The sequence below is a fragment of the Streptosporangium vulgare genome (assembly GCF_042428775.1).
Lineage (GTDB): Bacteria > Actinomycetota > Actinomycetes > Streptosporangiales > Streptosporangiaceae > Streptosporangium > Streptosporangium vulgare.
Window position 1 is genome coordinate 1 of the sequence record NZ_JBHMBS010000032.1, and the last position, 89,667, is coordinate 89,667.

General features: G+C 70.8%; 77 protein-coding genes and 2 pseudogenes. 37 read left to right on the top strand and 42 right to left on the bottom strand.

Annotation, left to right across the window (positions count from 1 at the left end; all coding sequences use genetic code 11):
• Positions 1–239: 239 nt before the first annotated feature.
• The 3 genes from ACFFRH_RS38075 to ACFFRH_RS38085 are packed head-to-tail and all read right to left on the bottom strand — an operon-like array spanning position 240 to position 2,005.
• Positions 240–1,325, bottom strand: a complete 1,086-nt coding sequence (locus ACFFRH_RS38075; RefSeq protein ID WP_386162369.1) for an alcohol dehydrogenase catalytic domain-containing protein — start codon at positions 1,323–1,325, stop codon at positions 240–242.
• A gap of 11 nt (positions 1,326–1,336) precedes the next feature.
• Positions 1,337–1,531 (bottom strand): ferredoxin, encoded by a 195-nt coding sequence (locus ACFFRH_RS38080; RefSeq protein WP_362872678.1) that lies wholly within the window; start codon positions 1,529–1,531, stop codon positions 1,337–1,339.
• A 9-nt stretch (positions 1,532–1,540) separates the two neighbouring features.
• Positions 1,541–2,005, bottom strand: a complete 465-nt coding sequence (locus tag ACFFRH_RS38085) for a pyridoxamine 5'-phosphate oxidase family protein (RefSeq protein ID WP_386162370.1) — start codon at positions 2,003–2,005, stop codon at positions 1,541–1,543.
• 76 nt (positions 2,006–2,081) lie between these two features.
• Here ACFFRH_RS38085 and ACFFRH_RS38090 point away from each other — a divergent pair, with 76 nt between their 5' ends.
• A complete protein-coding gene (locus ACFFRH_RS38090) occupies positions 2,082–2,729 on the top strand; it encodes a class I SAM-dependent methyltransferase (protein ID WP_386162372.1) in 648 nt (215 codons plus the stop codon).
• Here ACFFRH_RS38090 and ACFFRH_RS38095 read toward each other — a convergent pair.
• From ACFFRH_RS38095 to ACFFRH_RS38120, 6 genes are all read right to left on the bottom strand, one after another.
• Positions 2,665–3,825, bottom strand: a complete 1,161-nt coding sequence (locus ACFFRH_RS38095) for an enediyne biosynthesis protein UnbU (protein WP_386162373.1) — start codon at positions 3,823–3,825, stop codon at positions 2,665–2,667. The genes ACFFRH_RS38090 and ACFFRH_RS38095 overlap by 65 nt on opposite strands.
• Positions 3,822–5,930 carry a CRTAC1 family protein gene (locus tag ACFFRH_RS38100; protein WP_386162375.1) on the bottom strand — a complete coding sequence of 703 codons (2,109 nt, stop codon included), beginning with the start codon at positions 5,928–5,930 and terminating at the stop codon, positions 3,822–3,824. The genes ACFFRH_RS38095 and ACFFRH_RS38100 overlap by 4 nt, the downstream gene beginning before the upstream one ends.
• A 24-nt stretch (positions 5,931–5,954) precedes the next feature.
• Positions 5,955–6,875, bottom strand: a complete 921-nt coding sequence (locus ACFFRH_RS38105; protein ID WP_386162376.1) for a DUF1702 family protein — start codon at positions 6,873–6,875, stop codon at positions 5,955–5,957.
• 572 nt (positions 6,876–7,447) lie between these two features.
• A complete protein-coding gene (locus ACFFRH_RS38110; RefSeq protein ID WP_386162429.1) occupies positions 7,448–8,488 on the bottom strand; it encodes a prenyltransferase in 1,041 nt (346 codons plus the stop codon).
• Positions 8,489–8,529: 41 nt separating this feature from the next.
• Positions 8,530–9,243, bottom strand: a complete 714-nt coding sequence (locus tag ACFFRH_RS38115; RefSeq protein WP_386162378.1) for a class I SAM-dependent methyltransferase — start codon at positions 9,241–9,243, stop codon at positions 8,530–8,532.
• 39 nt (positions 9,244–9,282) lie between these two features.
• On the bottom strand, positions 9,283–10,527 hold the full coding sequence (locus ACFFRH_RS38120) for a glycosyltransferase family 4 protein (protein WP_386162380.1): 1,245 nt from the start codon (positions 10,525–10,527) through the stop codon (positions 9,283–9,285).
• A gap of 291 nt (positions 10,528–10,818) precedes the next feature.
• Between ACFFRH_RS38120 and ACFFRH_RS38125 the strand changes: the two genes are divergently transcribed.
• Positions 10,819–11,847: a GDP-mannose 4,6-dehydratase gene (locus tag ACFFRH_RS38125; RefSeq protein ID WP_386162382.1), complete on the top strand. Its 1,029-nt coding sequence runs from the start codon at positions 10,819–10,821 to the stop codon at positions 11,845–11,847.
• Between the two features lie 398 nt (positions 11,848–12,245).
• A complete protein-coding gene (locus ACFFRH_RS38130) occupies positions 12,246–13,457 on the top strand; it encodes a macrolide family glycosyltransferase (RefSeq protein WP_386162384.1) in 1,212 nt (403 codons plus the stop codon).
• A 37-nt stretch (positions 13,458–13,494) separates the two neighbouring features.
• Here ACFFRH_RS38130 and ACFFRH_RS38135 read toward each other — a convergent pair whose 3' ends face one another.
• The 4 genes from ACFFRH_RS38135 to ACFFRH_RS38150 form a co-directional block, all read right to left on the bottom strand.
• Entirely contained in the window at positions 13,495–13,929 is a 435-nt protein-coding gene (locus ACFFRH_RS38135; RefSeq protein ID WP_344749417.1) for a DNA-binding protein, read from the bottom strand.
• Positions 13,930–13,987: 58 nt separating this feature from the next.
• Positions 13,988–14,713, bottom strand: coding sequence for a TetR/AcrR family transcriptional regulator (locus tag ACFFRH_RS38140; protein WP_344749418.1), 726 nt, complete (start codon positions 14,711–14,713; stop codon positions 13,988–13,990).
• Positions 14,714–14,938: 225 nt separating this feature from the next.
• A complete protein-coding gene (locus ACFFRH_RS38145) occupies positions 14,939–16,144 on the bottom strand; it encodes a cytochrome P450 (protein ID WP_344749419.1) in 1,206 nt (401 codons plus the stop codon).
• 494 nt (positions 16,145–16,638) lie between these two features.
• Positions 16,639–19,854 (bottom strand): glycosyl hydrolase family 95 catalytic domain-containing protein, encoded by a 3,216-nt coding sequence (locus ACFFRH_RS38150; protein ID WP_386162387.1) that lies wholly within the window; start codon positions 19,852–19,854, stop codon positions 16,639–16,641.
• A gap of 467 nt (positions 19,855–20,321) precedes the next feature.
• Here ACFFRH_RS38150 and ACFFRH_RS38155 point away from each other — a divergent pair, with 467 nt between their 5' ends.
• From ACFFRH_RS38155 to ACFFRH_RS38175, 5 genes are all read left to right on the top strand, one after another.
• On the top strand, positions 20,322–21,167 hold the full coding sequence (locus ACFFRH_RS38155) for a fumarylacetoacetate hydrolase family protein (protein ID WP_344749420.1): 846 nt from the start codon (positions 20,322–20,324) through the stop codon (positions 21,165–21,167).
• On the top strand, positions 21,164–22,570 hold the full coding sequence (locus tag ACFFRH_RS38160) for an L-fuconate dehydratase (RefSeq protein WP_344749421.1): 1,407 nt from the start codon (positions 21,164–21,166) through the stop codon (positions 22,568–22,570). The genes ACFFRH_RS38155 and ACFFRH_RS38160 overlap by 4 nt, the downstream gene beginning before the upstream one ends.
• Positions 22,563–23,309 (top strand): SDR family NAD(P)-dependent oxidoreductase, encoded by a 747-nt coding sequence (locus ACFFRH_RS38165; RefSeq protein WP_344749422.1) that lies wholly within the window; start codon positions 22,563–22,565, stop codon positions 23,307–23,309. The genes ACFFRH_RS38160 and ACFFRH_RS38165 overlap by 8 nt, the downstream gene beginning before the upstream one ends.
• Positions 23,310–23,374: 65 nt before the next feature.
• A complete protein-coding gene (locus ACFFRH_RS38170) occupies positions 23,375–24,436 on the top strand; it encodes a sugar ABC transporter substrate-binding protein (protein ID WP_344749423.1) in 1,062 nt (353 codons plus the stop codon).
• A complete protein-coding gene (locus ACFFRH_RS38175) occupies positions 24,436–25,932 on the top strand; it encodes a sugar ABC transporter ATP-binding protein (protein WP_344749424.1) in 1,497 nt (498 codons plus the stop codon). Before ACFFRH_RS38170 ends, ACFFRH_RS38175 begins: the two co-directional genes overlap by 1 nt.
• A 120-nt stretch (positions 25,933–26,052) precedes the next feature.
• Here the strand turns inward: ACFFRH_RS38175 and ACFFRH_RS38180 are convergent, their stop codons facing one another.
• The gene (locus ACFFRH_RS38180) at positions 26,053–27,159 is read right to left on the bottom strand and encodes an RNA-guided endonuclease InsQ/TnpB family protein (RefSeq protein WP_344749425.1); all 1,107 of its coding nucleotides are present in this window, start codon (positions 27,157–27,159) and stop codon (positions 26,053–26,055) included.
• Between the two features lie 140 nt (positions 27,160–27,299).
• Here ACFFRH_RS38180 and ACFFRH_RS38185 point away from each other — a divergent pair, with 140 nt between their 5' ends.
• From ACFFRH_RS38185 to ACFFRH_RS38195, 3 genes are all read left to right on the top strand, one after another.
• Entirely contained in the window at positions 27,300–28,313 is a 1,014-nt protein-coding gene (locus ACFFRH_RS38185) for an ABC transporter permease (RefSeq protein WP_386162388.1), read from the top strand.
• A gap of 314 nt (positions 28,314–28,627) precedes the next feature.
• Positions 28,628–29,563: an aldo/keto reductase gene (locus ACFFRH_RS38190; protein ID WP_344749428.1), complete on the top strand. Its 936-nt coding sequence runs from the start codon at positions 28,628–28,630 to the stop codon at positions 29,561–29,563.
• Positions 29,564–29,685: 122 nt separating this feature from the next.
• Positions 29,686–30,567: a hypothetical protein gene (locus ACFFRH_RS38195; protein WP_344749429.1), complete on the top strand. Its 882-nt coding sequence runs from the start codon at positions 29,686–29,688 to the stop codon at positions 30,565–30,567.
• 143 nt (positions 30,568–30,710) lie between these two features.
• On the opposite strand, the gene ACFFRH_RS38200 is transcribed toward ACFFRH_RS38195, so the two are convergent.
• The 3 genes from ACFFRH_RS38200 to ACFFRH_RS38210 are packed head-to-tail and all read right to left on the bottom strand — an operon-like array spanning position 30,711 to position 31,632.
• Complete coding sequence (locus ACFFRH_RS38200) at positions 30,711–30,944, bottom strand: hypothetical protein (RefSeq protein ID WP_344749430.1); 234 nt, start codon at positions 30,942–30,944, stop codon at positions 30,711–30,713.
• Complete coding sequence (locus tag ACFFRH_RS38205) at positions 30,941–31,261, bottom strand: hypothetical protein (protein ID WP_344749432.1); 321 nt, start codon at positions 31,259–31,261, stop codon at positions 30,941–30,943. The genes ACFFRH_RS38200 and ACFFRH_RS38205 overlap by 4 nt, the downstream gene beginning before the upstream one ends.
• Positions 31,258–31,632 carry a hypothetical protein gene (locus ACFFRH_RS38210; RefSeq protein ID WP_344749433.1) on the bottom strand — a complete coding sequence of 125 codons (375 nt, stop codon included), beginning with the start codon at positions 31,630–31,632 and terminating at the stop codon, positions 31,258–31,260. The genes ACFFRH_RS38205 and ACFFRH_RS38210 overlap by 4 nt, the downstream gene beginning before the upstream one ends.
• Positions 31,633–31,780: 148 nt before the next feature.
• Here ACFFRH_RS38210 and ACFFRH_RS38215 point away from each other — a divergent pair, with 148 nt between their 5' ends.
• Together ACFFRH_RS38215 and ACFFRH_RS38220 are read left to right on the top strand one after the other, a co-directional pair.
• Positions 31,781–33,148 (top strand): helix-turn-helix domain-containing protein, encoded by a 1,368-nt coding sequence (locus ACFFRH_RS38215; protein ID WP_344749434.1) that lies wholly within the window; start codon positions 31,781–31,783, stop codon positions 33,146–33,148.
• A 267-nt stretch (positions 33,149–33,415) separates the two neighbouring features.
• Positions 33,416–33,973: pseudogene (locus ACFFRH_RS38220) on the top strand (phosphotransferase family protein); the annotation flags it as partial.
• A 50-nt stretch (positions 33,974–34,023) separates the two neighbouring features.
• Here the strand turns inward: ACFFRH_RS38220 and ACFFRH_RS38225 are convergent.
• Positions 34,024–34,236, bottom strand: coding sequence for a hypothetical protein (locus tag ACFFRH_RS38225; protein WP_344749436.1), 213 nt, complete (start codon positions 34,234–34,236; stop codon positions 34,024–34,026).
• Positions 34,237–34,370: 134 nt separating this feature from the next.
• Here ACFFRH_RS38225 and ACFFRH_RS38230 point away from each other — a divergent pair, with 134 nt between their 5' ends.
• Positions 34,371–35,747: a sensor histidine kinase gene (locus tag ACFFRH_RS38230; RefSeq protein ID WP_344749437.1), complete on the top strand. Its 1,377-nt coding sequence runs from the start codon at positions 34,371–34,373 to the stop codon at positions 35,745–35,747.
• Between the two features lie 7 nt (positions 35,748–35,754).
• On the top strand, positions 35,755–36,438 hold the full coding sequence (locus tag ACFFRH_RS38235) for a response regulator (protein WP_386162391.1): 684 nt from the start codon (positions 35,755–35,757) through the stop codon (positions 36,436–36,438).
• Here ACFFRH_RS38235 and ACFFRH_RS38240 read toward each other — a convergent pair.
• A complete protein-coding gene (locus tag ACFFRH_RS38240; protein WP_386162393.1) occupies positions 36,340–37,116 on the bottom strand; it encodes a phosphatase PAP2 family protein in 777 nt (258 codons plus the stop codon). The two genes, ACFFRH_RS38235 and ACFFRH_RS38240, sit on opposite strands and share 99 nt — an antisense overlap.
• Positions 37,117–37,411: 295 nt before the next feature.
• Between ACFFRH_RS38240 and ACFFRH_RS38245 the strand changes: the two genes are divergently transcribed.
• Positions 37,412–37,897 carry a hypothetical protein gene (locus tag ACFFRH_RS38245; protein ID WP_386162395.1) on the top strand — a complete coding sequence of 162 codons (486 nt, stop codon included), beginning with the start codon at positions 37,412–37,414 and terminating at the stop codon, positions 37,895–37,897.
• Between the two features lie 4 nt (positions 37,898–37,901).
• Positions 37,902–38,156 (top strand): hypothetical protein, encoded by a 255-nt coding sequence (locus ACFFRH_RS38250; protein ID WP_386162396.1) that lies wholly within the window; start codon positions 37,902–37,904, stop codon positions 38,154–38,156.
• A gap of 24 nt (positions 38,157–38,180) precedes the next feature.
• Here ACFFRH_RS38250 and ACFFRH_RS38255 read toward each other — a convergent pair whose 3' ends face one another.
• The 3 genes from ACFFRH_RS38255 to ACFFRH_RS38265 all read right to left on the bottom strand — a co-directional run bounded on the left by ACFFRH_RS38255 (position 38,181) and on the right by ACFFRH_RS38265 (position 39,921).
• Entirely contained in the window at positions 38,181–38,327 is a 147-nt protein-coding gene (locus tag ACFFRH_RS38255; protein ID WP_344749439.1) for a hypothetical protein, read from the bottom strand.
• Between the two features lie 136 nt (positions 38,328–38,463).
• Positions 38,464–39,144: a LysE family translocator gene (locus ACFFRH_RS38260; RefSeq protein ID WP_344749440.1), complete on the bottom strand. Its 681-nt coding sequence runs from the start codon at positions 39,142–39,144 to the stop codon at positions 38,464–38,466.
• A 33-nt stretch (positions 39,145–39,177) separates the two neighbouring features.
• Positions 39,178–39,921, bottom strand: coding sequence for a metallophosphoesterase (locus ACFFRH_RS38265; RefSeq protein ID WP_344749442.1), 744 nt, complete (start codon positions 39,919–39,921; stop codon positions 39,178–39,180).
• A 216-nt stretch (positions 39,922–40,137) separates the two neighbouring features.
• On the opposite strand from ACFFRH_RS38265, the gene ACFFRH_RS38270 reads away from it, so the two are divergent.
• The gene (locus ACFFRH_RS38270) at positions 40,138–40,737 is read left to right on the top strand and encodes a CGNR zinc finger domain-containing protein (protein ID WP_344749443.1); all 600 of its coding nucleotides are present in this window, start codon (positions 40,138–40,140) and stop codon (positions 40,735–40,737) included.
• 58 nt (positions 40,738–40,795) lie between these two features.
• Here ACFFRH_RS38270 and ACFFRH_RS38275 read toward each other — a convergent pair whose 3' ends face one another.
• On the bottom strand, positions 40,796–41,794 hold the full coding sequence (locus ACFFRH_RS38275) for a TIGR03564 family F420-dependent LLM class oxidoreductase (protein WP_344749444.1): 999 nt from the start codon (positions 41,792–41,794) through the stop codon (positions 40,796–40,798).
• Between the two features lie 249 nt (positions 41,795–42,043).
• Between ACFFRH_RS38275 and ACFFRH_RS38280 the strand changes: the two genes are divergently transcribed.
• Together ACFFRH_RS38280 and ACFFRH_RS38285 are read left to right on the top strand one after the other, a co-directional pair.
• The gene (locus ACFFRH_RS38280; RefSeq protein WP_344749445.1) at positions 42,044–42,400 is read left to right on the top strand and encodes a YciI family protein; all 357 of its coding nucleotides are present in this window, start codon (positions 42,044–42,046) and stop codon (positions 42,398–42,400) included.
• A gap of 8 nt (positions 42,401–42,408) precedes the next feature.
• Positions 42,409–43,626 (top strand): RNA polymerase sigma factor, encoded by a 1,218-nt coding sequence (locus tag ACFFRH_RS38285; protein ID WP_344749446.1) that lies wholly within the window; start codon positions 42,409–42,411, stop codon positions 43,624–43,626.
• A 166-nt stretch (positions 43,627–43,792) separates the two neighbouring features.
• Here the strand turns inward: ACFFRH_RS38285 and ACFFRH_RS38290 are convergent, their stop codons facing one another.
• The 4 genes from ACFFRH_RS38290 to ACFFRH_RS38305 all read right to left on the bottom strand — a co-directional run bounded on the left by ACFFRH_RS38290 (position 43,793) and on the right by ACFFRH_RS38305 (position 47,923).
• Positions 43,793–44,467: a FadR/GntR family transcriptional regulator gene (locus ACFFRH_RS38290; RefSeq protein ID WP_344749447.1), complete on the bottom strand. Its 675-nt coding sequence runs from the start codon at positions 44,465–44,467 to the stop codon at positions 43,793–43,795.
• Positions 44,468–44,504: 37 nt separating this feature from the next.
• Entirely contained in the window at positions 44,505–45,524 is a 1,020-nt protein-coding gene (locus tag ACFFRH_RS38295) for an MBL fold metallo-hydrolase (RefSeq protein ID WP_344749448.1), read from the bottom strand.
• Between the two features lie 273 nt (positions 45,525–45,797).
• Complete coding sequence (locus tag ACFFRH_RS38300; RefSeq protein WP_386162398.1) at positions 45,798–46,955, bottom strand: steroid 3-ketoacyl-CoA thiolase; 1,158 nt, start codon at positions 46,953–46,955, stop codon at positions 45,798–45,800.
• Positions 46,956–47,287: 332 nt separating this feature from the next.
• On the bottom strand, positions 47,288–47,923 hold the full coding sequence (locus ACFFRH_RS38305) for a TetR family transcriptional regulator (RefSeq protein ID WP_386162431.1): 636 nt from the start codon (positions 47,921–47,923) through the stop codon (positions 47,288–47,290).
• A gap of 277 nt (positions 47,924–48,200) precedes the next feature.
• On the opposite strand from ACFFRH_RS38305, the gene ACFFRH_RS38310 reads away from it, so the two are divergent.
• The 5 genes from ACFFRH_RS38310 to ACFFRH_RS38330 all read left to right on the top strand — a co-directional run bounded on the left by ACFFRH_RS38310 (position 48,201) and on the right by ACFFRH_RS38330 (position 53,379).
• Positions 48,201–49,286 carry an acyl-CoA dehydrogenase family protein gene (locus ACFFRH_RS38310; RefSeq protein WP_386162400.1) on the top strand — a complete coding sequence of 362 codons (1,086 nt, stop codon included), beginning with the start codon at positions 48,201–48,203 and terminating at the stop codon, positions 49,284–49,286.
• On the top strand, positions 49,286–50,440 hold the full coding sequence (locus tag ACFFRH_RS38315; RefSeq protein ID WP_344748954.1) for an acyl-CoA dehydrogenase family protein: 1,155 nt from the start codon (positions 49,286–49,288) through the stop codon (positions 50,438–50,440). Before ACFFRH_RS38310 ends, ACFFRH_RS38315 begins: the two co-directional genes overlap by 1 nt.
• Entirely contained in the window at positions 50,437–51,726 is a 1,290-nt protein-coding gene (locus tag ACFFRH_RS38320; protein WP_386162402.1) for a bifunctional MaoC family dehydratase N-terminal/OB-fold nucleic acid binding domain-containing protein, read from the top strand. Before ACFFRH_RS38315 ends, ACFFRH_RS38320 begins: the two co-directional genes overlap by 4 nt.
• Positions 51,726–52,136 carry a MaoC/PaaZ C-terminal domain-containing protein gene (locus tag ACFFRH_RS38325; RefSeq protein WP_386162404.1) on the top strand — a complete coding sequence of 137 codons (411 nt, stop codon included), beginning with the start codon at positions 51,726–51,728 and terminating at the stop codon, positions 52,134–52,136. Before ACFFRH_RS38320 ends, ACFFRH_RS38325 begins: the two co-directional genes overlap by 1 nt.
• A gap of 70 nt (positions 52,137–52,206) precedes the next feature.
• The gene (locus tag ACFFRH_RS38330; RefSeq protein WP_344748956.1) at positions 52,207–53,379 is read left to right on the top strand and encodes a lipid-transfer protein; all 1,173 of its coding nucleotides are present in this window, start codon (positions 52,207–52,209) and stop codon (positions 53,377–53,379) included.
• A gap of 149 nt (positions 53,380–53,528) precedes the next feature.
• Here ACFFRH_RS38330 and ACFFRH_RS38335 read toward each other — a convergent pair whose 3' ends face one another.
• A complete protein-coding gene (locus ACFFRH_RS38335; protein ID WP_386162406.1) occupies positions 53,529–54,608 on the bottom strand; it encodes a glycoside hydrolase family 19 protein in 1,080 nt (359 codons plus the stop codon).
• Positions 54,609–55,089: 481 nt separating this feature from the next.
• Here ACFFRH_RS38335 and ACFFRH_RS38340 point away from each other — a divergent pair, with 481 nt between their 5' ends.
• Both ACFFRH_RS38340 and ACFFRH_RS38345 read left to right on the top strand, forming a co-directional pair.
• The gene (locus tag ACFFRH_RS38340; RefSeq protein ID WP_386162408.1) at positions 55,090–56,073 is read left to right on the top strand and encodes a helix-turn-helix domain-containing protein; all 984 of its coding nucleotides are present in this window, start codon (positions 55,090–55,092) and stop codon (positions 56,071–56,073) included.
• A 335-nt stretch (positions 56,074–56,408) separates the two neighbouring features.
• On the top strand, positions 56,409–57,926 hold the full coding sequence (locus ACFFRH_RS38345) for an MFS transporter (RefSeq protein ID WP_386162410.1): 1,518 nt from the start codon (positions 56,409–56,411) through the stop codon (positions 57,924–57,926).
• Between the two features lie 279 nt (positions 57,927–58,205).
• On the opposite strand, the gene ACFFRH_RS38350 is transcribed toward ACFFRH_RS38345, so the two are convergent.
• Positions 58,206–60,401: a hypothetical protein gene (locus ACFFRH_RS38350; protein ID WP_344748960.1), complete on the bottom strand. Its 2,196-nt coding sequence runs from the start codon at positions 60,399–60,401 to the stop codon at positions 58,206–58,208.
• Positions 60,402–60,703: 302 nt separating this feature from the next.
• Here ACFFRH_RS38350 and ACFFRH_RS38355 point away from each other — a divergent pair.
• The 4 genes and pseudogenes from ACFFRH_RS38355 to ACFFRH_RS38370 form a co-directional block, all read left to right on the top strand.
• Positions 60,704–61,789 (top strand): annotated as a pseudogene (locus ACFFRH_RS38355) (ABC transporter ATP-binding protein); the annotation flags it as partial.
• Positions 61,790–62,027: 238 nt separating this feature from the next.
• A complete protein-coding gene (locus ACFFRH_RS38360) occupies positions 62,028–62,690 on the top strand; it encodes an ABC transporter permease (protein WP_329085422.1) in 663 nt (220 codons plus the stop codon).
• A gap of 133 nt (positions 62,691–62,823) precedes the next feature.
• Positions 62,824–63,495 carry an ABC transporter permease gene (locus ACFFRH_RS38365; protein WP_344748961.1) on the top strand — a complete coding sequence of 224 codons (672 nt, stop codon included), beginning with the start codon at positions 62,824–62,826 and terminating at the stop codon, positions 63,493–63,495.
• Positions 63,496–63,531: 36 nt separating this feature from the next.
• Positions 63,532–64,455: an ABC transporter substrate-binding protein gene (locus tag ACFFRH_RS38370; RefSeq protein ID WP_386162412.1), complete on the top strand. Its 924-nt coding sequence runs from the start codon at positions 63,532–63,534 to the stop codon at positions 64,453–64,455.
• Positions 64,456–64,512: 57 nt separating this feature from the next.
• Here ACFFRH_RS38370 and ACFFRH_RS38375 read toward each other — a convergent pair whose 3' ends face one another.
• Positions 64,513–65,733, bottom strand: coding sequence for a hypothetical protein (locus tag ACFFRH_RS38375; protein WP_344748963.1), 1,221 nt, complete (start codon positions 65,731–65,733; stop codon positions 64,513–64,515).
• Between the two features lie 386 nt (positions 65,734–66,119).
• Here ACFFRH_RS38375 and ACFFRH_RS38380 point away from each other — a divergent pair, with 386 nt between their 5' ends.
• Positions 66,120–66,590 (top strand): flavin reductase family protein, encoded by a 471-nt coding sequence (locus ACFFRH_RS38380; protein WP_344748964.1) that lies wholly within the window; start codon positions 66,120–66,122, stop codon positions 66,588–66,590.
• A gap of 233 nt (positions 66,591–66,823) precedes the next feature.
• Here the strand turns inward: ACFFRH_RS38380 and sppA are convergent, their stop codons facing one another.
• The 6 genes from sppA to ACFFRH_RS38410 form a co-directional block, all read right to left on the bottom strand.
• On the bottom strand, positions 66,824–68,527 hold the full coding sequence (sppA, locus tag ACFFRH_RS38385) for a signal peptide peptidase SppA (RefSeq protein WP_344748965.1): 1,704 nt from the start codon (positions 68,525–68,527) through the stop codon (positions 66,824–66,826).
• A 169-nt stretch (positions 68,528–68,696) separates the two neighbouring features.
• Complete coding sequence (locus ACFFRH_RS38390) at positions 68,697–70,751, bottom strand: S8 family peptidase (RefSeq protein WP_386162415.1); 2,055 nt, start codon at positions 70,749–70,751, stop codon at positions 68,697–68,699.
• A 149-nt stretch (positions 70,752–70,900) separates the two neighbouring features.
• Positions 70,901–72,505 carry a glycosyl hydrolase family 18 protein gene (locus ACFFRH_RS38395; RefSeq protein WP_386162417.1) on the bottom strand — a complete coding sequence of 535 codons (1,605 nt, stop codon included), beginning with the start codon at positions 72,503–72,505 and terminating at the stop codon, positions 70,901–70,903.
• A 478-nt stretch (positions 72,506–72,983) separates the two neighbouring features.
• The gene (gene glgB, locus ACFFRH_RS38400) at positions 72,984–75,299 is read right to left on the bottom strand and encodes a 1,4-alpha-glucan branching protein GlgB (RefSeq protein WP_344748967.1); all 2,316 of its coding nucleotides are present in this window, start codon (positions 75,297–75,299) and stop codon (positions 72,984–72,986) included.
• A 409-nt stretch (positions 75,300–75,708) separates the two neighbouring features.
• A complete protein-coding gene (locus ACFFRH_RS38405) occupies positions 75,709–76,932 on the bottom strand; it encodes a copper amine oxidase (RefSeq protein ID WP_344748968.1) in 1,224 nt (407 codons plus the stop codon).
• Positions 76,933–76,935: 3 nt separating this feature from the next.
• Positions 76,936–77,610: a hypothetical protein gene (locus ACFFRH_RS38410; protein WP_344748969.1), complete on the bottom strand. Its 675-nt coding sequence runs from the start codon at positions 77,608–77,610 to the stop codon at positions 76,936–76,938.
• A 475-nt stretch (positions 77,611–78,085) separates the two neighbouring features.
• Between ACFFRH_RS38410 and ACFFRH_RS38415 the strand changes: the two genes are divergently transcribed.
• On the top strand, positions 78,086–80,533 hold the full coding sequence (locus tag ACFFRH_RS38415) for a M14 family zinc carboxypeptidase (protein ID WP_344748970.1): 2,448 nt from the start codon (positions 78,086–78,088) through the stop codon (positions 80,531–80,533).
• A gap of 260 nt (positions 80,534–80,793) precedes the next feature.
• Here ACFFRH_RS38415 and ACFFRH_RS38420 read toward each other — a convergent pair whose 3' ends face one another.
• The 5 genes from ACFFRH_RS38420 to ACFFRH_RS38440 all read right to left on the bottom strand — a co-directional run bounded on the left by ACFFRH_RS38420 (position 80,794) and on the right by ACFFRH_RS38440 (position 85,113).
• Complete coding sequence (locus tag ACFFRH_RS38420) at positions 80,794–81,294, bottom strand: GNAT family N-acetyltransferase (protein ID WP_344748971.1); 501 nt, start codon at positions 81,292–81,294, stop codon at positions 80,794–80,796.
• 119 nt (positions 81,295–81,413) lie between these two features.
• Entirely contained in the window at positions 81,414–82,007 is a 594-nt protein-coding gene (locus ACFFRH_RS38425) for a bifunctional 4-hydroxy-2-oxoglutarate aldolase/2-dehydro-3-deoxy-phosphogluconate aldolase (protein ID WP_386162420.1), read from the bottom strand.
• Entirely contained in the window at positions 82,004–82,972 is a 969-nt protein-coding gene (locus tag ACFFRH_RS38430; protein ID WP_386162422.1) for a sugar kinase, read from the bottom strand. The genes ACFFRH_RS38425 and ACFFRH_RS38430 overlap by 4 nt, the downstream gene beginning before the upstream one ends.
• 123 nt (positions 82,973–83,095) lie before the next feature.
• A complete protein-coding gene (gene dgoD / locus ACFFRH_RS38435; protein WP_344747228.1) occupies positions 83,096–84,241 on the bottom strand; it encodes a galactonate dehydratase in 1,146 nt (381 codons plus the stop codon).
• Positions 84,241–85,113 (bottom strand): FadR/GntR family transcriptional regulator, encoded by an 873-nt coding sequence (locus ACFFRH_RS38440; protein ID WP_344747227.1) that lies wholly within the window; start codon positions 85,111–85,113, stop codon positions 84,241–84,243. Before ACFFRH_RS38440 ends, dgoD begins: the two co-directional genes overlap by 1 nt.
• 483 nt (positions 85,114–85,596) lie before the next feature.
• Between ACFFRH_RS38440 and ACFFRH_RS38445 the strand changes: the two genes are divergently transcribed.
• Genes ACFFRH_RS38445 through ACFFRH_RS38455 form a run of 3 tightly spaced genes read left to right on the top strand, consistent with a single transcriptional unit; the run spans position 85,597 to position 88,659 of the window.
• Positions 85,597–86,916 (top strand): ABC transporter substrate-binding protein, encoded by a 1,320-nt coding sequence (locus tag ACFFRH_RS38445; RefSeq protein ID WP_344747225.1) that lies wholly within the window; start codon positions 85,597–85,599, stop codon positions 86,914–86,916.
• Between the two features lie 58 nt (positions 86,917–86,974).
• On the top strand, positions 86,975–87,838 hold the full coding sequence (locus ACFFRH_RS38450; protein ID WP_386162425.1) for a carbohydrate ABC transporter permease: 864 nt from the start codon (positions 86,975–86,977) through the stop codon (positions 87,836–87,838).
• Positions 87,835–88,659 (top strand): carbohydrate ABC transporter permease, encoded by an 825-nt coding sequence (locus ACFFRH_RS38455; protein WP_386162427.1) that lies wholly within the window; start codon positions 87,835–87,837, stop codon positions 88,657–88,659. The genes ACFFRH_RS38450 and ACFFRH_RS38455 overlap by 4 nt, the downstream gene beginning before the upstream one ends.
• Before the next feature lie 108 nt (positions 88,660–88,767).
• Here the strand turns inward: ACFFRH_RS38455 and ACFFRH_RS38460 are convergent, their stop codons facing one another.
• Positions 88,768–89,280 carry a response regulator transcription factor gene (locus ACFFRH_RS38460; RefSeq protein WP_386162428.1) on the bottom strand — a complete coding sequence of 171 codons (513 nt, stop codon included), beginning with the start codon at positions 89,278–89,280 and terminating at the stop codon, positions 88,768–88,770.
• A 91-nt stretch (positions 89,281–89,371) separates the two neighbouring features.
• On the opposite strand from ACFFRH_RS38460, the gene ACFFRH_RS38465 reads away from it, so the two are divergent.
• The gene (locus ACFFRH_RS38465) at positions 89,372–89,656 is read left to right on the top strand and encodes a hypothetical protein (RefSeq protein ID WP_344747222.1); all 285 of its coding nucleotides are present in this window, start codon (positions 89,372–89,374) and stop codon (positions 89,654–89,656) included.
• Positions 89,657–89,667 lie beyond the last annotated feature (11 nt).

Here is an 89,667-nt window from a genome sequence, read left to right on the forward strand (position 1 = left end):
CCGACGCGCTGGCCATCATCCGCAAGCTCAACGCCATCACCCCGCCCACCGCGGCCTTCGACGCCGCCTTCTCCTCGGACTGAATCTCCGGACCGAAGGCATCCTCGGAGTGAGGATCGCAGGCTGAGGCGCGCGGTGAACCACGCGGTGAACAGCGCGGTGAAAACGGCCGGGCCACCGGGCCGCCCCGCTCAGGTGGGCGGCCCGGTGGCCCGGCCGAGGCTCGGATCGGGCGTGCCTCAGTCCAGGACGACGACCTGGCGAAGCACCTCGCCGCCCCTGAGCGCCGCCACGGCGTCGTTGAGGTCGGCCAGCTTGATGCGAGAGCTGATCATGCTCTCCAGGTCGAGCTTGCCCGCCTTGTAGAGCCCGGCGAGGAACGGGAAGTCGCGGCGGACGTCCGAGCCGCCGTACAGCGAGCTGAGGATGTTCTTGCCCTCGAACAGCAGGCTGAAGGCGCTCAGCGGGACGTTGTCGTCCACGGCGCCCGCGCCCACCACGATCGTGTCGCCGCCCCGGCGGGTCGCCTGCCAGGCCGTCATGATGGCGGCGGACTTGCCGACGGCCTCGAAGCCGTAGTCGAACCCGGCGCCGCCGGTGAGCGTGCCGACCGCGTCCATGAGCTGGTCCGGGGTGATGGCGTGGGTCGCGCCGACCTTCTTGGCGAGGGCGTGCTTGGACTCCAGGGGGTCGATCGCGAGGATCGTGGTGGCGCCGGAGATGCGGGCACCCTGGATCACCGACAGGCCGATGCCGCCCGCGCCGACCACGGCGACGGTCGAGCCCGCCCGCACCTTGGCCGTGTTCAGCGCCGCGCCGACGCCGGTGGTGATCCCGCAGCCGATCAGGGCCGCCACCTCGAACGGCACGTCGGGATCGACCTTGATCGCGCCCTGCCAGGGCACCACGATCTCCTCGGACCAGGTGCCGCACCCGGCCATGCCGAACGCCGGGGTGTCGCCGCCGTAGCGGAAGCGGGCGTTGACGAAGCTGTCCATCACGTACGTCATGCACAGGAACGGCTGGTTCACCAGGCAGTTCGCGCAGCTGCCGCAGGCGGGGGTCCAGTTGATGATGACGTGGTCGCCAGGCCGCACCGAGGTCACGTGGTCGCCGACCTCGACGACCTCACCCGAGCCCTCGTGGCCGGGGATGATCGGCAGCGGCATGGGCAGCACGCCGCTGATCACCGACAGGTCCGAGTGGCAGACGCCGGTGGCCCTGATCTTGACGCGGACATCCGTCGGGCCTACCGGCGTGAGGGTGAAGTCGTCGCGGATGTCGAGCTTGTCGTCGCCGACGGCATGCAGAAGCGCACCACGCATGGGGGGTCCTCCTAGTTCTCCTCAAGGGAGAGGGCGGCTTTGGGACAGGACCGGACCGCGTGCCGGACGCGGTCCATCATCTCCGGCGGCGGCTCAGGCAGCAGCAGGTGCAGCTGGTCGTCGTCGTCGAGCTCGAAGACCTCTGGGGCGAGTCCCATGCAGACCGCATTGGCCTCACAGACCAGATAGTCGACGTTGATCTTCATACGGGCCTCCTAACCGGGAATGGCGAGCTTACGGTGATCCCAGGAGATCACTCGACTCGGCTCGACCACGAAGGCGACCCTTTTCCGGCCGGTGTAGGCCACGTATTCGGTAAGTAACTCCTCCGCGTCGGGCATCCCGGCCATCCGTCTGGCCACGTTCATGCCGACGCCGAGGATGCCCTCGGGGTCGTCGATCCTCCGCGCGACCCCGTAGACCAGGACGCCGCGCAGGTCGGAGTATTCGTCTCCGGCCTCGATCAGGCAGCTCACCCGGGCGTCGCGCTGGATGTTGAGTGTCTTCTGCGCCTTGCCGTAGGTCCAGAACGAGATCCTGCCCTCGGTCAGCCCGTAGAACATGGTCACCATGTGCGGTGTCCCGTCCGGGTTGATCGTGCCGAGTTGCAGCTTCCGCGACTCGCCGACGAAAGCCGTCACCTCGTCGTCGGACATCACGATGCGGGCGCGCTGGTTCACGGTGCAAAGTAGAACACGTTCCACAAGGGTGGGCAAGGGCATTCGGAATGTTGTTCGGTCTCGGTAGTCTGCTGCGATGAGCATCGCCACCATGCCGGCCGACCTGCTGTACGTCGCCCAGCGCGCCAAGGGATTCATGCCGCACCAGGAGGGAATCGCGCTGTTCGAGACCGCCGCCGAGTACGGGCCGCGCGGCCCGATCTGCGAGATCGGCAGTTACTGCGGGAAGTCCGCCGTCTACCTCGGGGCGGGGGCCCGGCAGGCCGGGTCCGTCGTCTTCACCGTCGACCACCACCGGGGCTCCGAGGAGATCCAGCCGGGCTGGGCCCACCACGACCCCACGCTGATGGACCTCCGCTTCGGCAAGATGGACTCGCTGCCCACGTTCCGTACCACCATCGCCTCCGCCGGCCTGGAGGACGAGGTCGTCGCGATCGTCGGCAGGTCCGAGCGCGTCGCCGCGCTGTGGAACACCCCGCTCGCGATGCTCTTCATCGACGGCGGCCACTCCGAGGACCCGGTGACCAAGGACTACGAGGGGTGGGCGCCGCACGTCATGCCGGGCGGTGCCCTGGTCTTCCACGACATCTACCCCGACCCGGCCAAGGGCGGGCAGGCTCCGTACCGCGTCTACCAGCGGGTCCTCGCCTCCGGCGCGTTCAAGGAGGTCCGGCAGGAGGGCTCGCTGCGGGTGCTCGAACGGGTCGGTCCCGGTATCGGCTGAGCTCCTCGCACGGCCCGCCCGCCGCCGGTCCGCCGGCACCGGGCGGGCCGGACCGGGCCCGAAGGGCCGCCCGGAGGCCCCGGCCCGCACCGACGGCCACCAGGGCGAGGAACAGCCCGGAGACCACGTGGAGCTGCACCAGCAGCCCGTAGGCCGCCGCCGTGGCCAGGCCGAACACGACCTGGTCACGCGGCTTCGCCGGGGACGTGGCGGGATCGACGATCATGTATCCGGTGTGGAGGGCGAAGGCCGTCCCGGTCATCGGCAGCAGGGCGCCGACCGTCGACATGTCGGTCAGCCCTCCCCTGACCAGCGCCTGCAGGACGAACCCGCCGACCCAGCCGAGGACCAGCGGCAGCCTCCCCGCGAGCCTGGCGTTCACCGCCGTCCCCCAGGCCAGCACGGCCAGCGGCACGACCAGGTCGAACGGACCCGAGACCCACGCGGTGAACTGGTACGCCGGGGCGAGGCCGACCCACGGGAACAGCAGCAGCACGGTGACGATCCCGAAGGCCGCCGGGTTCAGGAACGGCCTGCCCGGCGCGTCCTCGGCGCTCCGCCCCGCCCCGCCGGCCTCTCTCACCGTCTCCGGCGTCTCCCGCGCCTTCGGGACCCGCGGCGTCCGCGGTGCCGGTGGTGCCGCTGGTGCCTGTAGTGCCTGTGGTGCCGTCACGCGGAAGACGTACGTGCCGCCGACGCCGACGAGGACGGCCAGCGCGACCGGCATCAGGTGCCCGTTGCCGTACAGCAGCATCGCGCAGAGCAGGCCGCAGACGTAGGAGGGCAGGAAGAAGGCGGCGACCCGGGCGCGGGGGACCCCGAGGTAGCGGGGCGGGCGCCGCCGCGACCACGCCTCCACGGTCTCCAGGGTGAACTCGGCGGCCACGCCGGTGAGCACGCCGACCACCGGTGCCAGGCAGGACTGCTCGAACCCGAGCACGGTGTGCCCGAGCACGGTGATCAGGGTGAGGGACTCCGCCAGCCGCCGGAACGCCTCGTCCCGGTTCCGGTCGTCCCGCTTCGGGTCGTCCCGGTTCCGGTCGTCCCGGTTTCGGTCGTGCGGCTTCCGGTCGTCTCGTCCCGGGGCGGCGTTCATCGCCGCCGGATCTCCGAGGCGCGGCCGTCGGCGAGCAGGATCCGGTGCCAGCCGGGCTCCAGGGGCAGCGCCGCGGTACGGGCGCCGCCGCAGGTGTCCCTCCAGGAGATCTCGACGGGGACGGTGGCGCCCGGCAGGTCGTCGCCCAGGCCGAACAGCAGCTCGGGCGCGGAGACGCCGTTGTGGCCGTTGGCGGGGTAGAGCTGCCTGCTGCGCGTCACCCCGCCCGGCAGGCGCACCGTGGCGACGGCTCCGATGGCGGGCCGCGTCGGCCCGGGGCGCGCCTGTGCGGGGTGTGCCGATCCTGGCCGTGTCGGTTCGGGGTTCGCCGGTCCGGGGCCTGTCAGCCCGGGGCTCACCGTTCCGGCGTGCGTCGGCCCGGGGTGCGCCTGTCCCGTACGTGTCGGCGCGGGGGGTGTGGCGGGGGCGGTGCCGCAGGCACCCGCGGGGAGGCGGAGCCGCAGGCCCACGAACGGGGCCGTCGGGCCGTGGTTGCGGTAGAGCACCGACGCGGACCACTGGTTGGCGACCGCGAAGTCCAGCCGCCCGTCGTCGTCGACGTCGCCCACGGCGAACGCCCGGCTGACCGTGCCGCCGTCACCGCCGTCCCCGTTGCCGTCAACGCCGTCATCGCTGCCGCCGCTGACCCCGGCCCGCCGCGCCACGTCCACGTAGCGGCCGTCAGGACCCCTGGTGAAGAAGGTGTTGGTGTCACGGCCCGACAGGTCGTCCCCGGCCCGCAGGTCCGGCCACAGCGAGGGGCTGGAGAGGAGCAGGTCGTTGACCGACGCCGCCTCGCGCAGCTGCGCCCACCGGTCGACCTCACCCCTCACGAACCCGGTCGCGTGCATGATCTCGTCGATGCCGTCGTTGTCGAAGTCGGCGGCCTTGACGTCCCAGGACCAGCCGCTGCGGCTCAGCCCCAGCTCCTCGCCGAGGTCGTCGTAGGGCGCGTGACCCTCGTGGAGCCCGCCGGGCCGGGACACGAAGGCGAAGTTGCTCTCGTGCGGCGCGTGGTCGCCGGTGAGGTTGCTCACCAGGATGTCCGGCCTGCCGTCGGCGTTGAGGTCGGTGAAGGCCACCCCCATCCCCTGGAACGAGTCGCGGCCGAGGACCCGGGAGCGGGGAGTCGCCAGGCGCGGGGTGCCCCGGGCCTCGGTGAACCGGATCCTGCCGGGCACCGACTCGTTGACGAGCAGGTGGTCGGGGCCGAAGTCGTTGGCCACGTACAGCTCGGGCCGCCCGTCGCCGTCCAGGTCCTGGGTGCCCAGGGCGAGGGTCCAGCCCCCGCCCTCACCTTCGATCTCGTCGAACACCCCCTCGGCCTCGGTGAACAGCGCGGGTCCCGTCGCCCGGTAGAGCCGGTCGCCGCCCCCGTTGGCGGCGGCGGACAGCGAGTCGGGCATCACGGCGTCGCCGAGGTCGGCGCCGCCGCCCAGCACCCTGACGTCGTCGGGGAAGTAGTTGCCGAAGACCAGGTCGAGGCGGCCGTCGCCGTCGAAGTCCCCGGCCGTGGCGGCGCTGGTGTTCCAGATCTCCGGTTCGCCGGTCAGCGCGCGGTGGCGGAAGGCCGCACCGGACGGGGGCGCCCCGGGCACGCGCAGGAACAGGGAGGGGGAGCGGCCCCAGTAGTAGACGACCAGGTCCTCCCAGCCGTCCTGGTCGAGGTCGGCGGGCAGGCACCCGGTGGGCGCCTCGTGCCGCCCGCGCTCCGGGGGGACCAGCGTGAACGGCCGGTAGCGGCGGGAGGTCCCCGGCGCGGGCCTGACGGTCACCGTGTCGCGCCGGGGGTCGACCAGGCACAGGTCGTCGGCGACGACCTCGTCGTCCACGTCGAACAGGGCCACCCCGGCGCCCAGCGACGACACCCGGCTCCGGAGGTTCGCGTATCCCGGCGCGACCGGCCGCAGGGCGCGGTCACCGGGCTCCGCGGGCGGGCCCAGCCGTCTCGCGTGGAAGGAGAAGTCGGCGGACGCCTCCACGGCCGAGGTGTCCGGCAGGGCGGTCAGCCTCCACCCGGCGGTCGCGGCCACCAGGGCCAGGACTCCCGCCGCGTACCTGCGAACCCCCGGCACCGTTCCCACCGCCCTCCGGATCGTGGTCATGAGTGGTCGTAAGCGTCAGGGGTGTCATGAATCGCGGTCGCGTCGTGCCCAGGCCTTCCGGATCCCCGCCCGCCAGGCCTGGTAGTGGTCGTCGCTGTGCGGGTGGTGGCCCAGCGCGGCGAGCGCGGTGTCGGTCCAGCCCGCCGCCTCGTCCACCTCGGCCCCGCACAGCACGGGGGCGGCGGCGACGGTGTGCCCGGGGACGACGTCCGAGATCAGCCGGGCGGCGCAGGCGAGGGCCGCGCCCTGGGCGAGGTGGGCGCGGAAGCCGTCCTCGGCGGCGGCCGAGGAGAGCCGCCCCAGGTCCGCGGTGCTCGCGCCCCCGGTGTACGTGGCGGCGAGGCCCACCCCGCTCCACAGGTCGGCGCGGCGTCCCGCGGGGAACTCGGCGACGCGCAGCACGACGTCGTCCGTCCCCGCGCACTCGTGGAACCAGAGCATCCGGCCCAGCCCCTGGTCGAAGATCGCCCGTCGCGTCCGGTCCATCAGCCCGGCCGTGCGCTGGCGTCCCACCGTCCGGTCGGAGGAGAGGAAACCCTGGTGGAAGCCGAAGCCGTCGTGGGCCAGCCAGCGCAGCAGCGGATGCACCGAGTGGACCCCCCACATCGGCCGCAGCCGCATGCGGGCGTACGCCCGGCCGGTGCCCAGGTGGACGAGGTGCGGGTAGCGCAGGCCCTGCCCGCTCAGCAGCTCCCTGAGCCGGCGCCCGCCGGTGAGGGTGAGCACGTCGAGGGTGGCGCAGGCCATGCCCGCGCCCTCGTACGCGAAACCGCGCAGGTCCTCGCGGAGGTCGTCGATCCGGTCTGTCTCCCCGGCGACCACCGCGTTGAAGCCGGAGACGAACGCCTCTCCCGTGCCCTCCAGGAGATCGCGCGCCGGCCCCAGCCGGAACCGCCGCACCCCGAACCCCATTCGGGCGGGGTCCTGCCACAGCAGCCGGGCCACGCCCCTCGGCCTGGTCGGGGTGAGGGACCTCGGAGGTGGCGGAGGGGATGACGGGACCGATGCCTCCAGCGGGTTCGAGGGTCCGGAGAGGTGCGGGGGCTCTGCCGGGTTCGGGGGCTCTGCCGGGTTCGGGGACTCTGCCGGGTTCGGGGACTCTGCCGGGTTCGGGGGCTCGGGCGGGTTCTTCGAGGCTTCGGGCGGGCTGGAGGGCTCCGCCGGGTTCGAGGGGCCGGGAGGATTCGGGGGCTCGCGGCGGGACGGAGGGACGACGCCGTCGCCCTGAGTCACCGTGCGAGTGCCCTCCGCGTTGCTCACGGACCCGAACGTAGTGAGCCGCCCTCGGCCCTTCAAGCACCGCGTTTCCGATTCCGTGCAAAGAATTCCGCGCGGGAAACCGCCGAGGGGCGGGCCGGGAGTCCCCGCCGGGCCCGTCGGTGCGGGATTCGCATCGCCCCGCGCGACCTCACCGTGACCGTGGCTGAGGTCGTGTCCGTGGTCGTGGCCGGTGCTGAGGTCGAGGTCGAGGTCGAGGTCGAAGTCGTGGCGGGTCGACGGGGAGTGCGGGGAGGGAACTAGCCTCTGGAGCGGGCGTGGCTGCAGCCGCAGGCGGCGGTGGGCCGGTCGGTCACGTGCGTGCCCGCGTCGCGGAAGACGCCCGAGGCGGGGGTGTGCCCGGCCAGCGCGTCGGCGGCGAGCACGACCGCGGCCGCGGTGTAGGCCGAGCGCTCGTGCGGGAAGTGCTTCTCGTTCACGAACTGCCAGCCGGTCCAGTACGAGCCGTCCTCGTGCCGCAGGTGCTGCATGTCCGAGAAGAGCCGCGACGCCCGCTCCCGGTCGCCCAGGGCGTCGAGGGCGAGCACCAGCTCGCACGTCTCGGCACCGGTCACCCACGGCTGGTCGGAGACGCAGCGGATGCCGAGGTCGGGCTCCACGAACGTGTCCCACTCCTCGGCCAGCCGTGCCTCCGCGGCCGGGCCGCGCACCGCGCCGCCCAGGATCGGGTAGTACCAGTCCATCGAGAAGCGGCTCTTGTCGGCGAACGCCTCGGGGTGGGCGGCCAGCACGTGGCCGAGCTGGTCGGCGGCGAGTTCCCAGTCGGGCTGCGGATCGTCCAGGTGCTCGCCGAGCAGTACGCCGCAGCGCAGGCCCTGGTGGACGGAGGCGCAGCCGGTCAGCAGGGCGTACCCGGCGGGCCTGCCGTCGGCCGCGCGCTCCCAGACGATCTCACCTCGGGTGGTCTGCAGGCCGACCACGAAGTCCAGCGCGGCCCGGACGACCGGCCACATCCGCCGGGCGAAGTCCTCGTCCCCGGTCACCAGCAGCTCGTGCCAGACGCCGACCGCGACGTACGCGGCGTGGTTGGACTCCCCGCCCTGCTCGACGGCCTCGCCCCCGACCAGCTTCATCGGCCAGGAACCGTCGGCCCGCTGCGTGCGGACCAGCCAGTCGTACCCCCGGCGGACCGGCTCGGTCAGTCCCGCCACGCTCATCGCCATCAGGCACTCGATGTGGTTCCAGGCGTCCACGTGTCCCTCGGGCCACGGGACACCGCCGTCGGGCTCCTGCACCGCCGCGATGCTCCGCGCGGTCTGGACGACCTGTTCCCACTGCATTTCCCACCCCGTGGAGCCGCTCACCGCTTCTCCCTCGGAGCTCACGCAGGCTTCCGGACGTAGAGCACCACGCTCTTGCCGATGAGCGGGTTGAGTACCGCCTCGGCGATCCTGGTGGCGGCGGGACGCTTCATGATGTCCCAGACCAGCAGCTCGTGGTACGCCTTGGCCAGCGGGTGGTCGTCGTTGCCGACGCCGACCGCGCACTTGATCCACCAGTACGGCGCGTGCAGGCCGTGGGCGTGGTGGTGCGGGCCGATGGTGAAGCCCGTCGACTTGAGCTTCGCGCTCAGCTCGGCCAGCGTGTAGATGCGGACGTGTCCGCCGGGAGCGGTGTGGTACGCCTCGTCGAGCGCCCAGCAGATCCGTTCCGGCAGGAAGCTCGGCACGGTGACGGCCGCCTGACCGCCCGGCTTGAGCACCCGGAAGATCTCGCGCATCGCGGCCATGTCGTCGGGGATGTGCTCCAGCACCTCGGCCGCGATCACCCGGTCGAAGCTGCCGTCCTCGAACGGCATGTCGAGCGCGTCGCCCGTCACGGTGTCCGCCGTCGCCTCGGGCGGCACCTCCCCGGCCTTGTCCATCGCGGCGAACATGCTCGCCACGCCCTCCAGCTCCCTGGCGTCCATGTCGAAGGCCACCACGTCGGCACCGCGCCGCAGTACCTCGAAAGCATGCCGTCCGCCGCCACAGCCCAGGTCCAGGACGCGGTTCCCCGGTCCCACGGGCAGCCGGTCGAAGTCGACAGTCAGCACTCGCCGCTCCTCTTCACAAGTGGTCGTTCGGGATGTCGCTCACGTCGCGCGGCGGGCCTGGATGGCCTCGTGGTAGGCCTCCACGGTCCGCTTGGCGACGACGTTCCAGGTGAAGCGCTCCATCACCCGGTCGTAGCCCTTCCTGCCCACCGCCGCCCGCTCCTCGGGGGAGTCGTGCAGGCGGCGCAGTACCGCGGCCAGCTCCTCGGGGTCGCCCGGGGCCACCTGCACGGCGGCGTCGCCGACGACCTCGGGCAGCGCCCCGGTGCGGCTGGCGACCAGCGGGGTGCCGCAGGCCATGTGCTCGACGGCCGGGAGCGAGAAGCCCTCGTACAGGGAGGGGACGACCGAGATCTCCGAGGTGGCGATGAGCTCGCCCAGCTCGGTGTCGGAGATGCCGTGGACGAACCTCACCCGGTCGTGCAGCGCCAGCTCGGCGACGAGCTTCTCGGTCGGGCCGCCGGGGGTGGGCTTGCTGACCACGGTGAGGTTGACGTCGCGCTCGGTGGCGAGCTTCGCCACCGCCCGCAGCAGCGTCGCGACGCCCTTCATCGGGGAGTCGGCGCTGGCCACCGCGACGATGGAACCGGGCCGCTTGGGCATCTCCGGGCGCGGGTGGAAGTAGCGGGTGTCGACGCCCAGCGGGATGAGCCGCATGTTCTTCTGGGGCACGTTGAAGTCGCGGTGGATGTCGGCGAGGGACGACTCGCTGACGGTCAGGATCGGGTTGAGCCGAGGCGCGACCTTGGCCTGCATGCGGACGAAGCCGTACCAGCGCCGCATCGGGATCTTCTTGCGCAGCGTCGCGGCCTTCAGCTCGATGCGCCGGTCCACGCTGATCGGGTGGTGGATGGTCCCGACCACCGGGAACAGCTTCTGGATGCCGAGCACGCCGTAGCCGAGGGTCTGGTTGTCCTGCACGACGTCGAAGTCGCCGACGCGCTTCCTCAGCTCGCGGTAGGCCCGCAGGCTGAAGGTGAGCGGCTCGGGGAATCCGGCGGTCCACATGGTGCCGACCTCGAGCAGGTCGATCCAGTCGCGGTACTCGCGCAGCCCGGGGGTGCGGAAGGGGTCCTCGTCGCGGTACAGATCCAGGCTGGGAATCTTGGTGAGGACGACGCCCTCGTCGAGCTCCGGGTAGGGCTGGCCGGAGAAGACCTCCACGCTGTGCCCGAGGGCGACCAGCTCGCGACTGAGATGACGCAGGTAGACGCCCTGCCCACCGCAGGTCGGCTTGCTGCGGTACGACAGCAGCGCGACGCGCAGTGATTCAGCACCCGGCACGGCAACCCCCTTCTCAACCTGTCCGAAAAGGGGACAGGTACCGTGAAAGATGACCTTAGTCCTCGGACCCTACCATTCGTGAGCTCTGTTGTACCTGATGTGGAATTGTGCCTAGATCGTGCTTCACGGCGTGCGAACTGGGAAGTTAGCCTTACCGAGCGTGATTCGGTGTAACGCGTTCTAGGTGCGCGGCGGGGTGATGATGCCTGCCGGGAGGTGTGCGGGTACATTCGCCATCAAACGGCACAAGACCAGGCATAGGTCGCCACCCCCGCAAGCGAGGAGGACGCGTTGGCCAGGCGCGCGCTGATCACCGGTATCACCGGGCAGGACGGTTCCTATCTGGCCGAGTGCCTGCTCGGTCAGGGCTACGAGGTCTCCGGACTGGCCCGAGGGCAGGCCAACCCGCGCGTATCGCGGCTCCGTAAGCTCCTCCAGGACGTCCAGCTCGTCCGGGGCGACCTGCTCGACCAGGGCTCGCTGATCTCCGCCGTCGAGAAGGTCCAGCCCGACGAGGTCTACAACCTCGGCGCCATCTCGTTCGTCCCCATGTCGTGGGAGCAGGCCGAGCTCACCGCCGAGGTGACCGGCATGGGCGTGCTGCGCATGCTGGAGGCGATCCGGGTCTGCTCCGGCATCTCCTCCTCGCGCACGGTGGCCGGGTCGGACCAGATCCGCTTCTACCAGGCCTCCTCCTCGGAGATGTTCGGCCAGGTCCGCGAGACCCCGCAGACCGAGATCACCCCCTTCCACCCCCGCTCGCCGTACGGCGTGGCCAAGGCGTACGGGCACTTCCTGACGCAGAACTACCGCGAGTCGTACGGCATGTACGCGGTGTCGGGGATCCTGTTCAACCACGAGTCCCCGCGCCGGGGGGCCGAGTTCGTCACCAGGAAGGTGACGCTCGGCGTGGCCAGGATCAAGCTCGGCCTCGCCTCCGAGCTGCGCCTGGGCAACATGGAGGCGCGCCGCGACTGGGGGTTCGCCGGGGACTACGTCCGCGCGATGCACCTGATGCTCCAGGCGGCCACGCCGGAGGACTACGTGATCGGCACCGGCCGCACCCACACCGTCCGCGACCTCGTGGAGGCCGCCTTCGCCGCCGCCGGGCTCGACTGGGAGCGGTACGTGGTCACCGACCAGAACCTGCACCGTCCGGCGGAGGTCGACCTGCTCTGCGCCGACCCGAAGAAGGCCCGCGTCCAGCTCGGCTGGGAGCCCACGGTCACCTTCGAGGAACTGGTGGCGATGATGGTCGAGTCGGACGTCAAGCTGCTCTCCGAGGGCGGCGACCCCGACCAGGACTCCTCCTGGCCCTGAGCCTCCCCGTTCCAGGGCCTCCCCGTTCCAGGGCCTCCTCGTTCCGGGCCTCCCGCCCCCGAGACTCCCGCCCCCGAGACTCCCGCCCCCGTGCCTCCTGCTCCTGGGCCTTTCCCGTCCCCGGGTTTCCGGTCCCGGGCCGGGCCGTGGCGGCCAGGGCGGCCAGGGCGGCCCGTGGCGGCCTTGGCCCGGCGCCGAGGTGGCCCCGAGTGACCTCTGGAACGGCGCCGGGGTGCCCTGCGCTCTCGTCTGACCTGACCCCGTAGGCTCCCGCACGCTAGACGGGCCGGAACGTCTCGCCTTGACGGCGTGCGTGACAGGGGCGATGCTGTATCCACTAACGAGACGGTACGTATCGTTTCTCTTGGAGCCCCGAAAGATCAGACAGAGGAGAAACCATGTCCCGACGTGCGCACATCGCGATGGTCAGCATCCCCGCGCCGGGCCACGTGAACCCGAGCATCGAGGTGATCAGGGAGCTGGTGGCGCGGGGACACCGGGTGACCTACGCCAACGACCCCTCCTTCGCCGAGGTGGTCACAGGTGCCGGGGCCGAGTTCGTCCCGTACACCTCGACCCTGCCCATGGGCGATTCCGCCGCGTGGCCGGAGGACACGATCGCCCAGCTCGACGTCTTCCTCGACGACGCGATCTCGATGCTGCCGCAGCTCCGCGCCGCGTACGAGAACGACCGGCCCGACCTCTTCCTCTACGACATCGGGGGCTACACCGCCCGGGTGCTCGCGGAGAACTGGGGCATCCCGCTGATGCAGCTCTCGCCGACCTACGTGGGCTGGGAGGGCTACCGGGAGGACATGGCGCCGATGCTGGAGGAGCTGAGGAGGGCTCCGGGCGGGGCCGAGCACTACCGGCGGTTCGAGGAGTGGCTGCGCGGCAACGGCATCCACGGCATCGACTCCGACGACTTCGGGGGCCGCCCGCCACGGGCGCTGGCGCTCATCCCGAAGGTCATGCAGCCCAACGCCGACCGGGTCGACCCCGCCCGGATCACCTTCACCGGGCCCTGCTTCGCCACCCGCCCCCACCAGGAGCCCTGGGCCCGCCCCGAGGGAGCGGAGAAGGTGCTGCTCGTCTCCCTGGGCTCGGCCTTCACCAACCTGCCGGACTTCTACCGCTCCTGCCTGGCGGCCTTCGGCGACCTGCCCGGCTGGCACGTCGTCCTCCAGGTCGGGAGGTTCGTGGACCGGGCGGAACTCGGGGTGATCCCCGCCAACGTCGAGGTGCACCCCTGGGTGTCGCAGCTGTCGATCCTGGAGCAGGCCGACGCGTTCGTCACCCACGCGGGCATGGGCGGCTCCCAGGAGGGCCTGTACTGCGGCGTCCCGATGATCGCCGTCCCGCAGGCCACCGACCAGTTCGGCAACGCCGACAGGCTCGTGGAACTCGGGGTCGGCCGCCGGATCGACACCGAGGAGGCCACCCCCGAGGCGCTGCGCGCCGCCCTGCTCGACCTCACCTCGGACCCGGAGGTGGCGGCGCGGCTGGCGAAGCTCCGGGACGAGGTCCGGGGCGAGGGTGGTACCGTCCGCGCGGCCGACCTGATCGAGGAGCTGCTGGAGACCGGGGCCGCACCGCGCGAGGTCTCCTGAGCCGGCTCCCCGGCCGACTCGGGGATCGGCTCCGGGGTCAGCGGGCGGTGGTGCGGCCCGCCAGGCGTTCGTAGCGCTGCTTGGCGGCCTGGGGGGTGGCGAGGCCGAGACCGAACGCGATCTCCTGCCAGGTGAGGCCGCGGCCCCGCGCCACGAGGAGGAGCGCCGCCTCCAGCTCGTCCATCTCCGCGCGGGCCCGGGGCAGGAGGGTGAGGGCGGCGGTGATGTCGGCGTGGTCCACCTCCGGCTCGTCCTCCTCGCGCCGGACGCTGCCGCTCAGCAGGAACGTCACGAGCCTGACGGCCTCGTGGGGGCCGAGGACCGTGGGGTGGACCTGCCGGAGACGCCGGCCCTCGTCGGCCGCGTGCCGCTCGGCGATGCGCGAGAGGGAGGCGTACTCGCGGTGCGCCCGGGTCAGGCCCGGGTCGGGGGGCGTGAAGGGGTCGGATGATCCGTCGTGAGAAGCGGGCATGCGACCAGGATGCGTCAGCAAACAACCCGTTGTCAACATAATGAATTCAACAAAATGTTTAAGCGATGGGCGGGGGGAGGGCCGCGGCGATGCAGTCGAGGACGCGCTCCAGCCCGTACCGGAACCGGTCGTCGCGGTTCAGGTGCGGCGGGCGCGCCTCCGTCGCGATCTTGGTGAAGATCGGATACTCCCCGCTCTCCAGCAGCTGCCGAATGTGCGGGGAACTGCGCGCCAGCCACTGCGACTCGCTCAGCCCACTGCGGCGGACCTCCTCGGCCCAGCTCACCTCGTCGCGGACGACGCCCTCGACGTAGGCGTTCAGGATGGCCATGAGGCCGAGGTTCTCGTCGATGGGGACGTGGGCGTCGAGGGCTCCCATCACCCGTTCGATCAGGAGCAGCTGGTTGGGGCCGAAGCCGGGCAGCGAGCGGTGCACGGTGACGACCCACGGGTGTCGCAGCCACATCGCCCGCAGCTCGTCGGCGTAGCGTGCCAGGTCCGCGCGCCAGTCACCGGACGGCAGGCCCGTGACGTCGATCTCGCCCATCAGGCGGTCGGCCATGAGCGTGAGGAGGTCGTCGCGGCTCGGGACGTACCGGTACAGCGACATCGCGCCCGCGCCGATCTCGGCGGCGATCCGCCGCATGGTGGCGGCCTCCAGCCCTTCGGCGTCGGCGATCCGGACCGCCGCCTCGGTGATCTGCGCGCGGCTGTAGGCCGGTTTCGGCCCGCGGGCCGGGCGCTCCGGCCGCATCCAGATGCTGACGTACTCGGCGTCGGTCACCGTTCCACCCCCCGCTTGCGTACATCGTACTCAGTGGGGTGATCGCGGAGGGGCCGGATCGCCGGGACGACGAGGAGGCCGAGGACCGGCCACTCGTGGCGCCGAACCCCCGTCCGGCGCCTTCCCGCTCGCCTCCTCCCCGGCTCGACGTCGGCGAGCCGGGGAGGGGGCGCGGTGGAAACGCGCGGGGACGCGGTGGGGGACGGCCGCTTCCCGCGGCGGGCCTCAGGCGACGGAGACCGGCAGGTCCTTGATGCCGTTGATGAAGTTGGAGCGCAGGCGGCGGGCCTCGCCGGCCTGCTCCAGGCCGGGCAGCCGCTCGGCCAGCACCTCGAAGAGGACCCGCAGCTCCAGCTTGGCGAGGTGGTTGCCCAGGCAGAAGTGGGCCCCGCCGCCGCCGAAGCCGATGTGCGGGTTGGGGTCGCGGCCGATGTCGAAGACACCCGGGTCGGCGAACACCTCCTCGTCCCGGTTCGCGGAGCTGTAGAAGACCACGATCTTGTCGTTCTCCTTGACCTCCTGCCCGCCGATCGTCGTGTCGGTGGTGGCCGTACGGCGGAAGAGGTTCACCGGGGCGACCCAGCGGACGATCTCGTCGGCCGCGGTGCGGGCGAGGGCGCGGTCGGCGACCAGCCGCCGCCACTGCTCGGGGTGCTCGAAGAAGGCGAGCATGCCGCCCGAGGCCGCGTTGCGGGTGGTCTCGTTGCCCGCCACCACGAGCAGCAGCACGAACAGGTCGAACTCCTCCTCGGTGAGGGTCTCCCCGGCGGCGTCGGGCATGATCAGCTTGGTGACGATGTCCTCGCGGGGCTGCGCGCGCCGCTCGGCGGCCAGGGTGTTGGCGTAGGCGTAGACCTCCGCGGCCGCGTTCGTGCCCTCGTCGGGGTCGGCCGCGTAGTCGGGGTCCTCGGCGCCGATCATCTGGTTGGACCAGTTGAAGATCTTGTCGCGGTCCTCGACGGGGGCGCCGAGCAGCTCGCAGATCACGTACAGCGGCAGCGGGGCGGCGATGTCACGGACGAAGTCGACCGAACCGCGTCCCTTGGCCTCGTCCACCAGCTCGTGGCAGATGTCGCGGATGTGCCCCTCCAGGGCGCCCATCATGCGCGGGGTGAAGCCCCGGTTGACCAGGGAACGACGCCGGGTGTGGTCCGGCGGGTCCTGGTTGAGCATCATCATCCGCTGCAGGGCCATCTGGTCCTCGGGCATCTCGTTGAAGAGCGCGAGCTTCCTGCTGGAGGAGAACAGGTCGGAGCGGCGGGAGACCTGCACCACGTCGGCGTGCTTGGTGACCGCCCAGAAGCCGGGCCAGCCCCGCTCGGCGTCGCCCGGGTGCGCGTAGACCGGGGCGTTCGCCCGCAGCCAGGCCAGCTGATCGTGAGGGGCGCCGTTCCGCCAATAGAAGTCCTGGTCGACCAGATCGATATCCATTGGTCCTCCTGCGAGCCGGGTCGGCGTTCTCGTGACGCGGCGACGCGGTTCATTGTCGGTGCGGCCTGGGGGTGCGGTCAGCGGCGTACCCCTACCTGTTCGCTGAGAATCCATCGCGAACGTGGTGATGGCGGGACTTTCCGATGTTCCCGCCTCCCGTCCGGGGCACGCCGAGTCACCAAGCGCTTGATCAGGCGTTTGGTGACTCTTCTTTCTGAAACGTGTTCTATTACGGCGGGGGGGCCTCGTCAAGTTAGGACCCCGGACAGCGACCCCGGACAGCGACCCCGGACAGCGGCCCCACGGCGGCCCCGGGCAGCGGTCCTGGGCGGCGGTCCTGGACAGCGCCCCGGGCACGGCCTCAGACGCCGCACACGGCCGTGAGGCCCGCGACGCGTGCGCGCCCCGGGCCTCACGGGATGGGATTCAGGATCGGCCCCGGCGGGGAGCCGGAGGCTGATCGCGTACGGGAAGGGGTGGGAAAAGGCGCGGGATCAGAACGCGATGTCGCGCCAGGTGCCCACCTCCGCGGCGGTGAGGGCCTTCGGCAGGATGGCCATCCGGTCGACCGCGCCGGTCAGGCGCTGGCCGCCGTCCTGGTCGGCGGCGAAGCGCAGCGGCCGGGCGGTGCAGCCGGTGATGCCGTCGGTGGTGGCGTTGCCGCCGCCGACCCGGACGCCGTCGACGTAGGTGTTGATCACGCCGTTGCGGTTCATGGTGACGACGAGGTCGATGTAGCGGCCGGTCGGGATCGTCCCGCTCAGCCCCACGTTCTGCCCGGCGCCGATGAAGCGCAGGGTGTTGGAGGGGGTGAGGTCGACGATGATCCCGTCGGTGCCGGGGTTGCCGCCGGGCTGGGAGTCGAAGAGCCTCCGGTAGCCGGTCCCCCCGATCTTGACCTCGGCCGCGAACGTCGCCTCGGGCATGTAGCCCAGCAGCGTGCTCCCGGTGGTGAGGTAGGTCGAGCCGTTCAGGACCAGCCCGCTGCCGCTCGGGGCCGTGGTGTCGTAGGTCGCCGTGCCGACGACGGTGGCGTTCCTGCCGCTGCCGGAGCTGTCGGTCACGGTCGTGCCCGACGTCGGGTCCCAGGCGACGACGGCCCGGTCCGTCGGCGGGGTGACGCACGGGTTGAGGCCGACGGCCGCCGAGCTGCCCGCCTTCCAGCCGTCGCCCGAGAGTTCCGCCGAGATCCGCGCGGACCTGGTCCCGTTCGCGGGGCCGACGGCCACGGAGAACGAGAAGGTCTTCGGGCTGCCCGGCGAGACGGCGGGCACCTGGATCGAGGCGGGGGTGGCGGTCCAGCCCTGCGGCAGGGCGAGGGTCAGCGTGCCGGCGGGCACGTCCTTCGTGCCGGGCGCGCTGACGGTGACGGTGACCGGGATCGTCTCGCCGGCGCCCGCGATCACGGGTGCGGTGATCTTGACGGTCACCCCGTTGACGATCGTGTAGGACTCCCCGTCCTTGGCGTCGATGGTGATGACGTCGCCGTCGCGGGGCGGGTTGATCGTCTTGCCGCTCGCGTCCTCGACGTGGTAGCGGCCGGTGAGCATGGCGGCGCGGACCTTGAGGGGGCCGGACCTCCCCGCGCGCACGGTGACTCTGTCGGCGTTGCCGTCCTTCCACGAGGCGTCCACGGCCGCGTCGCCCCGGGCGCGCAGGCCGGTGACCGAGCCGTTGGACCAGGCCGACGGCAGCGCGGGCAGTACGTGGATCGTGTCGTGCTGGCTCTGCAGCAGCATCTCGGCCATGCCGGAGGTGGCGCCGAAGTTGCCGTCGATCTGGAACGGCGGGTGGGTGTCCCACAGGTTGTCCAGCGTGGAGCTCTTGAGCTGCTCGCTGAGCATCTTGTGCGAGTGGTCGCCGTCCAGCAGGCGGGCCCAGAAGTTGACCTTCCACGCCTTGCTCCAGCCGGTGCCGCCGTCGCCTCGCGCGGTGAGCGAGATCTTGGCCGCCTCGGCCTCCGGGGTACCGGCCGTGATCTGCCGTCCGGGGTGCAGGGCGAACAGGTGGGAGACGTGCCGGTGGTCGTTGCGAGGATTGTCCAGGTCCTGCTTCCACTCCTGGAGCTGTCCCCAGGAACCGATCCGGATGCCCGGGTCGAGCTTGGCGAGCGCGGCCGTCAACTCGGCCTGGAAGGGCTTGTCGTTCTTCAGCTCCTTCGCCGCCTCCAGGGTGTTGGTCAGCAGGTCGTAGACGATCTGCTGGGACATCGAGGCGCCCGCCGTGAAGTCGCCCTGCTCGGGGGAGTAGCTGGGGGAGACCACGAGCTTGCCGTCACGCGGGTCGGTGTAGAGGTTGTCCAGCCAGAACTCGGCCGCGCCCTTCATCACCGGGTACGCCGTGCCGCGCAGGTACTTGTTGCTGCCGCTGAAGCGGTAGTGGTCGTACATCTGCTGGGTCAGCCACGCCGCCGCGTCGGGGAACCAGAACGAGGTCGCCCAGTTGTGCACGCCGGTGAAGCCGAACGGGTTGGTCTCGTTGTGCACCACCCAGCCGCGCGACCCGAACATCTCCTGCGCGGTCTTCTGGCCGGGGGCGACCATCGACTGGATGTAGCGGTCGTAGGGCTCGGTCGTCTCGGCGAGGTTGGTCTGCTCGGCGAGCCAGTAGTTCATCTGCAGGTTGATGTTGACGTGGTAGTCGGCCGACCAGGGTGGATTGGTGGAGTTGTTCCACACGCCCTGCAGGTTGGCCGGGAGCGACCCCTCCCTGGAGGAGGCGATCAGCAGGTAGCGGCCGTAGGCGAAGAACAGCGCCTCCAGCGCCCGGTCGTCGGTCGAGGCGCCGCCGGTGTACGCCGCGCGCAGCCTGTCGGTCGGGATGGACGGCGCCTTCTGCCCGAGGTCCAGCTTGACCCGGTCGAACAGGTTCCGGTAGTCGGTCAGGTGCTTGGACTTGAGCCCCTCGTACGACCTGCCGGCGGCCGCGTCGACCGCCGCGGTCACCTTGGCGTGCGGGTCCTCGCCCCGGTACGTCGGGTAGACGTCGGAGTAGTCGGTGCCCGCCGACAGCACGAACATCGCGCTGTTGGCGCCCGTGACGGTGATCCTGTCGGTGCCGTCGGTGCGGGTGCCGCCCTGGGTGATCACCTGGACCTGCGACTCGAACTTCATGCCGTTGTCGGCGAGCACGCCCCTGACGGTGAGGCGGCCCTTGGAGACCGAGACCTGCTTGTCGTTGCGGGGCGAGGAGGTGCGCAGCGTGAAGGAGACCTTACCGGCCTTGTCAGCGGAGATCCGGCCGACGACGACGTTGCTGGGGTGGCTGGCGAAGTACTCGCGGGAGTAGGTCACCCCGTCCGCGGTGTAGCCGACCTTGGCGACCGCGTCGCGCAGGCTCAGCTCCCGCCGGTAGCCGCCGGCGGCGCCCGCGGGGATCTGGGGCATGTCCAGCCAGAGGTCCCCGAAGGTCTGGTAGGAGCCGAAGCCGCTCTTGGGCTGTCCGAGCTTGGCCGCCACCGCCTCGGGAGACATCTTGCCGTCACGGTCGATCTGCGCTCTGACCTCGGCGATCGCGTTCGGCCGGGGGGAGGTCCAGTTGCCGAAGTCGTAGTTGTTCGCGCCGGGGCCGCCGGTCCACAGGGACTTCTCGTTGAACTGGATCTGCTCGGTGTTCACTCCGCCGAAAACCATGGCGCCCAGCGCGCCGTTGCCGATCGGCAACGCCTGGGTCTCCCAGTCGGTGGCCGGTTTGTCATACCAGAGCGTCAAGTCATCGGGTGTATCTGCCTGCGTCACGTTCGCCGACAACTCCGCGTTGGCTGAACTCTGACCGTATAAGCCGGTGGCGAGGGTGAGGACGGCGAGGAGGGCGACGCCGAGACGTCGTCGTGGGGGGTGGGGCAACGGATTCCTCCGATCACAGGGCGGGACTGTTTCAAGGAGATAGCACCGAAATTCCGCCGTAACAAGCCTCATCCTCCGATGTTTATCGACGATTGATCACTTTTGTGCCTTTCATCACCGCGAACGTCCTAGATGATCTCTGTTTCCGCCCGCGCGAGGAAATCCGATGACCGGAGGGCAAAGTTGGAGGGGGATCCGGTATAACCCCTGCAAGCTGCGGTTTCTCCTCGATAACGGATCGGACGTATCCGCCCGTGAGGGGTTGACATCGAGGTTCGGCGTCGTTCAGCATCACGAGACAAGACATCCGATGTATCAACGAAGGGTGCGGTGTGAAGCTGCTGCGAGTGGGACCCGTCGGCCAGGAGCGACCGGCCGTCCTGGACGGGGCCGGTAACCTCCGCGAAATCTCGGAAGCCGAGATCGACGGGGCTTTCTTCGCTTCCGGGGGAGTGGCTCGTGTCCGAGAGGCGCTGGAGCGGGACGAGCTTCCCGTGCTGGAGGCCGAGGGGCTGCGGATCGGCGCCCCGATCGCGCGGCCAGGGAAGATCGTGTGCGTCGGGCTCAACTACCGCGACCACGCGGAGGAGACGAACGCCGCGATCCCGGCCGAGCCGATCATCTTCATGAAGGCTCCCAACACGATCGTCGGGCCCGACGACGAGGTGCTCATCCCCAGGGACAGCGTGAAGACCGACTGGGAGGTCGAGCTCGCCGTCGTCATCGGCGAGACGGCCCGCTACGTCGAGACGCACGAGGAGGCGCTGTCCAAGATCGCGGGCTACGCCATCTCCAACGACGTCTCCGAGCGCGAGTTCCAGCTGGAGCGCGGCGGCCAGTGGGACAAGGGCAAGTCCTGCGAGACCTTCAACCCGCTCGGCCCCTGGCTGGTCACCGCCGACGAGATCGCCGACCCGCAGTCCCTGGGCCTGCGCCTGTGGGTGGACGGCGCGCAGTTCCAGAACGGCGACACCAAGAACATGATCTTCACCGTGGCGGAGATCGTCCGCTACCTCAGCCGGTTCATGGTCCTCGAACCCGGTGACCTCATCAACACCGGCACCCCGGCCGGCGTCGCGCTCGGCCTGCCCGGCAAGCCGTACCTGCGGGCCGGGCAGATCGTGGAGCTGGAGATCGACGGCCTCGGGAGCCAGCGACAGACCGTGGGGCAGGCATGAGCGACAGGATCGACACCCGCGAGGACACGGCCGCGAACACGGCCGTGGACACGGCCGGGAGTGAGACGGGTGGCGCGGTGGAGGCGGCCGAGGGAGTCCTGGCGGGGGTCGGCGCGTACCGCATCACCTCGATGGAGACCCACGACATCCGCTTCCCCACCTCGCTGGAGCTCGACGGCTCCGACGCGATGAACCCCGACCCCGACTACTCGGCCGCCTACCTCGTCCTGCGGACCGACGACGGGTTCGAGGGCCACGGCTTCGCCTTCACCATCGGGCGCGGCAACGAGGTGCAGACCGCCGCGATCAGGGCGCTGGAGCCGTACGTGCTCGGCAAGGACGTCGAGGACATGGGCGCGCTCTGGAAGGACATGGTCCACGACTCCCAGCTGCGCTGGCTCGGCCCGGAGAAGGGCGTCATGCACATGGCGATCTCCGCCGTGGTCAACGCGCTCTGGGACCTCAAGGCCAAGCGGGCGGGCCGGCCGCTCTGGCTGCTGCTCGCCGAGATGTCCCCCGAGGAGCTCGTCGACCTCGTCGACTTCCGCTACCTCACCGACGCGCTCACCCCGCAGGAGGCGCTGGACATCCTGCGCGCCGCCGAGCCCGGCAGGCGCGAGCGTGTGGCCCACCTGCGCGAGCACGGCTACCCGGCCTACACGACCTCCCCCGGCTGGCTCGGCTACGGCGACGACAAGCTGCGCCGCCTGTGCAAGGAGGCGATGGACGAGGGCTTCACCCAGATCAAGCTGAAGGTCGGCGCCGACCTGGAGGACGACAGGCGGCGGATGCGCATCGCCCGCGAGACCTGCGGCGAGGACTTCCCCATCGCGATCGACGCCAACCAGCGCTGGGACGTCGACTCCGCCATCGCCTGGGTGAACGCCCTCGCGGAGTTCCGCCCGCACTGGGTGGAGGAGCCGACCAGCCCCGACGACGTGCTCGGCCACGCCGCCATCGCCCGGGGCATCGCGCCCATCCCGGTGGCCACCGGCGAGCACGTCCAGAACCGCATGGTCTTCAAGCAGCTCCTGCAGGCCGGCGCGATCTCCTACCTGCAGATCGACGCGGCCCGCGTCGCGGGCGTGAACGAGAACGTCGCGATCCTGCTGCTCGCCGCCAAGTTCGGCGTCCCGGTCTGCCCGCACGCGGGCGGGGTCGGCCTGTGCGAGCTGGTGCAGCACCTGTCGATGTTCGACTACGTCGCGGTGAGCGGCTCGATGGAGGGCAAGGTGATCGAGTACGTCGACCACCTCCACGAGCACTTCGTCGATCCCGTGGTGATCGAGAACGGTGCCTACGCCGCGCCGAGCCGGCCCGGTTTCGGAGCGGCCATGCACGCCGCCTCGATCATCGACTACACCTTCCCCGACGGCCCGGTATGGAGGTCCCTCAATGGGTGAGTTCGACGGCCTGCGCGCCCTGGTCACCGGTGGCGGCTCCGGCATCGGCCTGGCCACCGCCACCCTGCTGGCCGAGCGGGGCGCGAGAGTGGCCTCCCTCGACATCAACTCCTCCGGCGGCCCGTTCATCGAGGTCAGGGCGGACGTCACCGACGAGGAGGCGGTCAACGTGGCCGTCGCCCAGGCCGCCGAGCAGCTCGGCGGCCTGGACATCCTGGTCAACAACGCCGGGATCGGCGCCGCCGGGACGATCGAGGACAACCCCTACGAGGAGTGGTCCAGGGTCCTGGACGTCAACGTCCTGGGCATCGTCCGGGTCACCCGGGCGAGCCTGCCGCACCTGCGCCGCTCGGCGCACGCCGCGATCGTCAACACCTGCTCGATCGCGGCGACGGCGGGACTGCCCCAGCGGGCGCTCTACAGCGCGTCCAAGGGGGCCATCCTGTCGCTGACCCTGGCGATGGCGGCCGACCACGTCCGCGAGGGCATCCGGGTCAACTGCGTCAACCCCGGCACCGCCGACACCCCCTGGGTGCAGCGCCTGCTCGACGCGGCCGAGGACCCGGCGGCAGAGCGGGCGGCCCTGGAGGCCCGCCAGCCGACGGGCCGCCTGGTGAGCGCCCCGGAGGTCGCCGCGGCGATCGCCTACCTCGCGAGCCCGCTCGCGGCGGCCACCACCGGCACGGCCCTGGCCGTGGACGGCGGGATGCAGGGGCTCAGGCTCCGACCGAAATCATGACCGGGCTCCACGCGTCGGTCGAGAAACAGTTCACCCCCCAGATAGCTTTGAATCGAGGCAACGGTATGAAAATCGGACCCGCGGCGACAGGTGCGGCACTGCTCGCGATCTCCTTCACCCTCTCCGCCTGCGGATCGTCGGAGCCCGCCGGCACCGCGGCCCAGCCGGCCGGTGACGCGTCCGCCGCCGCCGCGGGCGGCAAGGTCGGCATCGACTTCCCCCGCACCGACTCCGACTTCTGGAACTCGTACAACAAGTACGTCCCCCAGATGGCGACCGAGCTGGGCGTCGACCTGATGCCGCCGACCAACTCGCAGAACGACGTGGCCAAGCTGGTCGCCAACACCCAGGCCCTCACCGGCCAGGGCGCCAAGGTGATCGTGATGGCCCCGCAGGACACCGGCGCCATCGCCTCCACGCTGCAGACGCTGGAGGGCAAGAACATCCCCGTCGTCACCGTGGACACCCGCCCCGACAAGGGCAAGGTCTACATGGTCGTGCGCGCCGACAACAAGGCGTACGGCACGCAGGCGTGCGAGTTCCTCGGCGAGAAGCTCGGCGGCAAGGGCAAGGTCGTCCAGCTCATGGGCGCGCTCTCGTCGATCAACGGCCGTGACCGGGCCGAGGCGTTCCGCGGCTGCATGAAGGACAAGTTCCCCGGCATCACGGTCTTCGAGGAGCCGACCGAGTGGGAGGGCACGAAGGCCGCCTCCATGCTCCAGACCCGTCTTGAGCAGCACCCGGACATCAAGGGCGTCTACATGCACGCCGGAGGCGTCCACCTCGCCCCCACCCTCCAGGTGCTCAAGGCCAAGGGCCTGATCGTGCCGCCGGAGGACCCCAAGCACGTCTTCGTGATCTCCAACGACGGCATCCCGCAGGAGTTCGAGGCGATCCGCAAGGGTGAGATCGACGCCACGGTCTCCCAGCCGGCCGACCTCTACGCCAAGTACGCGCTCTTCTACGCCAAGGCCGCGTCCGAGGGCAAGACCTTCCAGCCCGGCCCGACCGACCACGACAGCACGATCATCCAGCTGCCGAACGGCCTTGAGGACCAGCTCCCCGCTCCGCTGGTCACCAAGGAGAACGTGGACGACCAGGCTCTCTGGGGTAACCAGGTCAAGTGATGACATCTTCCGTCAAGGCAGTCGAGGCGCTTGGGATCACCAAGCGCTTCGGCCCGACCACCGCGCTCGACGGTGCCGGGATCGCCATCACCGAGGGGGAGACGCACGCGCTCGTCGGCAGGAACGGCGCGGGCAAGTCCACGCTGGTGTCGATCCTGACCGGGCTCCAGCGTCCCGACGAGGGCGAGGTCCGCTTCGCCGGGCAGCCCGCGCCGTCGCCGGCCGACCGGGACGCCTGGCGGCAGAGGGTCGCGTGCGTCTACCAGAAGTCGACGATCATCCCCACCCTGTCCGTCGCGGAGAACCTCTTCCTGAACCGTCAGACAGAGCGGGGCAGGATCAGCTGGCGGAGCCTTCGCACGCGGGCCCGCCAGCTCCTTGAGCAGTACGGCGTGGACGTCGACGCCGAGACCATGGCCGGGGACCTGGGGGTCGAGCAGCGCCAGCTGCTGGAGATCGCCAGGGCGCTGTCGTTCGGCGCCCGGTTCATCATCCTGGACGAGCCCACCGCGCAGCTCGACGGCCCGGCCATCCAGCGGCTCTTCGACCGGATGCGCTCCCTGCGCGAGCAGGGCGTCACGATGATGTTCATCTCCCACCACCTGGAGGAGGTGTACGAGATCTGCCAGAGCGTCTCGGTCTTCCGCGACGCCCGGCACATCGTCACCGCCCCGGTCGGCGACCTGCCCCACGACCGGCTCGTGGACGCGATGACCGGCGAGGCCACCGCCGCCTACGAGTACCGCACCCGGACGGTCGCCCCCTCGGCCCCCGTGGTGCTGTCCGCGCGGACGCTCAGCCTCGCCGGGCGCTACGAGGACGTGGACCTGTCCGTCAGGGCGGGGGAGATCGTCGGTCTCGCCGGTTCCGGCAGCAGCGGCAAGGTCGGTCTCGCCGAGACCCTGGTCGGCCTGCACCGGGCCGACACCGGGACGGTGACCGTGAACGGCACCGACATCAAGCAGGGCGACGTGCCCTCCGCGCTCCGCGCCGGGCTCGGGTTCGTCCCCCAGGACAGGCACCACCAGGGGTTCGTGCCGCTGCTGTCGATCGCCGAGAACGCGACCATCCCGATCGCCCACAAGCTCGGCCGCTACGGCGTGGTCTCCCCGGCCCGCCGCCGCGAGCGCGGCACCCGGATGATCGACCTGCTGGACATCAAGACGACGGGCCCCGACCAGCCGGTGGCCGACCTGTCCGGCGGCAACGCCCAGAAGGTGGTGCTGGCCAGGGCGCTCGCCGACGACCCGAACGCGCTCGTGGTCATCAACCCGACCGCCGGGGTGGACGTCAAGGCCAAGCACTCCCTGCTCGGCGCCGTGGAGGACGCGGCCGAACGGGGGGCGGGGGCCGTACTGGTCTCCGACGAGCTCGACGACCTGCGAATCTGCGATCGCGTCCTCGTCATGTTCCACGGCAGGATCGTCAAGGACGTGCCGCGCGGCTGGACCGACAACGAGCTGGTGGCGGCGATGGAAGGTATCGACCACTCTTGACATCCTCCTCGCCCTGAAGGGCGGGGATTCCCACGGTCGCCCGTGAGGGTTCCTGCTTCACCGCCAACTGCCCGTCAGAGAGGACTCTCTGTGAGGTCTTACGTCAGCTCCACAGGCGTTTTACCTCTCCGCCAGCCCGGCGGCGAGGATGTTCTTCGCGGCGTTCACGTCCCGATCATGGGACGCGCCGCAGGCACACACCCAATCGCGGACGCCCAGCGGCATGGACCGCTGGATGGCGCCGCACGCCGAACACAGCTTCGACGAGGGGAACCAGCGGTCCACGACCAGCAGTTCCCGTCCGTACCACTGCGCTTTGTACTCCAGCATGGATCGCATCTGGCGCCACGAGGCATCGGAGATCGCGCGGGCCAGCTTGCGGTTCTTCACCAGGTTGCGCACGGTGAGGTCTTCGATCGCGACCGTTTGGTTCTCACGGACGAGACGTGTGGTGACCTTGTGCAGGTGATCGCGGCGGCGATCGGTGATGCGGGCGTAGATGCGGGCGAGCGCGAGCTTGGCCTTCTGCCGGTTGGCCGAACCCTTCTCTTTTCGGGCGAGGTCGCGCTGAGCCTTGGCGAGCTTGCGGCGGTCGGCCCGTTCATGCCCGGGGTTGACGATCTTCTGTCCGGTGGAGAGCGTCGCCAACGCCGTGATACCCGCATCCACCCCGACCACGTTCGCGGTCGGGGGGAGCGGGGTGATGTGGTCTTCGCACAGGATCGCCACGAACCAGCGCCCGGCGGCGTCCTTGGTCACGGTCACCGTGGACGGTTGTGCGCCCTCGGGCAGCGGACGCGACCATACGACGTTCAAAGGCGCGTTCATCTTCGCGAGGGTGATCTGACCGTCTCGGTAGGTGAACGCCGAGCGGGTGTACTCGGCGCTGAGCCGCGACTTCTTCTTGGATTTGAACGTCGGGTACTTCGCGCGCTTGGCGAAGAAGTTCGCGAACGCCGCCTGCAAGTGGCGGAGCGCCTGCTGAAGCGGGACCGACGACACCTCGTTCAGGAACGCCAGATCTTCGGTCTTCTTCCACTCGGTCAGCGCGGCCGACGACTGCACGTAGGTAACCTTGCGGCCTTCCAGGGTGTAGGCGCGGCTGCGGTGTTCGAGGGCTTTGTTGTAGACGAGGCGGGCGCAGCCGAACGTGCGAGACAGCTCCGCTGCCTGCTCGTTCGTCGGGTAGAGGCGGAACTTATAGGCCCGCTTCACGATCTGCGCCATGCCTCACACAATACTGCAAGATCAGTTAGGCGGCGGTTGAGGGGGGCGGTGCGGGGCCAGGCGCGCCAGGGCGCCAGGGCGCTTTCCCGCTCCCGTTTCCTCCCCGGCCTGAAGGCCGGAGTATCCACGGGAGTTATTTGATGACCACGACAAAGACCCCCCCGCCCGTGCTGGCGGCCCCGCAGGGCCGTCGCATCCAGCTCGGGCGGTTCCGCGACCTCACCCTGGTCCCGGTGATCGTCGTTCTGCTGATCGCCGGTTCCTTCGTGGACCCGGTCTTCCTCACCACGGGCAACCTGACCAACGTGCTGCAGCAGCAGTCGGCCCTCGCCCTGGTGGTCCTCGCCGAGGCGCTGATCCTGATCGCGGGCAAGTTCGACCTGTCACTGGAGTCCACGGTCGGCATGGCGCCCGCCGTCGGCGTGATGCTGGTCATCCCGGTGGCGGCCGGAGGGTTCGGCCTGGAGCTGCCCGGCATCCTCGCCATCCCGCTGTGCCTGCTGGTCGGCGGCCTGGTCGGCGCCTTCAACGGCTTCCTGATCCTGCGGTTCCAGCTGTCGGCCTTCATCGTCACGCTGGCCATGATGATCGTCGTGCACGGCCTCCAGCTGGGTCTCACCCAGGGCAAGAGCCTGTTCGAGCTGCCCGAGTCGTTCCTCTACCTCGGCAGCGCCAGCTGGCTGGGCCTGCCGGCGGCCATCTGGATCACCGGCGTCCTCTTCGCGGTGGCCATCGTCGCCCTCGCCTACTTCCGGGCCGGCCGCTCGCTCTACGCCATCGGCGGCAACGCCGACGCCGCCCGCGCGGCCGGCATCAGGGTCGAGCGGGTCGTCTGGGTCGTCTTCGTCATCGGCGGGATCGTCGCCGCGCTCGCCGGAGTGCTGGAGACCGGCCGCCTGGGCGGCATCAGCGCCAACCAGGGCGTCGGCTGGATCTTCATGGCCTTCGCCGCCGCCGTCATCGGCGGCGTCAGCATGGACGGCGGCAAGGGTACGATCCTCGGCGCGCTCACCGGCGTCCTGGTGATCGGCCTCGTCGAGAACATCCTGACCCTGAAGGGCGTCCCCGGCGAGTGGAAGCAGCTCGTCTACGGCTCGATCATCCTGGTCGCCCTGATGATCAGCCGCCTGGCGGGCGGCAAGGCCCAGGATTGACGCCCTGACAGTGGCTTGAGCTTCTGACAGGGGCGTGAGCCACGCGGACACGCGGCCCGTACGGGGGAGGAGGCCGTACGGGCGCGAGCCGTGAAGCCGCGGGGTGCCCGCGTGGGGCCATGAGCGCTACGGCGTTCACGCGGGGTGCCGTGTTCGCGTGGGAGCACGAGGCCACGCGGGCGCGAATCCCGCACGACCTCCGAAGCCCGCACGGACCCGTGTGGAAATGTGCGGCCACCCGCGAGGCTGAGGCGATACAAAGGGATCAAGCGGCACGAGAAACATGAAGCCGTACAGAGCGGACGGAGCGAGCGGTGCGGGTGAGCAGTTACGGCTTCGGTGCGGCCCCGATCGGGAACCTGTTCTCGGAGGTCGGCGAGGACACGGCGCGCGCGGCGGTGGACGCGGCCTACGAGGCGGGGGTCCGCGTGTTCGACACCGCGCCCCACTACGGGCTCGGCCTGTCGGAGCGGCGGCTCGGCGCCGCCCTCGCGGAGCGGCCCCGTGACTCCTACACCCTGTCCACCAAGGTCGGCCGCCTGCTCGTGCCCGCCACCGGAGAGGGCCCCTTCGGCCGGGACGACCAGGGCTTCGACGTCCCCGCCGACCTGCGCCGGGTGTGGGACTTCTCGCGCGACGGGGTGCTGCGGTCGCTGGAGGAGAGCCTGGAGCGGCTCGGCCTCGACGCGGTCGACGTCGTCCTCATCCACGACCCGGACGACCACTGGGAGCAGGCCGTCTCCGAGGCGTACCCGGCCCTGGCCGACCTGCGCGACCAGGGCGTCGTCAAGGCCGTCGGGGTCGGCATGAACCAGGCGGCGATGCTCGCCCGGTTCGTCCGCGAGACCGGCGTCGACGTGGTCATGCTCGCCGGACGCTACACCCTCCTCGACCAGTCGGGCGAGGACGAGCTGCTGCCGCTGTGCGCCGAGCGCGGCGTCTCGGTGTTCGCCGCCGGGGTGTTCAACAGCGGCCTGCTCGCCACCCACGACCCGTCGGGCACCTACGACTACGCCCCGGCCCCCGGCCCGCTCCTGGAGCGCGCCCGCCGCATCGCCGCCGTCTGCGAACGCCACGACGTCACCCTCCCCCAGGCGGCCCTCGCCTTCCCCCTGCGCCACCCGGCCGTCGCCACCGTCGTCATCGGCGCCCGCTCCGCCGCCGAGGTCGCCCGCAACGCGGACCTGACCGCCAAGCCCGTCCCCGAAGCCCTCTGGACCGACCTCGCCGCCGAGGGCCTGATTCCCTGACGCCCTTCATGTTGAAGAGGCTCCGGTCACCGTAGGGACTCGGAGGCGCCAGAATGGTGCGACGGTCCGATGGTGAGAAGCGGGGAAACAAGTCCGTGAAACGGTCGTCAACTGCCGGCGCCATGGTCGGCCTGCTGCTTTTCCTGACATCTTGTACGGCGGAAGGATCATCCCACTCGAATCTCCGGGCAGAGCAGTCAGATCTTCGAATACGGGAGCGGGAGTCGAATTTTCCGGCATATCAGCAGGAGATGCCGACAGCCGTCGCGAACGACCATCTCCTGACGGTTGTCGGGAACGCTGCCATGGTCGCCAATCCGGAGCACAACTTCATCATGGGAGGATCCGAGCTCTGGCCCGTCCTGGGAGGCTACGAATTTCGGTTCACGGGAACCGCGGCACGACCGTACGCCGGTCCGTCCATCTCTTTTGAATCGCCCTACTGGGTGAAGATGAGCCTCTCGGGTGAGGTGCAGGACATCTCCAAGCTCCCGCCGACCGGCCTCACCTCCGCCGTCGCCAAGTTCGGATCGGGTGTGCGGGGAGTGTCCGGTGTCGAGTCCCTGAGCAAGCTGAGGCCGGGGGTGATGACGACCACTGTGATCGAATTCAAGAAGCCGGTGACGGAAAAGAGTCTCGGACTGGAAAACGGGCCGGCGAGAGACGTCTTCCTGTCGCGCGGGCACATGGGGGGCAAGGCCATCTATTGGCCGGGCCACGAGGGGTGTTCGGACAAGGGACTGCCCGAGCCGTGTGTCGATTACTCGTCGGTCAGTCAGTTCAGAAGCTGGGTGTCGACGCTGACGGCCGAGGACGAGCCGATTCTGGCCAGGTTCGGGCTGAACCCGGTCGATCTCCGGCGTGCGGCCCACGACGGGTTGGTGTACGGCATCATCGGCAATTTCTCGCCGTACGCCGTCCGGAAAAACGTGAAGGGGAAGAACGTCCAGGCGGCCTGGATAACGGAGATACGGCCTTGTCCCGTCAAAAAGGACTGCCCGTGATCGACGGCCCTGAAGCCGTGGCCGTCGACGTCTGGCCCACCGCTGGAGCGCGTCTGTCGGGGCCGTTCGTGGCGGGAGATCCGTGCGGAGTGGAGTTTCAGGAACTCCGGCCAGCCACCGATGAAGCCTGAGGCCCGTTTGTGTCACGGCGCCACCCTCAGCGGCACGCGTCGCCAGGGCTGTTTCTCCAGCCGTGTCTCCGTGTCCAGACGACGGGCCAGTTCGGCCAGGGTCGCCCCGCACCGGATGTTGGACAGGCCGTGCTCAAGCCCGTACGCCGACATGTCCGCGCGCCGCACGGCGTACCAGCCGCCCCCGATCCCCTCCGCGATCGTCCAGGTGCGCCCGTAGAGCTTCGTCAGTTCCGTCAAGGTCACAGCGGGCTCCCGGTGCCCGGCGCGGGTGAAGCCGTCTCGCACAGGCGGGCGTGGTGGAACGCGATCCGCCGGGCGGCCCGGCCGGGTTCGGCCGCCTCCTGCGAGGCGTAGACGGCGCGCCGGCGTTCGGCGTTCCATCCGGTGTGCCACCAGAACCGCTCCCCGTTGGACCACACCACCAGGCCAACCCCGACCGACACCAGCGCCAGCCCGTAACCGTCGTGAACGTCGGCGATGATCTCGTGACCCGCCAGGGCCTCCCGGAGCCTCTCGGCCGCGTCCACCGCCGCCGACCCGTACATCGCGGGCGCGGTCATGGCGTACGCCCCATCGCGAGGATGAGATCCAGGACCCTTTCCGGTTCGTCACACCGGACCGTCTCCGTATCGCTGCCGCGCACAGCCACCAAGTAGCAACCGGAACACGCCCCGATGGTCACGGTGGCATCCCGCCCCCGGGAGCCGATCACGGCCAACTCGGGCGGATAGCGGTTCATCCACGACCGAAGCGGAGGACGGTCGGGCCATGTGGTCTCAGGAACGGTGAAGAGCCCGAGGCTGATCGTGTGATGGCGGTGGGCGCGGATGCCCCGCTCGGCGAGAAGACGCTGTACGACCGCTAGGGCTTCGTCATGAGTCTGGACGGTGATCTCGTCAACGCAGGGCGGGACGGATTCGCGGTTGTCCATGGATCGCACCTCTTCGCGATCAGGGAACTCCGCATCACTTTATGCGCCTGCGGAGTTTCGCTTCGTATGACGCTTACCGGTGCCATAGTCGAAGTGACTCAGCGCATGGGAAAAGACGCACAGGGTTGCGTCGGAGGTAATGCAACACGTGCAACGGATCGCGAGGGCGGACGTGACCGGACAATCGACATCGAAAACCTCGGCGGGCTGGCAGGAGTTCGGCCGTGCCCTGCGGACCTGGCGGGAGCGGCGCGAGCTGAGCCTGCGCGGCCTCGCTGATCGGATCCGGTGGGACTACTCGCTCATCGCCAAATGGGAGCAGGGGAAGAACCGCCCGTCTTTCGAGGCGATCACTCTTCTCGACGCCGAACTCGGAGCGGGAGGTGAACTCGTGACACAGGCGCTTCGTGCGGCCATGGCCGAGACCGATCGGCTGCGAAGGGGTACCGTCGAAGCAGTCGATGCAAAAGCCTCAACGCGTGACGAGGGCGGGGACATGGAGCGCAGACGACTGATGCGGGACGCCGCCGCCGTTGCTGTCGGCCGCGCGGTGGCGCCCGTGCTGGCCACGTTGACGGACGCCTGGCAGGCGTCCGAACCCCGGATCTCCGGTGCGAGCGTGTCACAGGAGATGATCGACGACTGGGAGGACGCCGCCGACCTCCATGCCCAGCGGGCGTACGTCGATCCGCCCGCCGTCGTCCTCGCCGGGCTGGCCGCCGACTTCGCCGACATGGCCCCTCACCTGAGCCGGGCTCAGCCCGAGCCGGTACAGCGCGACCTCGCCCACGCCGCCGCACGTCACGCGTCTCTGATCGCGGGGAAATGGTTCGACCTGGGCAATCGTCGCGAGGCGCGACGCTGGTGGGGGAAGACCCGGAGCTTGAGCGAGCGCTCCGGGGACACCTTGCTGGCAGCGTGGCTGACAGGCCGGGAAGTGCTCTACCGGAGAACGGATCCGGGTGAAAATCTCGACGACGTGCTTCTCCTGGCTCAGCAGGCCAGCCGTCTCGCCGGGGGGCGTCCCAGTGTGCCCCTCGTGGCCGCTCTCTGCGCCGAAGCTCAGACTCTCGCCACGTTGGGCCGACATGCCGAAGCGGTGGCCATCCTGTGCGAGGCCGAGGACGTGTTCGACCAGTTTCCATCTCAGATCATCGGCCTGGATTCCAACTGGGCGCTCTGCGGAACGTACTTCGATCGGAGTCTGATCTACACGCTCGCCGGAGATGCCAAGCGAGCCGCCGAAGCACAGAGTGCTGCCGAAGGCCTCTATCCGCTGGAGCACCGTACTTCGGTTCTGATGGCACTGCACAGCGCGGCGCTGCATGCTCGCACTGACCCGGAACAAGGCGCGCAACAGGCGTTGAGTCTCGTGGAGGCGCTCCCGGCGACACGGTGGGACGTCCGGGTCAAGGCCACGGCCCGCATCGTGTCGGACGTTGCTCCCGAGAAGGCGCGTGCTTTGCCCGCCGTACGGGAACTGCGCGTCCTGACGACGGGTTATCGCTCAGCCTGATCCCCTGTGCCCTCTTCGGCAACCGACCACAGGCTGCTGCTCATGATCAGGACTGGGATGTTCGACGTCGGTGAGGGCACCTTCCCCTGAACGTGGACACCTCTGACACCGGATCCTGGAGGTCCATGGGTGAACACTCCACGGGACGCGACACTGAACGCCTTGCTCACCGCCTGCCGCCGGGCCAGGATCGACGCGTCCGGCGCGGAGCTCATCCGCTTCAGCGAGAACGCCATCTACCGGTTGCCGAAAGGTGTCGTCGCACGGGTGCCGCGGGAGGGGCGGCTCCAGACCGCCGCGAAGGAGGTGCGCGTGGCCCGCTGGCTGGAGACCGTCGGGGTGCCCGCCGTACAGGTCGTCCCCGATCTGGATCAGCCGGTCGAGGCGGACGGCAGAGCGGTGACGTTCTGGCGGGAGTTGCCGCCCCACGAGTACGGCACCTCCGTGGACGTCGCCGCCGTGCTGAGGGTGTTGCACGGTCTGACCCCTCCGGCGCGTTTCGAGCTTCCTCCGCTGGCTCCGTTCGTACGGCTCGCACAGCGGATCGACCAGGCCGACATGTTCACTTCCGAAGAACGCGACTGGCTGCGCGAGCGGTTGGAACACCTTGAGCACGGGTACGCCGAGCTGCCACAAGGACTGCCGCACTGCGTGGTGCACGGGGACGCCTGGGGCGGCAACGTGTTGTCGACCGGCGACGGCCGCGTGGTTGTGGCCGACTTCGAGCGCAGTGCTTTCGGACCGCCGGAGTGGGATCTGGTGTCCACGGCGGTCAAATACGACACACTCGGCGGGATCTCCGAAGCCCAGTACGCCGAGTTCGTCGCGATCTACGGTCACGACGTCATGAGTTGGGTGGGCTTTCCCGTCCTGCGCTACATCCGTGAGCTTCGCATGGTCACCATGGCAGCCCAGATCGGTATGGAAAACCCCGCGATGCGCGGGGAGGCGACCTCCCGGTTGGCCGCTATCCGCGGCGAGAGCGGTCCCCGCCCCTGGAGGCACTGGCGACCGCTGAGCTGGTACGACCATGTCCCGGCCCGCTCCTCGACCAGGCCCGCCGCGTCGCCGCCGTCTGCGAACGCCACGATGCCCCCTCCCCGGGCGTGTATTGGACTTTCGGCGGTGCCGGCACTCCACGGCTCTGCGTATCGTCACGGTTGTGGGAAGAGCGACCGATGTGAAGAGAGCCGGGAACGCCGGGGGGTGGTGGCCGCCCGGGATGGCGCTCCTGCTGGGCGTGACGGCCACCGTGACGGCCGGTCTGAGCGTCGTCAACCCGTGGTGGGGCGCGCTGACCGCGGCCGCCGCGTTCGTGGCGGGGGCGCGGTTGGGGCAGACCCGGTCGACGGTGCTCGCGCTGGTCGCGGTGCTCGCGATCACCGTGGTGGCGGTCTCGGTCGTCCCCTCCTGGTGGATCGAGCCGGGGCGCCGGTTCGTGGCGGTGATGGTGGGGGCAATGCTGCCCTGGTTCGCGGGCCGGTTCTGGCGCCAGTACCGTCAACTCGTCCGGGCCGGTTGGGAGCGGGCCGAGCATCTGGAACGTGAGCAGCGGCTCGTCGCCGAGCAGGCCCGGCTGCGTGAGCGGACCCGTATCGCCCAGGACATGCACGACGTCCTGGGCCACGACCTCAGCCTGATCGCCCTGTCGGCCGCCGCCCTCAAGCTCGCGCCCGATCTGCCGGAGGCGCACCGGGCGTCCGCCGGGGACATCAGGGCGAGGGCGGCGGCCGCCGTGGAGCGCCTCGGTGAGGTGATCGGCATCCTGCGCGAGGAGACGGACGGGGCGCCGGCACAGCCGGTCGGTGCCGGGATCGCGGACCTGGTCGACAGGGCGGCCGCGTCCGGACTCGCGGTCACGTTGCGTGTCGAGGGCGAGACGGGCGACCTGCCGCCGGTGGTCGAACGGGCCGCGCACCGCATCGTGCAGGAGGCGCTGACCAACGTCGCCAAACACGCGCCCGGCGGGGCGGCGGCCGTCCAGGTCCGGCACCTGGCCACGGAGACCGAGGTCCGGGTGGAGAACGGCCCCGCGGACGCCGTCGCCCTCCCGCCCCGGGGCGGGGGCCGCGGCCTCATCGGCCTGGACGAACGCGTCCGGCTGGCCGGAGGCTCCCTCACCTACGGCCCCTCGGGCGGCGGCTTCACCGTCCTGGCGCGGCTCCCGCACACCCCCGCGGCGCAGCCGCCCCCCGCCGGTCTCGTGTCGCCCGCCCCGGGCGGCGTGCCGCGGGAGCACCGGCGCGCCCGCCGCAAGCTCGGCCGCACCCTGGTCGCCGCGCTCATGCTGCCCCTGGTGACGAGTGCGCTGTTCGGCGGTGTCCTGAGAGGGCGGGAGATGCTGACGGCGTGGCGGTCGGTGCTGGCTCCGGAGAACTACGCCGGCCTGCGGACCGGGCAGGATCGTGCCGAGGTGGAGCGGTATCTGCCGGAGCAGCAGGTGGTCCGTCGGCCAGAGGCCGCCGAATCAGAAGAACAGGGTGTGACGTGCGAGTACTACGCGATGACAGCCGATCCTTTCGACGACCGGTCCGGAGACGCCTACCGCCTGTGCTTCCGGGCGGGCAAGCTGGCGTCCGCGGACGTCCTCGCCGGGTGAGCGTCCGATGATCCGCGTACTGATCGCCGACGACGAGCCGATGATCCGCGCGGGGGTGCGGGCCCTTCTGTCCACCGCCCCGGACATCACCGTCGTCGCCGAGGCCGCCGACGGTCACGAGGCGGTGGAACTGGTCCGGCGTCACCGCCCTCAGGTGGCCGTGCTCGACATCCGTATGCCGAAGGTCAACGGCATCGCAGCCGCCGCGGAGATCCGCAGGACGGTCCCGGCCACCGGTGTCGTCATCCTGACGACGTTCGGCGAGGACGACTACATCCTTCAGGCACTCGGCGGCGGAGCCGCGGGGTTCCTGGTCAAATCCGGTGAACCCGAGGAACTGATCGCGGGAGTCCGCGCGGTGGCCGACGGTGCGGCCTATCTGTCGCCGAAGGTCGCCGCCCGGGTGGTCGTCCATCTCGCGGCGAGCGGCGCGGGAACCCTCGCCGGCCGGCGCGACGCCGCCCGCGAACGGATCGTCGCGCTCACCGCCCGGGAACGCGAAGTACTGGCCTTCCTCGGCGGCGGGCTGTCCAACGGTCAGATCGCCCGCAGGCTGCATGTGGTGGAGGGGACGGTGAAAGCCCATGTCAGCTCAATCCTGGCCCGTCTGGCGGTCGACAACCGGGCGGCGGCGGCCGTGATGGCGCACGAGGCCGGAATCGTCCCCGTGCAGGCGCCCGAGCAGCGGTGACACCAGGCGCGTCACCGGCGGCGTGAACGCGAGCAGCGCCGACACCACCACGGTGGCGGCGAGGACCGCGCCGGCGATCACGTCGTGCGGGTAGTGAACCCCCACCATCACCCGCAGCAGCGCCGCGGCCCCGGCCAGCGGCAGCGTCACCGCGGCGAGGCGAGGACGCAGCACGGCCAGCCCGACCGCGAGTCCGGCGGCGAGGGTGGCGTGGTTGCTCGGAAACGACCAGTCTCCCGGCGCGGGACATCCCGCGATCGCCGCCCCCGCGTCCCGCACCGCGCGACAGGGCCGTTCCTCGTCCACCACCAGCTTCAACGCCTCGCTGACGGCGTAGGCGGCGACGGTGCCGGCACCGATCACGACGGTCGCGCCGACACCGTGGGCGTCCCCGCGGCGGACGGCGAGCCACCACACCAGGACGAGCAGCAGCCCGAGGACCACCAGGGTGCCCTCCGTGGCCACCTCCAGCGCCGTGCCCACCCACGGCGGCGCGTCGGCCACCGCCCCGGTCACCGATCGGTACGCGGACGCCGAAGCCCCGTCCACGACCCTCACCGGACCGGCGTCGCCCAGCCCGCCCGGAGAGAGCCAGGCGACGACTCCCGCCCCCACGCCCAGCGACACGGTTGGGCCCAGCAGCCGACGGCCGGAACCATTCCAGGAGTCAGTTCTCATGGCCCCTGACCATAGGAACGGCGGCGGCCGGGCACCTGGGCCGAACGGCAAGGCCGGGCCTGGACGAACGTCGGGGTTGACACCTCGCGGCCACCATGTCCGGAGCCGCTCTCGCCCGCAACGGCCGAGGTCTGTCCCTCCACGGCCGGCGGCCTGGCCGGGAAGGTAGGGCGGTCCCTACCTTCGGCCGGTGTGCGGGCAGGCCCTCCGGTCGGCGTGCGGGCAGGCATGATCTTTGCCGGGCGGCGGAGAAGACTCGGGCACAACGTTCAGTGCTGTCCGAGAGGTGTCGTCGATGTCCACGCAGTACGCATCCCAGCTCCAGGTGGGTCCGCCCGTCGTCCCCGCGACCGTCGGGAACGCCTCGACGCTCTGGTTCGCCGCCGTCGGTGCCGGTGCCCTCGAGGCCGGTCTGGCCGCTGTCGGCATGCTGGCCGACGGGTCGGCGTCGGTCGCCGACCTCGCTCCGGGGCTGGGTTTCCGGCTGGTGGTCTTCGCCGTGGCGATCTTCATGGCGACACACCTGCGCCGGGGCCGGGGCTGGGCCCGTATCGCTCTCGCGTTGACCCTCGGTGTCTTCGGCACCCTCTCGCTGGTGATGGAGCCGATCCAGTGGTTGCTCGACGGCAACTCGGTCGTCCAGGCCGTCGTGGACGCCGACGCGATGACGTTCGTGTCCGCCACCACCCGGGTCCTGCACCTCGCGGCGGTCCTGGCCGCGATGGCGCTGATGTTCGGCCCCACGGCGAACGCCTACTTCCGGGGTGCGCGGGGCCGTTGAGGTCGTGGTCGCGTTCGAAGGGCCGGGCCGTTCATGGATTCTGATGGTGGGGCCTCATGACGAGCGCAACCGGACACATGATGTCCACACCTCGCCGTGGAAGGTGTGCGGACTGGACGGGCCACCGGCGGGCGAGCGCACCAAGCCCGCATGCTGTGACGATGACGGCGCCGACCCGGACCTGACGGAAATCGACGACCTGGTGGCTCGTTGTCGTGACCTCGCCAAGCCGCCTCGTCGGCGTGAACACGGAAATTGACCGTCGCGATCACGCCGACGCCCGTCAGAGGTGTTCCTGTCCGCGCCGTTCCGGTGAACCCACAGGGCCGTTGCGCTGGGGAATCGCCGCGAGGTCGTACGCGTGGAGGCCGTCCGCCCTCTCCACGCCGGACTCGGCGGTGAGGAGCGCGGTCGTGTCGTCGAGGAACACCCGAGGCCGGATCTCGCGTCCATCCGGTGGTTCGACGGGGATCTCGTGTGTGGCCCGGGGGCAGACCTCCTCGATGGTCCGCGAGGGGCGTGTGGGAGCCCAAGATGGCCGAACCGCTCTACGCGGGGTTCCGGCGCTAGACCGTGGCGGAACGGATCCCGAGGACGATGAGCACGACCGCCGTGATCTTGGCGCTGATGTTCTTGAAGCGAGGGCTCCGCAGGGCGTGTGCGGCCCTGCCGACGAGGATCGTCCAGCCGAGGAGCCAGAGCGCGATCAACAGCGCGTGGGCGGTGGCCAGGGTGAGGATCTGGCCGCCGAAGGACCCCTCGGAGGACTCGACAGGGGACTCGCCGGGGGTGATGAACTGCGGCATCAGGGTCAGATAGATGGAGGCCGCCTTCGGGTTGAGGACGTTGGCGAGGAGCGCTTGCAGGTAGGCGGAGTCTGAGAACTCCGGCAGGCGCCGGTGGGGCCGGGAGGCCGCGAGGGACGCGGAGGACACAGAGGACGCGGAGGACGCGGAGGACGCGGCCGAATGCCAGGTCCAGAGGCCCAGGCCGACGAGATAGGCCGCCCCGGCGAGCTTGACGGCGGTGAGGGCCTGGCTGGAGTGCATGACGAAGGCGGACAGGCCCGCCACAGCGAGCGCGGCGTGGACGTACAGGCCGGTGACCGTGCCGAGGATGACGGGTACGGCCCGGCCGCGGCCCCCCTCGGCGACCTGCCGGACCAGCAGGGCCAGGCTCGCTCCGGGGGTGGCGATCAGAGGGAGGAGCGCCAGCAGGAACCCGGTGACGGTGTGGGGATGGACCATGAGGTCTCCGAGGCGGGAAGCCACCGGGGGGAATCAGGGGACCACGCGGTAGTGGGTGGTCAGGCGGCGGTCGTCGTCCAGGATGTGGAAGGCCAGGCCGGGAGGCTGGTCGAGGTCCGCGACCTCGTCGCCTTCCCAGGGCAGGCGCAGGGTCCAGGTCACGGCCGGTCCGACGATCAGCGGGCGTGCGGCGAAGGTGGAGACGGCCGCGGTGTGGGCGTGGCCGGTGAGGACGGCGACGACCTCCGGGTGCGCGTCGAGCAGGGTGGCCAGCCGTCCGGGCCGCTGGAGTGCCGAAGAGTCGGGCAGCGGGTGGTGGAGCGCGACCGGTGGCTGGTGGAAGGCGATCAGCGCCGGGGTGTCCCGGGGCAGGCCGGTGAGAGTGGTGTCGATCCAGTCGAGGGTCTGGGCGTCGAGGTGTCCCTCGTCGCGACCCGGGATGGTTGAGTCGCACATCAGGATGGCGGTGCCGGAGATGTGATGGACCCGGTTGACGGGGCCGTCGCCGGAGACCTCCCCGAGCAGGGCCTTGCGATAGGCCGGGCGCGCGTCGTGGTTGCCGGGGCAGGTGAGCACCGGGAAGGGGGCGGCCAGGATGCGGGCCGCCTCCTCGTACTCGGACTCCTCGCCGTGGTCGGCGATGTCCCCGGTGACCAGCACGGCGTCGGGGAGACGGGGCAGGGCCCGCAGGTAGTCCATGATCCGGGTGGCGCGCCGGGTCGCCCGCTCACCACCGTCCAGGTGCAGGTCGCTGATCTGGGCGAGCACCGTCGTCATCGTGTCGTTCCCCTCTCGCGGCGGACACCGCCCACCGGGCCGGTCCGTGCCGGTCTACGCGGTCACCCACATCCCGGCGTCTAATGGAAAATTATCTATTTTCCATTAGGAACCTTAAGCTGGAAGCGAGGATGTGATCAAGTGGTCGGCGTTCGGATCCGCGAGGCGATCCGATTCGCGGGGCGACCGGACTCGCGAACGGAGGGAGGGAAGGCCGTGGAGCGCTGCCTGGCGTTGGAGCTGGTGAGCACGATCCGCCACGACGGGGACGGTGGCGTCGCCGATGACCTGGCCACCCTCCAGGGAACGGCCCGCTGGATCAGGGAGCGGGGGAGCGACCTCGCCGCCGGCGTCACCGTCGACGAGAACCTCAGAAGCGAGGTCGTGGCACTGCGGCAGGCGGTACGGGCACTGTTCGCCCACTCGGTCAGCCCCGGCCCGCCCAGTCCCGCCGACGCCCATCGCCTCATGCCGGTAGACCGGGCTCTGGCGCGACTCAACGCGGCCGCCGGCAGGGAACCGGTCGCCCCGCAGCTGGACTGGCCCTCCGGAGGGACGCCCGCGCCCCGGCTGCTGTCGGCCGAGAAGGACCCGCACCTCCGTCTTGTCGCGGCACTGGCCCGCGCCGCCATCGACTTCCTGACCGGCCCGCAACGTGAGGACCTGCGGGCCTGCGCCGCGCCGCGCTGCGTCCGCTACTTCGTCAAGAAGCACGGCCGGCAGGAATGGTGCAAGCCGTCGTGCGGCAACCGGGCCCGAGCCGCCCGCCACTACCGCCGGCACGCCGCGGCCGACACGGATCCCTCCCGGCCCTGAAAGCCCCGTCAAGGATGTCGGGCTCGACTGCGGGTCGGGATGAGCCGACGAACGCCGTCTACGACGCGCCGGTTCCCGGAGCGGGTGCCTGCCCGGTGCCGGTCGGTCCGTGCCGGTGTCTTGAGGCCAGCTCGCCGAGCAGCTTCCAGGTGCGGCGCTCGTCCTCCGCGGAACCGATCGCGGTCTGGGTGTAGACGAGTTCGGTCACGCCCGACTCGAAGTACGCGGCCACCTGGTCCGCGAGGAGTTCCTCGTCTCCGATAGCCACCAGGTCGGCGGGATGGCCGACGCCCTCGCGGTCCAGTGCCGCGCGGTAGGACGGGATGGTCCCGTAGTACCCCATGTTCTTCTCCGCGCGGGCCCGGGCGCCCGCCACGTCGGCGGTCACCACGCCGGAGACGATGGCGGCGATCCGGGGCGCCGGCCGCCCGGCCGCCTCCGCGTACCGGGTGATGGCCGGCACGGTGTACTCGGCCAGCGTGCGCGGGCCGGACAGGATCGGCAGCGCGCCGTCGGCGAGTTCGCCCGCGGCGCGCAGGGTCTGCTCGCCCGCCGCCGCGACCAGCACCGGTACCCGCGGCCGCGCGCCCGGCACGTTCACCGGCAGGGGGGTCCTGGCGACCAGCGTCTCGCCGTCCAGGTTCGCGCTGCCGTTCTCGAAGAGGTCACGCAGCACCTCCAGGTACTCCCGCAGATGCCGGATCCTGGGGTGCGGCGCGATCCCGTACGCCTCCTCGACGAACGACTTGATCGACATCCCGACGCCCAGCGTGAACCGCCCGTGGCCGGCCGCCTGCGCGGTCTGGGCCTGCATCGACATCGCGATCGGGTGACGGGGGTAGATCGGCACGATCGCGGTGCCGACGTCGATGCCGGGCACCTCGCGCGCGGCCAGCGCGGCCACCGTGACGGCGTCGTGGTCGAACCGCTGGGTGAACCAGGCCGAGGTCAGCCCCGCGTCGGCGAGTTCCCTCACCTCGCCGATCAGGGTGTCGACGGAGTTGGCTTCGGCGGACAGCCGCGTGTGATCGGTGGGCAGTGCGACACCGATGCGCATGGCGTACTCCAATCGTTCGGCCGGGGGCCCGGCCAGAAGTCTTTACTCGGTTAATATATTGCCTGAGGAAAGTATTTTGGCCCCGGTGTCCCCCCCGGGCCCGTGGTCGTGAGGTCTCCGCCTGGCGGCTCGGGGTGGAAATATCGTCGAAGGACGTCCGTACCCGGTGTCGAATCCGCCCGGCGCCGTTCGTGTGGTGGGCAGGAAGGCGGCGACGGCGCCGCACCGGTCGTCCAGGAGGGACGCGCGATGAAGCAGTATCTGCTCAGCATTTACCAGCCCGACGGAGGTTCTCCCGCTCCCGAGGTGCTGGAGCCGATCACCCGGAACCTGGAGACCCTGGAACGGGAGATGCGGGCCGCCGGTGTGTGGGTCTTCTCCGGCGGCCTGCACTCCCCGGACACGGCGACCGTGATCCGGGTCAAGGACGGCGACACGCTCATGACCGACGGTCCGTACGCCGAGGGCAAGGAGCACCTCGGCGGGTTCACGGTCATCAGGGCGCCCGACCTCGACGCGGCACTCGAATGGGGTCACAGGCTCGCCCTGGCGATCGGCCTCCTGCCCATCGAGGTGCGGCCGTTCCAGGGCGAGGTGGACGGCTGACGTCAGACATGCCGGGCGTCCCCGCCTCGGAGATCGAGCGCGTGTTCCGTGACGAGTACGGGCGCGCGGTCGCGGTCCTGGTGCGCCTCCTCGGTGACATCGACCTCGCCGAGGAGGCGGTCCAGGACGCGTTCACCGTGGCGGCGGGCCGGTGGCCCTCCACCGGCCTGCCGCCGAGCCCGGCGGGGTGGATCATCACGACCGCACGCAACCGGGCGATCGACCGCTTCCGGCGGGAGGCGACCCGCCAGGACCGCCACGCCCAGGCGGCCCTGTTGCACGCCGACGACGAACCGCTGGAGGAGGGCGCCGTGCGCGACGACCGGCTCCGCCTGATCTTCACCTGCTGCCACCCCGCGCTCGCCGCCAACGCCCAGGTCGCGCTGACGCTGCGGCTGCTGGGCGGGCTCACCACCGCCGAGATCGCCAGGGCCTTCCTGGTGCCCGAGCCGACCATGGCCCAGCGCCTGGTCCGGGCCAAGAACAAGATCCGCGACGCGCGGATCCCGTACCGGGTCCCGGCCGAGGCCGACCTCCCGGACCGGCTGCGGGCCGTCCTGGCCGTGGTGTACCTCGTCTTCAACGAGGGCCACACGGCGAGCTCGGGCGAGCGGCTGGCCCGTGAGGACCTCTGCGCGGAGGCGATCCGGCTGGGACGCCTCCTGGCCGGGCTCATGCCCGACGAACCCGAGGTCATGGGGCTGCTCGCGCTCATGCTGCTCGTCGAGTCCCGCCGGGTCGCCCGCACCACGCCGGACGGCGACCTGGTGCTGCTGGCCGACCAGGACCGGGGCCGCTGGGACCGTGGCCTGATCGCCGAGGGCCAGGACATCGTCCGGTGGTGCCTCCGGCGCGACCGGCCGGGTCCGTACCAGATCCAGGCCGCGATCAACGCCGTCCACAGCGACGCGCAGACCGCGGCCCTCACCGACTGGTGGCAGATCCTGGCGCTGTACGACCGGCTCCTGGCCCTGGCTCCCAACCCGGTGGTGGCGCTCAACCGCGCGGTCGCGGTGGCCGAGACCGACGGTCCGGGGGCGGCGCTCGCCCTGGTCGACGGTCTCGACCTCGGTGGCTACCACCTGTTCCACGCCGTCCGCGCGGACCTGCTCCGGCGTCTGGGCCGCACCGCCGAGGCGGCGCGGGCCTACGAGGAGGCGATCGCCCTCACCCGCAACGCCGCCGAGCGCGACTTCCTGCGCCGCAACCGCGAGGCGCTCCCCTGATCCGGACGCCGCCGGGCGCTCACCCGGGTCCGTCGTGTTCGCGCCGGTCCCCGTGCGAGGGCCGGTCCCCGTGCGAGGGCCGGACCCGCACGACGGCCGGTCGTCCCCGCACGACGGCCGGACCGTGGCGGGGGACGCCGGGTCGCACGGGCGACCGCCGGGACCGTCAGGCGAGGGCGCTGCGGAGCCACTCCTCGACGCCGGCGATGTGGACCGTCGCCCAGGCCCGCGCCACCTCCGGCTGGTGGGAGGCGATGGCGTCGCAGATCGCGGTGTGCTGCTCGCGGGTCTTCTCCAGGGCGTTCTCCTGGGTGAGGCCCCGCCAGATCCTCGCCCGCGTGGTGGGCCCCGAGAGGCTCTCGATGAGGGAGCACAGCACCGCGTTGCCCGAGCCCGCCGCGATGCGCTGGTGGAACTCCAGGTCGTTGGCGACCAGCTGCTCGACGCTCGGGTCGGGAGGCAGCTCGTCGAGGATCTTGCGCAGCTCGGTGACCTCGGAGTCGGACATGCACATCGCCGCCATCGCGGTCGCCGCGGGCTCCAGGATCCGCCGGACCTGGAAGAACTGCAGCACGGTGTCGTCCTGGTGGAAGTCGACCACGAACGACATCGCGTCGAGCAGCAGCCTCGGCTCCAGGCTGGTCACGTACGTGCCGTCACCCTGGCGCACGTCCAGCACGTTGATCAGGGCCAGGGCCCTGACGGCCTCGCGCAGCGAGTTGCGCGACAGGCCGAGCCGATCGGCCAGGTCGGCCTCCTTGGGCAGCCTGCTGCCCGGGGCGAGCTCGCCAGACAGGATCATCTGCTTGATCTTGTCGATAGCGGCGTCGGTGACCGCCACTCTGCACCGTCCTCAGGTCGTGCCAGACATCCGATGTCTATGAGTGTATGGCGAACCGGACCGGATCCACCCCTGTCACGCGGTGGATGATTCCGCGGACCTCCAGTGTGCGCAGGTGTGCCGCCGCCTCCCCGGCTGCCATCCCGCGAAGTATGGGGGGAAAGTCCTCCCACGGGCGGTTCCATGTCATACGTCCGGCGATCTCCCAGATAGTGAGGGGTTCCTCCGCCTCCGCGAGCAGGGTGGCCAGCCGTCGGAGCTTCTCCTCGTGGTGGACGCCGATCTCCGTCGCCCGAGCCGCCGTGTCATGAAATATCCATTCATGGGCGGGTAGCGCTTCGAGGTGGCCCAGGCCCTTCACCTTCTCCAGTGATTCCAGGAAGTCACTGAGCGGATCCACGTCCACGCGGTCGTACGGGTAGATCCCGATGTGCGGTGTGATCGCCGGAAGCACGTGGTCCCCGGTGAAGATCCGGTCGGCGTCCTCCAGGTGCAGGCAGACGTGGCCGGGAGTGTGACCGGGCGTCCAGATCGTCCGGAGCCTGCGCCCCGGCAGGTCGATCAGGTCGCCGTCGGTGAGGACGCGGTCGGGCATCGCGGGCGGCCGCGGCCGGTTCCCCGTCACCTCCTCCACCTCGACGGTGCCCGCTCCCGCCCGGCGCAGCATGTCCGCCTGGAAGTCACGGTGCGCGTCACCCTGGAAGTCCCGCATGAGCCTGACCAGCGCGGTGTCGGCCTCGTGCATGGCGATCCACGCGCCGGACTCCTCCCTGACCTGGCCGGCCAGCCCGGCGTGGTCGGGGTGGAAGTGGGTCACGACCACCCCGCGCACGTCGCGGACGTCCATGCCGACCGCCCCCAGCCCGTCGCGCAGCGCGAGCCACGCCTCGGGGGCGTTCCAGCCCGCGTCGACCAGCACGGGGCCGGCCGGGGACTCGATCGCGTAGACCAGCGTGTAGCCGAGCGGGTTGCCGGGGATCGGGACGGGCACGCTCCACACCCCGCCGCCGGTGTCGAACGGGCGCTGCTCGCTGTACGGCCTGCGGCGGGATTTCAACGGTGGTGCTCCTTGTTGCGGCCTGCGGGATGTCGGCGGTGGTGCTTCTTGCGCGGCGGCGCTCATGACGCCCGGGACACCCAGGTCATCGGTAGGTCGTCGGTAGGTCGTCGGTGCTGTTCACGGGGCGCTCCGGGTGACTCCAGGGGACGGGGGTCGTCCGCGGGCGCTCCAGGTCATCGGTACCGCTCGGGGCGGTCCGGAGTGCCGGTGTCGCTCAAGACGCTCCAGGGGGCGCCGCCGTGCGCGGGCGCCCCGGGCCGGCGGTGCCGTTCAGAGGCGCTCCAGGATGGTCGCGGTCGCGAGCGCCCCGCCCGCGCACATCGCCACCAGCGCGGTCGAGGAGTCGGACCGCTCAAGCTCGTGCAGGGCGGTGGTGATCAGTCGGGATCCGGTCGCTCCGACCGGATGGCCGAGCGCTATGGCGCCGCCGTTGACGTTGACCCGTTCCATGTCTGGCTTGTGCACCGATGACCAGGATAAGACCACCGAGGCGAAAGCCTCGTTCACTTCGAACCTGTCGATGTCGGCCATGCTCATCCCGGTCGCGGCGAGCACCTTGGCGGTCGCGTCCACCGGCCCGTCCAGGTGGTAGTACGGCTCGGAGCCGACGAGCGCCTGGGCGAGGACGCGGGCCCGGGGCCGCAGGCCGTGCCGGGCGGCTGCCTCCTCGCTCATGAGGAGCACCGCCGCCGCGCCGTCGGAGATCTGGGAGGAGGTGCCCGCGGTGTGCAGGCCGTCCTCGCCCATCACGGGCCTGAGCCCGGCCAGCCCCTCGACGGTGGTCTCGCGCAGCCCCTGGTCCCTGTCGACGACACGGGTCTCGCCGGTGGGTTCCCCGTCCTGGCCGAGGACCGGCGCGGTCACCGGGACGACCTCCCGGTCGAAGCGGCCCTCGGCCCACGCCTCCGCGGCGAGGCGCTGGGACCTGGCGCCGAACCGGTCGAGCCGCTCGCGGGTCAGCCCGCGCCGCCGCGCGATCCGCTCGGCGGCGGTGAACTGGTCGGGCAGGTCGATGGTCCAGTCGTCGGGCCGGGGATTGGCGGGCAGCACGTTGGAACCGAGCGGCGCCCGGCTCATCACCTCGACGCCGCACGCCACGCCGACGTCGACGACCCCGGCCTGGATGAGCGCCGCGACCAGGTGCACCGCCTGCTGCGAGGAGCCGCACTGCGCGTCGACCGTGGTCACGCCCGTCTGGTACGGGAGCCCGGCGTAGAGCCAGGCGTGCCGCCCGACGTGGCCGCCCTGCTCCCCGGCCTGCGTGACGCATCCGGCGAAAACCTGTTCCACGGCGGCGGGATCGATGCCCGACCTGCCGACCAGGCCGTTGAGCGCCGCGGCGAGGACCGCCTGCGGCTTCAGCCCGGCGAGCCATCCGTTGCGTCTGCCGATGGGGGTCCTCACGGCCTCGACGATCACCGCACCCATAACGATCTCCTCGCCATCCGGGCCGGAGCCCGCGGCCACCGGGCGACCGTTCCCGCCGATCCGCCCGCTCGCGCGTCGCTCCAGAACGTCGCTCTAGTCGCTTCCGTTAGCGACTGTAACGGGTTCTAGTTTCAGGCGGAAGGAGCGGGGGGGTTTCCGGTGGAACGGGCCTCCGATCGAACGGCGCCTCCGGCGGAGCTGGCCTCCCGCGGAACGTGGCCCCGGTGGGCCAGGGTCTCCCGCGGAACGGGTTCTCGGACGGAGGCGCTTCTCGGACGGAGGTGCTTCTCCTGCGGAGGGTCTCAGACGGAGCTGTCTCAAGCAGAGGTGTCTCAGGCAGGGGCGGAGGGGGAGGACTGGAAGTCGGCGAGCAGGCGCCCGGCGGCGATCTCGATGCGGCGCTGGATCTGCTCGTGCGTGCGCCGGCCCCTGAGCATCTCCATGAGCTCGTGCACCCAGACACTGGACAGCGAGCCCGCCAGGGCGAACTGCTCCTCGGTGGCGGTCTCGACACTGAGGCCGTCCCCGGCGACGCGGAGCAGCAGCCCCGCCATGCGGTCGCCGAACGGTATGTCGACATCGGCCATGATCAACGAGCGGATGAGCGCGTCGGCGAGCTCGGGCTCGCGCATCAGGCCCCGGGTGGCGCGCATCAGGACGTCGACGGCCCGCCCCGAGGCCGTGGCGGCGTTGGGCGGGCGGCGCTCGATGCTGGTCTCCAGGAGGTCGATCTCCTCGCCGACGACGGCGACGACGAGATCCATCTTGGAGGGGAAGTATCGGTAGAGCGTCCCGAGCGCGACCCCGGCGCGCTCGGCGACGGTCCGCATCTGCATCGCCTCGACGCCGCCCCGCGAGGCGAGGGCGGCGGCGGCCTGGACGATGCGCTTGCGCCGCTGGTGCTGGCTCCTGGTGCGGACACCCGTGGACGCCGATTCGCTCTGCATGCCGGAGGCCCCCTCGGTCATGGCCGGATCGGCGTCGCCCGGGGCGTGCCTGCCGGTCCGGTGCGGGGTGACCGGCGTATCGGTGGTCACATGCGAGGTGCGCATGAGAACACGTTATCTGATTTCCGGATACTCCGATGGGTTACTCGCCAGTCACAAAGATGCCCCGCGCTTACATGGCATATGCGGTGCGGCGGTTATGCGGCGACTTATTGCGATTGGCTGCCTCTGGACACAGAATAGAATCTGTTCTACTTTCCGGAAGGGCGAAGCGGCCGACAGAAACCCTGGAGCGCCAGTGGACTTCAATCTCGACGAGACACAGACCGACCTGCGCGAACTCGCGGTCGACCTCCTCGGCAAGGAGGTGACCTCGACCAGGCTCGAAGCCCACGAGAAGAGCGGCGCGTCCTACGACACCGCCCTGTGGCGCTCCCTCGCCGGGGCCGGGCTGCTCGGCGCCACCCTGCCCGAGGAGGCCGGGGGCGCGGGGTTCGGACCGGTGGAGATGGCGGTCGTCCTGCGGGAGATCGGCGCCCACGTGGCTCCCGTCCCCGCCGAGCAGAGCCTGGTCGCGGCGCAGGTGATCACCCGGTACGGCTCCCGGGAGCAGCGCGAGGCACTGGCCCCGCTGGCCGGCGGTGAGATCTCGCTCGCCGTCGCCCCCTCCGAGCCGGGCCGCGACCTCTCCGCCCCGCCGGTCACGACCGCCCGCCGCGACGGCGCCGGGTGGGTGCTGGACGGCGCCAAGGGCACGACCCCGTACGCCGCCCAGGCCGCGAGGATCCTGCTCCCCGCCGCCACCGCCACCGGGGTCGGCCTGTTCCTGGTGGACCCCGCCGAGGCGGACCTGCGGCCGGTGCCGACCTCCACCGGCGAACCCGCCGCCGCGTTCACCCTGGAGGGCGCCTCCGGCGAGCTCGTCGGGGCCGAGGACGGCACGGCGGCCGGCGGCCTGCGGAGGCTGACGCTGGCCGGGAACATCGCCGTCACCTCCGGGGTGCTGGCCGGGGCGCTGGCGCTCACCACCGACTACATCAGGACGCGCAAGCAGTTCGGCCGGGCGCTGGCCGAGTTCCAGGCGGTCACCGTGCAGATCGCCGACGTCTACATCGCCGCGCGGGCCCTGGACGTGGCCGTGTGGTCGGGAGCGTGGCGGCTGGCCGAGGGCGCGGACGAGGAGGCCGAGGCGGACCTGGCCGTCGGCGCCCTGACCGCGACCGACCAGGCGCTGCGGGCGCTCTACACCTGCCAGCACCTGCACGGCGGGATCGGCGTGGACGTGACCTACCCGCTGCACCGCTACTTCGCCTGGGGCAAGCACCACGCCCACCTGCTGGGCGGGGTGGAAGCCCGGCTCGACACGATCGGAGCGCTCGTCTGATGCTGATCGACCTGACTCCCGACCAGAAGAGACTCCGCGACGAGCTGCGCGAGTACTTCCGGTCCTGTCTCACCGCCGAGGATCGCGCGCGGATCTCCACCGACCCGTTCGGCCACGCCTACATGGAGCACTGCCGCACCCTCGGCCGCGACGGCAAGCTCGGGCTCGGCTGGCCCAAGGAGTACGGCGGCGGCGGGTACGGCCCGCTGGAGCAGCAGATCTTCGCCAACGAGATCGCCCGCGCCGAGGTGCCGTACCCGATCATCACGGTGCAGACCGTCGGTCCGACCCTCATGCAGTACGGGACGGCGGAGCAGAAGGAGTTCTTCCTGCCGCGCATCCTGGCCGGGGAGTGTCACTTCGCGATCGGCTACAGCGAGCCCGGGGCGGGCACCGACCTGGCGTCCCTGCGCACCACCGCGATCCGCGACGGCGACCACTACGTCGTCAACGGGCAGAAGATCTTCACCTCGGGCGGCCACTACTCCCAGTACGTCTGGCTCGCCGCCCGCACCGACCCGGACGCGAAGAAGCACCGCGGGATCACGATGATGATCGTCGACTGCGCCGACCCCGGCTACTCGTGGACCCCGATCACGACGATGGACGGGCGTCACCACACCAACTCCACCTACTACTCCGACGTACGGGTACCGGTGGACATGGTCGTGGGGGAGGAGAACAAGGGCTGGGACCTCATCGTCAACCAGCTCAACCACGAGCGGGTCACGCTCGGCCCGGCGGGCAACCTCGCCCACACCTACGACCGGTTCCTGGCCTGGGCCCGCCGCACCGGCACGATCGAGGAGCCCGCGGTACGCAGGGCGCTCGGCCAGGTCTACGCCTACTTCCGGACCAACGAGCTGCTGAACTGGCAGGTCGCGGCCAACATGGACCTCGGCTGGCTGGGCGCCCCCGACGCCTCGGCCACCAAGGTGTACGGCTCCGAGCGGTTGCAGGACGTCGGCAGGATCGTCGGCGAGGTCCTGGCCCGCTTCGGCGACCCGTCGGACCCGGACACCGCGGACCTGATGGACCGCGTCGACCGCGGCGCCAAGGGCGCGCTGGTGCTCACCTTCGGCGGCGGGGTCAACGAGGTCCAGCGCGAGCTCATCGCCATGCTCGGCCTGAGCCTGCCGAGGCCGCCCCGATGACCGAGACGCCCTCGTCCCCCGCGGCGAACCGGACCCCCGCGGCGCACCCGTCCCCCGCGGCGCCGTCGACACCCGAGACGACCCCGGCCATCCCGGCACCCGGGACGGCAGGGACGGCCGGGGCGGCGGAGTCCGCCTCCCTGCACGAACGGCTCATCGCCCTGGCCGAACGGCAGATCGCCGAGGGAGAGGTGCTCGGTGTCGCGGAGGCGGACCCGGTGAACCTCCCGATGATCCGGCACTGGACCGACGCCATGGGCGACACCAACCCGCTCTACACCGACCCCGAGGCCGCGGCGGCCGGGGTGCACGGGGGGATCGTGGCCCCACCGGCGATGATCCAGGTCTGGACCATGCCCGGCGTGGACGGGAGCAGGAGGAAGCGGGCGGGCACGCCGATCGACGCGGTACTCGCGATGCTGGACGGCAACGGCTACACCGGCGTGGTCGCCACCAACTGCGAGCAGACCTACCACCGCTACGTGAGGCTCGGCGAGTCCCTGGTCCCGGCCACCCGGTTGACCGGCATCACCGGGCCGAAGCGGACCGCGCTCGGCGAGGGCTACTTCGTCACCTGGAACATCACCTGGTACGCCGACGGCGAGGCCGTGGCCGACATGCTGTTCCGGGTGCTGAAGTTCCTGCCCAGGGAGCGGGCCGGGGGACCGGGTGAGGACACGACCGCGACCGCGTCCGGCGGGAACGGAGCCGCGACGGGCGGGAACGGGCTCCCGCCCGCGAGGGAGGCTCCCTCCGGCACCCCACCCGCCCAGGACGCGCCCGCGACGAGCAGGGACGTGACAGGCGGAGGCACCACGGGCGGAGGCGTGACAGGCGGAGACGCGACGGGCGGGGAAGCGACGGCCGGGGACGTGTCCCCGCGCACGCCGTACCCGCTGAGACCCGCCGTCAACGCCGACACCGCCTTCTTCTGGGAGGGGGTCGCCGCGGGCGAGCTGCGGATCCAGAAGTGCGCCGACTGCGGCGAGCTCCGTCATCCGCCGGGACCGGTCTGCCCCTCGTGCCGTTCGGCCGCCCGCACGTTCGTGACGGCGGGCGGCGAGGGAGAGGTCTACAGCTACGTCGTCCACCACAACCCGCCGGTTCCTGGGCACCGGACCCCTTTCGTGGTCGCCGTGGTGGAACTGCCGGAAGGCGTGCGGATCGTGGGCAACGTGGTGGACTGCGACGCTTCGCGGGTGGGTATCGGTATGCCGGTGCGTCTGACGTACCGCCAGATGGACGACGAGCTGATCCTGCCCATGTGGGTCCCCCTGGAGGCGTGATGCGGACACTTACCGGCGACGAGGTGCGGGTCGGAGCCTCGCTTCCCGAGCTCGCGATCGACCTGAGCCCCACCGTGGTCGTGTCGACCGCGCTCGCGACCATGGACTTCACCCCCGTCCACCACGACGTCGAGGGCGCGAGGGCGCAGGGGTCGAAGGACATCTTCCTCAACATCCTGACCACCATGGGTCTCGTCGAGCGCTACGTCACCGACTGGGCCGGACCCGAGGCGATCATCCGTGGCATCAACGTCAAGCTCGGCGTCCCCGCGTACGCGGGCGACAGGCTGGCCTTCACCGGCAGCGTGGTCGCCTGCGAGGACGGCGAGTTCACCGTCGAGGTCCGTGGCGGGGTCAGCCTCGGCGACCACGTCTCGGGCACCGTCAGGTTCGCCCTCCCCGCCCGCTGACCGCTCCCTGGCGGCTGCGAGAAGGCGGGAACACGGACACACGCAGGAACACAGAAAGGCGCTCATCACCGTGGTCTCCTTCTCCGGGAGCACGGCCGTCGCCGGGATCGGCGCGACCGAGTTCTCCAAGCGGTCGGGCAGGTCCGAGCTCCAGCTCGCGGCCGAGGCGGTGTTCGCGGCGCTCGACGACGCGGGTCTCGCGCCCTCGGACGTGGACGGCCTCGTCACCTACACCCAGGACGCCAACCAGGAGATCGCCGTGGCCCGCGAGGTGGGCATCGGCGACCTGTCGTTCTTCTCCCGCGTCCACTACGGCGGCGGCGCGGCGTGCGGGACCGTGCTGCACGCGGCGATGGCCGTCGCCACCGGGGTCGCCGAGACCGTGGTCTGCTACCGGGCGTTCAACGAGCGCTCGGGGAACAGGTTCGGCCAGCCCGACGCCCGCATCGGCGGCGAGCCCTCGTCCCAGGGCCTGGAGATGAGCTGGCACGTGCCGTACGGGCTGATGACCCCCGCCGCCTGGGTCGCCATGTTCGCCCGGCGCTACATGCACACGTACGGCGCCACCTCCGAGGACTTCGGCCGGGTGGCGGTCGCCATGCGCAGGCACGCCTCCACCAACCCGGCCGCGTGGTTCCACGGCCGCCCGATCACCCTGGAGGAGCACCAGGCGTCCAAGTGGATCGTGGAGCCGCTGCACCTGCTCGACTGCTGCCAGGAGAGCGACGGCGCGGTGGCGCTGGTGGTCACCTCCGCCGAGCGGGCGAGGGACCTGCGCAGGTCACCAGCGGTGATCACCGCCGCCGCGCAGGGGTCGGGCGCCGACCAGATGATGATGACCAGCTACTACCGCGACGACATGACCGGCCTGCCGGAGATGGGGGTGGTCGGCCGCCAGCTCTGGAAGCAGTCGGGACTCGGCCCCTCGGACGTGCAGACGGCCATCCTGTACGACCACTTCACCCCGTTCGTCCTCACCCAGCTGGAGGAGCTGGGCTTCTGCGGGCGCGGCGAGGCTCGTGACTACGTGGCCGACGGCGGCATCGAGATCGACGGCCGTCTCCCGGTCAACCCGCACGGCGGCCAGCTGGGGGAGGCGTACATCCACGGCATGAACGGCATCGCCGAGGCCGTCAGGCAGATCAGGGGCACCTCGGCCAACCAGGTGACCGGGGTACGGAACGTGCTGGTCACCGCCGGTACGGGGGTACCGACCAGCGGGCTGGTCCTGTCGTCGGAGTGACCCGGCGCCTCGCGGGGGCGCCTGCCCGGGGTCGCGGTCCTGTGGTCCGCGGGACCGCGCGCCCGGTGTGCAGGCCGGGCGCGCGGTCGTCAAGCGGTTCGGTGACTCGGTGACTCGGTGATTTGGTGACGGTTCGGTGACCGGGTGGCTCAGCAGCTCAGGTTGCCGCCGGGGGTGGTGCCGAGGATCTGCACGAAGCGCTGGTAGGCGTCGATCCGGCTCTGCACCTGCGCGGGGTTCCTGCCGTTGCACTCCAGGCTGCCGTTGATGCTGCGGATCGTCTCGCCGAAGCCACGGCTGTTGACCATCGCGTTGTGCGGCGTCATGGTGCCGGGGCCGTTCTGGGTGTTCCAGTACCACAGGGCGGTCTTCCAGGCCACCGCCGCGTCGTTCTGGACCAGGTACGGGTTGCCGAGCAGGTTGATGCCGAGCGCGTCGCCCGCCGCCTTGTAGTTGAAGTTCCAGCTCAGCTGGATCGGGCCGCGCCCGTAGTAGGCGGCCTGGCCGGCGGGGCAGCCGTACGGCTGGCTCGTGTCGCAGTAGTGCGGGTAGTTCGCGGTGTTCTGCTCCACGACGTGGACCAGGCCGCCGGTCTCGTGGTTGACGTTGGCGAGGAAGGCGGCCGCCTCCTGCCTCCTGACGGTGTCACTGCCGGTCTTCGCGAAGCCCGGGTAGGCGCTCAGCGCCGCGGTCAGGCCGCTGTAGGTGTAGAACGAGTTCCGGCTCGGGAACATCTGGTTGAACTGGGCCTCGCTCACGACGAATCCCGAGGTGGGGGGAGGCGTCGTGCCGCCGCAGGTGTACGGCTCCCAGTACCAGGTGCTGATCACCGGGTCGTAGCCGGGGTTCTCGTTCTTGGCGCGGTAGTACTGGCCGTTGGTGTACTTGACGATGCTCCCGGCGGGGTACCAGGTGCCCGCCGCCCAGTTCGGGTGGTTGCAGTTGCCCGTGGGGGGAGGCGTCGTGCCGCCGCCGCAGGCGCCCTGGTCGGCCCACACGTCGGCGGTGCCGGGGGTCTCGTTCTGGGTCCACCACTTCGCCGACCAGTTGCGGCCGTTGTGGGAGGCGGTCATGCCGTTGGTGTAGACCGCCGAGGAGTTCCACGGGGTCACACAGGCCGCCGCGGCGGCGGAGGACGCGGAGGACGCGGAGGCCATCGGCAGGGCGACCGCGAGCACGCCCGTGACCGCCAGGGCGGCGAGGGCGGCCATGATGCGCTGTCTCAACACTTGATCACTCCTTCGTGCGGTGGGGGCCGCAGAGGTTCGAGACTTTGTGCGACCGGGGCGCGAGTGGCTCACGAGAGAGGCTTGCAAACCCAGTCAGGTCGAGTAAGGACGGAGGGGCTCCGCATTGCCGGTTTCGTCGGGGAGGTCGGACGGTGCGGGACGTCCGGACGGTCGGACCCCCGGGGGATGACGACTCGCGTCATCGAGGTTCGCGCAGCTCTTGGTCGGATCGAACGATTGTCCGGATGCCGCGAAGGCTCCCGCCTTAACTTTCTCTTAAGAAAGTTTCCTAAGAGTTGCCGTGATACTAGCCTTGACAGATCGCTGTCACAACCCCGATGGCCTTCGATTCCCGTCATCGCGGACAGGTGCGTTCCGTGTCCGATATGACCCACGCCCGGTTAATTCACACTGGCGTTATAAGTCCGGTTAGACGGTGAATGTAACTTTTATAGGCGTTTCGGATGTCATCATGTGCGTCATGTTGGAATCCCTCGGGCTCGATCCTGTGGAGGAGCGCGTCTACCGGTTCCTGGTCACCACCGCGGAGGCGGAGGTCACCGACCTCATAGGGAACCTGGGCATCGACGCCGAGACGGCCGAGACGGTGCTGATATCCATGCGGGTCAGAGGGCTGGTCAGGATGGTCGGTCCCGGCAGACGGCGGTTCACGGCCGTGGCGCCGGACATCGTGCTGGGCTCCCAGCTCCTCCGTCACCAGCAGGCGCTCGACTGGGCGCGGCGCGAGGTGGACCAACTCTCGGAGGAGTACCGCGACAACGCCCGCCGCCGCGACGCCGGCCGGCTGGTGGAGGTCCTGCCGAACCGCGCCGTGGTCAGGGAGCACCTCGACCACCTGCAGGAGAACGCCCGCCACGAGGTCCTCTATCTCTGCCGGGGCCGCGCGGTCATGCCGCCCGTGGAGGAGAACCTCGCCGAGCTGGACGCGCTGCGCCGCGGGGTCGAGTATCGGGTGATCTACGAGAGGCCCCTGCTGGAGGAGCAGGGCATGCAGGCGAACGTGGCGTACGGGGTCAAGCTGGGCGAGCAGGCCAGGGCCATGCCCTGCCTGCCGGTGCGGCTGACGGTCGTCGACCGGGAGGTCGCCGTGCTCCCCCTGGTGCAGGAGGCGGGAGTCTCCGAACCGACGGCGGCGCTGGTCCGTGGCGGCCAGCTGCTGGAGGCGCTGATCGCCCTCTTCGAGGGCTGCTGGGAACGGGCGACCCCGTTGCGGATCGCCGAGGACGGTGCCCTCACCGAGGGGACGACGCCCTGCCCGCTCGGTTCCGACGACCTCTATCTGCTCTCGCTGCTGGTAGCGGGCATACCGGACAAGTCGATCGCCACCCAGCTGGGAGTCAGCCAGCGGACCGTGCAGCGGCGCGTCTCGAACATCATGGAACTCACCGGTGCCCAGACCCGCATGCAGCTGGCCTGGCGCGCCGCCACCGAACGCTGGCTCTGAGCGCCCGCCCGCGCCGTCACCGAACGTCGGCAAACCGGTCGCGCAGGTCAGCGGAATCGTTTGTTTGAGATGACCACCTTGGTGAGCCGACTCCGACGCCGACAATTTTTTTTGTCTTGACAGTGCAGATCGTCGGTCGCTACCGTCGAGGCATGTTCGAAGTCGGGGTGATCGAAGAGGCCGACGCCGGGCGAACCTGGAGCACCTGGCTCGCGTCCGTCTACGCCTGAAACGCCCGGCCACGAAACCCCTGAGCCCAAGGAGTCCTCCGTGAGTGCCGCCGACCACGAGACCGCCCGTCTCTTCACCGCCGAGCCCGAGTCGGGCTGCCCGGCATGGACGTCCCGATGAGCCGCCCGTGGATCGGCCTCGCCGTCCTCGCCCTGCCGACCCTGCTGATCTCGCTCGACGTCAGCGTGCTCTACCTGGCCCTGCCGCAGCTCGGCACCGACCTGCACGCCGACGCCACCCAGCAGCTGTGGATCCTCGACATCTACTCGTTCATGATCGCCGGGTTCCTGGTCACCATGGGTGCCCTCGGTGACCGGATCGGCCGGCGCAGGCTGCTGCTGATCGGTGCCGCCGCGTTCGGGGTGGCCTCGGTCGTGGCGGCCTACGCCACCAGCGCGGAGATGTTGATCGCGGCGCGGGCCCTGCTCGGCGTCGCCGGCGCGACGCTCATGCCCTCGACGATGGCGTTGATCCGCAACATGTTCCCCGACCCCAAGCAGATGGGCATGGCCATCGGTGTCTGGTTCAGCTGCTTCATGGGCGGGATGACGCTCGGCCCGCTCGTCGGTGGCCTGCTGCTCCAGCACTTCTGGTGGGGCTCGGTGTTCCTGCTCGGTGTGCCGTTCATGGTGCTGCTGCTGATCGTCGGCCCGCTGCTGCTGCCGGAGTTCAGAGCGGAACGGCCCGACCACCCGATCGACCTCTTCAGCGTCGCCCTGTCGCTCGCCGCGATCCTGCCCGTCATCTACGGCCTCAAGTCCCTCGCCCGCGACGGCTGGCAGCCCGTCGCGCTCGCGGCGATCGTCGCCGGCGCCGCGATCGGCGTGCTCTTCGTCCGCCGCCAGCGGATCCTGGCCGAGCCGCTGCTCGACCTGGGCCTGTTCGCCAACCGCACGTTCAGCACGGCCCTGGGGATCATGCTTCTGGGCGGGGTCGTCATGGCCGGGCTGTCCCTGCTGGCCTCGCTGTACCTGCAGAACGTCGCCGGCCTCTCACCGCTGTCGACCGGGCTGTGGCTGATGCCGCAGAACATCGCCATGGTTGTCGGCTCGATGGTCGCACCGGCTCTGGCCCGCAGGTTGCCGGAGGGCACCGTCACGGCCCTGGGCCTCGCGCTCGCCGGGGTCGGGTTGCTGGTCGTCACGCAGGTCACCACCGCCGGTTCCGGCCTGCTCGTGGTCGGGCTTGTGCTGGCCTCCGCCGGGATCTCGTTTCCGATGGCGCTCACCATGAATCTGATGCTCGCCGCCGCACCGCCTGAGAAGGCCGGATCGGCCGCGTCGGTCTCGGAGACCAGCGGGGAGTTCGGCATCGCGGTGGGAATCGCGACGCTCGGCAGCCTCGGAACCGTGGTCTACCGGTCGGTTCTCGCCGGTGACCTGCCGGCGGGCACACCCGCCGAGCTGGTGGAGACCGCCATGTCGAGCCTGACCGGGGCGCTGTCGGTCGCCGGAGACGTGCCCGGGCTGCTCGACGCGGCACGGGGCGCGTTCACCGGCGGGCTCAACGTCGTCGGCGCGGTCGGTGCTGCCATCTTCCTCGTGCTGGCGCTGGTCGCCGCGACCACCCTCCGCACCCCCGCCACCGCCAAGACGCCGGTGGACGCGGAGCGACCCGCCTGAGCCGCCGTCACCCGCCGCCCGTCGTCCTCCGGCCTGCCGGAGGACGACGGGCAGCGTGCGTACACATGGCCGCGAAGGCCGGGAAACCCGGCCGGCCGTCCCCGCGGCGGGCCGGGGCCGGGGAACACAACGGCGCCGGGGCGTAACGGCGCCGGCTCCACCATGTCACCGTACGCGCGGAGCGTGGTCGAGGGCCCCGCGGTGCCCCGTACCGGGTTCCTCTGGTGGGGGCGGCGTGTTCGGGGAAGGCGCGCGAGGTCCGGGGGATCCCGAGAAGGTCTACGGAGTGGTCATCATCGGTACCGCGAAGAAGACGATCATGGCGATCGTCACCGCGATGACGAAGCCGATCAGCTCCCAGGCCCAGTCGTGGTGGGTCGCGTTCTTCATCGCCTTGTGACTGCGCGGCGCCCGCTTGCGGGATGCCGTCCGGCCGGAGGAGGAGAGCACCGTACCGGTCTCCCCGAGGCCCGGGGGCGGCGCGGACGGCTCGGAGGCCTGAGGGGCCGGGGGGATCGGGGAGATCGCCGTGAACCCGTTCCCCGGCATGGTCGCCGCGTCGTCCGGCGGAGCGTCGTACGGCGTCAGGGTGTGGTTCGGCGGCGAGGTCGTCCCGGCGGGGGCGTCGCCGGACTGGTCCTCGCGCATGATCCAGCGGGGCAGGCGCAACTGGGCGCGACCGGTGGGGGTGCGGAGGTGGTCGGTCCGGGGGGACCAGACGGGAAGGGCGGTCGGGGCCTCACGGGTCTGCGCGCCGAGGGGAGCGGCCGACGCACCGCCCGTGGCTCCGGGGGGAGCGGCGTCCGCGGCCCCGGGGGGAGCGGCGTCGGCAGTGCCGGAGGGAGCGGCGTCGGCGAACCAGTCGACGGCGGAGGGGCGGACGGGGGCCGGGGCGGGGGACGGGGGCTCGGCGCGCTCCGCCGGTGGCACCTCGGGGGACGCGGGGGTCTCCGTCCGCGTGACCCAGACGGGGAGCGAGAGCCGGGGGCGGTCACCGACGGGGGACGCGTGCCGTCCCGCTTCTCGCGAGGGGGAGGGCGCGGGGGAGCCGGGGGCGGGCCGGTGGCGCTCGCGGTCGGCGAGGGCGTCGAGCTGGTCGGTCTGCAGCGGCCAGCCGGGAAGGGGACGCGCGTCGTCCAGCACGTCGCCGAGGCCGTCGTCCAGCACGTCCCCGAGGTTTCCGAAGCTCCTGGGATTCTCCGCGTTCCCGAGGGTCCTGTCCCCGAGGATCCCGTCCCCGAGGGGCGGGACGACGGTGAGCGGGGTGCGGGGGGTCTCGGCGGCGGGAGCGGCGGGTGCCGTGTGAGCGGCGGGAACCGGGCTCGGCGGCACCTCGTGGGACGGGGCCGGAAGCGTCTCCGCGGCCGACGGCTCGGTGCGGTCGGCGGGCGGGGTCTCGGGACGCGGAGCGGGCGGGGTCTCGGTGCGGGGGGCGGCGGCGACGAGCCTGTCGGTGCGGACGCGGGCCGCCCGCGCCTCCGGGGTGAGCGGGCGGAAGAAGTCTTCTCGCCCGGGGGCGTCGTCCAGCACGTCCCCGGGAACGGGGGCCGACAGCGGCGTCGCCCGGCGCGGCCGGGGGCGTTGGAGGCGGCGGCGTGGCCGCAGGGCCGCGGTGTCCAGGGCGGTGAGCACCGAGTCGCCGAGCCTGGGCATCGGCTCCGTGGTGGCCTCGTGGGTGGAGACGGCGTCGGGGTCCCGCGGTGCGAAGGGATCGGGGAAGCGGTCCTCCGCCATATGGTCCGGCAGGTCCGGCACCGGGAAGGCCGAGGCGCCGATCGGCGGACCGGCCGGGAGGCCGGTCTCCGCGAGCGGCAGCGGCCACGAGGGCGTCGTCGGCCACAGCTGCCTGACCAGCGGGGACGTCGACCGCCTGGCGGCGGGGACGGCGGGTGGCGCCTGGGGCCCGAGCACGGCGGCGCGAAGCCGCGCCGGGGGAGTGGCCCAGGGGGCGAGGTTGAGCACGTCGCGGACCGGGGCGACGGCGAGGGCGCCGAACACCTCCGTCATGTTCTCGGGGACCTTGGCCGAGGCCAGGGCGTAGCCCAGCGACTGGGCGAAGCGGCGGCAGGCGCTCACCGTCAGCTCGTCGGCGGTGTCGACGGCCACGTCGAGCACCCAGGACAGCTCGGAGGCGTCCATCTCGCACACGCCCGACAGGTACAGCACCTCACGCTGGTGCGTGCGCAGGTCACCCAGGACGCGCTCGACGAGGGCCGCGGCCGGGTCGAGACGGACGGCGGCCGGCGAGTAGACGATGTCGCGCAGGAAGATCTCGCGGCGGGCGAGCGCGTACAGCGCGGCGCGTGGCGGTTCGGCGTCCGAGACGCCCGAGAGGACGGCCACCAGGACGTCGGAAGCCGAGTCCGCGTTGCCCAGCTGGTCGTGGGAGTAGGCGAACAGCCCTGCTGCGTGGCGGTCATAGAGCTCGGCGATGAGTTCGACGCGCGAGCGTTGACCGAGGAGCGGTTGGGTCACTGGACCGGTTCCTCTGGTGGTTCGGCGAGCGTGGTGGAGAGTCGGAGTGGCTGTGAGGCCTGTGACGTACGGTGCCGGAGGGGTCAACTCCGGCGATGTGGGTAATCATGTCAAGTCATGGGCACCTCCCGCACTACTCAATGCCCTTTTGTTGAGAAATACACTTGTGGATCTCCCGCGGAACTGGTTCGGGAAAGCCTGGAAGACAGATCGGATAAGTGGGGCATAGGCTGACCCGTGCGGGATCATGGGGACGGTTGGGGCAGGGGGGGCCGTAACCCTGCGAAAACAAGAGGTTGCGCATGATCACATTCAACGGTGTCACCAAGCGCTACGCCGACGGGACCGTCGCCGTGGACAATCTAAGCCTTGAGGTGCCGACCGGGGAGATAACCGTCTTCGTCGGTCCTTCGGGATGCGGCAAGACGACGTCCCTTCGCATGATCAATAGGATGATCGACGCTTCGGAGGGCCAGATCCTCCTGGACGGCGTCGACGTGAAGACCATCGACCCGCCGACCCTGCGCCGCGGCATCGGCTACGTCATCCAGCAGGCTGGGCTCTTCCCGCACCGCAAGATCGTCGACAACGTGGCGACGGTGCCCCTGCTGCTCGGCTGGGACAAGAAGAAGGCGCGCGACCGGGCGATGGAGCTGCTCGAACGGGTCGGTCTCGACCTCAAGATGGCCGGCCGCTATCCCTTCCAGCTCTCCGGCGGGCAGCAGCAGCGCGTCGGCGTGGCCCGCGCGCTCGCCGCCGACCCGCCCGTGCTGCTGATGGACGAGCCGTTCAGCGCGGTCGACCCGATCGTCCGTACGAGCCTGCAGGAGGAGCTCCTGCGGCTCCAGGCCGAGCTGAACAAGACCATCGTGTTCGTCACCCACGACATCGACGAGGCCGTCAAGCTCGGCGACCGCGTCGCCGTGCTCCGCGTCGGGGGCCATCTGGCCCAGCTCGACGACCCCGCGACACTGCTGGCCAGGCCCGCCGACGACTTCGTCCGCGAGTTCCTGGGCCGCGACCGGGGCATCAGGCGGCTGTCGTTCGTCTCGGACGAGGGGGTGCGGCTCCGTACCGACCTGCTCGTGCCCGCCTCCACCGGCACCGCCGCGGCGCGCGCCACCGGAGAGCCGTGGCTGGCCGTGACGGACGAGGACGGCCCGCCGCTGGGCTGGGCCGCCGTCAAGGACCTGCCCGAGCAGGGCACCCTCGCCGACGTGGAACTCGCGCCGTACGGGACCTTCGTCAGCGGGCGCGACTCGCTGCGCGCCGCGCTGGACGCGACGCTGCTGTCTCCGTCCGGTCACGCCGTCGCGGTGGACGGGTCGGGCAGGGCCGTGGGCGTCGCCACCCGCGAGTCGCTGGACGAGGCGCTGACCAGGGTCGCGGGAAGCGTCCGCGGACCGGCACGAAGCACCGACGGCCCAGGCGGCCCAGGCGGCCCAAGCGGCTCAGGCTCAGAACGCTCAAGCGGCTCAAGCTCAAGCGGCTCAGGTTCAGACGGTGCCACGGAAGGTGTCGGCGGCCCCGCCGGGGGCAGCGACGGTTCCGCGGGAGGTGCCGGTGGCTCGGCGGGTGACGTCGAGGGGTCCGCGGAGGGCACCGGCGACCCAAGGGGAGGTGCCGATGGATGAGGAGCCGCTGGTCCGCTGGGACTGGATCGGGCGCAACTGGCCGACGATCCAGGGCCTGCTCGAAGACCACATCGTGATGGCGCTGGTGCCGATCCTCATCGGGCTGATCATCGCGCTCCCGCTCGGGCTGGCCGGGGTACGGTGGCGCTGGCTCTACCAGCCGACCGTCGGCGTCATGAACGTCATCTACTCGCTGCCCTCGCTGGCCGTCTTCATCGTGCTCATCCCGATCACCGGGCTCGCCACCCGGACGACCGTGATGGTCCCGCTCACCTTCTACGCCATGGCGGTGCTGATCCCCGCGGTCGTCGACGGGCTGAGCTCGGTCCCCGACCACGTGCGCCAGTCCGCGGTGGCGATGGGCTTCACCCCGCTGCGCAGGCTGCTCCAGGTCGAGCTGCCGATCGCGGTACCGGTCGTGCTGGCCGGGCTCAGGGTGGCCACGGTCGCCAGCGTCAGCCTGGTCAGCGTCGGCGCGCTGGTCGGCAGGGGCGGGCTGGGCTACCTGTTCATCGACGGCTGGCAGCGGCAGTTCTACACCCCGATCGTCGTCGGCATCGTGCTGGTCGTGGTGCTCGCGGGGGTCGCCGACCTGCTGCTCATCCTGGCGCAACGCCTGCTCACCCCGTGGTCACGGGCGAGGGGGTCCGCGTGAACCGGCTGATCGCGTCGCGAGTCGTTCGCACGGACCGGTCGAGCGGGTTCCGGGGGTCTCGCGTGAACCGGCTTGGCGGGGTACGGGCGATCCGGGTGAACCGGCCGATCGGGGCGCGGGCAAAGGAGGCCGTGTGAACTGGCTGATCGACTTCTTCGGCGATCCGGCCAGCTGGTCGGGACCCGACGGGATCCCCAACCGGCTGCTCGAACACCTGGAGTTCGCCGGGCTCTCACTGCTCCTCGCCATGCTGATCGCGCTCCCGCTGGGACTGCTGATCGGCCACACCGGCAGGGGCGCGACGCTCGTCATCCTCACCGCCAACGCGGCCCGCGCCCTGCCGACGCTCGGCCTGCTCGTCCTCATCGTCCTGTTCATGGGCGTCGGCACGATCCTGCCGGTGCTCATCCCGCTGGTGGCGCTGGCCGTGCCGCCCATCCTGGTCAACACGTACGAGGGCATCAGAGGGGTCGACCCCGACCTGCGCGACGCCGCGTACGGCATGGGCCTGCGGGGCGGGCAGGTCCTCGGCCGGGTGCTGGTGCCGGTCGCGCTGCCGCTGATCCTGCTGGGTCTGCGGCTGGCCGCGATCCAGGTGGTGGCGACCGCGACCGTGGCCGCTTACGTAGGCTTGGGCGGCCTCGGCCGTTTCATCATCGACGGTCTCGCGACCAAGAACTTCCCGAGCACGATCGGCGGGGCGGTCCTCGTAGCACTGCTGGCGCTTCTCGTCCAGCTCGGGTTCACTCTGGTGCAGCGCGTAACGGTCTCCCCGGGGGTGAGCGAGCGCCAGAGCATCAGATAGTCTTCTTTACCCCCCGTTTTGGAAGGGAATAGCACCATGAAGCGCCTGATCAGCACCGCGGCGGTCCTCCTGTCCGCGGCGCTCACACTTACCGCGTGCGGTGGCGGAGATCCGCTCACCAGCGCCTCCCCCGCCCCCGCGGGTTCCGGGTCGGCCTCCGCGCCCGCGGCCGGGGGGAAGGTCATCATCGGGTCGGCCAACTTCCCGGAGAACGTCCTGCTCGGCGAGATCTACTCCCAGGCCCTGGCCGCCAAGGGCGTCCAGGTCGAGGAGAAGTTCAACATCGGCAGCCGTGAGGTCCTGTACGACCAGGTCAAGAGCGGTGGCCTCACCATCCTGCCGGAGTACATCGGCTCGCTTCTCGCCTTCGTCGACAACACGACCACGGCGAAGTCGAAGGACGAGGTCGTCGCCGGTCTCAAGGAGAAGCTCCCCGCCGAGCTGGAGGTCCTCACCCCCGCCGCGGCCGAGGACAACAACTCGCTGACCGTCACCAAGGAGACCGCCACCAAGGACGGCCTCACCACGATCGAGGACCTGGTCAAGGTCGCCAAGAACTACTCGGTGGGCGGCCCGCCGGAGTTCCAGACCCGCCAGGAGAAGAACTTCAAGGACACCTACGGCCTGGAGTTCAAGGAGTGGAAGAAGACCGGCGACGCCACCGCCGACGCCATCAAGGACGGCACCGTCCAGGTCGGCAACGTCTTCACCACCGACCCGAAGATCATCGTCAATGACCTGGTCTCCCTCCAGGACAACAAGAGCGCCTTCGCGGCCGAGAACATCGCCCCCCTGGTCAACAAGGCGGGTATCAACGACACGGTGAGGACCACCCTGGACGCGGTCTCCGCCAAGCTCGACACCGCCGGCCTGGTCGCGCTGATGAAGCGCGTCGCGGTCGACAAGGACGACGCCGAGGCGGTCGCCAAGGACTGGCTCACCCAGAACGCCCTGCTGTAGGTTCCGGTAGCGGTCTCAACGGAAGGCGGGTGGACGTCCACCCGCCTTCCGGCGTTCTCACCGGTCGTCGTCGGGCCAGTAGCGCGCTGAGCGGCCGGCGGCGGACACGATCGCCGCGCCGTCGAGTTCGACGAAGGTCAGCTCGATGCCGCCCAGCGGCCATTCCACGGCGAACTCGAAGTCCTCCGCCGGAGGCAGCGGCCACAGCCACAACCCGAAGTGGCTGAAAGCGAGCTCGTTCCCGCGCATGCCGTCGCCGGTCGGCGACCACGACAGCACAGGTCCGGACGGCTGATCGCCGGAAGATCTCCTCCTGCTTCGCGTCCGGTCGAGCGTGGTGGCCTTCGTACCGTCGGCGAAACGCACGCCCATCCTCAGCAGCGAGTCCCGCGGACCACCACGCCCGTCCGCCTGGCCGAACGGGGTCGCGGCCATCTGTACGTATCGCCAGTCCTCGGCGGACAGGTCACCCTGCCGGGACACGACCTCCACCTCCAGCAGGCAACCGGTGCTGAAGACCCGGATCGTCGGCAGGAGCACCACGACGTTCGTACCGCGGGCGACCATCCGGTCGACCGCGAGCACCGCTCCGATCTCCGACGACGGGGGAACCGACCAGGGCGAGGACTCGGGACGGCCGGGGGTGACTTCCTGTCTCGTCGGCGCGGGGTCGAAGGATCTCGTCTCACGATATCGCGCACCCGTTTGTGGTGAGAGTTTGTTCCGGTCTCGCCACGCATTCTGAGCGTTCATCAACCACAGCGGGCGTGGAAGGAGCGCGCCGACCATGAGAGACAACTCCAGCACGAGCAGAAACAGTGCGATCCAGGGCCCGAGACGCACATCCGAGTAATATCCTGGTTCTTGTGCGAGGGGTAACCCTTCTCGAAGCTTTTTTGCCAGCTCCTCCTCGGCCGAGGAGGAGGCGGGCCAGTCGGGGCGATAATCCCCGGTCGTAACCCAGGTAATGATTTTGGTCGGCTCTTTGGACACCTCGATACTCGACGACTGCCATGCCGTGAGAAGAATGCCAAGGGTGACGAAGACGAGTGCGGCGGGTCGCCGAGAGGCTCTGCCGATGACACCGCGCAAGCGAACGCACCACAGCAACGAGGCCGCCACTCCCAGCAGCACCGCGACCGACCAGGCGGTGGAAATCTGCCAGGCGTTCGCGGTCGCCCGCGCGGTGCGCGCTCCGAACCGCTCCACGACAAGCACGGAGACACCGAACCATTCCCAGAAACTCACCGCGAGCAGCAGTGTCGCGACCGCGAGCACGCTCCATTCACGGAAACCCCACCGAGAAGCACCAAGATCAGATGACATGGAGGGCAAGTCAACACCAAATGCTGGCGTTAAGGGGGGAAATGCGGAAAGAAGGGGTGAGCCTAATTCGCGGGGTTTTGGCGCCCTCTTCCACGTGCGCGCTTTCTGGAGACTTCCGGTGGGGATGACGCTGTTTTCTTCTCATGCCCGTTCGGCGGCCCGGCGCTACGCAGGTCTGTTGGGTGAGAGGGGTCGCCGGCATTCCGGCGAACCAGGATGATCTTAATGGCTCTATCGGAAGTGAGCACAGGTCGCGCCTTCAGCGTGCGGGAGAGGCTCTGTCAGGTGTGCGACCAGCCGAGGACGGGGTGGCCGACCGGTTCCGGGATGATGGCCGGATGAACGAGTTCGTCGAGTCCATGGCCCAGGTGGTGACCGGAGTGACGGTCGTCACGGTGAAGGACGAGCGCGACGACGTGGGGGTGACGGTCGCCACCTTCACCTCGCTGTCGCTGGACCCTCCGCTGGTGATGGTGAGCCTGGACAACACCGGCTATCTCAACGAGCTCCTGCTCCGCCATGACCGCTGGGCCGCCAGCGTGCTGTCGGCCGGGCAGAAGGCGATCGCCAGCCGCTTCGCCACGGCGGGCCGTCCGGGGGCCAGGTTGCTGCTCGCGGGCACGCCGCACCACCGGGGCGAGCTGAGTGAGGCCCTCGTCGTGGACGGTGGTGTCACCGCGCTGGAGGCCGAGACGGTCAAGGTCGTCCCGGCCGGGGACCACACGATCTTCATCGCAAAGGTGCTCGGGGTCGACTACGTCGACTCCTCCGTACTACCGCTGGCCCGCTACCGGAGCCGCTACCGCTGACCCGTCCACCCAACGGGACGCCGCCCTCTCCGTCCGGAAGAGGTAGCGCTTCACGCGGAGGACGGCTCTTCACGCGGGAGGAGTGTCCGTCCGGCGAGGGCGGACCGATCCGGGGGCCGTTCCACACAGGGCTCCGCGTTGAAGCCCCCGCGCCGGACGTGCCGTCCGGCGCGGGGCCTCACAAAAGGGGGCTCACCAAAGGGTGGCGCACAGAAGAACGCGGGAGAACGGGGTCAGCGGATCGTCCACGACCCCGGGAGCATCAGCGGTCCGTACGACGGCAGGCCCAGCTCGCCGGCGAGGTGGGCGATCGGGCCCCACGCCTCCAGGCGGACCCGGGCCAGGGCGGCGGTCCTGTCCTCGCTGGACTCCGGGGGACGCAGCCGCTCCAGGGGGCTGAGCTTGGGGTAGACGCGCACCGGGGCGTCGACGGGCAGCCCGGCCTTCTTGCGGGCCAGGGCGAGGGCGTCCTCCAGGCCGCCGAGCTCGTCGACGAGGCCGCCTTCCAGGGCGTCGGCTCCGGTCCAGACCCGGCCCTTGGCCAGCTCGTGGGCCCGCTCGCGGGACAGGCCGCGCCCCTCGGCGACCTTGTTCACGAAGTCGTCGTAGACCCGGTCGAGCCAGGCGTTGACCCGCGCCCACTGCGCCTCGGAGAAGGCGTTGGTGGGGGAGAGCATCCCGGAGTTGGCGCCCTCGCCGACGGTCTCCGAGGAGATGCCGATCTTCTCCAGCAGGCCGCCGATGACCGCCTTGCCGCCGAACACGCCGATGGAGCCGGTGAGCGTGCCCGGCTGGGCCACGATCGCGTCGGCGGCCATCGAGACCATGTAGCCGCCGGAGGCGGCCAGGTCGCCCATCGAGATCACGATGGGCTTCCCCGCCTCGCGGGTGAGCACGACCTCGCGCCAGATGGCGTCGGAGGCCGTGTACGAGCCACCGGGGCTGTCGACCCGGAAGACGACCGCCTTGACGTTGTCGTCGCGGCGGGCCGCGCGCAGGGCGGCGCAGATGGTGTCGGAGCCCATGGCGCCACCGCCGCCCAGCGGGCTGCGGCCGCTGCGGCCGAGCCGGATCGCGCCGTTGCCGCGGACCAGGGCGACGGTCTGCTCGCCGGGGTGCCGAAGCTTCTTCGCGGACAGCGCCTTGGCGTAGCGGCCGACGTACAGCAGCAGGGTGTCGTCGCCGAACGCCTCCTTGACCTCGTCGTAGACCTCGTCGCGGTAGGCGAGCCGGTCGACGAGCCCGGCCTCGAGGGCCTCGGCGCCGATGAACGGGCCCTGGTCGATGAGCTCGCGCACCCTGGCCGGTTCGAGGCGGCGCCCGTCGGCGATGCCGGCGACGACCTGTTCGGTGATCGACTCGGTGATGCGGCCCATCGACTCGCGGTGGGCCTCGGTCATGTGGTCCTGGGTGAAGGTGTTGGCGGCCGTCTTGTACTCGTGCCGCTGGCCGATCTGGTACTCGACGCCGAGCTTGCCCAGCGCGCCCCGCAGGAAGCGCTGCTCCATCGCGACACCGGTCAGCCCGACGTCGCCGGACGGCTGGAGGTAGACGCGCTCGAACGCGCTGCCCAGGTAGTAGGGGACGGTGCCCCCGCCGAGCTCGCCGAAGGTCTCGGCGAACGCGACGGTCAGCTTGCCCGAGGCCCGGAAGTGGATCACTGCCTGGCGAAGCTCCTGGACGATCGCGAGGCCCAGCGGCTGACCGCCGATCTTGACGATCAGCGCCTTGACCCGGTCGTCCTTCCTGGCGCGCTTGAGCCCGGCCAGCACGTCGGTCAGGCTCGTCTTGCGCATCGCCAGGACGGCGCTCAGCGGGTCCGCCGGGGGACTGCCGTCGGTCAGGCCCTCGGTGAGGTCGAGCTCAAGGACCAGCGGAGCGGTACGGCGCTGCTTGAACCGGTCGACAGTGTCGATGATCACCTTGGTCGCGTCCATGCTCCTCACCCTAAGCGACACATACCGGGCTTATGCGGTTCGGCGGGTGTCCACCTGCTTTCCGTCCCGCGGGGTCTCCATGACCCCGGCGCCTACGCGCGGTTCGGCGGGCGCCCACCTGTTTTTCCGTCCCCCGGGAGTCTCGTGACCCCCGGGGTCCACGCGGCGCCTACGCGGCTCGGCGGGCGTTCACCTGCTTCTTGAGCATCGAGGTGGACGCGGCGGGAGAGCTGCCCTTCAGGCGTGCCTTCTCCACCGAGGTGAGGACGGTCTTCAGGGTGGCCGTCTCCTTGATCTTGGCGGTGAAGTTCACGCCGCCGTTCGCCCAGTTCAGCCAGGCGGCCAGCAGCTCGCTCTCCAGCTTGGCCTTCGACGTCTTCTTGGTCGGCTTGAGCACCTTGTACGCGGCGCCCAGTGTGGAGGCGGGCGTGACCTCGACGAAGACCTTGCTGGCCTTGGTCACCAGGCCGAGGTAGCAGCCGAGGGTCGCGTCGGTGATCTTGCCCTCGCCCCGGGTGACCTCCACCGCCCACTGCGCGGCGCTCAGCGTCTTCGTGGACTTGCCGCGCGTGCACACCGTGGGCGCCGCCGTCTTCGTCGGGGGGACGGTCACGGTCACGGTGACCGTCACCGTCGGCAGCGGGATCGGCGTCGGCACCGGGTCGCTCGGCGTGGCCGAGGGGGAGGGGCCCGAGCTGGGTTCGGGACTGGGTTCCTCGGACGGCTCCTCCGAGGGCTCCTCGGCCGGGTCGTCGGAGGGCGGGCCGACGGGCTCCTCGGGGAGGGGCGTCTGGGTGACGGGCGGGCTGGGGGTGCCCCCGGCGATCGCGGCGTTCAGGTCGAGACGCGGGGTGGTGACCGTGCCGTAGACGATCGGGCGGCCCGCCGCCTTGAGCTGCGCGGCCAGCGTGTCCGGGGTGCCCGGGGCCTTCTGGGCCATCAGAGCCACGGCGCCGGTGACGAACGGGGTGGACATCGAGGTCCCGCTGTAGACCTGGTGGCCGCCACCGGGCACCGCGGAGTCGATCTCGAGACCGGGGGCGAAGAGGTCCAGCACGGAGCCGTAGTTGGACCAGTAGGGGACGGTGTCGTCGTCGCCCGTGGCGCCGACCGTCACCGGGCCGGAGAAGCAGCCGGGAGCCCCGGCGCCGGGCACGCCCTCGTTCCCCGCGGCGGCCACGACGGTCACGCCCTTGGCGTGCAGGTCGTCGATGCGGGTCTTCATCGCCGCCAGTTCGGGTTCGGCGTCACACGTTCCCTCGTAGAGGCCGCCGCCGAGGCTGAGGTTCACCGCGGCGATGTTCCTGCCGCCCTCCTTGAGCTTCGCGACGTGCTCCAGGGCGAGCAGGAGCGTGGACTCGAACGCGGTCAGGCAGGCCCCGCCGCCCTCGTCGGCGCAGTCGTTGATCCTGCTGAAGACCTGGATCGCCACGATGTCCGCGTCTGGCGCGACGGCGTGGGCGATCCCCGCCACGTGGGTGCCGTGGTCACACAGGTTGACCTGCCCGTCGAGGCAGGCGGGGGTCTTCGCGTCGGCGGACCCGGGGTCGCTCGTCTGCCCGTTGGGGCACAGGGACTGCGCGCCGTCGTCCGTCGCGGAGAAGCAGGCCTGCTCCACGACCTTGCCGCCGAAGTCGGGGTGGGCGGCGTCGATCCCGGTGTCGATGATCGCGATCGTCTGGCCCTCGCCCTTGGTCCCCGCGGCGTGCGCCTTGTCCGCGCCGATCACCTGCAGGCTGGTGGCGAGCGAGCCCGAGTTCAGTGCTCCCAGCGACGTGGGGGAGTACGTGCGGTCGCGGCGGATGGACAGGACGCGCGGGTCCTCGGCGAGCTTGGCGAGCGAGTCGCCGGTCCCCTCGACCACGATGAACGAGGTGTCCGCGGGTTCGAGGACGACTTCGGCGTCGGGCAGTTGCCGCGCCTCCCCGGCCACCGGCGCCGCCTCCGCGGGGGCCGCCAGCTCGACGATGACCCGGGCCCCGTCGTCGTCGGAGGCGAGTCCCGCCTCCAGTTTCGGCAGCGGGGACGGGGGTGGGGCCGGCGTGGCGGGTGTCTCCTGGCCGTCCGTCCCTCCGGTTCCGTCGCCCGGGGCCGGGGGTGGGCTCACGGGGGGAGTCGCGCTCGCGGAGGCCGCGGGTGGCGCGGGGGAGTCCTCGGCGAGGGCGGGTGTCGCGGGCACGATGGTGAGAACCAACGCCATGGCCACGAGAGCTCGAAGTCGCACACGTCCTCCGGGGGGGATCAAACGGGCGTTTCGGAGTCTAAGCAGCCGTATGCGTCGCGTGAATACTTTGCCCCAGATTTGGAGGATCTTCGGAGAAAAGCTCGACCCCCCGCGGCGTAGCGCACACGGAGGGTCGAGTGGTCGAAATATTACTTGAGGCCGTTGGAGATCGCGGTGATCAGCTCACCGTTGGTGGTGTCGCCGCTGGTCTCCCAGAAGAAGGCCCCGCCCAGACCCTGGTTCTTGGCGTAGGTCATCTTCCCGCTGATGGTGGAGGGGGTGTCGTAGCTCCACCAGTTGCCGTTGCAGAAGGCGTAGGCGGTGCCGCCGACGGTGCCGGTGGGCGGGCACTTGGTCTTGAGGACCTTGTAGTCCTCGATACCGGCCTCGTAGGTGCCCTGGGCCGCGCCGGTGGCGGAGCCGCCCGGAGCCGCCTGGGTCACGCCGGTCCAGCCGCGACCGTAGAAGCCGATGCCCAGCAGCAGCTTGCTGGCCGGGATGCCCTTGGCCTTGAACTTCTGGATCGCCGCGTCGGAGTTGAAGCCCGCCGTCGGGATGCCGGTGTAGGAGGTGAGCGGCGAGTGCGGAGCCGTCGGGCCCTGAGCGTTGAAGGCGCCGAAGTAGTCGTACGTCATCGGCATGAGCCAGTTCAGGTTGTTGATGGCGCCCGCGTAGTCGGCGGCGTCGATCTTGCCGCCGTTGGAGCCGTCGGCCGTGGTCGCCGCGGTGACGAGGGCGTTGGGGCCGAACTTGGTGCGCAGCGCGGAGATGATGTTCTTGAAGGCGTTCGGGCCGCTGCTGTCACAGGTCAGGCCACAGGCGTTGGGGTACTCCCAGTCGACGTCGATGCCGTCGAACACGTCGGCCCAGCGCGGGTCCTCGACCAGGTTGTAGCAGGAGTCGGCGAACGCGGCCGGGTTCTGCGCGGCCTGGGTGAAGCCGCCGGACCAGGTCCAGCCGCCGAAGGACCAGATGACCTTGATGTTCGGGTAGGCCTTCTTCAGCTTGCGGAGCTGGTTGAAGCTGCCGCGCAGTGGCTGGTCCCAGGTGTCGGCCACGCCGTCGACGCTGTCGGCCGCGGTGTAGGCCTTCTCGTAGTCGGCGTAGGAGTCACCGATGGTGCACCGGCCGCCGGTGGTGTTGCCGAAGGCGTACAGGATGTGCGTCAGCTTCGAGGCGGAGCCGTTCGTGACCAGGTTCTTCACGTGGAAGTTGCGGGCGTAGACGCCCCACTGGGTGAAGTAACCGACGATCTTCTTACCGCCGGGGGGCTGGACGGTGGGGGTGACCGTCGGGGTGGGAGTCGGGGTCGGCGTGGGGGTGGGGGTGGGCGTCGGGGTGGGGGTCGGGTCAGGGGTGCCGCTGCCGTTGCAGGCGGCGCCGTTGAGCTTGCAGTTCAGCACGTCGGTGATGCCGCCGGGCGCGCCGTTGAAACCGAAGCTCGTCGAGGCGCCCGCAGCGAGCGCGCCGTTCCACGACTTGTTGACGAAGGTGTAGTGGTTGCCGCTCTTCGTCAGGTCGGCGTCCCAGGACGAGCTGATCGAGGTGCCGGAGGGCAGGTCGAACTCGACCTTCCAGCTGGTCAGCGCGCTCGTTCCGGCTTTCACGACGACCTTGCCCTCGAAACCGGAGCCCCAGTTCGAAGTGGTCGAGTAGGTCGCGGTAGCGGGTGTGGCGGCCGTCGCCGTGCCGATCCCCAGGGGGACCAGCAGCGCTGCCGCCGCGATGAAGGAGCCGATGGTAATTCGTCGCAAGGGTCGCTCCAGGTCAGAGAGTGCCAAGTCCCCGTATTCATAGGAAAGTTTCCTATTAGTTTCCTGAGCGTAGGTTCTCCTTTGCCGACGGTCAATGCCTTGTTCGGGGATATAAGGCCGATTTAAGGTTTTCGGCCGGACAGGTGGTGGCGAGGGTGCCGGAAGCATAGAGCGCGAAACGGGCCGGTCGCGCGAGTGCGCGACCGGCCCGTTTCCGCCTGGTCTGTCAGAAGGCCCGCCTGGTCTGTCGGAAAGTCCGGCCGGTCTGCTGGAGAGCCCGCCTGGTTGTGCCAGAGAGGCCGCCTGGTCTGCTGGAGAGAGCCCGGCGGGTTTGTAAGAAAGTCCGATAGCTGGCCAGGTCGGTCCGGTGTCCGCCAGATCGGTCCGGTGTTCGCCAGGCCGGTCCGGTGTTCGCCAGGTCGGTCCGGTGTTCGGTCAGGGCCGGTCCGGTGTTCGGCCAGGGTCGGTTCGCGTTCGGTCAGGCCGGTTCGGCCTCCCTGCGCTCCTCCGGCTCCTCGGGGCCCTTCGGCTCGCCGGCGGCGGGCAGCTCGGTCACGACCCCTTCCTCCGGCCGCTCCCTCACGATCTCCTGCTCCGCGGCCTCGATGATCTCCACCGCGCGCTCGTCCACGGCCGGTGCGAGCTCGCCCGGGTGACGCAGCCAGAGGGCGCCCAGGGGCGGGACGCGCAGGGTGGCGGAGTACGGGAGACCGTGCCGCGGCTCCTCGGTGGCCTCGATGACGCCGAGGTTGCCCACGCCGCTGCCCGCGTAGTCGTAGGCGTCGGTGTTGAGGGCCTCCTCCCACGCTCCGGGGAAGGGCAGCCCGAGACGGTAGTCGTCGTGCGGCGCCCCGGAGAAGTTGGCCACGCACGCCACCACCGAGCCGTCCTCGGCGTAGCGCAGGAAGGAGAACACGTTGCCCAGCGCGTCGTCGGCGTCGATCCAGCGGAAGCCGTCGGGGGAGGCGTCCACGCTCCACAGCGCCGGGGACTCCTTGTAGACGCGGTTGAGGTCGCGGACCAGCCGCTGCACCCCCTTGTGCCCGTCGAAGTCGAGCACCCACCAGTCGAGCCCGCGCTCCTCCGACCACTCCGAGCCCTGGCCGAACTCGCCGCCCATGAACAGCAGCTGCTTGCCGGGATGGGCCCACATGAAGGCGAACAGCGCCCGCAGGTTCGCGAACCGCTGCCACTCGTCGCCGGGCATCTTGCCGAGCAGCGACCCCTTGCCGTGCACCACCTCGTCGTGCGAGAGCGGCAGCACGAAGTTCTCCGAGTACGCGTACATCAGCGAGAACGTCATCTGGTGGTGGTGGTACTGGCGGAAGATCGGTTCGTGCTTGAGGTACGCGAGCGTGTCGTGCATCCAGCCCATGTTCCACTTGAACCCGAAGCCGAGCCCGCCCAGGTGCACCGGCCGGGAGACGCCCGGCCACGCGGTCGACTCCTCGGCGACGGTGATGATGCCCGGCGCCTCCCGGTAGGCGACCGCGTTCATCTCCTTGAGGAACGCGACCGCGTCAAGGTTCTCCCTGCCGCCGTACTCGTTGGGCGTCCACTCGCCCTCGCGCCGCGAGTAGTCGAGGTAGAGCATCGAGGCGACCGCGTCGACGCGCAGCCCGTCGACGTGGAACTCGCGCAGCCAGTACACCGCGTTGGCGACCAGGAAGTTGCGCACCTCCCTGCGGCCGAAGTCGAAGATGTAGGTGCCCCACTCGGGATGCTCTCCCCGCGCGGGGTCGGCGTGCTCGTACAGCGGGGTGCCGTCGAACCTGGCCAGCGCCCAGTCGTCCATCGGGAAGTGCGCGGGCACCCAGTCGACCAGCACGCCGATGCCCGCCTCGTGCAGGCTGTCGACCAGGTGGCGGAAGTCGTCGGGGGAGCCGAAGCGGGACGTCGGGGCGTAGTAGGACGTCACCTGGTAGCCCCAGGAGCCGCCGAACGGGTGCTCGGCCACCGGCATCAGCTCCACGTGCGTGAACCCCATGTCCACCACGTAGTCGACCAGCTCGACGGCGAGCTCCCGGTACGACAGGCCCGGCCGCCACGAGCCGAGGTGCACCTCGTAGACGCTCATCGCCTCCCGCAGGGCGTCACCGCCCGCGCGGCGGCGCATCCACTCGTCGTCCCGCCAGGCGTACTCCGACTTCTCGATCACCGACGCGGTCGCGGGCGGCACCTCGGTGCGCCGGGCCATCGGGTCGGCCTTGGCCCGCCAGACCCCGTCCGCGCCGAGGATGCTGAACTTGTAGCGGTCACCGGGGCCGAGACCGGGGATGAAGAGCTCCCACACGCCCGACCTGCCGAGCGAGCGCATGGGGTACGCGCCGCCGTCCCAGTGGTTGAAGTCGCCGATGACCCGGACTCCGCGAGCGTTGGGCGCCCACACGGCGAAGGCCGTGCCCTCCACGTCCTCGTGCCGCATGACCCGCGCGCCGAGGGTCTCCCAGAGCCGCTCGTGGCGCCCCTCGCCGATAAGGTGCAGGTCCACCTCGCCCAGCGTGGGCCAGTGCCGGTAGGGATCCGTGGTCTCGTACGGCTCGGCGTCGGCGTAGGTGATCCGGAGCCGGTAGTCGGGGATCTTGTCGAACCCGGGCAGGGTCACCGCGAACACGCCGTGGGCCACGTGTCTCATGTCGTGGGTCTCGCCGTCCACGAGCGCCTGGACCTTCTGCGCCAGGGGCCGCAGTGTCCGGATCGTCACGCCCTCGGGACCCAGGTGCGACCCGAGGATCGAGTGCGGATCATGGTGCGCTCCGCCCGCGAGCCGGTCCAGGTCCAAGTGCGCGTTCATGGCTTACTCCCGTAGATCGATAGCCCCTACCTTGCCCTACTCGGGTGTTCCATCCCATGCCCGTGTCCGCTATCACCATGCGTGTTGGGAAAACGTGCGGATCCGGAAGAGAGGAAAGTCACGATTGTCGGTTATGTGGGGCACGTCACAACGCCGTTCGCCGACCGTATCCGATCATCGCCGCGTCGTGCGCGAGTTCCGGCCGCCGACGGTGAGCCGACGGTGATCGGTGCCACCCGGCGCCGCCCGACGCGGTGGGAACGGCCCCCGAGGCGGCCCGGTCGGCACGGGTTCTCGGGGGTGACACGGACCGGTCCGGCCCGGTCGGCACGGGTTACTCGGGGGTGACGCGGGTCGGCCGATCCGGTCAGCGCGGATTCCTGGGGGTGACGCGGGCCGGCCGGTCCGGTCAGTACGGGTTCTTGGCGGTGACGTCGCGCGGGGTGATGCGGAAGCCCTGCCAGTGGCTCGGCATGGGGTCGGCGTCCTCGTCGCGGGGGACGTGGTGGAAGCCGACGTTGACCCACAGCACCGGGTCGGTGAGCCGCTCCCCGTTGGTGTAGCGGTCGACGGACCTGGCGCACCCGGGGGACGGGTTGACCGTCGCCAGGCGCTCGCAGGAGCGGTAGTCGGTGACGTAGAGATCGGCCCGGGTGAAGGCTTCGTCGGCGGGGCCGCGGTACTGGGCGGTGTCGGAGTTGTTGATCTCCCAGGAGACGCGGTGCCCGTCGGCGTTGCGCACCTTCCCGTCGACCACCCGCCACCAGCGCATCGGCCTGCTGACGGACTTGGCCTCCGCCGCGAACGCCGTCCGCACGATCTTCCGGCTCGCGGTGCCGGAGCCGCTGAAGTCGTACTGCTCCACGACGTCGTCCGCCCGGCCCGCCACGTCGAAGTCCAGGCGCCAGAAGATGTTGTGGGTGTGGCTCGCCTCGAACCCGCTCGCGCCCACCCCGATGGGCCAGCCGTGCTCGGGCGTGGTGGTGAACCCGGCGAGCGACCCGGTGGCCCCCACCCGAGGGGTGATCGCACCGTCGTCGGAGAAGGCCCATTCGGCGAGGTAGGTGTACCAGCCGACCTGGAAGGCGGCGAACACCACCAGGTCACGCCCCTGGGCCGTCATGTTCAGCTGCTCGGGGACCGCCTTCAGGTGCGCGTGCCCGCGAGCCCTCGTCGTCACGCAGACGAACTGCTCGCGACGCTCGCCGAGCGGGCAGTCGGCGGCCCGCAGCGGGATGGCGGTGTAGCCCAGCGACCCGATGTCGTGGTAGCGGGGCCGGCCCCTGTCGTACGGCACGTGGATCTGGGCCAGCGAGGTGCTGCGCAGCACGGTGATCGGCCGCTGCCCCCTCGGCGTGTAGACGATCCTGGTCAGGGTGAGCCCCTCGACGTTGCGCATCTCCCAGCAGAGCTGCCAGCGCGCCCCGTTGGGCAGGGTCTTGTCGACGCGGTACGGCGCGTTGCAGGGGACGGCCGGAGGTCTCGCGCCGGCCTCCGGCGTCGCCCGTGGTTCCGCCGGGGGGCTGGACGTGGTGAGCGACGGCGGCGGGGGGATCGGCGCGCCGGGTGCGGAAGGGGGCGCGGCGAGCCCTCCGGCGAGCAGGGCGCAGAAGAGGGTGAGGCGGAGGAACACGGATTACCACTCCAGGGTGTGGATCTTCTTGGCGGACAGGTCGACGACCATCCGGCTGGTGTCCAGCCAGGTGCTGTCGGGCAGCCGGACGAACAGCCGCAGGCACCGGTGGACCTCGCACTCCCTGGCGGGCCCGCTCTCGCCGGACGGGGTGAAGATCAGCCCGCGCAGCCCCAGGTCCACCGCGGACCTCAGCGGCCCGCCCCCGGCTCTGGCGTACGCGTCGCGGGCGACCTTGCCGTATCCCGGGTGGGACAGCAGGAGACCGGCCGCCGCCGTCTCCTCCTCCTTCGACGGCGGCGGCTGCACCCCCCGCGCCACGGTCTCCCGCACGACCTCGCCCCGGCCGAGGTCGACGGTCCGCACGATGAGCCGGTCGCTGCCGTAGTCGTAGAGGTACGCGTCGGCGCGGCGGCGGTCGGAGGAGTCCTTGTCGTCGTCGCGCTCCACGTAGAGGAGCTTGATCCGCCCGGCGGCCAGGTGCGACCTCGACCCCGCCGACGCGATCGTGGTGGCCTGGGCGACCTCCTGGCCGGTCAGCGGGTCCTCCAGCGCGGGCAGCCGCAGAGTGGACCTCGCGGCCTGCGACCCCTGTTCGCCGGAGAGGAACAGCGCCGCCCCGGCGACGACGGCCACCCCCGCCCCCGCGATCGTCATCACCATCAGTCTTCGCCCCATGAACGCCCTCTTTACTCACCGTTGACTTTTCCTTGCGAAGAGTAGCGATCGGTGAGTGTCCCGGCGGGTCCAAAGGCGTATTGCACTTTTGGTTTATGTTGTTGATGTTTGTAGGTATTCATCCGCATTTTGGGCCGGGAGGCCCAAGCGGGCAGGGGCCTTCTCCGGCTGGGCCCGGGAAGGCGCTCGGCGCCTTCCACGCGCGGCCCACCTGCGGCTCGTCTACGGCTCATTCGCGGCTCACCTGTCGCGAGGGCCGCCGTTTCCGGTCCGGGACGCCGCGGTGTTCGTGAGGGGCGGACCGGCTTCGTGTGGCGACCACCTTCCCCCTGGTCCCCTTTGGATAATTCGGATGAGTTACACCGATATTTTGCTTCTTGACGGATATGTGGCCTCTGGCGAAGATCTTGCCGACAGCGCACGTGTTTCCGGGTGATCAGCGACCTGGGACGTGCGCCAACTGGAGGAATCTTTCATGAGGAGCCCCCTCACCGGCAGGAGGGCCGCTCGTGCCGCGGTCGTGCTCGCCCTGCCTCTCGCCCTCAGCCTCAGCTCGATGCCCGTTCTCGCCGACCCGTCCCCGCCGGTCGGCGAGGTCGTTCCCGACCGGCAGTCCACCACCGAGCAGAACGGCGTGGCGCTGCTGCGCGTCATCGTCCCCGACCAGGCGGCCGTCGACCGGCTCAACTCCCTGGACGTCGACCTCGCGGAGTACAAGAAGTCCGTCGAAGGCGGCATCGAGGTCCACGCCGTGCTGAGCCCCCCGGAGGCCCAGAGGCTGCGTGACCTCGGCTTCGACGTACGCGGAGCCATCTCCGACCAGAGCGACGTCGCGGAGAACAAGGCGGAGCGGCGGGAGGCGCTCAAGGAGGCCGCGGAGGCGGCGGCGGAGGTCGACACGCTGACCCCGCTCCGCGCCGAGTGGTTCACCAGCCTCGACGACCAGCGCTTCCTGTCGGTGGAGGTGAAGTCGAGCGCCGTCGACGCGGAGACCGTGCTCACCGCCGCCTGGGACAGCGGCAAGGACACCGCCCCCGACTCGGGCGGCACCACGACGATGTCGCGCTTCACCGACGCCGGCCAGTACATGTACCACCGGTTCAGCGCACCGCTCTCCCTCACCGCGATCCCGGGCAAGGTCACGATCACGAGCAGCCGCGGCGGCTCGGTCACGGTCCCGGTGACCAAGTGGCTGGGATCCCCGCGCAAGGCGCCGAAGCCCCACTACGTCGCCGACTTCGTCGACCGCTACATGGACCCCACCGAGCTCACCGGCCGGATCACCGCCCTCGCCGCGGAGTTCCCGAAGATCAGCCAGATCGTCGACCTGCCCCACAGGACGAACGGCTACCGCCGGGCGGCGCAGGCGCAGTTCGGCACGGTCGCGGCGAGCACTTTCTACGTCAGCTCGAAGGCGTACGGGCACGAGGGCGGCAACGACATCAGCCTCGCCCTGGTGAGGCCCGACGCGGCCTCCAGCCCGCTGGGCGTCTCCGTGAGCGGCAAGGACGTCGTGGTCAACCTCGGCACGGACGCGTCCTCCGCGATCAGCAGCACCGCGCTCCAGGTGGTCGAGGCGCTCAACGGCGACACCGCGGCGTCGGCCCTGCTGACCGCGGCCACCTACCGGGGCAACGCCGGTGGCGGTCTCGTCGCCGCGGCCGTGGCGACGAAGCTGACCGACAACCTGAAGGCGCCGGCGACCGTCTCGCGTGACCCGTTCCAGATGAAGGCGCTGCGCATCGGCAAGAAGCGCGACGGGTCGAAGACCGGTGTGTTCCTCTACTGCCAGGAGCACGCCCGCGAATGGGTGACCCCGCTGGTCTGCCTGGAGACCGCCGAACGGCTCCTGCGCAACTACGCCCGCGACAGCCGGACCAGGAAACTCGTCGACGACCTCGACATCTTCATCCTGCCCACGTCCAACCCCGACGGCGGGCACTACAGCATGTACGACTACAACATGCAGCGCCGCAACCTGACCAACCACTGCCCGGCCAACGCGGCCGACCCGGCGCGGCGCAACTCCTGGGGCGTGGACCTGAACCGCAACTTCTCGGTCGGTTCCGTCTTCGACGGCTACAGCGGCGCCTCGACCACCTGCACCAGCGACACCTTCGCGGGCCCGGCCGAGCTGTCGGAGCCGGAGGCGCGCAACGAGGTCTGGCTCACCACCCAGTACCCGAACATCAGGTTCGCGATGAACACGCACTCCTACGGCGGCTACTTCATGTGGCCTCCGGGCGCGTACAAGGCCGCCGGGCGCGAGCTGCTGCCGCGGGTCGACTACGGCACGGAGAACTTCTTCTGGGACGCCTCCGACCACATCCTCTCCGCGGTCCAGTCGTGGCGCGGTACGGGGATCTGGCCGGGTCGCACCGGTCCGGTGCCGGACGTGCTGTACTCCGCGGCCGGCAACAGCGCCGACGAGCACTGGTACAACCGGGGCATCATCGGCTGGGACTTCGAGGTCGGCGCGGACGTCTACGACCCGGCGACCAAGCAGTTCCGGGCGGTCGGCTTCCAGCCGGACTTCGCGGAGGGACACGGGGAGGCGATGGAGTTCGCCAGCGGCCAGATCGGCATCCTGGAGATCGCCAGGTCCTTCGCCGACGACAGGGACCGTCCCAGGTCGGAGCTGAAGAGGACCGGCTGGACCCCCACCTCGTCCACGTTCACCTTCGCGACCGACGAGCCCGCCAACGTGTACTACACGCTGGACGGCAGCCGCCCCACGCTGAGCTCCACCAAGCTCGTCGCCGCGGGGATGCGCGAGGGCGCGCGGCAGATCACGGTCACCAAGAACACCGAGGTGCGCTGGTTCGCCGTCGACATCGCCGGGAACGTCGAGAACGGCTACCGGCCGGACGGTCACGGCGACAACTACCGCAAGGAGAAGGTGAAGATCACCAAGGCTCCCTGATCGTCTCCCGGAACTCCGGAACCCCGGAACCCCGGGACTCCGCGCGTTCCCGCGCGTTCCCGCGAGGCCGCACGTCAGCACGTCAGCGCGTCAGCGCGGCCGCCGGTCCACCGACCGGCGGCCGCCGCCCCGGGCGGGTCGGCGGGCGGGCGGACGCGGTCGCGGGCGCCGGCCTGCACGGCGTGCCCCGGCCCGCCGACGGCCGGTCCGGAGCACCTGTCACCGCCCCGCCCGGGTCATGTCCGCCGCCCGAGGGCACCTCACCCACCCGCGGGAAGCACGTCCGGCAGCAGGGCCCACTCCTCCCAGGAGACATCCCTGCCCGGCCAGCGCACCGAGGAGTACGGCCACGCCTCGTCCAGCCAGGCGCGGACCACCGGCTCCAGCTCCTCCTCCAGACCGGTGCCCTCCTCGTCGGCGCGTACCCAGAACGACACGTCCGCGTCGGCCCCGCGCTTCTCCGGAGGGTCGACGTAGACGCACCCGAGCAGGCGGGACCCGTCGGGACTCACCACCGCGTAGTTGAACGACCTGCGCAGCAGGGCCTCCTTCTGGTGCCAGGCCAGGTCGATCAGGTTGTCCTCCAGCGTCATGTCGCCGGGCGGCCAGCCCCACAGGGGGAAGCGCTCCCGCAGCCGGGCCGCGCTGCTCATCACGGCGTCGAAGTCGCGCACCGCGTCGTGGATCGTGATGGGCCGGATGTGGAACCTCTCGTGCTCCACACCGGCGGGGATCTCATGGGGCCTCGGTAGGAACGGCATGCGGACCATACTGGCAGGCCCGCCTTGGCGCCCGCTGAACGCCCGCTTGCCCGAACGCTTCCGCTCCCCGCCGCGTACGGTCCGTCGCGTACGGTGCCGTCACCGCGGGGTTCGCCCGATCACCCCGTGCCGCCGAGTTCGGTCAGGAGGCCGGCCAGCTCGGCGGTGCTCGCCCGGGTGAGGGCGTCGCCCATGCCGACGGCGATCGCGCCCGCGCGGATCCACTCCGGCGCGTCCCGCACGCTCACCCCGCCCGTCGGCATGAAGGGCACCTGGTCGAGGGCGCGGCACAGGTCGCCGAAGGCGGCCAGCCCGATCCCGGACGCCGGGTAGAGCTTGACGACGTCCGCGCCGAAGCTCATCGCGGTCAGCGCCTCGGTGGGGGTGAAGGCCCCGGGCATGGCGGCGGCCCCGCCGGCGTGCGCGGCCTCGATGACGGCGCGGTCGACGTTGGGCGCGACGACGAAGCGGGCACCGGCCTCGATCGCCGCCTCCGCCGCCCGCGCGGTGAGCACGGTACCGGCGCCCACCACGGCGTCCGGCCACGTGCCGGCCAGCTCGCGGATGAGCCCCAGCGCGCCGGGGGTGGTCATGGTGACCTCGATGAGCCTCACACCCGCGGCCAGCACCTCGGTCGCGGCGGCGCGCGCCTCGTCCTCGTCCGGCTTGCGGATGATCGCTACCAGCCGATGGGACCTGACCAGGTCGATCATCGATCGAATCCTTCCTGTCCTGAAACGAAAGCCTCGTACTCGTGCAGACGGGGGAACCCCTCGTAGTCGCCCCGGTGGGCCACCACCTGGGCGGCGGTCCACGACCCGGTCCGCAGGGCGTCGGCGAAGGACCGGCCCCCCAGCAGCTCGAACAGGTAGCCCGCGGTGAACGCGTCCCCCGCCCCGACGGTGTCGACGACGGCCGGGGCGGGGTGGGCGGGCAGGTCGATCGGCTCGCCGCCCCGCTCGACGGCGACGCATCCGCGCTCGCCGCGACGGATCACGACCCGGGGGATGCCGAGGCCGGCCAGCGCGCTCAGCGCGTCCGCGCAGGTGGCGGTCCCGCTGATGGCGAGGGCCTCGTCCTCGCCGAGGAGCAGGTCGTCGACGTCCGGCAGCAGCGTGCGGCAGGCCGCCGCGGCCTCTTCGAGGGTCCACAGCTTGCGGCGGATGTTCGGGTCGAAGCTCACCGGAACCCCGTGGTCGCGGGCCAGGCCGACGAGGGCGCGCACGGCCTCGGCGGGGCCCTCGCCGAGGGCGAGCGTGACGCCCGTGACGTGCACGCGGCGGGCTTCCGCGACGAGGTCGCCCGGCACGTCGGCGCCGGTCAGCTCGGTCGCGGCGGATCCGGCCCGGTAGTAGTAGACGTTCGTGAGATGCGGGCCGAGCACCTCCTTGACCATCATCCCCGTCGGGGACCCGCCCGTCCTCACGTGACCGACGTCCACGCCCTCGCCGCGCAGGGTGCGGTGGACCTCCACGCCGAAGGGGTCGGGACCGACCCGGGAGATCATCGCGGGCCGCGCGCCGAGCCTGGCCAGGCCGATGGCGACGTTCGCCTCCGCCCCGGCTATCGACTTGGCCAGGCAGGACGCGCTGTCGAGGCGCTGCCCCTGCACGTACAGACTGACGAGCGTCTCTCCGAGGGTGAGGACGTCGGATCCCTGAATGTCAGGCGTTCGCACGGCATTCGTCCTTGTGGTCCGTGTGGTCCATGGGGTCGGTGTGATCCTTGTGGTCGGTGTGGGACGTGGAGGGGTGAGTCGCCGGCCCACCGGTCCGGAGGCGGGTACGGCGGCGCCGGCCGGTCACCATTCGGCGAAGGAGCCGTCGTCGTGGTGCCAGACCGGGTTGCGCCAGGCGTGGCCGGTGCGGTCGGCGCGGCGGACCGCCTCCTCGTCCACGGTGATGCCCAGGCCGGGGGCGTCCATCCGGCGCAGGTGCCCGTCGACGAAGCGGAACGGCTCGGGGTCGACGACGTAGTCGAGGAGGTCCGCCTCCTCGTTGTAGTGGATGCCGACGCTCTGTTCCTGGATGAGGAAGTTGGGCGTGGCGAAGGCGACCTGCGCGCTCGCGGCCAGGGCGATCGGGCCGAGCGGGCAGTGCGGCGCGAGAAGGGCCCCGTAGGTCTCGGCGAGGGCCGCGATGCGGCGTACCTCGGAGATGCCGCCCGCGTGGGAGAGGTCCGGCTGCACCACGGCGACACCGGCCCGCAGCGGTCCGAGGAACTCGGCGCGGCCGTAGAGCCGCTCGCCGGTGGCGATCGGGATCGGCGAGCAGGTGACGACGTCGTGCAGGGCGTGGCCCTGCTCGGGAAGCAGCGGCTCCTCCGCGAACAGCGGCCGCAGCGCCGCGAGCTCGGGGAGGATGCGGCGGACCGCCGCCGCGCCCGCCCGGCCGTGGAAGTCGACGGCCACGTCGCGGTGGTCGCCGAGCACCTCCCTGGCGGCGGCGAGCCGTCGCACCACGTCGTCGATCTCGGCCGGGGTGGGCAGGGGGGAGAGGCGGCCGCCGGCGTTCATCTTGACCGCGGTGAAACCGGCCTCGACCTGGGCGGCGACCTCCGCGGCCACCTCGCCGGGCTCGTCGCCGCCCACCCAGGAGTACACCCGGACGCGGTCGCGCACCGGGCCGCCGAGCAGCGCGTGGACAGGGGCGCCGTACGCCTGCCCCGCGATGTCCCACAGCGCCTGGTCGAGGCCCGCGACGGCGCTGGAGAGCACCGGGCCGCCCCGGTAGAAGCCGCCCTTGGTGAGCACCTGCCAGTGGTGCTCGATCCGCAGGGGGTCCTCGCCGACGAGGTATCCGGCGAGGACCTCCACCGCCGCCCGCACCACCTCGGCACGGCCCTCGACGACCGGCTCGCCCCAGCCGACGATGCCCTCGTCGGTCTCCACGCGGCAGAAGAGCCAGCGCGGCGGGACGAGGAAGGTCTCGACTCGCTCGATCTTCACTACCGCTCTTCCCTCACGTTCTTCGAGTGCTTCGGTGACGTCGAGTCCTTCGGCGGCGTCCGCGCGGAGGCCGGGGGCTTGGGGTCCTCGGGATCCTCCGGGTTCCCCGGGGCCCCCGGGGGACCCGGGGGCCTCGCCGTTCTTCCCCCGGCTCTTCCCCCGGACGGCTCCTCCTGTGACCGGCGGACCCTGGCCACGTCGTGCACGGCCTTGGCGAGCAGCCCCCGCATGGCGCGTTCGGCGGCGTCAGGATCGCGGTCGTGGATCGCCTCGACCACCGCCCGGTGGCTGGGCACCGGGTCGTCGTGGTGCTCGCCCCCGTGCACGAGGAGGTCCCGTTCGGCGAGGCCGGTCTCGATGACGATCTCCATCCGCTCCAGCAGCTCGTTGTGCGTGGCGGCGAGCAGTGCGCGGTGGAAGAGCAGGTCGGCGGCGACGGCCGCGACGGGGTCGCCGTCGGCGGCGGCCATCGCGTCGAGCGCCGCGTCGAGGGCGGCGAGGTCCGCCTCCGTGGCCCTGTCGGCGGCCAGCCGGGCGGCGGCGGGCTCCACGATGGTGCGTACCTCGTGCAGCTCGTCCAGCAGCCGGGGGTCGGTGTGCTCGTCGAACTGCCAGCGGATCACATCGCCGTCGAGCAGGTTCCAGTCGGTGCGCGGCCGTACGAAGGTGCCGCGCCGCTGCCGGGCGTCGACGATGCCCTTGGCGGAGAGCACCTTGAGTGCCTCGCGCAGTGCGGTCAGGCTCACACCCAGCTCCTCCTGCAGAGCCACGATGTTGAGCGTCTCGCCCTCGGCGATCCCGCCGCTGAGGATTCGCCGTGCGACGATCTCGACGGTCTGCCCGTGGACGCCGCGATGTGCGTACCGTGCCAAGGTTTTCGCGCCTTCCCTGTTGGTGATCGCAGTTGGTGATCGATGTCTCAGGCCGAGGCTTTCACCGCGGTCCGGCCGCCGTCCACAACGGGACCGGCGCCGGTCGCGGAGGCCCCGCCTGAGCCGTCGCCGACCACGGACGGTGATCGGCCGCCGTTGGGGCGGGTGCCGTCCGCGAGGTCCGTCGCGGCACCGGCGTCCGGTGTGCCCGGCGGCACCGCGGCGGCATCCCGGTGGCTCCGCCGACGGCGAGACGCCGGGCGTCCGCCGCTCCGATCCCCGGCCCGGCCCTCGTGACCAGTGCGATCTTCCCCGGCAGCCGGTTCATGATCAATCTCCTGTCGTTCCGCCGGTCTCGGTTAAATCATTAATTATGAAATATATTGACAGTCGATGAGGACCGATGCAACCTTCTGCTCACGACGTTCACATGACCGACACAAAGCGATGTCACGTAACGTGTCGATGAAGGAGGGAACACCCTTGAGCGACTTCGACTCCGGTCGCCGCCGGTTCCTCGGGCAGATGGGGCTCGCCGGGCTGGGCGCACTCGGTGTCGCCGGGCTGGCGAGCGGCTGTGCCACCTCGGCGACGAAGCCCGCCGCGACGGCCGCCGCCACCTCGTCCGGCGCCGCCCCGGCCGGGCCGGTCACCCTCCAGTCCAACCTGTCCTCGCCGCAGGCCAAGGCGGCGATGCAGAAGATCGTCGACAGGTTCAACGCGCTGGGCAAGGGGACGGCGACGCTCAACACGGTCGCCTCCGAGACCTACCGCACCCAGCTGCCGACCTACCTCACCTCGGCGAACCCGCCCGACCTCTACACCTGGTACGCGGGCTCGGTCGCCGACAACTACGCCGACAAGGACCTGCTGCTCGACGTGTCCGACGTGTGGGCCTCGATGGGCGACTACCCCGCGACGCTGCGCGAGCTGTCCACCGACGGCGAGGGCAAGCAGATCTTCGTGCCGATGAACAACTACTGGTGGGGCTTCTTCTACCGCAAGTCCAACTTCGCCAAGTGGGGCGTTCAGGAGCCGAAGACCTGGGCCGAGTTCCTCACCCTGTGCGAGACGCTGAAGGGCAAGGGGATCCCGCCGATCGGCATCGGCCTGGGCGACACCCCGTGGGTGGCCTCCATCTGGTTCGACTACCTCAACGTCCGGATCAACGGGGCCGATTTCCACCGCGAGCTGCTCGCGGGCGAGCAGCGCTTCGACGACCCCAAGGTGAAGGCCGTCTTCGCCAAGTGGCGCGAGGTGCTCCCCTACTTCGACCCGAAGGGCAAGGCCTACCCGTTCCAGGAGGCGACCACCGCCCTGCTCGGGGGCAAGACGGGGATGTTCCTCATCGGCACCTTCTTCGCCGACGCCGCTCCCAAGGACGCCCTCGGCGACCTCGACTTCTTCCGGTTCCCCATCATCGATCCCGCGGTGCCGATCGTCGAGGAGGCGCCGACCGACGGCTTCTTCGCCAGCGCGAAGTCGGCGAACCCGGCCGGGGCCAAGGCCCTGCTCACCTACCTGGCCTCGGCAGAGGCGCAGGAGCTCTACATCGCGAGCAGCTCGGGCATCGTGCTCCCCGCCAACCCCAAGGCCAAGGCGGCCGACTCGCCGCTGGTCGCCAAGGGCAAGGCGATGCTGGACGAGGCCGCGGACCTCACCCAGTTCTTCAACCGCGACTCCAGCGACGCCCTGCAGCCGACCGCCGACACGGCGCTGACCAAGTTCATGGACAGGCCCGACGAGATCGACACCATCCTGAGCGAATGGCAGACAGCCGCGCAGAAGGTCTTCAAGGGCTGACGTGACGGCCACTCCCTTGCCAACGACCCCCGTGAGACCGGCGAACCGGCGGCGACCGGTGCGGAACCTGTCGCCGCTGCTCGCGGTGTTCGTCCTGGTGCCCTTCGTGGTGGAGAGCGTCTGGGTCTTCTGGCCCGCGGCGCAGGGTCTCTACCTGTCGCTGACGCGCTGGGACGGGCTCACCCCGCCCGAGTTCGTCGGCCTGGCCAACTTCGCCGAGCTCGCCGGCGACCCGATCTTCCGGGGCGCGCTCGGCAACACCGTGCTGTGGCTGGTGCTCTTCGGCGGGCTCTCGGTGCTCGGCGGCTTCGGCATGGCGCTGCTGCTGCGGCGCGACCGGCGGGGCGTCGGCCTCTACCGGGCGGCGCTGTTCACCCCGGTCGTCTTCTCGCTGGTCGTGACCGCGCTGGTGTGGCGGGTCTTCTACCAGCCGGACGGGCTGGCCGACCAGGTCCTCACCGCGGTCGGGCTGGAGCACCTGAGCCGCCCCTGGCTCGCCGACCCCGACACCGCCCTCTACGCGGTGATCCTGCCCGCCCTGTGGCGGCAGATCGGTTACGTCATGGTGCTCTACCTGGCCGGTCTCAAGGCGATCGACCCGGCCCTGTACGAGGCGGCCAAGGTGGACGGGGCCGGGGGCTGGCAGCGGCTCAGGAACGTCACCCTCCCGCAGCTGCGCGGGGTCAACGCGGTCGTGCTCTCGGTGATCGTCATCGACTCGCTGCGCTCCTTCGACATCGTCTGGGCGCTCACCAGGGGCGGGCCGTACCACTCGTCCGAGTTGCTGAGCACCTACATGTACTCGGCGGCGTTCCAGAGCCTGCGCCTCGGATACGGATCGGCCATCGCGGTGGTCATCTTCGCGCTCGCGCTCGTCGTGATCCTCGGTTATCTGGTCCGTGCCTTCCGGGAGGAATCATGACAAGAGGACTCCGAACCGGGGCCTTCCACGGGAGCATGGCGCTGCTGTCGCTGCTCTGGCTGTCACCGATCATCTGGGTGGTGCTCACCTCGCTGCGCACCTTCGACGACGTCGCCGCCAACGGCGTGGGCAGCCTGCCCCGCTCGTTCACGTTCGACACCTACCGCCAGGCGTGGAGCGACGGCGGCCAGCTCCAGTCGCTCGTCAACAGCTTCCTGGTGACCGTGCCCGCGGTGGCGCTGAGCCTGCTGCTCGCGGCGATGGCGGCGTTCGCGCTGAGCCGCTACCGCGTCCCGTTCCGCCGGACGCTGCTGCTGGTCATGCTCGCGGGCAACCTGCTGCCGCCGCAGATCCTGCTCATCCCGGTCTCCAAGTTCGCCGAACTCACCGGCACCTACGACACGCTCGCCGCGCTGGTCGCCGTCCACGTCGCGTTCGGCCTCGGCTTCTACACCTTCGTCCTGCACGGTTTCATGCGGGAGCTGCCCGGCGCGATCCAGGAGGCGGCCACCATCGACGGCGCGGGTGTCGCGCAGGTCTTCTGGCGCATCGTGCTGCCGCTGACCAGGCCCGCCCTGGCCGCGCTCGGCGCGCTCTCCTTCACCTGGATCTTCAACGACCTGCTGTGGGCGATCACCGTGCTGCGTACGGACACCAAGATGCCGGTCACCCCCGCGCTGCTCGGGCTGCAGGGCCAGTTCGTCTCCTCCTGGAACGTCATCGCGGCGGGCACGATCATCGCCGCCGTGCCGACACTCCTGGTGTTCCTGCGGTTCCAGCGGCACTTCATCTCGGGCCTCGCGATCGGGGCGGTCAAGTGACGCGGCGGGTGCTCCGCGGCGTCACGGCGAAGGCCACCACGGCGAGGTGAGCGGTCGCCCCGGCGCCCGACCCGAGCCCGTGCTCGTACCTGAGCCCGCGCCCGTGCCCTACTTCGGCGGGTCGTTCCGCCGCAGGTAGGCGAGCACGGCCTGGACCCGCCGGTGGTAGTCGGACGCGGGCGGCAGGTCGAGCCTGACGAACACGTGCCGGATGTGCGCCTCGACCGTCCGCGGCGCCAGATGGAGCCGCTCGCTGATGGCCTGGTTGGACAGCCCCTCGGCCATCAGCCCCAGGATCTCCAGCTCGCGGGCGCTGAGGAACCCGGTCCTGTCGGACCGGCGGGCGAGCATCGTGGCGACCACCTCGGGATCGACCACGCAGCCACCCGCGTGCACGCGGCGCAGGGCCTCGACGAACGCGTCGACCCCGGCGATCCGGTCCTTCAGCAGGTAACCGACCCCGCGCGGCTCCCCGTCGAGCAGGGTGAACAGGTAGCGCGTCTCCAGATGCGCCGACAGCATCAGCACGCCGATGCCCGGACGCGCGCGACGCAGGTCGAGCGCGGCGCGGAGCCCCTCGGTCCGGAAGCCCGGCGGCATCCGTACGTCGATCACGGCCACGTCCGGGGCGTGTTCGGCCGTCGTCGCTGACCGACACCGCCAGCACGCCGTCCGCGTACCGTACGCCGATCCGGACGAGCCCGGCCTCGGGGTGCTTCAACGCGTTGGTCAGCGCCTCGGCCACCACGAAGTACGCGGCGGACTCGACAAGGTGCTGTTCCGGTACGACCCCGGCACCCAGTGGGACCTGTCGGGCAGGGCGACCAGGGCGACCACCGGAACGCTGGTCCCGGGGCGGACCTACGTGTTCAAGGTGAAGGGCTCCTGGTCCGGCGGCATCACCGGGAGCCGCTACCGAATGCGGGCCAGTGCTCCGGCCTTCAGGCCGGGGGTGAAGGCCCGCGCGGGAGGGCCGCTAGGCCCGAGCGTGCCCTAACTCGGCCGGTT

What these genes read in the sequence shown, in the direction of transcription:
- ACFFRH_RS38265 (WP_344749442.1), bottom strand. Translation starts at nt 39,921, where the DNA reads ATGACGACGGTGCTCGCCCAGATCAGCGACCTGCACCTGGACGGTGGT.
- ACFFRH_RS38100 (WP_386162375.1), bottom strand. Translation starts at nt 5,930, where the DNA reads ATGACCACGATCCGGAGGGCGGTGGGAACGGTGCCGGGGGTTCGCAGG.
- ACFFRH_RS38320 (WP_386162402.1), top strand. Translation starts at nt 50,437, where the DNA reads ATGACCGAGACGCCCTCGTCCCCCGCGGCGAACCGGACCCCCGCGGCG.
- ACFFRH_RS38075 (WP_386162369.1), bottom strand. Translation starts at nt 1,325, where the DNA reads ATGCGTGGTGCGCTTCTGCATGCCGTCGGCGACGACAAGCTCGACATC.
- ACFFRH_RS38160 (WP_344749421.1), top strand. Translation starts at nt 21,164, where the DNA reads ATGAGCGACAGGATCGACACCCGCGAGGACACGGCCGCGAACACGGCC.
- ACFFRH_RS38380 (WP_344748964.1), top strand. Translation starts at nt 66,120, where the DNA reads ATGAACGAGTTCGTCGAGTCCATGGCCCAGGTGGTGACCGGAGTGACG.
- ACFFRH_RS38315 (WP_344748954.1), top strand. Translation starts at nt 49,286, where the DNA reads ATGCTGATCGACCTGACTCCCGACCAGAAGAGACTCCGCGACGAGCTG.
- ACFFRH_RS38165 (WP_344749422.1), top strand. Translation starts at nt 22,563, where the DNA reads ATGGGTGAGTTCGACGGCCTGCGCGCCCTGGTCACCGGTGGCGGCTCC.
- ACFFRH_RS38185 (WP_386162388.1), top strand. Translation starts at nt 27,300, where the DNA reads ATGACCACGACAAAGACCCCCCCGCCCGTGCTGGCGGCCCCGCAGGGC.
- ACFFRH_RS38170 (WP_344749423.1), top strand. Translation starts at nt 23,375, where the DNA reads ATGAAAATCGGACCCGCGGCGACAGGTGCGGCACTGCTCGCGATCTCC.
- ACFFRH_RS38455 (WP_386162427.1), top strand. Translation starts at nt 87,835, where the DNA reads ATGACAAGAGGACTCCGAACCGGGGCCTTCCACGGGAGCATGGCGCTG.
- ACFFRH_RS38110 (WP_386162429.1), bottom strand. Translation starts at nt 8,488, where the DNA reads ATGCAGTGGGAACAGGTCGTCCAGACCGCGCGGAGCATCGCGGCGGTG.
- ACFFRH_RS38260 (WP_344749440.1), bottom strand. Translation starts at nt 39,144, where the DNA reads ATGGTCCATCCCCACACCGTCACCGGGTTCCTGCTGGCGCTCCTCCCT.
- ACFFRH_RS38370 (WP_386162412.1), top strand. Translation starts at nt 63,532, where the DNA reads ATGAAGCGCCTGATCAGCACCGCGGCGGTCCTCCTGTCCGCGGCGCTC.
- ACFFRH_RS38340 (WP_386162408.1), top strand. Translation starts at nt 55,090, where the DNA reads ATGTTGGAATCCCTCGGGCTCGATCCTGTGGAGGAGCGCGTCTACCGG.
- ACFFRH_RS38285 (WP_344749446.1), top strand. Translation starts at nt 42,409, where the DNA reads ATGCCGGGCGTCCCCGCCTCGGAGATCGAGCGCGTGTTCCGTGACGAG.
- sppA (WP_344748965.1), bottom strand. Translation starts at nt 68,527, where the DNA reads ATGGACGCGACCAAGGTGATCATCGACACTGTCGACCGGTTCAAGCAG.
- ACFFRH_RS38345 (WP_386162410.1), top strand. Translation starts at nt 56,409, where the DNA reads ATGGACGTCCCGATGAGCCGCCCGTGGATCGGCCTCGCCGTCCTCGCC.
- ACFFRH_RS38300 (WP_386162398.1), bottom strand. Translation starts at nt 46,955, where the DNA reads ATGGGTGCGGTGATCGTCGAGGCCGTGAGGACCCCCATCGGCAGACGC.
- ACFFRH_RS38360 (WP_329085422.1), top strand. Translation starts at nt 62,028, where the DNA reads ATGGATGAGGAGCCGCTGGTCCGCTGGGACTGGATCGGGCGCAACTGG.
- ACFFRH_RS38180 (WP_344749425.1), bottom strand. Translation starts at nt 27,159, where the DNA reads ATGGCGCAGATCGTGAAGCGGGCCTATAAGTTCCGCCTCTACCCGACG.
- glgB (WP_344748967.1), bottom strand. Translation starts at nt 75,299, where the DNA reads ATGAACGCGCACTTGGACCTGGACCGGCTCGCGGGCGGAGCGCACCAT.
- ACFFRH_RS38305 (WP_386162431.1), bottom strand. Translation starts at nt 47,923, where the DNA reads ATGACCGAGGGGGCCTCCGGCATGCAGAGCGAATCGGCGTCCACGGGT.
- ACFFRH_RS38410 (WP_344748969.1), bottom strand. Translation starts at nt 77,610, where the DNA reads ATGGGGCGAAGACTGATGGTGATGACGATCGCGGGGGCGGGGGTGGCC.
- ACFFRH_RS38280 (WP_344749445.1), top strand. Translation starts at nt 42,044, where the DNA reads ATGAAGCAGTATCTGCTCAGCATTTACCAGCCCGACGGAGGTTCTCCC.
- ACFFRH_RS38145 (WP_344749419.1), bottom strand. Translation starts at nt 16,144, where the DNA reads ATGGATATCGATCTGGTCGACCAGGACTTCTATTGGCGGAACGGCGCC.
- ACFFRH_RS38135 (WP_344749417.1), bottom strand. Translation starts at nt 13,929, where the DNA reads ATGCCCGCTTCTCACGACGGATCATCCGACCCCTTCACGCCCCCCGAC.
- ACFFRH_RS38235 (WP_386162391.1), top strand. Translation starts at nt 35,755, where the DNA reads ATGATCCGCGTACTGATCGCCGACGACGAGCCGATGATCCGCGCGGGG.
- ACFFRH_RS38240 (WP_386162393.1), bottom strand. Translation starts at nt 37,116, where the DNA reads ATGAGAACTGACTCCTGGAATGGTTCCGGCCGTCGGCTGCTGGGCCCA.
- ACFFRH_RS38195 (WP_344749429.1), top strand. Translation starts at nt 29,686, where the DNA reads ATGGTCGGCCTGCTGCTTTTCCTGACATCTTGTACGGCGGAAGGATCA.
- ACFFRH_RS38130 (WP_386162384.1), top strand. Translation starts at nt 12,246, where the DNA reads ATGTCCCGACGTGCGCACATCGCGATGGTCAGCATCCCCGCGCCGGGC.
- ACFFRH_RS38420 (WP_344748971.1), bottom strand. Translation starts at nt 81,294, where the DNA reads ATGCCGTTCCTACCGAGGCCCCATGAGATCCCCGCCGGTGTGGAGCAC.
- ACFFRH_RS38205 (WP_344749432.1), bottom strand. Translation starts at nt 31,261, where the DNA reads ATGACCGCGCCCGCGATGTACGGGTCGGCGGCGGTGGACGCGGCCGAG.
- ACFFRH_RS38230 (WP_344749437.1), top strand. Translation starts at nt 34,371, where the DNA reads ATGGCGCTCCTGCTGGGCGTGACGGCCACCGTGACGGCCGGTCTGAGC.
- ACFFRH_RS38210 (WP_344749433.1), bottom strand. Translation starts at nt 31,632, where the DNA reads ATGGACAACCGCGAATCCGTCCCGCCCTGCGTTGACGAGATCACCGTC.
- ACFFRH_RS38245 (WP_386162395.1), top strand. Translation starts at nt 37,412, where the DNA reads ATGTCCACGCAGTACGCATCCCAGCTCCAGGTGGGTCCGCCCGTCGTC.
- ACFFRH_RS38090 (WP_386162372.1), top strand. Translation starts at nt 2,082, where the DNA reads ATGAGCATCGCCACCATGCCGGCCGACCTGCTGTACGTCGCCCAGCGC.
- ACFFRH_RS38080 (WP_362872678.1), bottom strand. Translation starts at nt 1,531, where the DNA reads ATGAAGATCAACGTCGACTATCTGGTCTGTGAGGCCAATGCGGTCTGC.
- ACFFRH_RS38275 (WP_344749444.1), bottom strand. Translation starts at nt 41,794, where the DNA reads ATGCGCATCGGTGTCGCACTGCCCACCGATCACACGCGGCTGTCCGCC.
- ACFFRH_RS38415 (WP_344748970.1), top strand. Translation starts at nt 78,086, where the DNA reads ATGAGGAGCCCCCTCACCGGCAGGAGGGCCGCTCGTGCCGCGGTCGTG.
- ACFFRH_RS38175 (WP_344749424.1), top strand. Translation starts at nt 24,436, where the DNA reads ATGACATCTTCCGTCAAGGCAGTCGAGGCGCTTGGGATCACCAAGCGC.
- ACFFRH_RS38095 (WP_386162373.1), bottom strand. Translation starts at nt 3,825, where the DNA reads ATGAACGCCGCCCCGGGACGAGACGACCGGAAGCCGCACGACCGAAAC.
- ACFFRH_RS38325 (WP_386162404.1), top strand. Translation starts at nt 51,726, where the DNA reads ATGCGGACACTTACCGGCGACGAGGTGCGGGTCGGAGCCTCGCTTCCC.
- ACFFRH_RS38425 (WP_386162420.1), bottom strand. Translation starts at nt 82,007, where the DNA reads ATGATCGACCTGGTCAGGTCCCATCGGCTGGTAGCGATCATCCGCAAG.